This window comes from Nocardia glycosmidis (assembly GCF_052545115.1).
Genome location: NZ_JBQWRH010000004.1, coordinates 230,687 through 345,765 on the forward strand (window position 1 = coordinate 230,687; position 115,079 = coordinate 345,765).

Here is a 115,079-nt window from a genome sequence, read left to right on the forward strand (position 1 = left end):
CCACTGGGTGAACAATTGTGAGCCCTTGCCCTGGGTGATGACCAGGCTCTTGCGCAGCAAAGCGGTCAAGGCGACGGCCGCGGCGCCGGTTGCTTCGTCCTCGACGATCCCCAGGGTCGGCGCGAACATGCGTGCGCGTAGCGACCCGCGATGTTCGTCGGTCCAGCTCCACACGTAGTGCGGGCCGCCGGGAAACTCGTCCGCTCGGAGGGGGACGAGTTCGTCGGCATCGGCGAGCTGGTGGAAGGTGAAGTTCGGTGCCCATTCACCGCGTGCGGTGATCCAGGTCAGCCCATCGGTGAGTTCCACCGCCACGGGGCCCGCCGGGACGGCCAGCGTACGCACCGGGCTGCCCTGGGCAGCGAACCACCATGCGGTCCCCACCGACGGGTGCCCGGCGAACGGAAGCTCCACGGTGGGGGTGTAGATCCGGACGGTGACGATCTCGTCGATCGGTTCCTCGACCACGACGGTCTCGGCGTATCCGGCCCGGGCCGCCAGTGCCTGCCGCTCGGCCGCGGCCACGTCCGTGGCCCGCGCGATGCCCAGTTCGTTGCCGAATCGTCCTGCGGAGTCGGTGAACACTCGCACGACATCAACCTGTGTGCCCATGCTCGCCGAGCCTACTCGGGTGCCCCGACATCCCACTGCCGTCCGGAGCGGACCGAAAAACGCGGAGTGGCCCTGTTCGGGGCCTCTCCGCGGGATTTCAGAAGGGGTTTGCGGGGGGTTTCAGATCGTGGCCGCGGCGAGTGCCTCGGTCGACTGCACTGCTTGGCCGACACCGGCCACGATGGCCGCGGCGCGCAGCGATTCGAAGATCACCTCGCGGGACACGCCCGCTTCGCGGAGCGTGTGCTCATGTGCCTCCAGGCAGTGCGCGCAGCCGTTGATCGAGGAGACCGCGAATGACCAGAGCTCGAAATCGGCTTTGTCCACACCGGGTGTGCCGATGATCTGCATCCGCAGCCCGGCCCGCAGATCGTCGTAGCGCCCGCCGAGGAAGGCTTTGCCGCGATAGAACACGTTGTTCATGCCCATGATCGAGGCGGCGCCGAGTGCGGCGTTGTACGCCTGCGCCGTCAGCACGTCGGCGGCGTCCTCGGCGATCTCGCGCAGCGTGGTCGTCGAGCGGGTCGCGGCGGCCGACGCCAGCAGGGTGCCCCACAGTTGCTGCTCGTTCAGCACGGTGGTGCGTGCTATTGATGACAGATTGAGCTTGAGGTCCTTGGCGTACTCGGGAAGAGAGTTCTTCAGGTTCTCAATGCTCATGCGGCGATTCCTCTACTCGGGTCAGCCCCATCCGGGGACCGGTCGTGTCTCGATGATTGGTGGTAGCGCACCGGCGATCAGCCGGTGCGCGGGAGTTTCAGACGCTGGCTGCGAGGAGCTCACCGGCGTTGATGGTCGGGTCGCCCTTCTTCCAGTTGCAGGCGCACAGCTCGTCGGACTGCAGTGCGTCCAGCACCCGCAGCACCTCGTCGACGTTGCGGCCCACCGATCCGGCGGTGACCGACACGAACTGGATCTCGTTGTTCGGGTCGACGATGAAGGTGGCGCGGTCGGCGACGCCATCGGCGTTGAGCACGCCGGTGGCGGTGGCCAATTCACGCTTCAGGTCCGAGAGGATCGGGAACGGGAGGGTCTTGAGGTCCTCGTGCTGTGCGCGCCACTGGAAGTGCACGAACTCGTTGTCGACCGACGCGCCGAGCACCTGTGCGTCCCGGTCCTCGAACTCGTCGTTGAGCTTGCCGAACGCGGCGATCTCCGTCGGGCAGACGAAGGTGAAGTCCTTCGGCCAGAAGAAGACGATCCGCCACTTGCCCGCGTGGTCGTCACTGGTGATCCGGGTGAAGTAGTCGTCAGGCTGCTGAGCGTCGACCTTCGACAGGTCACCGCCGATGACCGCGGTGAGGTTGTATGCCGGGAATTGGTCGCCGATGGTCAGCAGGGCCATGCTCGTCTCCTCGTCGTTGTTGGGTTTGCTAGCGCGTGCGAAAGGCTCCCGCCGATCTTGCCGAAGGGCGGGTAAAAGTTAAAGGTGATCAGTCGCACTACATTGATAGGTGTGACCGATCAGAATTATCAGCCCACCCTGTCGCAGCTGCGTGCGTTTGTCGCGATCGCGGAATACCGCCATTTCGGCACCGCGGCTGCCCGCCTCGGTGTGAGTCAGCCCACGCTATCGCAGGCGCTCGCCGCCCTCGAACATGGGCTCGGGCTCCAGCTGATCGAACGCAGCACCCGGCGCGTGCTGGTGACCGCCGCGGGGATGCGGCTGCTGCCCAAGGCGATGGCGACGCTGGAGGCCGCGGACCGCTTCGTCGCGTCGGCGACCGGCGACGGGCTCGGCGGCACGCTGCGGATGGGCATCATCCCGACGGTCGCCCCCTACGTGCTACCCGGTTTGCTGCCGGAATTGCGCAAGCGGCTGCCCGACTTGCGCCCGCAGATCATCGAGGACCAGACCACTCGGCTGCTGGACGGGCTGCGCACCGGCGTGCTGGACATCGCGCTGCTCGCGGTGCCCACCGATATGCCGGGCCTGGTCGAGATCCCGCTGTACTCCGAGGAATTCGTGCTGATCACGCCGCGTGGCCACGAACTGGCCGGGCGCGGCGACCTCGTGGCATCGGTGCTGGACGCCCAGCCGCTGCTGCTGCTCGACGAGGGGCACTGTCTGCGCGATCAGACTTTGGCGGCGTGCCGCTCGGCCGATGTGCATCCGGCGGCTGTCGGCGACACCAGGGCGGCGTCGCTGTCCACCGTGGTTCAGTGCGTAGCGGGCGGGCTCGGTGTGACGCTGATTCCGCAGATGGCTGTCGCGACGGAGACCGCCCGGGCCACGCTGGACGTGGCGCACTTCTGCGCGCCCGCCCCCGGCCGCACCATCGGTCTGGTCTTCCGCACGTCCAGTGCCCGCGCCGACGACTATGAATATCTGGCCGCCATCGTCCGTGCGCAACGGCCGATGTAGCCGCGTCGAACGCGCGGAGCGGGCACAGTGGAGACCGGTGAGAGGAGATGTGAGTTGGCATCGGCGGCGCTGGGAGACGGGCGGCTCGGCCGCTTGTTCGGGTCGGACCATGCGCTGTTCGTCTACGGCACGCTGCAGTTTCCCGAGGTGCTGACGACACTGCTCGGTCGGGTGCCGTCGCGGCAACCGGCCGAACTGACCGGGTGGCGCGCCGCCGCGCTGCCGCGGCGGCTGTATCCGGGGCTGGTCGCCGCGGCCGATGGGCGCGCCCGCGGCGCTGTGCTGAGCGATCTCACCCCGACGGAGTGGACGATTCTCGACGCGTTCGAGGACGACGAGTACGACCTGCGCCAGGTGCTCGTCGACGGCCGGAATACTCCGGTGTGGACCTACGTCTGGACAGTGGCGGCGGATCCGACGGACTGGGCGCGGGACCGGTTCGCCGCCGAGCATCTCGGCCAGTTCGCCGCCCGGTCCGCACGGTGGCGGCAGGATCGCGCGAATTTCCCGGACGTGGCTGCACCCGGGTGGTCGGATCCCATGGCGTGAGGCTGTATCGGCGGCTGTTGCCACCACGGCCGCGGTGTTGTATCTCGCCGACGCGGCCTTCACCACCGGACACATCCTCCCCGTCGACGGCGGGTTCATCTCTGGAAGGACGGCCTGAAATGCCTTACGTGAATATCAAAGTCACCGACGACGGCGTGACCCCCGAGCAGAAGGCGCGGCTGATCAAGGGCGTCACCGATCTGCTGCACGACGTGCTCGGCAAATCGCCCGCGAGCACCTACGTCGTGATCGACGAAGTCCCGCTCTCGAACTGGGGTGTCGGCGGGGTCGACGTCGAGCGGTGGCGCGAGCAGCAGCGGCCCTGACCGCGAAATAGCGCGCCGGACAGGCGATTCGGGTGCCGGTCGCGCCGGTCACGGGCGACGCCACCCGAATTCGTCACGCGAAAGTCACGCGAAAGCCGTTACGTTTCCACGCCCAGCCGAGATCCTGATAGGACATGTCCAGCTCGACGGAGGGGAGCTGCGGTGCCGACGCTGCTCGAAATCTCTACCCACTTGTTCCTACAGATCGTGGTCATCCTCGTGACCTACCGTTTGCTCTGGCCGGTCTTCCGGCGCCTGGGGCAAGTGCAGGTGGTGGTCATCATGATCGCCGGCTTCCTGCTCGGGCCGTCGGTGCTCGGCTGGGCCTGGCCGCAGGCCCAGGAGTGGTTGTTCCCGACCACGCTCGCGGTGGGCGGCACGAGCATCGTGCATCCGAACCTCACCGCGATCTACGTGGTCGGTCAGCTCGGCCTGGTGCTGTACATGTTCCTGGTCGGCAGCTCGTTCCAGCGCGACATCTTCGGCAAGCATGTGCGCCAGGCCGGGGCCACGTCGCTGACCGGCGTCGCCGTGCCGATGGTGCTCGGCGGCGTGGTCGGCTGGTGGCTGGCCGATCAGGGCGGGTTCTTCACCGGTGGAGTGTCGAGCTGGCAGGGCGCGCTGTTCCTGGCCGCCGCCGTCGCCGTTACCGCGTTCCCCATCCTGGCGTGGATCGTCTACGACTCCGGGCTGATGAACACCCGTCTCGGCACGATGGCGATGGCCGTCGCCGCGGTGGACGACCTGTGTGCGTGGGTGCTGCTGGCGGTGGTCGTCGCTACCGCGAAGGACAGCCCGGGCGGCATCTACCTCGCGGTGGGCGGCGGTGCGGCGTACTTGCTGTTCATGTTCTTCGTCGCGCGCCGCTGGCTGGCCCGGCTGGAGACCTGGGCGCCGCGGCGGGGTGACGCGGAGACCGCGGGCGGGTTGCCGGTGGGTCCGCTCACCGTGGTCCTGCTGGTGGTGCTGCTGGCCGCCGCTTTCACCGACTTCGTCGGGATCCATTCCGTGCTGGGCGCGTTCGTCGCGGGCATCGTGATGCCGCGCGGTGAGTTCCTGGACCGGATTCGCTCTCGTTTCGAGCCACTGGTCGCCTATCTGTTGTTGCCGGTCTTCTTCATCTACACCGGTCTGAACACGAAACTGAGCCTGATCTTCGAACCGAAGGTGCTGCTGGTAACCGTGGTCGTACTGGTGGTGTCATTCGCGGGCAAATTCGGCGCCGTCGGGCTGGTCGCCCGTTCGCAGGGCATGGGCTGGCGCGAGGCGGGTGCGATGGGCGCGCTGGCCAACGCGCGCGGGCTGATGGAGTTGGTGCTGCTCAACGTCGGGCTCTCGGCCGGACTGATCACCCCGCAGTTGTACACGGTGCTGGCGATCATGACCACGGTCACCACGTGCGTCGCGACACCGCTGCAGCGGATGTTCGAGCGCAGCGCATGGAAGAACGGCATGGTGTTCGGGGCCAGTGGCGAGGAGCCGGCGCAGGCGGCCGCACCGGGACAGCCACCTGCGGACCCGGCGCGGCTCTGATCGGGTGACGAATGCCGGATGCGCCGGTCCCGGATTCGGAACCGGCGCATCCGGGTGCCGTCGCCTAGACCCGCAGGGCGTGTGGTTCGATCGCGCCGCGCACCAGTGCCCTCGCGTCGATGGTCTCGGGCTTGTAGGGCAGCAGCGCCAGGCGATCGGTCATCCCGCGGACCGGGTCGTCGATCGTGTCGACCAGGCCGAACAGGAACGACCATTCGTGCTCGTCGCTGCCGTAATGCACGACGGTGCCGAACTGGTCGTGGAACCGTTGCCAGGATCGTTGCAGGGTCTCGTTGCGCCACATGGTCGCGCATCCGGCCTGCGCGCTCAGGACGCCGCCGGGTGCGAGCAGGGCACGACATCGGGTGAGGAACTCCGCCTCGTAGAGCCGATTGTGCTGCGCGTCTTCGACGCGCTCGTCGGGCAGGTCGATCACGATGACGTCGTAGCGGGTCCCGGCCTGCGCTGCCGTGGCGAGGAAGTCCCAGCCGTCGGCGTAATGCACCGTGATCGGCCCCGTACCCTTGACCGCCGCGGTGAGGTCATCGGTGGTGTAGCCATAGGGCAGGTGTTGGGCGCAGAGTTCGACCTCGAGCTGGTCGATATCGACGTGATCGACGTGAGTGGCGCCGGCGGCGACCGACATCTGGCTGGCCACACCCTCGCCGGAACCGATGATGAGCACGTTGTCCAGCTTCTCGGCCAGCACGAAAGCGGGGACCATCATCGCCTCGTGGTAGGTCAGCTGGGAGAACTCGGTGGACTGGCGGTCGTCGTCGGAGAACAGGCTGATGCCCTGCTCGGTCCGCGCGATCACCATATGCTGGAACGGCGTGTGTGTGTCGACGATCACGTCGTGCAGGTCCCAGATGCGGGTCAGCCCCGGGCCGACCGGCTCCTCGATCCGCTGGCCGCCGTGTCCCCGGCGGATGACTTGCATGCGAACATCCTTGGGGGACAAGTAGTCCCGGAGCAATTCGACCGCCTTCGACGCCCCCGCGCCGATGCTGCCGCAGGTGAAGACGTCGACGAAGATGTCGCCGGACTCCGGATAGGTGTGAATCGAGGCGTGGGACTCCGACAACAGCGCGAGGACGGTCACCCCCTGCGGGTCGAACTTCTTGTGTACGACATCGCAGATGGTGACGCCCGCCGCGATCAAAGACGCACGCAACGCCGATTCGAGTCGTTCGAGATCGTCGCAGAGGTCTGCATCGACACCACCGAACTCGGCCAGCACATGCCAGCCGGTGAATTCCGCCGTCATGGGCAAACTCACTCTCGCTCAGCGCCCGAGACATGAACGGTCAAGGGCGGAAAACCATTGAAGGACACCGACGAATAGCTCGCGGTATAGGCGCCGGTATCGGGGATTCGAATGCGATCACCGGCTTGCAACGTGGTCGGTAGGAGGACTCGCGTGCGTTGATACAGTACATCGTCGCCGTCGCAGGTCGGACCGGCTACCACCGCCTCGTCGACGGGATCACCGTCCCGGTCGGTGACGAACCGGTAGGCGATGTACTCGTTCTCGGTCTCGGCCATCCCGTTGTAACGGCCGATGTCGAGATACACCCAGCGTCGTCCGTCCGGCGCGGTGCGGACGCCGACGACTTCGGCGTGCATGGTGCCCGCCGAACCGACCAGCGCCCGGCCCGGTTCGACGACCAATCCGGTACTCCCGGAAAGGAATTCGGCTGCGGCGTGCTGCACCACCGCCGCGATCTCACCCAGTGCGGGTGCGGAGTCGGCGTAGGAGATCGGCAGCCCGCCGCCGATGTTCACCCATCCGACCGGAATGTCCTTGTCCGCCAACGCTTCCACGATCCGGCCCGCCTGCTCGATGCCGATCCGCCACGCGGCGGGGTCCAGTTGCTGGGAGCCGACATGGAAGTACGGCCCGGCGACGACCAGCCCGAGATCTCTGGCCCGGACCAGCAGCCGCAACGCCTCGCCCGGAGTGCAGCCGAACTTGGTGCCGAATGGGGTTTGCGACGCCGGCGCGGAAGCCAGGAAGCGGCACTCCACCTCGGAGCCGGGCGCGTGCTCGGCGATGCGCAGCAGGTCGTCTTCGGTGTCGAAGGCGAAGCGGCGCACGCCCAGCGCGTAGGCCCGGGCGATGTGGGCGGCCTTCTTGATCGGGTTGCCGTAGCACAAGCGTTCCGGTGCCACGCCGAGCCCGAGGCACAGGTCGATCTCGCCGATGCTGGCGACGTCGAACTCGGCGCCCTCCTCGTCGAGCAGGCGCACGATCTGCGGCACCGGGCTCGCCTTGACGGCGAAGCGGATCCGCGTCGCGGTGCCGCGGTCCGCGGACAGGGCGGCATCGAGCGCGCGGTAATTCTCACGGACACGCTCGGTATGGATGACAAGATACGGCGATTCGGGCATAGTTGGTCTTTCGCTTGGGCAGCGGGGGAGAGAGTATCAGCGGCCGCTACCCAGAAACGAATCCAGCAAACCTTCATCGAACCTTGGATTCGCCGCAGGGTTGCCGAACCCTGTCCTGCTGGCCGGATGAAGGCGCTGACCTGTGTGGATGCGGACCGGTTCGCGGTGCGGGCTCAGCCGGCGGACACGGTGACGTCGTCGAAGACGACCTCGCCCGCGGCATCGGATTCGGCGAGATCGACCACCGCGTCGATCGACCAGCCGTGGTCGCCCGCCGGGTCGTCGAGCACTTGCCGCACCTGCCAGAACCCCGGTCTTCGTTCGATCTGGAACAGTTGCGGGCCTCTGGCGTCGGGGCCGGTGCCGATCCGCTCGTACTCCCCGAAATAGCCGGCGAGTTCCTCCGCCCAGTCCGGGCCGGGGCTCAACTCGGCCAGGTCGTCCCAACGCCGTAGCGCGGCCAGTTCGACGCGGCGGAACATCGCGTTGCGGACCATGACCCGGAAGGCGCGCTCGTTCGCGGAGATCGGGCGCACCGTCTCCGCACCGAAGGCGACCTGATCGGCGTCGGTCTCCGCGCCGGGGTTGGTCAGCTGCTCCCATTCGTCCAGCAGACTCGAATCCACTTGGCGGACCAGCTCACCGAGCCACTCGGTGACGTCGTCGAGTTCCTCGGTGCGCGCCGACTCGGGCACCGTGCGCCGCAGCGCGCGGTAGGCGTCGGCAAGGTAGCGCAGCACCACGCCCTCGGAGCGGGCCAGCTCGTAAAAGGAGATCAGCTCGGCGAAGGTCATCGCGCGCTCGATCATGTCGCGCACCACTGACTTCGGCGCGGGCGCGAACTCCGACACCCACGGATGCCCGCCCCGGTAGGTCTCGTAGGCCGGTTCGATCAGCTCGGCCAGAGGCTTGGGCCAGGTCACCTCTTCGAGCAGTTCCATCCGCTCGTCGTAGTCGATGCCATCGGCCTTCATCTCCGCGATAGCTTCTCCGCGCGCCTTGTGCTGCTGGGCCATCAGCAGCTGGCGGGGATCCTCCAATGTGGATTCGATCAGCGATACGACGTCGAGGGTATAGCTCGGCGCGTCCTTGTTCAGCAGATCCAGCGCGGCCAGCGCGAACGGTGACAGCGGCTGGTCGAGCGCGAAGTCACGTTGCAGGTCGACGGTCAAGCGCGCGCGTCGGCCCTGCGCGTCCGGTTCCGGCAGTTGCTGGACCACACCGGCGTCACGCAGGGCGCGATAGAGCCGGATAGCGCGCAGAATGTGCCTGCGCTGGGCGGGTCGTGGCTCGTGATTGTCTTCGAGCAGGTGACGCATGGCTTCGAAACAGTTGCCCGGTCGGGCGATCACGTTCAGCAACATGGCGTTGGTGACGGTGAACCGCGACACCATCGGCTCCGGCTGGGCGGCGACCAAGCGATCGAAAGTCTCTTCGCTCCAGGAGACGAAGCCCTCCGGCGGCTTGCGCCGCTGCACCTTGCGCTGTTTCTTGGGGTCGTCGCCCGCCTTGGCCAGCAACCGGGTGTTCTCCACCTCGTGTTCGGGGGCCTGAACGACGACGGTACCCATGGTGTCGTAGCCCGCCCGGCCCGCGCGACCGGCGATCTGATGGAACTCGCGGGCTTTCAACCGGCGGGTACGCACACCGTCGAACTTCGTCAGGCCGGTGAGCAGCACCGTGCGGATGGGCACGTTGATACCGACGCCGAGGGTGTCGGTGCCGCACACCACCTTCAGCAGACCGTCCTGAGCGAGCCGCTCGACCAAGCGGCGGTATTTCGGCAGCATGCCCGCGTGATGGACGCCGATGCCGTGCCGGATCAGCCGCGACAGGGTCTTGCCGAAGCCCGCCGCGAACCGGAACTCGCCGAGCGCTGCGGCGATCGCGTCCTTCTCCGCGCGGGTCGCGAAGTTCACACTGGTCAGGGCCTGCGCACGTTCCAGCGCGGCGGCCTGGGTGAAGTGCACCACGTAGACCGGGGCCTGATGGGTGGTGACCAGTTCTTCGAGGGTCTCGGTGATCGGGGTGCGGGCGTAGGAGAAGCTCAGCGGTACCGGGCGCTCGGTGCCCGCGACGACCGCGGTGGAACGGCCGGTCCGGCGCTTCAGGTCACGGGCGAAGAAATCGACGTCGCCGAGCGTCGCCGACATGAGCAGGAATTGGGCGCGGGGCAGTTCCAGCAGCGGGACCTGCCAGGCCCAGCCTCGGTCGGGATCAGCGTAGAAGTGGAATTCGTCCATCACGATCTGGCCGACGTCGGCGTCCGCGCCCGCACGCAGCGCCAGATTGGCCAGGATTTCCGCGGTGGCGCAGATGATCGGCGCGTCCGGGTTCACCGCGGCGTCGCCGGTGACCATGCCGACACGCTCGGCGCCGAACACGTCGCAGAGGGCGAAGAATTTCTCGCTCACCAGCGCCTTGATCGGCGCGGTGTAGTAGGTGCGCAGGCCCTGGGTGAGCGCGAACAGATGTGCGCCGACCGCGACCAGCGACTTTCCGGAGCCGGTCGGGGTGGCGAGGATGACGTTGGATCCAGAGGCCAGCTCGAGCAGTGCCTCGTCCTGCGCCGGATACAGCGCGGTGCCCTGCTCGGCGGCCCAGATCCCGAACGATTCGTAGAGCGCGTCGGTGTCGGTTCCCGGGATGTCGAGCAGTTCGGTCAGATCCACTCCGACCACCCTACGGCCTCGCTGTCGGCGACGCGTGCAGGGGCGATCGGCACCGGATCCGCCCGGAAGTCAGTCCCACTCGCGGTTGTCGTCGCCGTTGTAACCGCCCTGCTCGGCGAGGAATCGTTCGAACTCGGCGCCCAGTTCGTCGCCGCTGGGCAGCTCGCCGTCACCGACCAGCAGGCTCGACTGACGCTCCTGGGCGGTGACAAAGTTGTCGTACTGCCGCTCCAGTGCGTGCACCACGGTCTCCACTTCGGCGTTGCCCGCGATGTGCTCGTTGACCTGTTCACGCACCCGCGCGGCGGCCTCACCGAGCGCGGCCAGCGGAAATTCCAGGCCCGCGTTACCGGCGACGTTCTCCAGCAGGGTTTGCGCGGCCTCCGGGTAGGCGGTCTGCGCCAAGTAGTGCGGAACGTGTACCGAGAAACCGACCGACTCGTGACCGTGCTGGGCCATGCGGAACTCCAAAAGCGATGAGGCGCTGCCGGGCACCTGGAGTTCGCCCGGAAACCGCTGATGCTCGGAGATCAGATCGCGATCGGAGGAATGAGCGGTCACCCCGAGTGGCCGGGTGTGCGGAATGGCCATCGGAATCGCGCTGAGCCCGATGCTGCGGCGCACGCCGAGCTGTTCGGCGAGCAGGCGTACCGCAGTGGTGAACTTTTCCCAGCGTAGGTCCGGCTCCAAGCCCGCGAGCAGCAGGAACGGGGTGCCCGCGGTGTCGCGCAGCGCCCACAGGTTGAGCTCCGGCTCGGCGTACTCGGCGAAGTGATCGGTCTTGAACGTCATCAGCGGGCGCCGCGATCGGTAGTCCAGCAGCTCGTCCACGTCGAACGAGGCGACCAGTTCGCTTTCGAGGCTCTCGCGCAGGTGCGTGGTGGCCAGCCGCACCGCGTGCCCGGCGTCGGTGAATCCTTCCAGCCCGTGCACCAGAACCGGGCCCGAGCCGTCGGCCGACGACAGCTGCGGAGCGGGAAACTCCAGTTCGTACATTCGCGACTCGTAGTCCATCGCGTACTCCTTCCTGCGCGGTTCCTGCGGCCCGGACGCGTACCTCACGCGCGAGTGTGGTTGCCTGCCCGATCGTGACCACGGTTGGTGTTGTGGCGCGATCAGCAGTCGTCCGGGACGCCGACCACCGTCCATTGTCCCCCATGCCGATGACGGCCATCGCACTCGGCCGGGCATGGACCCATACCCCAACGCAACATCATCGGTGGCCCGTGCATTCCGGTCCGGCGGCGTGGCAGCTGCGGCGGCGGACCCGAAGTTGGCACAGTGAGGGTGTGACCGTGGTGGATTCGACGCGCAGCAGGCTCGGCTGGACGGTGCCGGTCGTCTGCGTCGCAGTGCTGGCCGGATGCGGTTCGACGGTGCCGGGACGCCCGGTTTCGTCGGCGCTCCCCACGGTGACCCGGCAGGTGAGTGCGGAACTGCCGACGCTGTTGCCGGATCCGGCGCAGTTTCCAGCGCGGTATCCGGCGGTGGTACTGCCGCAGCAGGCCGTAGCCCAGGCCGCGGGCGATCTGGACGGCATGGGACGTGGTGCCGCCGTGCAACCCAGCCGGTGTGTGCCACCCCGCCAGGACTTCGGCCCCGATCGGACGGCGATGGCGGTGGGCACGGACGACGCCACGCGCGCCAGTTTGACCGTCGAATTGGCGCGCACCGACGAGCCGTTGGCGTCGTTGCGGGCCAGGCTGGCGCAGTGCGGATCGGTGCGGGTGACCCGCGCGGGCGCCGCGACCACTGTGTGGACCGAGTTGGACGCGCCACCACCGGTCGATGCCGATGACGCTGTGGCGCTGCGCCGGACCGTGCGGCCGGAGGCGGGCGGTGCCGGGCTCATCCAGTCCATGCGGACACTCGTCGCTCAGCTCGACGATGTGCGAATCTCGGTGACCTACATGTCTTTCGATGACGGTGAACCGGATATGGCAGCCCTGGACACACTGTTCTCGACGGCCGTGCGAAAGGTGCGAGAGGGGTGATCGCAACTGGCCCTGGGCCGCGCCCGGCGGCACGATAGCACCTGCCACCGACAGTGATCGCGGTCGGCGCCGTCCGGTGGGCGGGATCATGCACAGCGCGAAGCGAATTCCCCAGCCCAGCTGAAAGGCCTGGTCGGCAGCCGATAATGAAGAGCGCGGACGGGAAGACTCGCCGCATGAGCACTTCCGCGACACCTTATCCCGCTCCTGAGCCGGTCGATGCCGAGTCCGCGTCCGCGTCCGCCGGCAAGGACCGTGCCACATGTTCGGGTCCGCGCAGCCGTAGTGCACCGAGCTGCCCTGCCTCCTTCGGCGCCGGAAGCGCCGATCACGTCGATATCGTTGCGCGGGTGGCATTTTCGGCACCCCGGGTGCAGACAGCCGGGAAAACCTCGCGGCGTATCGGCGTCGCTCGGGACCGAATGACCCATTGTTGCGACGAGCCTCCACCATTCGTTCGTGATGTTCCGGAACACGCTGTGCGCGTGGATGATCCGGGCGAACTAATTGCGGCCATTCCCGCGATGCTGGGCTTCACCCCGGAGCGGTCGGTGGTGGTGCTCGTCTTGCGGCACGGGGCCGTGGAAGCGGCAGTGGTCGACGCGGTGGTGCGTTTCGATCTGGACTCACCCGGTGGAGGGCGGGTGCTATCCGGGACGCTGGCCGCTGCCGTCACGCGGATCTGCGGCGATGAGGCAGCTTCGGTACTGGCGGTCCTCGTCGACGATCGCGCCGAAGAACCGCAAGTCCACGCGCAACGGCATCGCTGCGCCGCGGCGCGATTCGACGTACTGGTCGCAGCGCTGGGTAGGCGCTTGGCGTTCTCCGGTATCGCGCTCGGCGGGGTGTGGGCTGTACGCCGGATCGCCGCCGGGCAGCGCTGGTGGAACCTGGCAGGACCGGACCGGCGTGGAGTGCTGCGGGATCCGGCTGCCTCGATGGTTGCGCTGACCCATGTGCTGGATGGCAGGCAGATCCGCGGCTCCCGCTCCGAACTCACCGACCTGGTCGCGGTGGACGCGCCGACGGGTGCGGAAGTGGCGGCGCATTTGGAGAACGCGCTTGTCCTCGCGAGGGAGCGGTATGCGCGGGCTGCGCGTCGCGGTGATACGAGTGAATACAGCAGGCAGGCCCTCGACTACGTCCTGTGGCAGATCGCCAACATCTCGTCCGGCGCAGCGCTGACGGCGCCCGAACTCGCGAAACTCGCCGCCGCCCTGCGGGATCGAGCCGTCCGGGACACGATGTTCGCCCTTGCCGTCGGCGACCATGCCGCCGCCGCTGAAGCGCTGTGGGCAGCGCTGACCCGCGCACTGTCCGGTCCGGATCGCGCCGAGGCCGCAGCACTGCTCGGCTACAGCGCGTATGTTCGCGGTGACGGTCCACTCGCGGGGATCGCGCTGGAGGCCGCGCTGGAGGCGGATCCTGGTCATTCGATGGCAGTGCTACTCGACACCTCGCTGCGCCTGGGTATGCGTCCCGAGCAGTTGCGGCGGCTTGCCCGCAGTGGTTACCAGACCGCCGCCGGTCTGGGGGTCGATCTCGGCATGCAGGCACCGTGAGCAGGCGGTGTAGGTCGGATGTCCGAGTCGGTGGGGGTATTTTCGCCACCGGGCTTCGGGCTTGCCGTGCCGGGATTCGCGTCGTCGCGGAGTCGCTCGGTCGGGCTCGCGAGGGTGCGCGTGCCCGAGCCGGGGCATGGCCGACTCGGGCAGTGCGGAGCCGACTATCGAGCGCTGTGCGCTCGGGAACCGAGCGACTGGAGGAAGCTCCAGGCGTCCATGACGATCTCGTCGAGGTCGTTGTGTTCGGGCTGCCAGCCGAGTTCGGTGGTGGCGCGCTCACTGGAGGCGATCAGCGTCGCCGGGTCGCCGGCGCGGCGCGGCGCGTCCAGCGCGGCGATCGGCAGCCCGGTGACGCGCTCGCAGGCCGAGATCACTTCTCGCACGGAGAATCCGGTACCGCTGCCGAGGTTGTAGATCCGGTGGGTGCCCGCTTCCGCGGTCGCCAGGGCAAGCAGATGAGCTTGGGCGAGGTCGCGGATGTGGATGTAGTCGCGGACCGCCGTGCCGTCCGGGGTGGGCCAGTCGGTACCGAAGACCGAGATCGCCTTGCGGTGACCGGCCGCGACCTGCAACACCAGCGGGATCAGATGCGTTTCCACCACCCGGTTCTCGCCCAGACCACCGTAGGCGCCCGCGACGTTGAAATACCGGAGGCTGGTAGCCGCAAGCCCGTGCGCGATCGCATAGGAGGTGATGGCGTGGTCGATGGCCAGCTTCGACGCGCCGTACGGATTGGTCGGCCGGGTCGGGGCGGTCTCCGTGATCGGCATCTGCTCCGGATCCCCGTAGACGGCCGCGGTCGAGGAGAAGACCAGCCGCGAGGTGCCCGCGCGCCGCATCGCCTCCAGCAGTTCGAACGTCTTCACCACGTTGCCGTGCCAGTATTTCTCCGGCTGCTGCACCGATTCCCCGACCAGCGACTGCGCCGCGAAATGCAGGACGCCGTCGAAAGCTTCGGTCGCCAGCAGCGCAGGTGCCGCCACCGCCACATCGCCTTCGACGAACCGGGCGCCGGAGGGAACGCCGTCGGCGTTGCCCGTGGACAGGTCGTCGACCACGACCACCTCGTGTCCAGCTTCGAGCAGAACCTGGGCGCAGACGCCACCGACGTAGCCCGCGCCACCCGTGACCAGAAGTTTCACGCGTCAGACCAGCTTCACTTGGACGGCGTGCGCCATCTCGTCCGACAACTCGAAACCATGATGCCCGGACACGGTGATGACGACCGTGCCCGGCTTGTTCTCGACCGTGACGCGCGCGTCCGGCACGACGCCCGCTTCGCGCAGGCGGCCGATGACCTCCGGGTCGGTCTGGATGTGCTCCGCGAGCCTGCGCACGACCACCGCGTGCATTCGCCCGTACGGCAGATCCGACAGCCGCACCAGCCTCTCGTCGGCGGCCGTCGGCGGCATGACGCCCAGTTCGTCCAGACCCGGGATGGGGTTGCCATACGGGGAGGTGGTCGGGTGGTTGAGGACCTCGACCAAGCGTCGCTCGACGTCCTCGCTCATCACGTGCTCCCAGCGGCAGGCCTCCGCGTGCACGTTCTGCCAGTCGAGTCCGATGATGTCGACGAGCAGCCGTTCGGCCAGCCGGTGCTTGCGCATCACCGCCACAGCCATGCCGCGACCCTTCTCGGTCAGTTCCAGATGACGGTCTCCGGCAACCAGCAGCAAACCGTCCCGCTCCATCCGTGAAACGGTCTGGCTCACTGTCGGGCCACTCTGCTCGAGGCGCTCGGCGATCCGGGCGCGCAGGGGCACCACGCCCTCCTCCTCGAGGTCGTAGATGGTACGGAGATACATCTCCGTGGTGTCGACCAGATCCTTCACCTGTTACCCCTTCGTCGGCACGAATTCTACCCACGCACGCCGACACCGCCGTCTGCCGGATCGTGTCGCTTCGCGCTGCGTCCGACGTATCCGGCGGCGCCCCGGCAAACCGGTCGGCGCACGGCAGGCCGCCGTGACCGCATTTGCTCGTACTTGTACTGCATAGGAACGTTCCGCGAGGTCGCTTGCTTCCCGCTAGCGTTGCGAGTATGGCCACTGCACCGCATGGAGAACCGCCGGCGCCGGCGCCGCCCAGCACGACCCGGCCGGGAACCGTCGTCTGGACCGACCGGTTTCTGGATTACGCCTGGACCCCGGAGCATCCGATGAAACCGGCGCGCCTGAAGTTCACCATGGCACTGGCGGAAAGTCTCGGATTGCTCGAGGGTGTCGAACTGCTCGAACCCGCCGGCGCGCAACGCCCGGACCTGCTGCGCATTCACACGCCCGACTACCTCGACGCAGTCGAACACGCCGTGCCGCCGATCGGTTCGCCCGCCGCACCACCCTATGGCTTGGGGTCGCCGGACAATCCCGTGTTTCCGCGCATGCACCAGGCCGCGTCCACGATCGTCGGTGGCACCCTGACCGCGGCCCGTGAGATCGCGGAGGGACGCACCAAACGCGCGGTGAGCATCGGCGGTGGCATGCATCACGCGATGCCCGATTCGGCCGCCGGGTTCTGCGTCTACAACGATCCCGCGGTGGCCATATCCTGGCTTTTGGACCATGGATTCGACCGCATCGCCTACATAGACGTGGACGTACACCATGGTGACGGTGTGCAGCGGGCCTTCTACAGCGATCCTCGGGTGCTCACCATTTCGCTGCACCAGCACCCGGCAACCTTGTGGCCCAACACCGGTTGGCCGGGGGAGACCGGCGCGGGCGCGGCGGAGGGTACATCGATCAACTTGGCGCTGTTACCAGGCACGCGGGATGCACAGTGGCTGCGTGGTTTCCATGCGGTGGTCCCCGGCGCGGTGGCAGCGTTCCGTCCGCAGATCGTGGTCAGCCAGTGCGGGGTGGACACGCATCGGGAGGACCCGCTAGCCGACTTGGAACTGACCGTCGATGGTCAGCGGGCGGCCTTCCGAGCTATGCGCGACCTCGCCGACCGGTATGCCGACGGACGCTGGCTCGCCCTCGGCGGTGGCGGATATGGTCTGGTCCGGGTGGTGCCGCGAGCCTGGACGCATCTGCTGGCCACCGCGTTGGATCGAACCATCGACCCCGGGACGCCGATCCCGCAGAGCTGGATCGACGGAATCCGAGCCGTGGCGCCGCAGTCGGATCCGCCACGCACGATGGGCGACGGTGGTGACGGTGCCTACCGCCCGTGGGACGGTCCCGGTGGAACCGGGGAGACGGGGGACGTGCGGCTCGACCGCGCCCAACACGCCGTCGACATGGCCGTGCTGGCTACCCGCCGAGCGACTTTCGGGTTGCTGGGCCTCGATCCGGAGGACCCTCGTGACTGATTTCCCTGATACCGACGCACCTGTTACCGACGCTGCGGCTGCCGCAGCCCCCGCTGCCAACGCCCCGGTCACCTCGCCTCGGCCGCCGCAGCACTGGTTCGCCGACGTGCTGGCCTCCGATGGCGGCGTCGTGCGGCTTCGTCCGATCACGCCCGACGACGCTGATCGGTTGCAGGAGTTCCATCGCGCACTGTCCGAGCGCACCAGGTATCTACGGTATTTCGGTCCATATCCGCGGATCTCGCCCAATGACCTGCACCGGACCACGCATGTCGATTACCGCGACCGGGTCGGGTTGGTGCTGGAACTGGGCGAGGCGATCGTGGCGGTAGGACGCTACGAGCTGTTGGACCGGGTAGGCCCGCGGGCGGCCGAGGTCGCGTTCGTGGTGGCGGATGGGCATCAGGGGCGTGGGCTCGGATCGATTCTGCTGGAACACCTGGCCGGCGCCGCCGCCGAGAACAGGATCGACACCTTCGTCGCCGAGGTGCTGGCGGAGAACACCGTCATGGTGACGGTGTTCCGTGAGGCGGGCTATCACGTCGAGCGCAGCAGGGACGGCTCGGTGCTGCACCTGGAGTTCGCCATCGACCCCACCGAAGCGCTGCTGTCGGTCCGTGATTCGCGCGAACGCGCCTCGGAGGCGCGCAGCGTGGGCAATTTGCTCGCACCGCGATCGGTCGCGGTCATCGGCGCCACCCCGGCGGAGGGGCGGGTCGGTGGAGTGGTCCTGACGAACCTGCTGTCCGGTGTGTTTCAGGGACCGGTGTTCCCGGTCAATCCCCACCGCAACTCGGTGCGTGGGGTACGTGCGTACGCGACCGTGCGGGAGATCCCCGACGAAGTCGATCTCGCTGTGGTCGCGGTGCCGCCTACGGCGATCGGGTCGGTATTGGACGACTGCCTGGCCAAGGGCGTCAAGGGTCTCGTGGTGCTGACCGCCGGGTTCAGCGAAACCGGTCCGGACGGTGTGGCGGCCGAACGTGAGCTCGTCGCAGCGGCGCGCGGCCACGGGATGCGCGTGGTCGGACCGAGCGCGCTCGGTATCGCGAATACCGACCCGCGGGTGGCCATGAACGCGACACTGGCCACGGTACTGCCCGGCCGTGGACGCATCGGATTCTTCTGTCAATCCGGGCCATTGGGCGCGGCGATTCTCGGCGAGGCCGCCGCGCGCAATCTCGGCCTGTCGACGTTCGTATCGGCGGGTAACCGTGCCGACGTGTCCGGCAACGACCTGCTGCAATATTGGGACAGCGATCCGGACACCGACGTGGTGCTGCTCTACCTCGAGAGCTTCGGCAATCCGCGCAAGTTCTCCCGGATCGCGCGACGGGTGGCCAGGACCAAGCCGATCGTCGCGGTGAGCAGTGGCCGGTCCGTCGCCCAGCCGGACGGTGGTATGGACCGCTCGATCGTGCGGGATCTGTTCGCGCAGGCGGGCATCGTGCAGGTGGACTCGATTTCCGAGCTCTTCGACTGCGCTGCGCTGCTCGCCTATCAACCGCTGCCGCGCGGCCCGCGGACGGCGGTGGTCGGCAACAGCGCGGCCCTCAACTGGCTGGCCATCGATGCTGCCAGGGGCGAGGGGCTTCGGGTCGGCGACCCGGTGAATCTCGGCCCGGAGGCGTCACCGAGCGCGTATTCGGATGCCCTGGTCGCGGCCCTGAGCTCGGACGAGATCGACGCTGTGATCGTCCTTTTCGCGCCCCCCGTGCCACTGCCGACTGCCGGGTTCGCCGATGCGATCCGCGCGGCGGCGGCCGCCGTGCCCGATGCGGGGAAGCCGATAGTCACCACATTCTTCGCAGTGCAAGGGCTGCCGCACCTGCTCACGGTGCGCGGCGAGGACGACACCGCGGTGCGCGGATCGATTCCTTCGTATCCCGACCCGGAACGCGCCGCGCGGGCACTGGCCCGGGTCTGGCGTTATGCCGATTGGCGGACTCGGCCGGGGTCCGCGGTGGTACGGCCGCACGGCATCGACACCGACCGCGCCCGCCGGCTGGTGGCCGACTGGATGGCCGGATCGGGCGGTCGCCGGCTGACTGATCTGCAGACCGTGGAACTGCTTGCCTGTTACGGCATTTCGGTCGTGGAGTTTCGCGAGGTGCGCACCGCCGACGAGGCGGTCTCGGCCGCGGAGGAGCTCGGTTACCCGGTGGCGGCCAAGGCGACCGGCGAGTTGTGGCGGCGCAGGCCGGATCTCACTGGCGTCCGACTGGATCTGTGGCGGCCGACGGCGGTGCGGCAGGCGTACACCGATCTGGCCGAGCTGTGCGGCGATCCGGTGCTGCACATCCAGAAGATGGCCACCAAGGGTGTCGGCTGCATCCTGCGCGTGCAGGACGATCCGTCCTTCGGGTCGGTGATCGAGTTCGGACTATCCGGCATGATTATCGAACTCCTCGGTGACCGCGCCTACCGGGCACTGCCGTTGACCGCTGACGAAGCCACCGCTTTGATCGACGCGCCGCGCGCCGCCCCGCTGCTGTCGGGTACTGCCGTCAGTCCGCGCGTCGACAAAGCCGCCCTCGCCGAACTCGCCCAGCGCATTTCGGCTTTGTTCGACGACCTGCCGGAGATGCGAGAACTGTCCTTCGACCCGGTGCTGGCCTCGCGTAGCTCGGCCGAGATCCTGTACGCACGTGCCAGGATCGGCCCGGAACCGAGCCGCTTCGATACCGGTCCGCGCCGGCTGGGTTGAGGTCACTGCAGCCGGCGCGGCGAAGTAGGCACCCCGACGACAGGGTGGCGCGCCTGAGCCGTTGGCTCGCACAGGCCATGTCGCAGGTTGCTCGATAACGGACGATCGCTTTTGCCACGATCTGTGGAGGCCAGATTCGCCCGATAGAAAGGCCTGCCCGCCATGAAGATCCGAATCCCTGCTCTGTTGTCACTGTTCGCGGCGGCCCTCACCGCGTGCTCGGTCAGCATCGGCACGCCGAAGGTGGCAGAGGCAGACTTGGAGAAGTCGGTCCGAGACTCGCTCACGCAAAAAGTCGGGCAGGAACCCGACGCGGTCGATTGTCCGGGCGACCTAACCGGCAAGGAGGGAACGACGATGCGCTGCACGCTGACCGCGGGCGCCGACGTCCTGGGCGTGACCTTGACCGTGACCTCGGTCGAGGGCGACACGGTCAAATACGACATCGCCTTCGACCAGAGCTGAGCACGCCCGAGGGAGGGGAGGGGAGGGGAGGGGACACCGCCGACCGGTTACCCGCGACGCCCGGAGGGGGCGGGCGCGCGTGGTCACCGGTCGGCGTGGGAAGGTGACCCCTGGAGGGCCACCGAGTCGGGCACCGGAGCTACCTGCGAGCTACCGGTGCTGGGGATGATCAGCTGGCGTACGCGCGCAACCGGTCGGCCCGCTCGCCTTTGCGCAGCTTCGCCATGACTTCACGCTCGATCTGGCGCACCCGCTCGCGGGAGAGGCCGAAGAGCTTGCCGATCTGGTCCAGGGTGCGCGGCTGGCCGTCGTCCAGGCCGAAACGCAACCGGATGACCTGCTGTTCGCGCTCGTCCAGGGTGGCGAGGACGCTGCGAACATCGTGGTGCAGGAGACCGGCGATGACCGCGGACTCGGCGGAGGTGGCCTCGGAATCCTCGATGAAATCACCGAGCGGGGCCTCTTCGTCGTTGCCGACCGGCATGTCCAGGCTCACCGGATCACGGCTGTGGTCGAGCAGATCGGAGATCTTGTCGACCGGGATGCCCGACTCGTTGGCCAGTTCTTCGTCGGTAGCCTCCCGGCCGAGCTGCTGGTGCAGTTCGCGTTTGATCCTGGCCAGTTTGTTCACCTGCTCGACCAGATGGACGGGCAGCCGGATGGTGCGGCTCTGATCGGCCATGCCGCGGGTGATGGCCTGGCGGATCCACCAGGTGGCGTAGGTGGAGAACTTGAAGCCCTTGGCGTAGTCGAATTTCTCCATGGCCCGGATCAGCCCGAGGTTGCCCTCCTGGATGAGGTCGAGCAGCGGCATTCCGCGGCCGGTGTAGCGCTTGGCGAGCGAGACAACAAGGCGCAGGTTGGCTTCGAGCAGATGTGACCGGGCGGCCTGACCTTCGCGCACGATGAGGGCTAGATCCCGCTTCCGGCCGGCCGGCAGCCGCTTACCGGTTTCCAGCAGATGCTGCGCGTAGAGGCCCGCCTCGATGCGCTTGGCCAGCTCGACCTCGTCGGCAGCCGTGAGCAGCGCGGTGCGGCCGATCCCGTTCAGGTACACGCGTACCAGGTCGGCGGCAGGGCTCTGGGCGTCGAGGTCCGAATCGCTGGTGCGCACACGAGTGGTGGCGGGGCTTGTCATGACTTGCCTCCTGTCGGTGGTGTCTCACTCCGATCAACGGACCCGACAGGGAGAAAGTTCCCCGTTACGGCTGACGTAAACCGCTCTGAGCTGCGGTTTCCTTCTCTCTCTTCTGAGAAGTTCCTGAGAAGCAGCGCGTTGCGGGGCGATCGCCCGGCCGGGACCGGCGCCGGTTGCCGTACGGTTACACGGGCCGTACCAATCCGTGACGTACCAGCCCGGTTACCACGGACAACGCGTCGGCCGCGAACTCGGCGGTCACCTCCTCGCAGCCGTAGGCAAGCGCCAGTAGTTCGACCAGCTGGTACAACGGCAGGCCGTCGGCTCGCATTCCCGCCAGCAGCGCGATGGTGGTCTCGTCCACTTCGTGCTGCCAGCGCGGGCCGTCGCCCCGATGCAGCCGCGCCACCTCGGGTGCCCAGCCGTCGGCGCCGGACAGGTACACGCGCTCCAACGCGGTCGCGGGGTCTACCGCGAAACGGGTGGACCAGGCGAGATTCGTGTCGTCATGCACGGCGCGCAACCAGGCCGAACGCTCGAAATAGCGGGCGGCCTCCTCGCCGAGCGGGTCGTCGAAGCCGTGCACGAGGTCTTCGGCGAGCAGTTCGGTCGGACCGTCGATGGCACGCAGGTAGACGAAGCCGAAACCGATGCCATCCACCGCAGCCGAAGCGAAGGCGTCCAGCCAGCTCTCCGCACGGGCTTGCGTCGCGGGATCGCGCGGGTCCAGACCTGCATCGCGCAACCAGGTGCCGACGTAGAGGGCGGGATCGGCGACGTCGCGCTGCACCACCCAGGCGTCGACACCGTATGCGGGCAACCAGGACGAGACTCGCTCGCGCCAATCCTCTCCGTCCACATGGACCCACGCGGCCAGCATCGCGGCGGTGCCGCCCGGTGCGAGCAGGTCGGCCGCCTGGGAGCACACCAGTTCGCTTGCGCCGTCGAGCGCGAGGCCGGAGTCACGGTAGGTGTGCTCGACGCGGGCGGGACCCACGACGAACGGTGGATTGGCCACGATCTGGTCGAAGCGCCTACCCCGGACCGGGTCGAACCAGGCACCTTCGACCAATTCGATGTCGAGGTCGTTCAGCGCGGCGGTGGCTTCGGCCAGCCAGAGCGCGCGGGGGTTGACATCGGTGGCCGTGACTTGCCGGGCGTAGGCGGCGGCATGTATCGCCTGTACTCCGCACCCGGTGCCGAGGTCGAGCACCGTGCCGACCGGACGGGTCGGGGTCGCGCGCAACAGCGAGAGAGAGGCGTGGCCGACGCCGAGCACGTGGTCCTCGGTCAGGGTCCGCGGGCGCATCGAGTCGTCGAGGTCGGACAGAATCCATCGCGTGCCCGCCCCGGTGTCCAGTGGGCGCAGGTCCAGCGCCGCCCGTACGGCGTCGCCGTCACGGACGAGCAGTCCCGCGGCGACCGCGCGATCCAGGTCCACCGGCGCGAGCGCGGCGGCGACTTCCCGCTCGGGCAGCGCGTCGCCGAGCAGCAACAGCCGGATGAGCGTGCCCAGCTCGCCTGCTCCCTGCGCCGCCCTGCGCACCGGAACCGGCTCCGAGCGGCCCAGCGCGGCATGCGCATCGCCCAGCACCTCGAGCAAGGTGTCGGCGTCGTAGCCGACGCGGGTCAGGGCGGTCCGCAGGTCCGGGCACAGCGCGGTGAGCAGCGGTTCGGTGGTAGTCGCTCGGTTCGTAGGCACATCGGTACTCTGCCACCGCCACCACTCGGCATGGACGCGGTGTCCGTGTATCACAGCCCGGGCGCCTGAGGGTGTGTCGCGCCGAGCTGTTCGGCCGACAGCCCCGTAACGTTGGGCCGACCCGCGCCGCCACAAGGCTCGCGCGGCCCGGCGAATCCGCGGTCGCAGTATCCGCGTATTCGCGTATCACAGCCTTGGCGTCTGAGGGTGCGTCGCGCGGAGCCGTTCGGTCGACAGCCCCCCGCAACGTTGCGCCGATCCGTGCCGCCACAAGGCTCGAGATTGGCTGATCCGCGGTCCCTTGCGCTGTACATCCGAGCCCTCGAGCGATGACGTGGACGCTGGCGCACCGAAACCTACCATCAGCGCGACCCGGCCCAACAGTCCGAATATGGCTTGGGCCGCAAGGCAACTCATATGGCTGGCGATGTGTGCACGTCGTGCCTGGCGGCGGCGTAGAGAAGGCCGCTGTCGATGAGCGGCCGGGCGGCGTCAGACGCCGTTCGGGTCGCGCGCGGTGACACAGTAGTGCGCGTCACTGGGATCGCTCAGCACGATCCAGTGCTCATGGCGCCGCAGCACAGTCGCGCCGAGCGATTCGTGCCAGGCCGCGGTGGCTTCGATGTCCTGGGCGGCCAGGTCGACGTGCGCGCTGGTCGAACGGTTCTCGCCGAGGCGCTGCAACAGCAACTGTGCGGGCAGTGGTTGCGCTGGGCGCAGACGGGCGAATTCCGGTCGTCCGCCGGGCTGGGACGTCCAGCCGGTCAACAATGACCAGAAGCGGGTTTCGACCTCGTAATCAGCGGCGCCGATATCGAGGCACACCTGGTCCAGCCGCGACAGCGTGCCGTCTGGTGCGGGCACGGCCGGAGCGGGCGTGCTCATGGCGCGGCCGCTCGGGGTGAGGCAGAACGTTTGGCCGCTGGGGGAGCGCAACACGGCGTAATCGGGGTGATTGGCGACCAGTTCGGCGCCCAGGTCGAGCGCTGTACGGACGGCAGCCGGTATGTCGTCGACGTCGAAATCGAGATGGACGCCGCCGAGACCCGTCACCGCCTGCATTTTCACGCTCGCGGCGGCGAACAGCGCCGGGTCGGGCAGCAGGGTGAGGAACTCGTCGTCCGGACCGCGTCGCGGCGAGAGCTGGGTACCGGTGACCGTGGACCAGAACTTCGCACAGTCGTCGAAACGCTGTGCCGGGCGGTCCAGGAAAACCCAGATCCACCGAATCATGTTCACTCCTGTCCTAGTGCCCCGAGCCAGTTCCCCGAGCTGGTTCCCGAGAACTTACCGAAGTGGTGACCGTCGTGCGGACGGCTTCGCTGCGACATCAGGGGCGCCTACCCAGGTTGTCCGAACACACAGCGACCCGCAGAATGGCGCGAATTCGACGATATGTGGCGTTCCGGCCACTAGTTGCGGAAGCAACGATCCGGCAAGCTCGACGGGTGACCCAACTGCAGACGCCGACCACGCTTTCCGTCGACTCCGCCCCGCGCCACCGCCTGCATCCGGCCTGGTTGGTCGCGGGTGTCGGTTTCGTCGCGCTGCTGGGCGCCGCCGCGTTCCGGTCGGTGCCGGGCGTGCTGCTCGACCCGCTGCACGAGGAGTTCGGTTGGTCACACGGCACCATCGGCGCGGCCGTCTCGCTGAATCTCTTGCTGTACGGCCTGATCTCCCCTTTCGCCGCAGCGCTGATGGATCGCTTCGGCATCCGCAAAGTGGTGGCCTGCGCGCTGGCACTGGTCGCGGCGGGTAGCGGGCTGACGGTGTTCATGTCCCAGCCGTGGCATCTGATGCTGACCTGGGGTCTGCTGGTCGGCGTAGGGGTGGGCTCGATGTCGATGCCGTTCGTCGCGACCATCACCGGCCGCTGGTTCGTGCGCCAGCGCGGCCTGGTCACCGGCGTGCTCACCGCCGCCGGCGCGACCGGCCAGCTGATCTTCCTGCCATTGATATCGGCGCTCGCACACACGCACGGCTGGCGGCTGCCATCGCTGATCGTCGCCGGCACGGCGCTGGCGGTGACGCCACTGGTGGTGCTGTTCATCCGCGACTTTCCGAGCGACGTCGGAGCACGGGCGTACGGGGCCGCGCCGGACAGTCCCGTGGGGATGCGGGTGCCCGCGGCCGGTGGTGCCTCGCGTGCGCTGACCGTGCTCGCCACGATTGCGCGTAACCCCGGATTCTGGTTGCTGGCAGGCGGCTTCGCGGTCTGCGGGGCGTCGACCAACGGGCTGGTCGGCACCCATTTCGTCAGTGCGGCGCACGATCACGGCATGCCACCGACCACCGCGGCGAGCTTGCTGGCGGTCGTGGGCATTTTCGATGTGGCGGGCACCATCGCGTCGGGCTGGCTGACCGACCGGCTGGACCCGCGCTACCTGCTGATCGGTTACTACTCGCTGCGCGGCTTCTCGCTGTTGATCCTGCCCGCGCTGCTGGGGCCGCACACGCAGCCGAGTCTGTGGGTCTTCATCGTCTTCTACGGCTTGGACTGGGTCGCTACGGTACCGCCGACGGTCGCGCTGTGCCGCGAACTGTTCGGCGCGGACGGCCCAGTGGCGTTCGGATGGGTCTTCGCCGCGCACCAGATCGGTGCGGCGTTGGCGGCCAGCGGCGCGGGCGTCATCCGTGACCTCCAGGGCAGCTACGATCTGGCCTGGTATCTGGCAGGCACGCTGTGCGGCGCAGCCGCGGTGATGTCGGCGGTGCTGCGCCGCGCCCCGCAACCGTCTTGACGGTCTCCGTGCCTCGGTATCCACGGCTGACGTGCCGCGCCGGCGGTGGGTCCCGAGGTGAAGACTGCCGGTGACCAGCTCGCCGGACGCTGCGGATGCGGCCCGGGCTCAGCTGTCGATGGCGTTGTGCGGGCGCGACTCGATGGCGGTGCGCGGTCGGTCCCAGCGGCTGGGCTCGTCCTTGCGGCGCGGCGGGCGGTCGTTCGCGATCAATACCGCGATCCAGGGCAGGGGAATGGAGGCCACGATGATCAGGATGGACAGCAGCGGATTGCCGAAGGCGCTGTAGGCGATCGCCGCGAGGACCAGGCAGGGGATGCGGAACGCCATGATGATCGTGTACCGCCGCACGCGGGCGCGGTGCTGATCCTCCAGCGACGGCGCCGCCTCGGTGATCAGTGCCGGGTGCTTGTCGTCACTGCCTGGGAAAAAACCGGAGGAACGGCGTGGCTGCGTCGGCATCGTCACGTCGGGGTGCTCTTCGCGGTCGCGGCCGTCGGCGGAGGGGGATTCGCCGTTCTGCTGCATACCCCGAGTCTTCCACTTGCGCTCCGCCCGCGCACCGCCCGGGTTCCCGACGACCGCTCTCGGTCTCGGCGACGATGGCGCGCCACCGCTGTCGGCCGCAGATGTGGTGATGCGGCATCATGGAATGCGTGAGCACCGACACCATGGTTCGCCCTGATACAACGACCGATGAGACGACGGGCGACGACACCCCGAAGTTCTTTCACTACGTGAAGAAGGACAGGATCGCTGAGAGTGCTGTGCTGGGCACCCACGTGGTCGCGTTGTGCGGAGAGGTCTTCCCGGTGACCCGCTCGCCCAAGCCGGGCTCTCCGGTGTGCCCGGAGTGCAAGAAGGTCTTCGACGGCCTGCGCAAGGGCGACTGAGCGCGGTCCCTACTCCAGCGACGAGGCCGACGTCCGCCGAAGGTCGAGCACCGCCGGGGAGCGGCTGGGTCCGGCGTCGTCCGGGCCTGCCGCGTCGTCGTCCCCGGTCGCTCCCGGCGAACTCGCATCGCTGTCGCCGCGTACCTGGTTGGCGATCCACTCCTTGACTTGCTCCATGCGGGTCGCGCGGGCGGGCCAGAGCTCCTGCACCGCCGCGTTGAACTCCGCGCCGAGGATCACCGCGAAGCCGAGGAAGAACGTGAACAGCAGAAACGCGATCGGCGTCGCGAGCGCGCCGTAGGTGACACCGGTCCGGGTTACCCAGGACAAATAGCGGCGCAGCAGCTCACTCGCCGCCATGAAGAACACTCCGGCTACCAGCGCGCCACCGAAGAGACGGTGCCACGGCAGCGAGGTGTGCAGCGCCAGCTTGTACAAGGTGGTGAGCCCGATGATCAGCAGCAGTCCGACGCCCGGATAGTAGAAGAAATCCAGCAGCTGAAGTCCCGGAGCACGCCACGTTGCGGGCAGCGCCCGCCCGATCAGCGTCGGCCCCAGCGCCACGAGCGGCAGGATGAACACCGCCGCCACCAGGAACAGGACGTACAGCAGCAGCGCGAAGATGCGCTGCCACACCGGGTGCCGCGCGTCCTGCTGGTCATGGGCCTCGACGATCGCGTCGACGAAGGTGGCCATCGCCGAGGATCCGGCCCACAGCGATAGCACGAAACCCACCGAGACCACCGCACCGCGTCCCCGCCCGAGGACGTCTTGCACCGTCGGCTCGATGAGGTCGGACACCACGTTCGCGCTGAACAAGTCCCGGCTGAACGCGATGATCTTGGTTTCCACGATCGCCACCGTGTCCGGACCGAACCATCCGCCGACGTAACCGAGACTGCCGAGCAGCCCGAGCAGCAGCGGCGCCAGCGAGAGTGTCTGCCAGAACGCGGCCGCGGCCGACTTGGCGAAGATCGAGTCTCCCCAGGCCTTCTCCGCTACCCGGACAACCAGCGCGACCGTTTGCCTGCTCGCGTGTGCCGCCTTCGTTCCCGCCTGGCCCGCCCGGCTCCGGGCGCGCGCCGTCGCTGTGCGGGCCGAGGCGGCATCGGTCCGCGGCGGAGTGCCCGGGTGGGCGCGGTGGTCGGTCATCGTCCCTACAGCATCGCGCACTTCGTCGATCGGCATCGGAGTACGGCGCGACGTGTCGGTGCGCATCGGGTGAACGTCCAGCGTCTTGGCTGGTGGACCTGTGATGCCCGTCGCGGCGGTCGCGTCGGTTTGGCGACACGCCGTACCGGGCCGCTAGGGTCGTCTGCGTGACTGGGTCGGGTGGCACCGCTGTGGCGGGAGAAGCGGGAGCGCCGGGCGATCCGAAAGCAACGAGCACGAGCGTCGGTGGATCTCTGCGTGCCTGGCAGCGGCGTGCGTTGACGAAGTATCTGGCCACCAAACCCCGAGATTTTCTCGCGGTCGCTACCCCTGGGGCGGGAAAGACGACGTTCGCGCTGCGCGTCGCGGCGGAACTGCTGGCCGACCGCACAGTGGACCAGATCACCGTCGTCGCGCCGACCGAACACCTCAAACATCAGTGGGCGCAGTCCGCGGCTCGCACCGGGATCGCGCTGGACTCGCGGTTCTCCAACGCCGCCGGCGCCACCTCGGGGGACTACCACGGCGTTGTGGTCACCTACGCGCAGGTCGCCGCGCATCCATTCCGGCATCGGGTGCGCACCGAGAACCGCAGGACGCTCGTTGTTCTCGACGAGATCCACCACGCGGGTGACGCGAAGACCTGGGGTGACGCGACAGCCGAGGCGTTCGGCGACGCCACCCGCCGCCTCGCGCTGACCGGTACCCCGTTCCGCAGCGACGACAGCCCGATCCCTTTCGTCGTCTACGAACCCGACGAGTCCGGTTTCCCGAAGTCCCGCGCCGACCACACCTACGGTTATGCCGAGGCGCTCGCGGACGGCGTCGTGCGGCCGGTGGTCTTCCTGGCCTACTCCGGCGAGGCGCACTGGCGCGACAGCGCGGGCGAGGAGTACACCGCGCGCCTCGGCGAGCCGCTGAACGCCGAGCAGACCGCCCGGGCCTGGCGCACCGCGCTGGACCCGGCGGGTGACTGGATGTCGGCCGTGCTGCGGGCCGCCGACATCCGGCTGCGGCAGAAGCGCGCTTCCGGCATGCCCGACGCGGGCGGGCTGGTGATCGCCACCGACCAGGACCGCGCCCGCGACTACGCCGAACTGCTGGAACACATCTCGGGCGAAAAGCCGGTGCTGGTGCTCTCCGATGACCCGTCGTCCTCGAACCGGATCGCAGAGTTCAGCAACAGCACCCAACCGTGGATGGTCGCGGTGCGCATGGTGTCCGAGGGTGTCGACGTGCCGCGCCTGGCCGTTGGTGTGTACGCGACCAGCGCCGCCACCCCGCTGTACTTCGCCCAGGCGATCGGTCGGTTCGTGCGTGCCCGCAAGCCCGGCGAGACCGCGACCGTGTTCCTGCCGTCGGTGCCGGTACTGCTGGATCTGGCCGCGCAACTGGAATTGCAGCGCGACCATGTCATCGGCAAGCCGCACCGGGAGAAGGACGGACTCGACGACGAGTTGCTGCTCGAGGCGAGCAAGCAGAAGGACGAGCCCGGCGAGCAGGACAAATCGTTTGTCGCGCTGGCCGCCGACGCCGAACTCGACCAGGTGATCTACGACGGCTCCTCGTTCGGTACAGCTACGTTCGCCGGCAGTGACGAGGAGGCCGATTACCTGGGTATTCCGGGGTTGCTCGATGCCGAGCAGATGCGTGCGCTGCTGCGCGAGCGGCAGGCCAGGCAGGTTGCCGAGCGCGGGACGGCTGCGACCGCACCCGAGCCGGGCCCGCAGGTGGCCGGCGCCGCGGAACGTGTCGCCACGGCCGACCGGCTCGGCGAACTGCGCCGCGAGCTCAACAGCCTGGTAGCGATGCATCACCACCGCACCGGTAAACCACATGGCGTGATCCATGGCGAGTTGCGGCGCGAGTGCGGCGGACCGCCGACCGCGCTGGCCACCGCGGATCAGCTCGGTGAGCGCATCGCGGCGCTGCGCCGAAGGTAGCGTGCGCTGGTGAGATCGCTGATCCGGCGCATGGCCGCTGTTTCGATTGCCCGGCAGCACGCCGCGATGTGCGCGCTCCTGCGGCGAGCAGCGCCAGCGCGGCGCTCGGCAGCGGGCTCCGGTGGTCTGTGCGTGGGCAGTGCAGGTCGCCGGCGAGCTGCACCAGGCGCCCGCCGACTCGGCTGGCGCCTTCGATTATGGGCTGGTCGGACTGCTGGCGGACGGCATCCTCGGCACGGTGTCGGCGTCCTGACCCGTCCGCCGAAAACGCCGACAGCGGGCGACCTGTGGTCGCCCGCTGTCGGTGATGACGGTGTTCTGTTGTCCGATGCTGTTGTGTCAGGACGCGAGGAGCGAATCAGAGTTCGGGAGCGGACTCCGTGTCGATCACGGCGTCCAGCTCACGCAGCCGATCCATGTGTTCGTTCGCGTGGTGCTGGCAGAAGAGCAACTCTCCACCCGCGGGCAGTACGGCGCGCACTCGGGCCGCCGCCCCGCAGCGGTCGCAACGATCGACCGCGGTCAGTGGGGTGCTTGTCAGGGTTCCTGGCATGACTCCTCCGTCCTGGCTCCCGGTCCCGACGACCGTTCACCTGGTGTGGGGCCCGTGGTCACTCACCACGAGCTCGCTACCGCTACTTCCCAGCAGGGGTAGGACTACTCTGTCAGACGTTCGGGACGGGGGACTTTGTTCCCGCGAATGATTCAGTGTGTTTTCGCTAACACGACCTGGGATTTCGCTACGGGCGAACGCCCCAGGTCGGTTCTCGAAGTGCACTCGATCACATCCTCGATCGGCCGATTCAGTTGTCCACCGGGAGATTACCCGTGATCTACGACACTCACACGCTTGTTCATCTATGCACTGTGAGCGAGTGGCTTTCCGCCCGGCAAACGGGCGAGCATTGCCCGCCCTCGCTCGAGGAGGCGGGGTACATCCACCTCTCGGCTCCGCGGCAAGTGCACCTGCCCGCGAACCGGTTGTTCGCGGGACGGCGCGATCTGGTTTTGCTGCGCATCGACCCTGGGCGGTTGAACTCGCCGATCAAGTGGGAGCCGGGTGTGCCGACCGATCCGGAGTCGATGCTCTTCCCTCATCTGTACGGTCCATTGCCGGTGTCGGCGGTCACCGCGGTGCAGGAGTACCGGCCCGGCGTGGATGGGACATTCGCTCCGCTCGCCGGGTGAGCATCGGCCGCGGACCTCGCGGGCGACGATCGCGCGGGCTGAACCCGGGGCCGCGCACCGAGTTTCAGCAAGTACCCGCGAGACGTGCGTCGTGACGGCCGTCTCGCCGATGGACGGCTTGCCGGCGATCTGCGCGGTCGACAATCCGTTGGCGCGGCAGTCGAGCACTTCACATTCCGGTCGGTGAGCTCGTCCAGGCCGGACGGAACCGATTGCGCCGCAGTGGGATTTGGTCGTCGGCGATCACTACTCGAATCGTCGTGTCGCGCCTGGGGAGCGCAGTGGCGACCGGGCCGGCACTTCCCAGCAGCCGGAATCCGGTCCGGCGCTGAAGCTCCCGTCGACCGCGGCCGTACGCTCGCGCATCATGACCAAGCTGGAGGGACCGCGTGATTGCGGCATTCGCTGGGTCGGGTGCCACGCTCGGTCATCGTGGACAGGCCGGTGAGACATAGCGCCGAGCCACCGGCGAAGACGATCACAGTGCCCGGGCACGTCCCGCGTTCGCTCGGGCCCTTCCCGCCATCGCCGCGTGCCCCCAGCACAGCTCAGGGCGCAGACCACACGCCGACGGCCGAAGTGCTGACCGCACGGTTTATCGACCCGGACATCCGGCTAATCTGGAGGGCGTGAACGTCGACGTCACCGCACTACCCGGCATTGGTGTCCGCAAGGACTTCGAAGTGCGCTCCGGCCGCCGAATCGGCGTGGTCGCCCACCGTGACGGTGATATCGACCTGATCGTCTCCAAGCTCGATGATCCGGATGCCTGTGCCGCGCAGATCCCGCTGACCACGGACGAGGCGGCGGTGCTGGCCAATCTGCTGGGGGCGCCGCAGCTGGTCGCGCGACTCAACGACGATCACCGCGACCTGCCCGGGATCACCACCCGTCAGCTGCCGATCGGCGATGAGTCGCCCTACGACGGCCGCACCCTCGGCGAGACCCAGATGCGCACCCGGACGAAGGTCTCCATCGTCGCGGTCATGCGGGCGGGGCAGCTGCATCCCTCGCCCGGCCCTGATTTCACCTTCACCGCGGGCGACTTGCTCGTGGTCGTCGGCACCCCGGAGGGTCTCGATGCCGCCGCGAAGATCTTGACGCACGGCTGAGCACGTGACTGACACCGCGCTCGCACTGATCGAGCTCGGAGCGGTTCTGTTCGCCCTCGGCATGCTGGGGCGCGTCGCGGGCCGGGTCGGTATGTCACCGATCCCGCTGTATCTGATCGGCGGCGTGGCCTTCGGTCAGGGCGGATTCATCGAACTCCGGTCGGCCTACGAGTTCGGCCATATCGCCGGGGAGATCGGCGTAGTGCTGCTGCTGTTGCTGCTCGGCCTGGAGTACACGGCCGCGGAGCTGGTGACCGGGCTGCGGCGCTCATGGGACGCCGGAATCGTCGACATCGTGGTCAATGCGACGCCGGGCGTGGTGGTAGCTCTGCTGCTGGGCTGGGGCCTGCCCGGCGCGATCACGATGGGAGGCGTCACCTACATCTCGTCCTCGGGGATCGTGGCGAAGGTCCTCGACGATCTCGGTCGTCTCGGCAACCGCGAGACGCCGGTGATCCTGTCCATCCTGGTGTTCGAGGATCTGGCGATGGCGGTGTACCTGCCGATTCTCACCACGGTTCTGGCCGGACTGAGCTGGATCAGCGGGATGCGTGCGCTGGGCCTGGCGCTGATGACGATCACACTGGTGCTCATGGTGGCGCTGCGCTACGGCCGCCACGTCTCAGCGATCGTGGACAGCGCCGATCGGGAGGTTTTCCTGCTGACCCTGCTCGGCGGAGCGCTGCTGGTGGCGGGCATCGCCTCCGCCCTGAGCGTGTCGGCGGCGGTCGGGGCGTTTCTGCTCGGCATCGCGATCTCCGGTTCGACCGCCGCCGCAGCCGTGAAACTGCTCGAGCCGCTGCGCGACCTGTTCGCGGCGATCTTCTTCGTAGCCTTCGGACTCAACACCGACCTGCAGTCGATTCCGCCGGTGCTGGGCTGGGCGGTGGTGCTGGCGGTCGTCACGCTCGCGACAAAGGTCGCCACCGGATGGTGGGCCGCCGCCAGGCAGGGCATCCGGCGGATGGGCCGGGCTCGGGCGGGCGCCGCGCTCGTCGCGCGCGGCGAATTCTCGATAGTCATCGCGGGATTGGCGGTGAGCGCGGGCGCGATGGACGGCCGGCTCACCGCCCTCGCCTCGACCTACGTCCTGCTGATGGCGGTGCTGGGACCGGTCGCGGCGCGCGTGGTCGAGCCCATGATGGGGCTGCTGCAACGCCGTGTCCGTTCCGAGCCCGCGATCTCCTGATCAGCCTGCGTAGTGCGGCGGGCCGGTGCCATCCATGGAGCCGATCGCCATGGTGTGCGGACCCGCGAAGCCGGGCAGCAACGACATCGGGCCCGGTTGCCGAGCCGCAAAAATTGCTCTGACCAGCGTTGACGTCGGTGACGGGTCGCTCGTTGCGCACCGAGCCGGCGCCGCGTGGACAACGAGGATCGGCGGCGGTTCACCCGAGCCGCAAAACGCGACGCCCGCATTCGCGGCAGCGCTGGAATATCAAGCGGCACAACGAATGCGGGCGTCGAGACGAAGCGACCTAGTCCAGGTAGTCGCGCAGCACCTGCGAGCGGCTGGGGTGGCGCAGCTTGCTCATGGTCTTCGACTCGATCTGGCGGATGCGCTCGCGGGTGACCCCGTACACCTGCCCGATCTCGTCGAGGGTGCGCGGCTGGCCGTCGGTCAGACCGAAGCGCAGCCGGACAACGCCCGCCTCGCGTTCCGAGAGCGTCTCCAGCACGGACTGCAGCTGGTCCTGCAGCAGCGTGAAGCTGACCGCGTCCACCGCGACGACGGCTTCGGAGTCCTCGATGAAGTCGCCGAGCTGGCTGTCGCCTTCGTCGCCGATGGTCTGGTCCAGCGAGATGGGCTCACGCGCGTACTGCTGGATCTCCAGCACCTTCTCCGGCGTGATGTCCATTTCCTTGGCCAGCTCCTCCGGTGTCGGCTCGCGGCCGAGGTCCTGGAGCAACTCGCGCTGGATGCGGCCGAGCTTGTTGATGACCTCGACCATGTGCACCGGGATGCGAATGGTGCGGGCCTGGTCGGCCATGGCGCGGGTGATGGCCTGCCGGATCCACCAGGTGGCGTACGTGGAGAACTTGTAGCCCTTGGTGTAGTCGAACTTCTCCACCGCGCGGATCAGACCCAGGTTGCCCTCCTGGATCAGGTCCAGGAACGCCATACCGCGGCCGGTGTAGCGCTTGGCGAGCGACACGACCAAGCGCAGGTTGGCCTCGAGCAGATGGTTCTTGGCCCGGTTGCCGTCGCGGACGATCCAGTTGAAGTCGCGGCGCGTCGCGACCGGCGGCTTCTCGCCCTGCTCGGTGAACTCGCGCACCTTCTCCGCCGCGTAGAGTCCGGCCTCGATCCGTTTGGCGAGCTCGACCTCCTCCTCGGCGTTGAGCAGCGCGACCTTGCCGATCTGCTTGAGGTAGGCGCGCACCGAGTCGGCCGAGGCGGTGAGCTCCGCGTCCTTGCGAGCTTGCCGCAGCGCCTCGGATTCCTCCTCGTCCCACACGAAATCGCCGGAGGCTTTCTCCGCCGCGGTGGGCTCTTCGGCCTGCTCGGCTTCCTCGCTCTCGGCTTCCTCGGCGACGTCGACCAGATCCTCACCGTCGGCGAGGTCTTCTTCGGAGACCTCCAGGTCGCCGAGATCGTCGAGTTCCAGCGACTCGTCATCGAGGGCTTCCTCGGCGCCGGGCTCGCCATCGGGTCCGGCCTTCTTGGTAGTGGCCTTCTTCGCCGGAGCCTTGGTCGCCTTGGCGGCCTTCTTGGCAGGCGCCTTCTTGGCGGCGGCCTTCTTCGCCGGGGCCTTCTTCGCGGCAGCCTTACGGACCGGCCGTGCTGCGGTTCCATCTGCGGAGTCGGCATCGGCCGATTCGGCGGTCTGACGGGTATTCGTGGCTACCACGTACGCCCTTTCGTGACGGTCTCGTGCGGCGTCACGCCAGAGTAGTGTTCCGGCGGAGCGATCTGTCGGGTTTCACCGGCGGAGGGCCGGTCGGTGTTTCTCCGGCTCAGCCGGGCACGTTCCATTGTAACGATCTCACCAGGGTACCTACGGCACGATGCCGGTAACCGCATCCCCGTCGCGCCCGCGCGCCTCACGGAGTGATTCCCTCGTCGATCGCCATCGCCGCGCCGACGATGCCCGCGGTATTTCGCAGGTGGGCGGGGATGACCGGGGTTCGGTTGGTGAGCAACGGGATCCACCGGTCGGCATCCCGGCTGATGCCGCCGCCCGCCACGAATACGACCGGGAAGAAGAGGTTCTCCAGCGTGGTCAACACGATGCTGACTTCCGCGGCCCACTGCTCGTAGGTCAAGCCGTCGCGCTCCTTCACCGAGGCTGCCGCGCGGTGCTCGCTTTCGCTGCCACCGACTTCCAGGTGACCGAACTCGGTGTTGGGTACCAGCGTGCCGTTGTAGAGCAGCGCGGAACCGATGCCGGTGCCGAAGGTCAGCAGCAGGACCAGCCCGGCGAAATCCTTCGCCGCGCCGTAGCGGTCCTCGGCCATCCCCGCCGCGTCCGCGTCGTTGAGCACGGTGACCGGGCGGCCGCCGAGCGCGGTCGAGAACAGCGCCCGCGCGTCGGTCCCGATCCAGGACTTGTCGATGTTGGCCGCGGTGTGCGCCACACCGCCGATCACCACCGCGGGCAGGGTGACGCCGACCGGGCCATCCCACTCGGCCTTGGCGACCAGCTCCGCCACCGCCTCGGCCACCGCCTGCGGTGTCGCGGGGTACGGCGTCGCGATCTTGAGCCGCTCATGGACCAACCCGCCGGTGGTCAGATCCACCAGTGCGCCTTTGACGCCGCTACCGCCGATATCGATGCCGAACGCGTGCCCCCGAGCAGACATGACTGACCCTTCATTCCCTGTGCCGGCCGGTGTGGTGACAGCGTCGCCGCACCCGGACCCACGACGCCATGACAGGGCGATGCGATGGGATGCCCGACGACGACGCTGTGTCGTGCACGACAAGAATAATGCGGGACCGGGGCTGGGCGTTCGGCGAGGATCTGTGATGCGATGGAAGGCGTGCCGGAAACCTCATCGCCAGTGTCCGACTACACCCCCGACTCGTTCCTCTCGATCGTCGCGCGCGGCGATGAGGCCGATCTGCGTCGCGTCGCGGTCGATCTCGCGGAAACCGCCGCCGCCCATGTCCGCGCCCGTCGGCCCGAGGTGTTCGGGCCCGCGGGCGCGCACGCCGAAGGCGCCGTGCAGGCCAAGAGTCATGCCACCGACCCGGTGACCATCGTGGATACCGAGACTGAAGAGCTGATCCGAAGAATGCTCGCCGAACAGCGCCCCGGTGACCCGATCCTCGGCGAGGAGGGCGGCGGCAGTATCGACGACGGGAGTGCCGATGTCGTCCACTGGGTCGTGGATCCGATCGACGGTACGGTCAACTTCCTCTACGGCATCCCGGGATACGCCGTCTCGGTGGCTGCGCTGCGTGGTGGGCGACCGGTCGCGGGCGCCGTGGTCGATGTCGCGCGAGCGGCTACCTACAGCGCCGGGCTCGGGCTCGGCGCGCTGCGTGTCGGCGCCGACGGTGTGGTGGAGCATCTGCGTTGCACGTCCGTCGAGACGGTTTCGATGTCGTTGGTGGCCACCGGATTCGCCTATGGCCGTCAGCGCCGGACGCGCCAGGCCGAGCTGATCGCGCAGGTGCTGCCGCATGTGCGCGACATCCGCCGCTTCGGCGCGGCGGCGCTGGATCTGTGTCACGTCGCGGCGGGCCGCGTGGACGCCTATTTCGAGCACGGGCTCAATGCCTGGGACTGGGGTGCGGGCGCGCTGATCGCCGCTGAGGCGGGTGCGCGCCTGACCCTTCCGCCCGCGACGTCCCCGGGCACCGACGGCGACCTGGTCGTGGCCGCCGCGCCGGGCATCGCGGAAGAACTCGGGGTGCTGCTGAACCGGGTCGGCGCGACCGACCCGATTCCCGATCGCTGATCAGCAGCGGGCCTGCCGGGCGGCGCCGAGCAGGTCGACATCGATCGCCGTGGAGTTCCCTGGAGCGGGGTTCTTCAGCGAACGCAGCACCTCCTCTGCGTCATTGCTGGGCCGGATATCCCGGAACAGTGAACCGAGCACCAGATCGACGGTGTCGTCGCTGCGCTGATCCTCGATCAGTTCGGCGCACGGCGCGACCAACTGCACCGCCGCGGCGGCCGGACGCCCGCTCACACCGAAGCGGATCTGTCCCGTGCACTCCAGATCACCGTTGACGTAGACCGAATCGTTGCCGTATTGCGTCCCGGGCGCGCTCGCGAAGCCGAGGTCACCGAGCTGCGCGGCGACGTGGGCGGCTTGACCGCGCTGGTTGTTCGCGTTGAGTACCCGCACCTTGCTGGCCGCCAGTGCGGTCGGCTCCACGTCCTGCAGCCGCCCCGCGCCGACCCGTTGACCGAGCGCAGTGGGTTGCGGTGCACCGGGGTCGGTGGCGGGGCTGGGTGAGTTGCAGGCCATCGCGGTGTGATCGGTCTCGTGCGTCGTGAGTGCCTTGATCCAGACGATCCCGCAGATCAAAGCGAGAACGCCGAGCATGACGAGCCAGGGCTGGGGGCGGCGCCGAAGGAACGGCCGACCGTGCGAATCCGTCGCGGCGCCTTCGGTGATCAGTGAAACCACCAACACACTCTACGAAAATGTGTCCCGGACGCCGTGCAAGGTCTCGGTGCGTTCCGCCGATGGTATCGATTGGCCGTCAGTTTCGACTCTTCCGGGTTTTGATTGCGACTTTTGCTCCGAGGTCCGCTATTGTCTGGCGGCCCAGATCGATTCACCAACGTTGAAACCGGTGGTCGGTCGCGGGAACAAGAAGGGCATGTCCTGCGTTTACCCAGCGCTATCGAGAGTGGATCGGTGCGATCCACCCTGATAGGCGACCGGTGTACGTGTGATGTGCACCATTGGCGGGGCGGTATCGGTCGCACCGATTCCGGCAGGAATCAGGTGTGAACGAACCGGTCCGGGATATACGGAGTTAGGACGAGGGGAAGACGACATGGCAACCGACTATGACGCACCGAGGCGCACCGAATCCGACGATGTGTCGGAGGACTCGCTGGAGGAGCTGAAGGCTCGTCGTAACGAGGCGCAGTCCGCCGTCGTGGATATCGACGAATCCGATACCGCGGAGTCGTTCGAGCTTCCCGGCGCCGACCTGTCCGAGGAAGTGCTGACCGTTCGGGTGATCCCGAAGCAGGCCGACGAGTTCACCTGTTCCAGCTGTTTCCTGGTCCATCACCGGAGCAGGCTGGCCAGCGACAAGGGCGGCCAGATGATCTGCATGGATTGTGCAGCCTGATCGCGACGAGATCGAATATGTGTCAGTCCGCGCTCGGAATACCGAGCGCGGCGAGGACCCGTTCGGGCCGTCTCGTGCTCACCAGCCAATACGGCGTCGGATCGTCCGGGTCATCGAGCACGAGCAAGACCATCGGCCCGACCCACGGGCGATGCTGCACGTAGGCGGCGGGGTCGAGCTGGCGTCCCAGCGCCGCGCTTTTCGCGGTGGGGGCGACTGCGGCCGCGCGGGCGACGAAATTCACCGGTAGATGTGCGCGGTCGGCGCGCAGCTCCGGCGTGCCGGTCGCGTCGAGCGTCACCTCGACGCGATGGCGGCTCAGCCACAGCAGCACCCAGACCGGGACCGGGAACAGCAGGACGTAAGGCAGCCAGGCGCGTAGCCCTGGCGCACCCATATGGATCTCCGCGGCCAGCAATCCCGCGATGGCGAAGGCGACCGGCCACCACCACAGCGGCACCCACAGGCGCTCGCGGTAGCGGTTCGCGGGCTGCTTCTTCTCGTCCCTGATCACAGGATTGGGCTGGTCCGACACGAGTCAACACTAAGTCACGAGGGCAAACGGCTTACGCGTAGGCTCGTCCAACGTGAGCGCACTTTCACCGATACCCTTGCTGCGGCTCGACCCCGGCATTCCCGTGCCCACGCGTGCCCATGCGGGCGACGCGGGCGTGGATCTGTGCACCACACAGGACGTCATACTGGAGCCGGGGCAGCGGGTATTGGTCGGCACCGGCGTCGCCGTCGCGCTGCCGGTCGGCACGGTCGGCCTGATCCATCCGCGCTCGGGTCTGGCGGCGAAGTCCGGCCTGTCGGTGGTGAACACCCCCGGCACGGTCGACGCAGGGTATCGGGGCGAGATCAAGGTGTGCCTGATCAACCACGACCCGCGCACGCCGATCGAGTTGCGTCGCGGCGACCGGATCGCGCAATTGCTGGTGCAGCGAGTGGAGCTGGTGGATTTCGTGGAGGTGGGCTCGCTCGATGAGACGACCCGTGGGGCAGGTGGCTACGGCTCCAGCGGCGGTCACGCGAGTCTGACCGAGCGGACGAATGGGGCGGGCCGGGCGACCGGCAAGGAGGCATGACGGGAATGTTCGGAATGCGAAAGAAGTCGTCGGACCCCGACGATCGGTACGACGAGGCGGGCGACTACGCCGACGCCGACGACCAGCCGGACTACGACAACGAGTACTACGACGACACCCCGACCGACGAGCGCTCCTACGCGGGCGTGGAGTTCGGCGCCGACCCGCTGGGGGGCAGGCCCGGCCCCTACGACTACGACGAGGTCGCCGAACTGCTGGAGAATGTCGCCGAGCAGCGGCTCGATCTCGGGTCGGTGCTGCTGCCGGTCCCGCCCGGTGGCCAGTTGCAGGTCGAGATGACCCCGGAAGGCCGGCCGCAGGCGGTGCACCTGGCCACCGAGCACGGCCGGATCACCGTCGCGGCCTACGCCGCGCCCAAGACCTCGGGCCAGTGGCGTTTGGTCGCGGCGGATCTCGCCGACTCGCTGCGCAAGGACGGTGCCGAGGTCGCGGTGCAGAACGGGCCATGGGGTCGGGAGTTGCTGGCGCACACCGAGGGCGCCGACTTGCGATTTATCGGCGTCGACGGCTACCGCTGGATGGTGCGACTGGTCGCCGCGGGGCCCTCCGGCGCGGCGAACGATGCAAGCCCGCTGGTCAAGGCGGCGCGCGCCATCCTCGCCGAGACGGTGGTGCGGCGCGGCGAGGATCCGTTGCCGGTGCGTGAGCCGCTGCCGGTGGTGCTGCCGCAGCAACTGGCGGAGCAGCTGGCCGCGGCCCATCAGCAGCAAGTGGAAACCCAGCAGCAGGCGATGGCCGCACAAGCGGCGGCGACGCAGACCGGTGCGCAACCGGTGCTTCCCCCACGGATGCCGCAGGAGCCGCGCCGGGGCGCGGACGGCTCGGCGATGCAGCAGCTCGGCCGGAACTGAGCAGCCCGCGACCGGCTACGCACTCAGCCGAAGGCGCCGATTCCGGTATGCCCGAGGATCGCTGGGTCGGCGCCTAATTCGTCCAGGGTGATCCGGCACAGGTGCGATCGGGGGGCCAGCGCGGTCCAGTCCTCGGCTACCTCCGGCGGATGTACCGGATCATCGACCGCGGTGACCACGACGAGCGGCGGCGCCAAGGTGGCCAGCCGGTCGGCATCCGGCCATTTGTAGTCGGCAGCCTCGTCCAATGCCGCGGGCAAATGCGGCCATTGCGCGCGCCACGACTGGGTCAGCGCGTCCGCCAGCCACCGCGGGCTGCTCGCTCGCATACGGGCGAGCACCACCGCCAGACCGTCGGCGCGCAGCTGCGCGGCCGTCGCCGCGGCGCTGAGTGCGGCTGGACAGGCGGCGGTGTCGGGTCCGGTCCAGGCCGGCAGCGCCGCGACGATCCCGACCACGCGATCCGGGTGCTCGGCCGCCCACTCCAGCGCGATCGCCGCCCCGAGCGAGATCCCCGCAGCCAGGATCGGACCAGCGCCCGCCGCCTGCTCCAACCCGGCCCGGCAGCTCGCGACGACCCGGCGCGGGTCCGGTTCCACCGCGAGGAAGTCGAGACCGCGTGCCGTGCTGGCGGGCCCGAAGGCGCGCCGGGCGAAATCGGCGTCGGATCCGGTGCCGGGCAGCGCGACGACGCGAGCCGGACGTGGGAAGTCGAACATCGGTCCGAGCGTAGCGGGGGTGGCCCAGCCCATCTACAGTGGCGGTGTACGGCCGCAACAGGCCGTGCCACCGGAATCCCCCATGATGGTGTGCGACCCACGCCATCTGCGCTATGCAGGAGAGCGTGCACAATGTCATCCGCAGCCTCAGGTTATTTTCGACGTCTGGGCCGCAGACTGACCGGAGACCTCGATCAGCTGGATGCCGAAGAGCTGGCCGAGACTTCCGAGGCGTCGGGAGCGCACCGCGCGTCGGAGTGTCGGCGTGGTGACGAGGCCACGATGCTCGGTAGGCTTCGGAGTGTCGAAGCGTGTTCCAAGTCCGCTGGAGCCAGTGTGCAGGCGGAATTCTTCGACGGCACCGACTCCATCACGCTGGTCTGGATCGGGCGCAGGCGCATTCCCGGTATCGAGCCGGGGCGGCGCATCCTGGTCCGTGGTCGGGTGGGCGACCGCGACGGCCGCAAGGTGATCTTCAACCCCTACTACGAATTGCGTGGGAACAGCTGACGTATGCCATCGAGCGACGACAAAGCAGGCTCCGGCGACCGCATCGGACTCGACGTGCCCGACGGGCGTGAGGTACCCGACGGACGTGCCGAGGAACGTGCCGAGCAGACCCTCCTCGAACAATTGGGCGGCTTCAGCGGCCTGATCTACTCGACGCTGCCGGTTGTCGTGTTCGTCCCGGTGAACAGTCTCGCCGGACTGACCGCCGCGGTCTGGGCGGCGCTCGGCGTGGCCGCGGCCATCCTGGCCTGGCGCCTGGTGCGGCGCAATCCCGTCCAGCCCGCGATTTCCGGTTTCCTCGGTGTCGGCGTCTGTGCTTTCATCGCCTACCGGATGGGTGAGGCCAAGGGATTCTTCCTCTTCGGCATTTACACCAGCCTCGTGTACGCCGGGGTTTTCCTCGTCTCCATCCTGTTCCGTCGACCGCTGGTCGGCGTGATCTGGGGCGTACTGAACGGCCACGGCTCCGACTGGCGGTCCGATCCGCGGCTGGTGCGCCTGTACGACCTGGCTACCAGTGCGTGGGTCCTGGTGTTCGGCGCCCGCTACCTGGTGCAGTCGCAGCTCTACGACACCGACCGCACCGGCTGGCTCGCGTTCGCCCGCATCGCGATGGGCTGGCCATTGACCGCGGTGGCGTTGGGCGTCACCTTCTGGGCGGTGCGCCGTGCGGGGCATCTGCCCAGCAAGAAGGTCACGGCGACCGAGCCCGCCCACCGTTGACTTTCCGCCGCCGGCCGGCGAAAACCGCAGGGGTGGGGTAACGACTACCGCCGAGGTGGGCGGTTACCCACCCTGGGGTGCCTGGTTGCCGCCCCGAGTTCATCAGACGATCTATGCGTATCGAAAACACGTACTGGATCGGCAAGGAAGGACTCGGACGTGGCTACCGAGCACAACACCGCGGCGCTGCCCAAGAACCACAACCCTGCTCTCTCGGAGAGCCGCCGGGTATCGGCCGAGCTGGACGAGCTGATCGGTCCGGCGGCCGCGGGCGACCGCCGGGCGGTCGCCGAGATCATCCGGGTCGTGCATCCGCTGGTGCGGCGCTACTGCGGTGCGCGCCTGGGCAATACGGCCCATCTGCAGGTCACCGCAGACGACGTGGTGCAGGAGATCCTCCTGGCCACGGTCAACGCCATCCCGCGCTACCAGGACCAGGGCAAGTCCTTCCTGGCGTTCGTGTACGGCATCGCGGCCAACAAGGTCGCCGACGCGTTCCGCCGCTCGCAGCAGCACCCCGCCTACCCGGTGGCCGACGTCCCGGACTACGCGTCTTCCGCGGCCGGACCCGAGGAATGGGCGCTGGCATCGGAACGACGCGCCGCCACAAGGGAACTCATGAAGGTGCTGGCGCCGGCACACCGGGAGGTGCTGGTGATGCGCATCGTGCTCGGCTGGTCGGCGGCGCAGACCGCGGAGGCCATCGGTACCAGCCCGGGTGTGGTCCGGGTGATGCAGCACCGCGCGCTGAACAAGCTGCGCGCGGAGCTGAAGACCGCCGCGTAGTCCTCGGTGCCGGCGCGCCAAGGACACCTCGGCCGTATCGGAGGGTTATGGCCGGATGCCGTGGTTGGCGAGCTCGAGCCGGAGGTCATCCTCGGCTTCCACCGAGGTCACGAACAACAGTTCGTCGTCGCCCTCGAAGGGGTCATCCGGCTGCGGCACGATCACCCGTCCACCGCGCAGGATCGTCACGAGGGCGGCATCGCGCGGCAGGGTGAGCGTGCGCACCGGCTTGCCTGCCAGCGCGGTGTCCCCGGGCAGCGTTATCTCCACCAGGTTCGCTTGGCCCTGACGCAGCGTCATCAGGCGCACCAGGTCGCCGACGGACACCGCCTCCTCGACCAGCGAGGCCAGCAGCCGGGGTGTGGATACCGCGACGTCCACGCCCCACGAGGCGTCGAAGAGCCACTCGTTGCGCGGATCGTTCACCCGGGCCACCACCCGGCGTACCCCGAACTCGGTCTTGGCCAACAGGCTGTGCACCAGGTTCGTCTTGTCGTCCCCGGTGGCCGCGATCACAACTTCGTAGGTCTCCAGTCCGGCCTGCTCGAGCAACGCCAGCTCGCACGCGTCGGCGTGCACCCAGACCGCGTCCGGGATCGCCGCGGAATCGATGTGCTCGAGCTGACGCTCCAGCAGCATCACCTGGTGCCCGGCGCGCAGGAGTTCCCTGGCGATCGATCGGCCGACGGCGCCTGCTCCGGCGATGGCCACTTTCATTTTCAGTCCTCGCTCGCTGGGGGCTTCGCGGCCAGTGCGACGGCCTCGCCCACGGTGCCGGATGCCGCCGCTACGTAGACGATGTCGTCGGCCTGGACGATGGTCTTGCCGTCGGGCAGCAACGCCTGGCCGAAGCGGATGATGAACGCGACCCTGGTCGCGGTGGTCTGCTCCAAGTCGCGCACCGTGCGGCCGAACCACTCTTCGTGCAACGTCAGCTGTGTCACAGCAACCGTCCCGGTGGGGTCACGCCACGTGGTGGTGCTGGAGTCGCCGATGAGCGCCCGCAGGAAGCGGTCGGTCGTCCACGGCACGGTGGCGATGGTCGGGATGCCGAGGCGCTCGTAGACGGCCGCGCGTTTGGCGTCGTAGATTCGGGCGACGACGCGCTGCACGCCGAACATCTCTCGCGCGACCCGGGCGGAGATGATGTTGGAGTTATCGCCGGAGGACACGGCCGCGAACGCGTCCGCCCGCTCGATTCCGGCGCTCATCAGCACATCTCGATCGAATCCGACACCGGTCACCCGGTGGCCGGGGAAGTCGGAACCCAGGCGCAGAAACGCGCTGGAGTCCCGGTCGATCACGGTGACTTCGTGACCTATGCGGACCAGGGCATGAGCCAGCGACGAGCCGACGCGCCCGCACCCCATGATCACTACGTACACCGTGCAACCTCTTCCTGCAACCATGGTGTTCGGTCTGCTCTGCTGTCCGCTCGAACGGTACCCGTCGAATGATTCCACCGGCCACGTTCCCCCTGCGGCCGCCGAGCAAACCTATGAGCCACGCGCGCGAGCGACTGTCCGGGGGCCTATGCTCGCTCCAGTGTCCAAGTTGACGACAGCAGCGAAGCGGGTGCTGCTGGGCCGGCCTTTCCGCAGTGACTCGCTCGGTCACACCTTGCTGCCGAAGCGAATCGCGCTTCCGGTGTTCGCCTCCGATGCCATGTCGTCGGTCGCCTACGCCCCCGAAGAAATCTTCCTCGTCCTGTCGGCCGGCGGGGTTTCGGCTTACCTGTACGCGCCCTGGGTCGGGGTGGCCGTCGCGTTCGTGATGGCCGTGGTGGTGGCCAGCTATCGGCAGAACGTGCACGCCTACCCGTCCGGCGGCGGCGACTACGAGGTCGCCACGACCAACCTCGGGCCCAACGCCGGTCTGACCGTCGGCAGCGCGCTGCTGGTCGACTACGTGCTCACCGTCGCGGTATCGATCTCCTCGGCCGCGTCGAACATCGGCTCGGCCATCCCGTTCGTCGCCACCCACAAGGTGCTGTTCGCGGTCGTGGCGATCGCCGCGCTCACCGCGATGAACCTGCGCGGCGTGCGGGAATCGGGAACGATGTTCGCGATTCCGACCTACGCGTTCATCGTCGGCATGTTCATCATGCTCGGCTGGGGCATGTTCCGGATCGTGGTGCTCGGAGAGCAGTTGCGGGCGGAATCGGCCGGTTTCGGATTGGTCGAGCACGAGCAGCTCTACGGCCTGGCTTTCGCCTTCCTCATCGCGCGTTCGTTCTCCTCCGGCTGTGCCGCGCTCACCGGTGTGGAGGCGATCAGCAATGGCGTGCCCGCGTTCCGCAAACCCAAGTCGCGCAATGCCGCCACCACGCTGCTGATGCTGGGCGCGATCGCGATCGTGCTGCTGATCGGCATCATCGTGCTGGCCCAGAAAACCGGAATCGTCTACGCGCACAACGTCTCGGACCTGACCGGAGCGCCCGACGGCTATCAGCAGAAGACTCTCATCGCTCAGCTCGCCGAGACGGTGTTCCAAGGTTTCCCGGTCGGCTTCTTCTTCATCACGACAGTGACCGCGCTGATCCTCGTACTCGCCGCGAACACCGCGTTCAACGGTTTCCCAGTGCTCGGCTCGATCCTGGCGCAGGATCGCTACCTGCCGCGCCAGTTGCATACCAGAGGCGACCGGCTGGCGTTCAGCAATGGGATCCTGTTCCTCTCCGGCGCGGCCATCGCTTTCGTGGTGCTGTTCGGCGCGGAAGTGACCAAGCTGATCCAGCTGTACATCGTCGGCGTGTTCGTTTCGTTCGTGCTCAGCCAGACCGGCATGCTGCGGCACTGGACGCGCCTGCTGCGCATCGAAACCGATCCGGGACAGCGCGCGCGGATGAAGCGGTCAAGGGTGATCAACGCCGTCGGCCTCAGCGCGACCGGCGCGGTGCTGGTGATCGTGCTGATGACCAAGTTCTTCGCCGGCGCCTACATCGCCATCTGCACCATGGTCGCGATCTTCGTTGTGATGAAGATGATTCGCCGGCACTACGATTCGGTCGCGCGCGAGCTGGACGAGCACGAGTGGGATGGCGTACTGCCCAGCCGCTCGCACTCGATTGTGTTGGTCTCGCGCTTGCACCTGCCGACCCGCCGGGCACTGGCCTACGCCCGCGCCACCCGCCCCGACACGTTGGAGGCGGTGACGGTGAACGTGGACGAGGCCGACACCAGGGCACTGGTGCGAGAATGGGAGAACAGCGACATCACGGTGCCGCTGAAGGTGATCGAATCGCCGTACCGCGAGGTCACCAAGCCCATTCTCGACTATGTGAAGCGGGTACGCCGGGATGCCCCCCGAGACGTGGTGACGGTGTTCATCCCCGAGTACGTGGTCGGACACTGGTGGGAGCAGGTTCTGCACAACCAGAGCGCGCTGCGGCTGAAGGGCCGGCTGTTGTTCGAGCCGGGCGTGATGGTGACCAGCGTGCCGTGGCAGCTGAGCTCGTCCACGCGGGCGAAGGCGCCCGGCGTGGTGAACGCGCCCGGCGCGGTGCGGCGCGGATACGGAGACCGGACATGACGTCCACGGAGCATTCGGGATGAGCGATTGGCGAACAAGTACGTTCGACGTGCGGCTCGGGCCACCGGGCCATGGCGGCTTCTGTGTCGCGCGGCACGAGGGACGTGTGATGTTCGTCCGCCACGGGCTGCCCGGCGAGCTGGTACGGGCCCGGGTCACCGAGGACCGCGGCGGCTCGTACTGCCGTGCCGAAGCCATCGAGGTACTCGAGGCTGCACCGGACCGGGTGCCGCCTACCTGCCCGGTATCCGGTCCCGGCGGCGCCGGGTGCTGTGATTTCTCCTTTGCCACGCCGGCCGCGCAGCGCGCGCTGAAGGCCACGGTGGTCGCCGAACAACTGCGCCGCGTAGCCGGAATCGAGCGTGACGTGCTGGTGGAGCCGATCGAGTCCGGCGAAACGATCGGTGGGTGGCGCACCCGCGTCCGGCTCGCGGTAGATGACCGGGGACGTGCCGGCGTGCACCGGTATCGCAGCACCGATGTGATTGCCGATCTGCGGTGCCCGCAACCGGTCACGGGGGCGCTGGCCGGTATCGCGGATCGGCGCTGGACGCCGGGCGCCGACCTGGTGATCGCGGTGGACGGCGACGGCATGCGGCACATCGTCGAGTTGGCGCCGGCCGCGGAGCCGAGACTCGGCAGCCGCAGCGACCGGCGCGGGCCCGGTGGAAGCGACCGGCGGGATAGCTCGAGGCGCCATGACCGGCCACACGGCCGCGATCATCGTGGCGGACGGCGCGGGTCCGATCGGCGGGGGAGCGAGGTATCTGCCGGGGAGTCCGGCCGGCGCGACGAACGGCGCGACGCTTCCACGCGGCGAGCCGCCGCGCACGCGACCCGCGACGAATGGGTGTTCGCGGGTAGCGGCCGGGCGGTCGAGTACGTGGCGGGACGCCGGTGGGAGGTCGCGGCGACCGGGTTCTGGCAGGCGCATCGCGGTGCGGCGCAACGCTATTCGGATCTGGTTGCGCAGTGGTCGGGGCTCGGTGCCGGCGGACGGGCCTGGGATCTCTATAGCGGGTCGGGCGTGTTCGCCGCGCGGCTGGCCGAGCAGGTCGGCCGGACCGGGGCGGTGCTCGGGGTGGAATCCGCGCGGTCGGCCGTCGCGGATGGCGCGGCCGCGTTACGTGATCTGCCCTGGGTGGAGCTACGCACCCAGCGCGTGGAGCGCTGGGTGGCGGAGCATGTCGGTGCGGCGGCGCCGGACGTGGTGGTGCTCGATCCGCCCCGCGCGGGCGCAGGCAAGGAGGTGGTCGGCGCCGTCGCGGCAAGTGGGCCGACGCGGATCATCCATGTCGGATGCGACCCCGCGGCGTTCGCGCGTGATCTCGGGCTGTACCAGGCAGCGGGCTACCGGCTTGCCGAGCTGCGGGCATTCGACGCGTTCCCCGCGACACATCACGTCGAATGCCTTGCGTTGTTGGAGCGTTGACGTCGGTCCGCGAGACCACTCGCTCGGGCTGGGCCACCCTGACCTTCTAGGCTGGGTACGGTATGTCCGGGCGGTATGGCCGAGCTCACATTCCGAAGTGATGTCGGTCGGTGTGATCGTTCTCGTGCAGGCGAGCCATCCGCCGCTCCGTAGACTGATCGGATCAGATGCGCTATCCGGAGGGAGCTAGTTCAGGTGGGAGTGCTTTCCCGGGTCGACTCGCCCGAAGATCTGCGCCGGCTGACGGTGCCGCAGTTGCGCGAGCTGGCGGAGGAGATCCGCGAGTTCCTGGTGCGCAAGGTCGCCGCGACCGGCGGACACCTCGGGCCCAATCTCGGGGTGGTCGAGCTCACCATCGCGCTGCACCGGATCTTCGACTCGCCGGCCGACCCAGTGATCTTCGACACCGGACATCAGGCATACGTGCACAAGATTCTGACCGGTCGCAAGGACCAGTTCGATTCCCTGCGTAAGCGGGGCGGCCTGTCCGGCTACCCGAGCCGGGCCGAAAGCGCGCACGACTGGGTGGAGTCCTCGCACGCGTCGGCGGCGCTGTCCTACGCGGACGGCCTGGCGAAGGCATTCGCCCTCAGCGGGCAGGACCGGCACGTGGTCGCGGTGGTCGGTGACGGTGCGCTCACCGGTGGCATGTGCTGGGAGGCGCTGAACAATATCGCCGCTGCCGGGGATCGACCGGTGGTGGTCGTGGTCAACGACAACGGCCGCTCGTACGCACCCACCATCGGCGGCTTGGCCGACCGGCTGACCGCGCTGCGCACCCAGCCGGCTTACGAGCACGCGCTGGACGCGGGTAAACGCATTCTGAAGAGCATTCCCGGGGTGGGCGAATCGGCGTACTCGATGGTGCATGCGGTGAAGGCCGGGATCAAAGACGCGGTCAGTCCGCAGGAGCTGTTCAGCGACCTCGGCCTGAAGTACGTCGGGCCGGTGGACGGCCACGATCTCGTCGCCTTGGAGGCGGCGCTGCGCCGGGCCAAGGACTTCGGCGGGCCGGTCGTGGTGCACACCGTGACGCAGAAGGGGCGCGGCTACGCGCCCGCCGAGAATCATGTCGCCGACCAGATGCACGCCTGCGATCCGATCGACCCGCTGACCGGGGCTCCGGTAGGCGGCCCGAAGGCGCTGGGCTGGACGTCGGTGTTCTCCGCGGAACTGATCGAGCATGCCGAGCGGCGCGCCGACATCGTGGCCATCACCGCCGCGATGCCGGGGCCGACCGGGCTGGCGGCTTTCGGGGAGCGGTTCCCGGACCGGATGTTCGATGTCGGTATCGCCGAACAGCATGCCATGGCCTCGGCGGCGGGCCTGGCGCTCGGCGGCATGCATCCGGTGGTCGCGATCTATTCGACATTCCTCAACCGCGCCTTCGACCAGTTACTGATGGACGTCGCGCTGTTGAAGCAGCCGGTGACGGTGGTGCTGGACCGCGCGGGCATCACCGGCTCCGACGGCGCCAGTCACAACGGCATGTGGGATCTCTCGCTGCTCGGCATCATTCCCGGCATCCGGGTCGCCGCGCCGCGCGATGCCGCGACACTGCGCGAGGAGCTGGCCGAGGCACTGGCCTGCAACGATGGTCCGACCGTGCTGCGATTCCCGAAAGGCAGTGTCGCCGAAGACATCTCGGCGATAGAGCGGCTGGACGGCGTGGACGTGTTGCGGATGGCGCAACCGGAAGCCGGCTCGGTGCAGGCCGTACACGGCGACGTCCTGCTCATCGCCGTCGGCTCGTTCGCGGGGGTTGCCATCGAGGCGGCGAATCTGCTCGACACAGAAGGGGTTTCGGTCACCGTGCTCGACCCGCGCTGGGTGCTGCCGGTGTCCGACACGCTGCTGAAGCTTGCTGAGAACTACCGGCTCGTGGTGACGCTGGAGGACGGCGGGCTGCACGGCGGCATCGGCTCCACGGTGTCGGCGCGGCTGCGACAGTCCGGACTGGACATCCCGACCCGCGAACTCGGTGTGCCACAACAGTTCCTGGACCATGCTTCGCGCGGCGAGGTGCACGCGGACCTAGGGTTGACCGCCTCCGGCATCGCCCGCCGGGTCGGCGGGTGGCTGGCCGCTCGTTGACGTCGCGGCGCCGGGCGAATCCGCGGAGCACTCGACGCGGACCGAGGACGGCAGCGCGAGCGTCAGCCGCGGCACCGCCAGCTCCCGCTGCCAGGGCCGGGCGCCACCGGACTTGAGAAACCCGTCGATCCCGACCGAAAGCTCGGCCACGTCGTAGTCGGCCAGCCCGTCCCAGCACAGCCGGCGAACCAGATCCGGCGCGAGCAGATTCTCCACCGGAATCGCGTGCTCGGCCGACAGCTCGCCCATCGCGGCGCGCGCCCTGATCAGGCGCGCGGCCGCGGCCGGATCGCGCCGCTCCCAGCGGTTGACCGGCGGCGGACCGTCGAACGGCTGGGTCAACGGCGGCAGCTCGCTGTCGGCAAGAGCACGACCGCGCTCGATCGCGGTGAGCCATTCCCGGGAGTACCGGCGCTGCCTCGGCCCACCGAACACCGGCAGCGCGCGCAACTGTGCGATCGACTTGGGCTCCGCGGCGGCCGCGGCGATGATCGCGGCATCCGGGAGAATACGAGCCGGGGCCACGTCGCGGGCGCGGGCGAGCACGTCCCGGGCCGTCCACAGTTCGCGCACCACGGCCAGCTGCCTGGCCCGGCGCAGCGTATGGATGCCCGAGGTGCGCCGCCAGCGCTCAGCTTTCGGCGCGGGCGGATCCAGTGTGCGAATGTGCTCGAATTCCTGTGCCGCCCAATCTGTCTTGCCCTGTGCCTGGAGTGCGGCGGCCACCGCGTCGCGCAGCTCCAGCAGCAATTCCACGTCGAGCGCGGCGTAGTTCAACCAGTCCTCGGGCAATGGCCGGGTGGACCAGTCGGCGGCGCCGTGCCCCTTGCGCAGCGCGCGGCCGAGCAGACGCTCCACCATTGCGGCCAGGCCCACACGCTCGAAGCCGGCCAGTCGTCCCCCCAATTCGGTGTCGAACAGCCGGGCCGGGCGCAAGCCGACCTCGGCCAGACCGGGCAGATCTTGGTCCGCGGAATGCAGGACCCACTCGAGTTCGTTGATCGCCTCGGCCAGTGGCGCGAGGCCGTCGGCGAGCGGAATCGGATCGATGAGGAATGTGCCCGCGCCGGCGCGGCGCAATTGGATCAGATACGCGCGTGCCGAGTACCGGAAACCGGAGGCTCGTTCGGCGTCCACGGCGAGCGGTCCGGTGCCGGCGAGAAGCCGGGCGGCCGCGGCGCGGATCTCGGCGGCGGTGTCCAGTACCGGTGGCACACCCTCCGCAGGCGCGAGCAGAGGCGTCGCGGCCGAGGGTTCGGATTCTTCTGGTACGGACATGGTGTTGAACTTTACGTGCCGACTCGATGGCGCCGCCGTCCTATTGGCGCATCAATATGTCGATCGAGCGGCCGCGACGGACCCGGCTATCGTATTGCGCCGGGATCGGCACCGGCCACCTCCCCCCGGCGGGCCATGCTCACCCCTGGTCGCCGGACAAGCCCGTTCGCATTTGCAGTTGGGTCACCCCCGCGGGCGGCAGACCCGCCGCATAGGCCAGCACCTCACAGAATGCCTCCAGATGGGGCCGCATCTCGGAGGTGACCGGCGTCCAGGATGCGCGGATCTCCAGCTGGTGGCCGCGCGGCGGACCCGCGATATCGCCGTAGCGCACCGAGCTGGTCGAGGTCACCGTGCCACCGAGCGCGGTGAACGGTTCGGCTCGCGACTCGAGCGCGTCCACCAGCCAGCTCCATGCCACCTCGGGTAGCAAAGGATCGGTGGCCAGCGCGGCATCGATGTCGGCCTGGACATAGGCGACCAGACGTAGGGTGCCGTGCCAGGTGTCGTCGCCGTCCGGGTCGTGCAGCAAAATCAATCTGCCGAACGCGTCGCCCTCGGATTCGATCGGAACCACGGCGACCTCCGGGTGCTTGACCTCCGCACCGATCGCGTAGGAGTACGGCGCGAGTCGTTGCGGCGGCCGGATCGGCGCGAGCTCGATCCGAGGATGCACAGTAGCGGTGCCCATTGCCTCGACCGCGGCGCGGAATAGAGCTGGCTCGCCCTGTGGTCCCTCGGTCGGTGCGGCGCCGTCGCGGAAGTCGAGCGGTGTCACGAATGCTGACGGTAGACCCTGGGAACACGGCGCGGTCGGAGGCGCGCCGCACGCCGCCGCCTCCGGGTCCGTCGTTACGGCCCGGCCCGCTTACGATAGCCGTGATGAGCACTCATACTCGCCGCCGGTTGACCGATGCCCCGTTCCTGGCCGCCGCCACCGGCGCGACGCCCAGCAGGCGTCCGGTGTGGTTCATGCGACAGGCCGGACGCTCGCTGCCCGAATACCGCGACCTGCGGGCGGGCATCGGGATGCTCGAGTCATGCTTCGACCCGGAACTGGTCTGCGAGATCACCCTGCAGCCGATTCGCAGGCACAACGTCGACGCGGCGATCTTGTTCTCCGATATCGTCGTTCCGCTCAAAGCGGCGGGGATCGATCTGGACATCGTGCCCGGCGTGGGGCCGGTGGTTGCCGCACCGGTGCGGACGGTCGACGACGTGCGCGCGCTGCCGCGCCTGCGTCCGGAGGAAGTCGGCGCGGTCACCGACGGCGTGCGCCTGCTGCTCGACGCGCTGGGCGAGACGCCGCTGATCGGGTTCGCGGGCGCGCCGTTCACCCTTGCTTCCTATCTGGTCGAGGGTGGGCCGAGCAAGAACCACGAGCGGACCAAGGCGATGATGTACGCCGACCCGCAGACCTGGCACGCGCTGCTCGGTGTGCTCAGCGACATCACCATCGCGTTCCTGCAGGCTCAGCTTTCGGCGGGCGTCGACGCGGTGCAACTGTTCGATTCCTGGGCGGGTGCGCTGTCGCTGGCCGACTACCGCAGGTTCGTCCTGCCGCACTCGGAGCGGGTGTTCGCCGAGATCGCCGACGCGGGTGTACCGCGCATCCACTTCGGCGTCGGTACCGGTGAACTGCTGGGCGCCATGGGCGAGGCGGGCGCGGATGTCGTCGGCGTCGACTGGCGTGTTCCGCTGACCGATGCCGTCCGCCGCGTCGGCCCCGGAAAAGCGTTGCAGGGCAACCTTGATCCCGCCGTCCTGTTCGCCGGACCTGCGGCGATCCAGGCGCAGGCCCGCCGGATCGTGCGCGAAGCGGACGAGGCGATCACGATGGGCGCCTCCGGGCACATCTTCAATCTGGGCCACGGGGTGCTCCCGGACACCGACCCGGGCGTTCTGACCGCCTTGGTGGAATTCGTCCACGAGTTGTAGGGCGTAGGCAGCCGCCCTACCCTCCGTCGTGAGCACCTCGTCGGGCATCGATGTGCGGTGCTCGACGGTGTCGGTGGCGATGCGTGGGATGTCGACGGCAACATGACGCCGGGGCGCGTCGCCGGTGTGCGGCGCCGACTCTGCGGTGCCGCAGGGCACGGATCGTCGGTGTGGGACGGAACACAGCGCACCGGCCGTTCGACTGACACGCGAGCGGAGCACGATACGGTCGGGGTATGCGCATCGCGGTGGTCGGCGGAGGAATCAGCGGACTGGTGGCCGCGTATCGGCTGCGAACACTCCTCGGTCCGGACGCCGAGCTGCTCGTTCTCGATCGGGCCGACCGGCTCGGTGGGATCCTCTACACCGGCGAATTGGCCGGAGAGCCCTTGGATCTCGGAGCCGAAGCGTTCATCGGACGGCGGCCGGAAGTGCCTGCGCTGCTGCGTGAGCTCGGGCTCGAGTCACAGCTGGTGACTCCGGCCGGTCTGCGACCGCTACTGTGGTCGGCCGCAGCCGCGCATCCGATGCCGGAGAACACGCTGATGGGAATTCCGGCGAACGCCGACTCGATGCGCGGGCTGGTCGACACAGAGACACTGACGCGGATCGCCGCCGAACCCGACCGGCCGCTGACCTGGGTACCGGGCTCCGACACCGATGTCTACGGCCTGGTTGCCGACCGATTCGGCGCGCAGGTTGCCGAACGCAGCGTCGACCCGCTACTCGGTGGCGTCTACGCGGGCAGCTCGCGCTCCATCGGCGTTCGCGCCGCGTTGCCCACCCTCGCCGCGGCGCTGGACAAGGGCGCGGCCAGCCTTACCGCAGCTGTCCGGGCAGCGCTGCCACCGCCGTCGAACGCGCCGGTCTTCGGTGGAATCCGGGACGGCTACCGGGCGTTGCTCGATACTCTCGCCGCTCGGTCGGAGGCGAAGCTCGTCACCGCGACACCGGGGACCCGTCTGGCCAGGGGCCTGCGCGGTTGGGTGGTCGATCCGATCGGCGCGGTCGACGCCGTGGTGCTCGCCACCCCCGCGCCGGTGACCGCACGGTTGCTGGCCGGCGTCGCCCCGGCCGCATCGGCGGAGCTGGCCGGCATCGAGCTGTCCTCGTCGGTAGTCGTCGCGCTCGCGTTGCCGCGCGAGACCGCGCTGCCGCAGAACTCCGGCATCCTGGTGGCCACCGGGGAGTCGTTGCGCGCCAAGGCGTTCACCCTCTCCAGTCGCAAGTGGTCACACCTCGCACACCGCGAAACCGCCCTCGTTCGAGCCTCTTTCGGCAAGTTCGGGGACAACACCACACTGTCGTGGCCGGACGCCGAACTCGTCACCGCCGCGGCCGAAGATCTGGCTACCGTCACCGGTGTCCCGATCACACCGTCCGAGGCGGTGGTCCAGCGCTGGCCCGGTGGCCTCGCCCAGTACGCGCCCGGCCACCCCGACCGCATCGCGGTCGTCGAAGCCGAGGTGGCGACGCTCGACGGCCTAGCCGTGGCCGGTGCGTATCTGCACGGCGTCGGCGTGCCCGCGTGCGTCGCCTCGGGCACGGCTGCCGCACAGCGGATCGCCGCTCGCCGATAGTCCGGCCGGCTCCCGCCTCGCCGGCGCGGGACCATGGTGCAGCCATCGCGCCGACTGTCGCGCATTGTTCGCGGCCTGCGGTACGCAATCTGCCGGCGACTGAATTATGTGTACCGCAACAATAGTTGCCGCCGATGTACTGCTGCCGATTCGGCGACAATTCGAGGTGAACGGAAAATAAGCACAGATCGGCGTAATTAAGCACACGCGGTCCGAGCGGCGGAATCGAGGAAATGCACCGGTAGCGTGAGCGGCATGCAACTCTCGCCGTTCACCGATATCGGATTGCGCACCATCATGCGGCTCGCGGTGGACGACGGCGCGGACTCCCGGGTCACCACCAAGCTGATCGCGCGGCAGGTGGGCGCATCCGAGCGCCATGTCGCCAAGGCAGTATCGCAGCTGGTCGATCTGGGGTTGGTGCAGACGCACCGAGGACGGTCGGGCGGATTGGTCATCACCGCGGCCGGGCGGTCCGCGTCGATCGGCGAACTGATCCGGGAATTGGAAGGCGACCGCGAGGTCGTGGCGTGCGGACAACCGCATCCGTGTCCATTAATCGGCGCCTGCCGCCTGCGCCGAATTCTCGCCGACGCGAAGAAAGCGTTCTATACCGAGCTCGATCGTTATTCGGTAGAGGATTTGGTCACTTCACCGACTGCGGAGTTGCTGCACTTGCTCGCCCACTCTCCGGCGAGTGTTTCCACTGAGAGGGAGGAAGTTCTATGAACACCGACAGTGTCGTCCGTGGCGAACCGGAGCTCGAACCGCACCATGCCGAGGTCGTCCGCGCGACTCTGCCGCTGGTCGCCGCCAATATCGACCGCATCACGGCCGTGTTCTATCGGACCATGTTCGACGCGCATCCGCAGTTGCTCCGCGACACGTTCAACCGGGGCAATCAGGCGCAGGGCACCCAGCAGCGGGCACTCGCCGCGTCCATCGCCACGTTCGCCACCTACCTGGTCGACCCGGCACTGCCGCACCCGGCGACCATGCTGTCGCGAATCGCGCACAAGCACGCTTCGTTGGGGGTGACGCCCGACCAATATCAGATCGTGCACGACAATCTGTTCGCCGCGATCGTCGAGGTGCTGGGCGCCGACGTAGTCGACGCGCCGGTCGCCGCGGCCTGGGATCGGGTCTACTGGTTGATGGCGGACCTCCTCATGGATCAGGAGAAGGGGCTTTACACCGAGGCGGGCGTGGATTCCGGCGACGTCTACCGGGACGTGCGGGTTCTGACGCGTGCCGACGACCCGTCCGGTGTCGCGATCTTTACCGTCGAGTCCGTCGATCCCGCCGTCGCGTTACCGGGATTCGTTCCGGGCCAGTATATTTCGGTCGGTGTGCGGCTGCCCGACGGCGCGCGCCAGTTGCGCCAGTACAGCCTGGTCGGCCTGCCCGGTGACGGCACGCTGTCGTTCGCGGTCAAGCGCGTCGAGGCGGTCGACGGTTGTCCGGCGGGCGAGGTCTCCGCTTGGCTGCACGAGAATCTGGGCCCCGGTGACGCGCTGCAGGTCACCCTTCCGTTCGGGGACGTCGCCGTCGACACCACAGCGACGACACCGCTGGTGCTGATCTCCGGCGGTATCGGCGTGACCCCGACGATCGGCGCCCTCGAATACCTCGCCGCCCACGCCCCCGGGCGCCGCACCCTGGTCGTACACGCGGACCGTGGACCACAGACCCATCCACTGCGTGCCCGGCTGCACGACCTGGTGGCCCGGCTGGAGCAGGCCACCGTCGAAATCTGGTACGAACAACCGGTTCCGGGCGCCCGGCACGGCCGGGTGGATCTCTCGGCACTGGCCCTGCCCACCGACGCCGACGCCTACGTCTGCGGTCCGCCCGGATTCCTGCGCGATGTTCAGCGTCAACTCCGCGCCGCGGGCGTCCCGGATGACCGGGTCCACATCGAGCAGTTCACGCCCGCCGACACAGCCGCTCTCGGGTGAGTGGCACGATAGGGCTATGGCGCGACTCGACTATCAGGCTCTCAATTCCACCATCCGCTACCTGATGTTCTCGGTTTTCCAGGTGCAGCCCGGAGTGCTGGGCGAGGATCGGGACGCCGCGATCAAGGAAGCCAGAGCGTTCTTCGACGGTCTGGCGGAGCGAGACATCGTGGTGCGCGGGATCTACGACGTGGCGGGTATGCGCGCCGACGCCGACTTCATGATCTGGACGCACGCCGAACGCGTCGAGGACCTGCAAGCGGCATACGCGGACTTCCGGCGCACCACCGAGCTGGGCCGGGCCAGCGCGCCGGTCTGGAGTAATGCGGCGCTGCACCGGCCCGCCGAATTCAACAAGAGCCACGTCCCGGCCTTCCTCGCCGGGGAGGAGCCGGGCGCCTATATCTGCGTGTATCCGTTCGTCCGGTCCTACGAGTGGTATCTGCTCCCCGACGACGAGCGCCGCGGGATGCTGGCCGAACACGGGAAGGCCGCGCGTGGTTACCCCGACGTGCGGGCCAACACGGTCAGTTCGTTCGCGCTGGGCGATTACGAGTGGATTCTCGCTTTCGAGGCGCCGGAACTGCATCGCATCGTCGATTTGATGCGCGATCTGCGAGCAACCGATGCCAGGCGGCACGTGCGTGAGGAGATCCCATTCTTCACCGGACCCCGGGTGGAGATCGAGAAGCTGATCGCAGCCCTGCCCTGACTCCGGCGCCGGCTTGGCGCATGCCCCGCAATGTCGGGGCATGCGCGCAGGCGACGTCCACCCGCACTCTTCCCGGCAGCGTCGGGTGTTACTCCGCTGCGTCGTCCGCGGGGTGCAGTCGCAGGGCGATGGAATTGATGCAATAGCGCTTGTCGGTGGGCGTGTTGTATCCCTCGCCCTCGAACACGTGGCCGAGGTGGCTGTGGCAGCTCGCGCACAGCACCTCGACCCGGTGCATGCCGAGTGAGTCGTCCGGCCGCGCAATCACCGCGTCCGACGTGGCCGGATCGAAGAAGGACGGCCAGCCGCAGTGCGAGTCGAACTTCTCGGTGCTGCGGAACAGCTCCGCGCCACACGCCCGGCAGACGTAGACGCCGCCGGTCTTGGTGTCGGTGTACTCGCCGGTGAACGGACGTTCGGTGGCTGCCTCGCGCAGCACCGCGTACTCCTCGGGAAGCAGCTTCGACCGCCATTGCTGCGGCGAAAGCTGGATCCGCGGTGCGGGCAGGGACGTATCGGCTTCGGAACTCATGGCTCCACGCTAATACGATTCTGCTCCTTCGGCGCCGAACCGTTATGTGGCCTGGGGGTTTCCGTCGCGAATGCGGCGTCGGGCGCGGAACTGTCCTGCTGCTGTTCGTCCTGACGTGAATCGGGCGCGGACCGCATCCACGCGGGATCGATCGCGAACGGCAGCCGGCCTTCCCGCCGCGCCGCCAGGTAGCGGTCACCCAGCACACAGAACACGACGACCAGCAGCAGACCCCAGCCGAAGGTGATGCGCAGATACTCCAAGTTGCGCCCGATGTGCTGCCAGCGGTCCGACAGCCACTTGTCGTAGCTCATGAAGCCGAAGATCGCCAGCCAGGCCGGCCAGTTGCGCAGCACCGAATTGCGCAGCACCACGGTCATCAGGAAGGGGAACAGCATCATCGAGTAGTACATCTGCCCGAGCGAGCTGAGCAGGAACGATGCCGTCAACAGCACGCCGGAGGCGGTGCAGACGAAAAACAGCTCGTCGTCGCGGTAGTAGCGGTACAGCAGCCACAGCGACAGCAGCACCAGCACACCGAGCACCACGCGCATGCCCCAGGTCAGCCACGGCGGCAGGCCGTAGTATTCGCCGTTGCCGACGATCGCGCTGTTGAAATAGTCGCGGGATTCGAAGATGTAGGGGAAGGTGCGGGTGAAGAACTTCTCCGGGTCCTTCGACAGCGGCCAGGCTATCGCGGTCAGCGCCACCGGCACCCCCAGGGCCGTGATGAACACCTTCCACTGACCGCGCGCCAACGCGATCAACAGCAGCGGAGCCAGCGTCGGTTTCACCGCGATACTCAACCCGAGCGCGGCGCCCGCCCAGAGATCTCGCCGCTGCAGCAGCAGATGGATGAAGATCAGCTCGGCCAGCAGCACACAGCCGTTGACGTTGGTGAACACCAGTGTGTTGATCACGGTCTCGGACATGAACATCGCCAGCAGCAGCGCGGGCGCGGCAACCGAGCTCAGGGTGTACCGGAACAGTCGCAGCAGCAGATACCACGCGACGAGGATCGCGATCACGTTCAGCGCGATGAACAGCCAGCGCGACTTCTCGTAGTCGATGGCGGCGATCGGCGCGATGAGCAGGGTACCGCTCGGCGGATACAGGTAGTGCGGGTCGACCGAGTCGAAGTTCGCGGTGTAGACCGGCCGCCCGTTCAGGAAGTCGAGCGATGCCTGGTAAACCGGCTTGTAGTCATCGGTGATGAAGCCGTTGACAGCCTTGATGAAGACCCGGTTCAGCACGGTCATCACCGCCAGGGGCCACAGTGCGAACTTGATCACTTCGGCTGTGGTGCGAGCGGTCCGGGGCTCGAGCTGTCGAAACAACACTGGGGCACGGTACACCGGATGGGCCGGCCGTGGTTGTCCGGACCTGGCCGACGCGCTGCGCGCAGCGCCCCGGGGCCCGGTGTCAGGCCGGGCAGGCAGTGCCGTCGGCGGGAAGTTTGCCATCCTTCAGGTAGTCCAGCAGGGTTCGCTGCGCGCAGCTGGAGTGGGTCGACACCGGGTGACCGAAGCCTTGCCAGGCGAGTGCCGCGTACCGGGCACCCGCCGCCCCCACCGCGCCGGTCACCGAGGACTGACCGCCGTTGCCGACCACCGGATCCGCGACCCCACCGAGGACGAGCACCGGAATGCCCAGCTTTTCCGGCATCGGCGGTGCGGTCGACACCGGCCAGGCCGCACACTCCATCAGCGCGATGGCCGCCGCTTTGCCGAAGACCGGGTACTTGCCTCCCCAGGTTTCGGCGAGTTCGGCGGCTTTGCCCGGAGTCGGCGGTTGCTGGGTGTCGCTGCACCGGTTGACGAACTGTCCGTCGCCCTCGGTCGCGGCGGACTCGCGCGCGATCACGGCACTGAGCGGGCCCCGGTCGCCGCGTCCGGCCGCGGCGAGCGCGTCCGACAGCTCACCGATCCGGTTGGCCTGGTCGGCGCGCGGGCTGCCCAGGAAGCCCGACAGTGCGGTAAGCACGGCGTTCGCCGAGATGTCGCCGAGCCCGCCGGATCCGGCCCGGTTCACCAGATCGGTGATCGCCGCGCGCGGGTCGGCGCCCAGTGTGCATCCGATGCCGACGCAGCGCTGCGCGAAGGCGGTCAGCGCCGCCTCGGCGCCCTGGACGGCCTGCTCCGCGCGGGTGACGGCGTCCATGCCAACCGGCTCCGGCGAGTCGAGCACCAGGCGCGCGAGGTGCTCACCGTGCTTGCGGGCATAGCTGAGCGCGACCTTCGCACCGTTTCCGGTGCCGAGCAGCGCGATGTGGTCCACCTGCCACTGCCGGCGCAACTGCTCGATGTCGTCGGCGGCGTGCGGCGCGTCGAAGGTGCCTTCGTAGGGTTGCAGGAAGTCGCGGCAGGCGATGGTGCCGTCCTGGCTCAGCTTCGTCATCCGCGCCACCGCATCGCCCGGGCCGGGCCCGGACTGGGCATTGTCGGCCAGGCCGCGGCGGATCTCGGGCGGCAGGCAGTCGATCGGCTGCGAGCTGCCGATACCGCGCCGGTCCACCGCCACGATCGGGCGGGCGGCCAGCAACGCGGCGGCCGGGCCCACGGCGAGCCCGGCGAGCGTGGCGGTCGATGACCGGTCCGACCCGGAGGTGAGCACCAGCGGCGGCGCGTCGGCCGGAGTCTGCGCCGAACGAGCCCGCATCGCCCCGGCTCGGAAGTTGCCGAGGACCGCGCCCGACGCATCGATCGGGGTCGAGAACTCGGCACAGTCGAGCACCAGCCCGGCCGGCGCGGGGCCGAGCCCGAGCATGTCCAGGGTCGGCTGGGTGCACTCGCGCCAACTGAGGTCGGTCTTGGGCAGCTCGGCGTTCGGCGGTGCCGGCGCGGCGGCGGAGGTCGTGGCGTTGCCCGCGACGGGCGGGCGCTGTACTGCGACACCGGGACGATCCGACGGTCCCGCGCCGCAACCGGCGGCGGCGATCGAGAGGGTGACGGCAAGCACGGCGGCCCGAGTCCAGCGCATTGCTACAGCCTGCCAGGTTCGGGCGCCTGTTTCATCGACGGGTCCACCGGGTGAGAATCGTGCCGTCGTCGTCGAGCAGAACATGCGCGCGCGTCATCCGGATGCGGAACTCATGCGCGGACAGCGAGATTCGCCGCCCCGCACCGCCGGCCAGCAGCGGCGCGGTGGTGAGGCACAGTTCGTCGACCGCGTCGGCCGCGAGCAGTTCGCCGAACAATTGCGGGCCGCCCTCGGTCAGGACCCGCAGCAGCCCGCGCGCACCGAGCGCGCGCAGCAGGCCCTGCGGTGTCACCGCGATCTCGCCCGCCTCGATCACTTCGGCGCCGGCGTCGGCCAGTCGCTGTTTGCGGTCGGCTGGTGCGGCGGCCGTGGTGATGATCAGCGGCGGTACCTGGGTGTCGGTGAGCAGCCGCGCGTCCGGCTCGAGCACCGCGCTGGCGGTCACCATTGCGATCGGCGGCGGCACGCCGTCGGGATGTCCACCGATGCCGTGCTCATGGAAGACGCGGCGGCGTCGCGGATCGGTGCGCGCTCCACCGTAGTTCTCCGCGCGCACCGTGCCCGCGCCGACCACGATCACGTCGGCTAGCTCACGCAGCAGCATGAACACCGTCTTGTCGGCGGGCGTACCGAGCCCCTCGGACAGGTTCCCGCTGGTCGCGGCGCCGTCGATGCTGGAGACGAAATTGGCGCGGACCCACGGCGCGGCGAGCCCGGACGGAAAGGCGTACAACTGAGCGAGGTCTTCCGCGCTGAGTCCTGTGAGATGGATCGCATTGTGGCTACGCTGCATGAAGACAGATCACACCACGTCTCTAGGCTTCGTCCATGCAAGAACGCCTTGTCGATCGCCACCCGGAGGTCCCGGCTGATCAGCTCGTCGCTCAGATGGTGCCTCCGCCCATGTTCGACGAGGTGAGCTTCGCCTCCTACATTCCGGACCCGAACCAACCGAGCCAGGCGGCCGCGGTCCGCGGCGCCGAGGCGTTCGCCGGCCAGGTCGCCGAGATCGGCAAGGCCGCCCGGAAAAAGAGCCTCTTCGGTAAGCGGAAGCAAGTCAGTGGCGCCGGTCTGTATCTGGACGGCGGGTTCGGCGTGGGTAAGACCCATTTGCTGGCTTCGATCTTCCACAGCTCGCCCGCGCCGAAGTCCTTCGGCACCTTCGGCGAGCTGACCAACCTGGTGGGTGCGCTCGGCTTCGCCAACGCCCTGGAGCGACTCTCGGGCAACAGCGTGCTGTGCATCGACGAGTTCGAGCTCGACGATCCGGGCGACACCATGCTGGTCTCTCGTTTGCTGACCGAACTCTCCGCGGCCGGGGTCTCCATCGCCGCCACGTCCAACACCTTGCCGGGTCAGCTGGGTGAAGGACGTTTCGCCGCACAGGATTTTCTGCGCGAGATCAAGAAGCTCGGGTCGATCTTCGAGGCGGTGCGTGTCGACGGGCCGGATTACCGGCACCGCGATCTGCCGCCCGCACCGGAACCCACCTCGCCGGAGGTGCTGGCCGAACGTGCCGCGAGTACACCGGGTTCCACCCTCGACGAGTTCGACGCACTGTTGCAGCATTTGAGCACGCTGCACCCGTCCAAGTACGGGACGTTGATCTCCGGGACATCGTCGGTATTCATCTCGAACGTGCACCCGGTCGTCGATCAGGCCGTGGCCTTGCGCATCGTGGTGCTCGCCGACCGGCTCTACGACGCTAACGTCCCGGTCACGGTGTCGGGCGCGAAGCTCGACGAGATCTTCTCCGCGGAGATGCTCGAAGGCGGTTACCGCAAGAAGTACCTGCGCGCGATCTCCCGCCTGCTCGCGCTGTCGCGCTTCGAAGTCACGGTCTGAGGCGGCTGCCACGGCTTCCGCTCGGCTCGGCGGGGGCTGTGGATGGGCTTTGTCCGGCGGGGCTTTCCGCGGGCTCGGCTGGTCGGCAAGATCGCTCCGGGAGGATGCGCAGTCCGGATCTGATTGGAGCAGTCGTATGTCCCATCGTTTTCGTGCCCCGGTCGCCGTGGTGGCTTTTTTGGCGGTCGCATTCACGCCGGTGACCGGTGTCGCGCTTGCCGATCCACCAGCTGCTCCCGCAGTCTCGGTCGATCGCTCGCTGGCGTTGCAAGCGGTGCAGAATGCCCGGGATATCGGCGGCTATCGCACGACCGACGGCCGGACCGTACGCACCGGCCTGGTGTACCGGACCGGGCAGTTGAGCAACGCGACCGCGCCGGATCTGGCGCTGTTGACCGATCGCCGGGTGCGCTCGGTCTACGACTTGCGCACCGCCTATGAGCGCGCGCTCGGCCCGGACCGCGTCCCGGCGGGCGCCACGGCGACGTGGGTCGACGTGATCGGCCAAGCGCCGCCGGACGTCCTCGCCACTACGCTCACCGGCGGCCCCGGGCTCTACCGCGCATTCATCACCGCGCGGGGCGCGAACGAGGCGTTCGCCTCGGTGCTGCGGGCCGTCATCGAAACCGACGGGGCGGTGTTGTTCCACTGCACCGCGGGCAAAGATCGCACCGGTTGGGCAGCCGCCATCCTGCTCACCCTGCTCGGCGTCGACCGCGCCACGGTCACCGAGGACTACCTGCTGTCCAACCGGTACCGCAATGCCAGCGGCGACGATCCACTCAACGGAGTCCAGCAGTCCTGGCTCGACGCCGCCTTCGACCAGGTTGATCAGACCTACGGCAGTTTCGGTGGCTATGTCCAGGAGGGGCTGAAACTCACCGACGTCGAAATCGCCGCATTGCGAGCCGCACTGCTGGCCTGAGCAAGTCACCGTTTGCATCCCGGACGGGCGGGGTGCGCGCGGCCTACAAGACCAGACCCATCACGTGATCGTGGTGCACCTGGTTACCGACCGTGAACATCCTGGTGCCGACCACGGCGAAACCGTGTTTGGCGTAGAAGCGCTGCGCGCGGACGTTTTCCTGGTTGACGCCCAGCCACACCGCTGGATAACGTTCGGCGCGTGCCCACTCCAGCGCCGCCTGCATGAGCGCGGTGGACACCCCGGTGCCGTGATGGCCCGGCAGCACGTACATTTTGCTGATCTCGATCGCTGGATGCGGGCCGAGCGCCTCGGCGGCAGCTGGATCTGCGGGATCGCCCGCCACCAGCATCGCGTAGCCCACGATGTCGTCGCCCGCGATGGCCTTGAGCACGATCCGCGCTGGATCACTCAGGTATTCGCCGAATCGTTCGCCCGACAGCACGTCGGTGATGAAGATCTCGATGTCATCGGGCGTTACACCGGGGGGACACGCGAGGGGAAAGGTCGCGGCCGCAACGTCACTGAGGGCCTCCGCGTCCCACAGCCCGGCCCGATCGACGATGACTGGGAGATTGCACATTCCTCCATCAGAGCACAACGCCGCCGGCGAGCATACGAGACTGCCGACGAGATAGCCGCTGGGCAGTCCGGTGGCGATCGGCGACGGCGATCGAGCCACCCGCTACGCGCCGTGCAGGACGACCCGACCGGAATCCCGCCGCTGGTAGCGGCGACGCTCGGTACAACGGACCGGTGCTGTGGTGACGCTGCGCACACCACACCACACCACAGCACCGGTCCGGATGGGGGCAGTGTGATCCCAGAAGGGGCCTGGTGCTCGTCTCGGTCGCCGCGCCCAACCGCGACGAACGGTACTTCCTCACGCCCGCAACCTTCGATCCGGACCGCGCGGCAAACAGTCATCTCGCCTGCGGTCACGGCACGCACTACTACCTCGGCACGGGGCCAGCCAGGTTCGATCCCAGAATCGCGCTGACCGGACCGGTGCGCCGGTGCCCGCTATTGCGGCCGGCCGATGCGCGGACCTGCGGTGACGTGAGAGCATCCTGATCCGCGTACTGCTCGAGTTTCCGGTGATCCCGGCGAGTGCGTCGGCAATACACCGAACAGTGGCTTCGGTCGGCCGACTTTGCAGTGCGGCGCCGGCGACGTAGTCTCCTGCCATGACAAGCGGAAGCCGCATCGGGATCGTCGGTGCGGGTATCGCAGGTCTTGCCTGCGCGAAAGTGCTGAAACAGGAGGGTTTTCCGGTCGAGGTTTTCGACCGCTCGCCCGATGTCGGTGGCGTGTGGAGCGCGACCCGGCGGTACCCGGGGCTGCGTGCGCAGAACTCCAAGGAGATATATCACTTCTCCGACTTCCCGATGCCCGCGGACTATCCCCGCGTCCTCGAAGGTCAGCACATGCAGGCCTACCTGGCCGCCTATGCCGAGCACTTCGGGCTGACCGAGCACCTGCGTCTGCGGACCGAGGTCCTCGCCGCCGATCCGGTGGACAGCGGGTGGCTGCTGGAGATTCGTGACCAGGGTGGTGTGCGCCGCAGCTCGTGCGATCACCTGGTGATCGCGAACGGCGTGTTCAACGAACCCGCGATGCCGGATTACCGCGGTGCGGATGGGTTCCGCGCGGCGGGCGGCCGACTATGCCACTCCTCGGAGTTCCTGGATCTGGAATCGGTGCGCGGCAAGTCGGTCGTCGTCGTGGGTTACGGCAAGTCCGCCTGCGACATCGCCGCCGCCGTGAGCGACGTCGCGGCAGCCACCTCGGTGGTGGCTCGGCGACTGCTCTGGAAGATGCCCCGCAGGTTGGCTCGCGTCATCGACTACGAACGGCTGATGCTCACCCGATTCGGTGAGGCGCACTTCCACTATCTACGGCCGGGCTGGATGGACCGCTTCCTGGACGGCCCGGGGGAATCGGTGCGGATCAGCAACTTCGATTTGATCCAGGAACTGGCCACCAAGCGCCTGCGCCTACGCGAACTCGGCCTCGTGCCGAGCGGTCGATTCGAGCGGATCGCCGAGAGCACCATCAGCCTCGCAACCGAGGGATTCTACGAACAAGTCGCCAACGGACGCATCGTGGTGCACCGCGACACGACGATCACCGAGTTGGGTGGTGGTCCCAAGACCGCGCCGACGGTGCGGTTGTCCACGGGACAGCTGATCCAGGCCGATGTCGTGGTGTGCGCTACCGGCTTCCACCAGCGCGTCCCCTTCCTGACACCGTACGTTCAGCGTCGATTGACCGACGAGCACGGCAACTTCCGCATGCACCGGCAGATCCTGCCGCTGGAGGTGCCGAATCTCACCTTCGCCGGCTACAACTCATCAGTGATCAGCACCCTCGGCGCCGAAGTGGCGGCGCATTGGACCGCGGCGCTGCTCACCGGGAGATTGCACCTGCCACCCGTCGAGACGTTGAACGAGCAGATCGACGCCCGCCTGCGCTGGATGGAGGAACGCACGCACGGTCATCACGCGCACGGCACCGCGGTGATCCCGTTCTCCATCAAGAACATCGATGAGATGCTCGCCGACCTGAAGTTCCGTCTGCCCTTGCGCACTCGCGCGACCCAATGGTTCCGTCGGATCAAGCCGGAGTCCTACCGCGGACTGGGCGCGCGGCGCAAGCCCGACGCCGGGCCCGCTGTGCCCTCGACAGTTCCGATCGACATGGACCTGGTTCCGTACGACGGCAACAGCGGCCGGGTCAGCCACTAGATGTACTGACCTGAGGGTTACGAACACAGCGGGCTGTCGGTCCTCCTTCTGATGCCGCGCCGATGTTGTGGCTGTTCGTGCACACAGTGCAGCAACAGTATGGTGCTCGCGGGCCGGAAGTCACGTAGGGCGGCCGAGCAACCCTATGTCGAGGACGGGCATCGGTGCCGGCGGGTGGTGTTACTACGGCCGGACTCGCCACGGATTACCCCGCCACGCAATGCCGAGAATCAGCGGTTGCCTTGGTGATAATCCAGGAGTGGAAGCGCTGGACATGAACCTGCTCGTCGCGCTCGACGCGCTGCTGGACACCAACAGCGTCACTCTCGCTGCACAGCGCTTGAACACCTCGCCGCCCGCGATGAGCCGGACGTTGGCCCGGCTGCGTGTCGTGCTCGATGATCCGTTGCTTGTGCGGGCCGGCCGTGCACTGGTGCCGACCCCCCGCGCGCTCGAATTGCGCTACGAGGTCAGCACTCTGGTAGAGCAGGGACGCGCGTTGCTCACCAAGCGCAGCGACCTCGATCCGGCGGCGCTGCGCCGCACCTTCGCGATTCAGGTGGGTGACCTCGTGGTCACCGAACTCGCGGCGCCACTGCTGGCCGCGGCGCGAGCGCAGGCGTCCGGTGTGACGCTGCGTTTCGTGCCCGACGCCCCCGAGGGCGCGGCGGCGCTCCGTGACGGGCGCGTCGATCTCGAGGTGGGGGTGGTCGACCACAGCGACCCGGAGACCACTGTGCGCAGAGTGCTCGGCGACCGGGTGATCGGGGTGGCTGCCGCCGACCATCCTCTGGTCACCGACCGCGTCACCGTCGCCGCTTACGCCGCCGCGCGGCATCTGAGCATCTCGCGCGACGGACGGGTGCACGGCCCGATCGATGACCGGCTCGCTTTGCACGGCCGCACCCGGCGTGTGGTGGCTACCGTGCCGACGCTGACCAGTGCGCTGTTCGCGATGCGTGGCAGCGACCTGGTCTGCGCGGCACCGGCCATGCTGAGCGCCGCCACACTGCCGGCGATCGGGTTGAGCGCGTTCGAAATCCCGCTGCCGCTGCCGGAAATCGCGATCGGGCTCGCATGGCATCCGCGCAACACCGCCGACCGGGGCCATCGTTGGCTGCGCGATCTCGTCCAGGAGATCCTGCTGCGCTCAGCGGCGGCGGCGCGTCCACCGAAGCAGCGCAGCGCCAAGTCCGATCACGCCGGGGGCGGGCTGGACAGTCGGTAGTCGGTCGGGCTGCGTCGTGCGTCGGCGCGCTCGGACTGGTGGCCCTTGGGGGCTGCGTCGCCCGCGGGCGCAGCGAAGACATCGGAGCGGCCGAGGGAAGTCGCGGCGGTCCGCTTGAGCTCGTCGAGCATCGCTTGCAGCTTGTCGACGTGGGGGTTCTCGGCCGGTGTGCGGTCTTCCTCGGCGGCTCGGTGCGCGCCGGTGAGCCCGGTGCCGGGGGGTGTGGACCCGTTCTGATCGCGGGGGTGATTCGAGCCCGGTTCGACGGACGCGACGCTGTCGTAGGTTTCGTTGTCGTAGGTTTCGTTTTCGCGCGGCGAGAAGGAAGTCGACGACGCGGCAGGTTCGCTCGCCGCGGGAAGCGTTTCGCGCAATCCGAGGCCCTGCTCGCGCGGGGTCGGCGCCACGGTGAAGGACACGGCTGGCGCAGCGGGTGTTGTCGTGGTGAACGACGCCGGTTCGCGCGTGGCGGGAGCGGTGAAGTTCTGCTCGGAAGAGGTTTTCGGTTCCCTCCGGGGCATGGCGGGTGCGTGGGGTGGAGTGAAGCCCCGCTGCGCAGTGCTGTTCGGCTCGTGCGCCGCGTGCACCGGTTCGCGGTGCGAGTCCTGTGGTCGTGTGCCGTTGCGCGAACCGGTGGATTCTCGGGCGGCGCCGTTCTGCGAAGCATGCGCCGACTGCGTGGTGTCGCGTTCCGATCGGCGTGTGTGTGACCGACCGGCGGCTACCGGAGGTAGCGCAGCCGCCGAATGGTCAGTCGCGGCCTGCCGGTCATCCGACGACGGGGCTGCGCCGGTCTCCAGCTGTTCCACTCGTGCGTCGATGCCCGAAATATCCTGTGCCGCATGGAAAGCCCATGCCTCCAGCTTGGCCAATCGAGCCTCGATGGTGTGTTCGTCGGTCACGGCCGGCGTGCCGTCGATCCGGGCCGCTACCGTGTCCAGCTTCTCGCTGACCTCTCGGAGGGTCGACGCGATACTCGACAAAATCGCGCCGATCGACTCGGCGGTCTGCTGACCGTGCTCCATCCAGTATCCTCTTCCCCGTATCGGCCCAGCTCACACTCGGCCGGACGATTCTATCCGCCCAGTTGGACATCCGCGGCTCGCGAAGAATCTGTGCTACTCCGATCCGTTGACCTGATCGGATCAGCGTAGGCCCACGGGTTTACATCCACGCACGCGGACTGCTCGGCAATCCGGTTTGTCCGAAAGCATTCGCCTATCGCAATGCGGCTGCGTCGCGGAAGGTCGCAAGGGTGCTGCACGCATCGTCGCGCACATCATCGTGCCATCCGATGCGAAAGGGAAGGTGTCGCGGGATGGCGGCAACTATCAACCGCCGATTTCGCGTGGGCGCCTGAGTGCATGGCATGATGAAAGTCCTTGTGTTGCAGAGTAACAATGCCGATCCAGCGATCAGCCACGCTTGTGACCCGCCCGAGCGCGGGGTGTGCCGGACTGGCGAGGTAGACGAGTCTGACGCACTCTTGATCTATGGCGTGGGTCGCCTGGCCTGCGGAGTTTGTGCAGGGGAGTGGTCGCGTGAGAACGAAGCAGCGGGCGGAGATCGCCTGCGGGCGCCGAGCGCTTCTCGCCGAATTGGGTATCGGTGACGGTTCCGGCCGGGTGGACGGGTCGTCGAACGGCTACGCCTGCGAGTGCCCCGATTGTTCCGCCGCGCAATGGGATATGCAGCGGTTGAAGTACTGGCTGTGCGGCAGGCTGCTGGCCTACGGAGCCGACGAGGCCGAAGTTGATCGCCGCATCGGAACAGTGCCGGTGGACGTGTACTGGCGCAAGGGCGATCGTGTGTACGCGATCGAGGTCCGCAGTGGCCCGTTGGAGCGCGGACTAGCCCAGGAGCACACCGCACGCCTGCATGCCGCGGGCTGCGCGGATGTGCTCTGGCTGTGCCCGCCCGGTTACTGGGTGCCCTATCTGCACGCGTTGGGCATGGCGGACTTCGCACCCGCCGCCTGCGATTACCGTGCGGTGACCGGCGTGTTGGACACCGAGCACGCCATGGCGGCGCCACGGCGCGAGCCGGTCGAGTTGCGTGAGTTCATCGGGGGCTGGGTCCGCGGCGAGTTCGTCTGGGGTTATCGGGACGAAAGGACAGGAGGCTGGGCCACCGTGACCGACTGGGAACACCACACGAAGATGCAAGCAACTGTCATCGCCCGGCAGCGCCAAGAGCTGGTCAACCAACGAACGTCGCTCGCTGTGACCCGGAAGTCGTTGCGGGACAAACAGAAACACGTGGTGAAGCTCATTACGCGACTGGAACGCGCGGACGTGGCGGCGCAGGATCAGGCCGACGCCTTGGCCGCCGCCCACCGCACGATCGCCGACCACGACCGGCTGGACAACGTCCTGCGCAACACCATCGCGAACCTCGAGCGGACCATCGAACGCTGGCAGCTGATCACGGTCTGCGCCATGCTGCTGATCGTCACGTTCCTGGCGGCGGCGATGGTGGTGCGCTGAGCCGGAAGGGCGCTCGGTCCCACCGCCATTCATTGCGCAGCACCAGGGCGAGAAAGTCCAGCAGGTCCAGGCCGGTCTTCGTGCGCACCTCGCGTAGCGCGGCCCAGTGCACCGGGCCGCGTGCGACCAGGTCGCGCAGCATCTGTTCGCTCGCTGCCTCGACCGGGCGTGCACGCAGGTCCGGGACTCCGATCCGGCTGCCTGTCCACACCAGCCATCCCCAGCCGTTGGCGTGCGCGTACGCACGGCTCGCGGTTGCCTTGACCCGATTGACGTGGAACCCGACGTGGCCGAGCGGCTCGACGTCGATGAGAAGCACCCGCCGGTCGGCCAACCGCGCGACGAGGCTCGGAAAGTGTGATCGCTCGGTGCCATCGAGGTGGTAGGTGACCGCGCAGGGGTGTTCCTGGAACGTGTCGACCGAGTCACTCGCATTGAGCAGCCGGAGCAACCTGGCCTCCAGACCGGAGTCGAACCGCACGTCGCGGCCGACTTTGTCCAAATAGAAGCGCCCGCGGCCATCGTCGTCGCTGTCCACCGTGCGCGCGGAAGTGGTAGGGACCGCGGCCACGGAGCCGGATCCGGGCCAATCGACCTGATCCAACCAGGGATTCAGCTGACCGGTGGCCGGTGGTTGGAAAGCGTGCAGCTTGGCCAGCCGCCGGTTGGTCTTCTTCTGCCAGGCCGCGATGCGCTGGGTGACGAATCCGGCGATCCGCTTCGCGTCCTCCGCCGGGTGCCCGGCCACCCGAAGCTTCAGATACGACAGCTCGGTGGCGGCGATGTCGGTGTCCGTCGCGTATGTCTCCACCAGCAGCGCGCGTACCAGCTGCCGGTCGCGCGCGTCGAGCGGATAGCGCGTACCGAGCACTGCGGCAGCACGGTGCCCGGATTGCTGGGCCATCCGGATCAGCTGACCGACCGCCTTGGTGTGCAGTTGCCGCACGCGGTCGCGGGACAGGTCGTAGCGGGCGCCGAGGTGGGCCAGGGTTTCCGGCCGCTCGCCGGCTATCCCGAGCCGAGCCGTCAGCAGTTCGCCGTCCTTGGCCTTGCGATCGGCCCGCATCGCGATCAGCTCGGCGAGCATCTCGTTGACCTCTTCGAGTTCGAAGGAGATGTCGTCGCGCAGGTCGAGCACCTCGGGATCAGCGTCGTCGTCCGGCGTGACCTCCACGCTGATCGCCACGCGACAACCCCCTGACTCGACTCCGGCACTGTGTGCCACAGCGTATCGCCACCTACCGACAGGCGACCTCGACCGCTGCCGTTCCGATACGCACGACCAGGGTGTGGGAGACAACTGGTGGCGGCGTCTCGGGCGCACATGAACTTCCGTGAGGCCACGGACCGAGCTGCCCGGGCACTTCGGTCGCGGTCTGAATTGTCTGGTACGCCCGCCGTCTACCCTCGCCGAACTACGCCAGCGGATGCGCGGAAATTCTGGCCGCGGCCGGGAGAGTGTCAGGCGGTACGAAGTCCACAACTCAGGCGTCGCACTTCGCCGCTCGTTGTCCGTACTTGCGGTACAAGGAGGGTGCGCGCGTCGACCTAGACCAGGATGCAGGAACTCGCGCAGGCCATCACGGACTACAGCGCGCTGATCATGCAGCGTCTCAGCAAGAAGTTCGAGGAAGACGGCGCACGGCGTGTCGGCCGGTGAGCTTCCCGCGTCATCGGAGCCAAGCCATGGTGTGACTTCAGGCCAAGAGGCCGTATCACCGTAGCCTTGGGACATGGACCTTGGGGAACGGCTCCAATCCGTTCGGAAGCGTCGCGGGCTGACGCAGCGAGAGCTTGCGGAGTCCTCTGGGGTGTCCTTGTCGCTGATTCGCAAGATCGAACAGGGCGAACGCGACGACACCCGCATGGACACCCTGCGCCGGTTCGCTGTAGCGCTGGGTTGCCCGTTGACGGTCCTACTCGGCCCCGATCCCACACCGCCGCAAGGCAACGGTGGGGGTGAGCTGTGGACGCCGACACACGAAGCTCTGGCGTCGATGCGCGACGCGCCGACGGCGGCGGAACCGCTATCGGTGCGCAGCCTGGAAGCGGCCTTGTCGCACGCCACGCGGCTGTATCACGACAACGAATACGAACGTCTGGCCCGCGTCTTGCCGAGTCTGATAGACGACGCCAATTCGGCCCCAGCGCTGTTGCGGTCGCGCACGCTGCAACTGGCCGGCTCGGTGATGGTCCAGACCCGCCGGACCGATTCGGCGCGCATAGCGCTGAACCAGTCTCTGACCGACGCCGAATCGACGGGCAACGTCCTGGACGCGGCGTCGGCGGTGATCACCCTGTGCTGGCTGCTGATTGTCGAACGGCAATTCGATGCGGTGCGTCGTCTCGCTACCCGGTGGGCCGACCGGGTAGAACCCCGGCTGTCGGTCGCGACGACGCGCGAGATTTCGACCTGGGGATGGTTGTTACTCCGGGCCTCAGCGGCGGCGGTACGCGACAACCGACCCGATGAGGCCGACGAGATGATGCGACTTGCCGCCGCCGGTGCGGTCGCTGTACGGCCCGAACCTGGTCCCTATCACCAGTACTGGACGACGTTCGACCTGGCCACGGTGGCTATGAAGCGGGTAGAGAACGCCGTCGTCGACGATCGCCCGGACGTCGCGTTGCGCCTGGCCCGCGATATCCCGCCGGACCAGCGGCCGACGTCGGACAACCGGAACCGGCACCTGATCGACGTATCGGCGGCCCACGTGGAGTTGCGCCACTACGATGCCGCTTTCGACGTACTGGCGTCGCTATCGCGAGATGCGCGGCCGTGGCTGGTCGAACAGCGCTCGGCGCGTGATCTGCTGGGCCGCATCATCTCCAAGCGTCGCACGCTCACGCCGGAAATGCGCGACCTGGCCGACTTGGTCCAGCTCGAATACTAACGGCCGCAACCAATATCGGATGTGGTACTTCTCCGGCCGCGTCTAGAAAGTGCCATTGTCGGCGGCCCCCGTTCGCTGTGACGCTCGGTGCAGCCGCGCCGTCGGGTCGAACTCGATTCCCCGGCGGCGAGGCCTACCAACGGCACCAGGGGAAGGTGGGGAATGGACTACGCGCTCGGATGGATAGACCCGTGTTCACCGACACCGGAATGGGACACGGCGCAGGTGCGCCGGTTGGCGCGGCGGCTGGGATACCCGTTGCGGTTTGCCGATCCGACTTCCGTGCTCGGTCTGGTCGAATAAGTCGAGTCCTCGGGTGCCGAGGTGGTCTGCTGTCGTCTTCGGCGCACGTGGACGCGGTCACGCTGGACCGGTTGATGTCGGTTGTCGACGTCGAATGCGCCGCGCCGCGTGCGTCATTCGGCCGCTGGCCCGCACTCGGCGGGATACGTCGGTGAACGCGATGCAAGCCGCTCTTGTGTTCGTGATCGCACTACCGCTGGCCGTCACCGTCGCAATGATCTTCTGGCCGTCCGACTACGACGACTGAAGTGGCGACGGCGGCAAATGAACGGAATCGTTACGCGCTGGCGAGCTTCTGTTCGAGAATTCAGGCGTCGACGTCGTGTTCGTCGTAGAACCGGCGACGGCCGATCTTGAACGAGCGCGGGCTGCGCCCCTCTCCCGTTAATTGATCGGCGTTTGCGGGTTGACGCGCAGTCGGGTCGGGTGGCGGTCTTGGCGGGTCACTGCGTCTGTGTCAGGAGGCTGAACAGCAGGAAAGGCACCTCCCGAGTTTCTCGAAAAGTGCCTCTGACCTGGTACTACGGTGGTGCGCGATACTGGGATTGAACCAGTGACCTCTTCCGTGTCAGGGAAGCGCTCTCCCGCTGAGCTAATCGCGCGAGGTGGAGACGGGAATCGAACCCGTGTGCACGGCTTTGCAGGCCGTTGCCTCACCACTCGGCCACTCCACCGCGCAAAGGGGGGACGGCGTATCACTATTGCCTAGCCCTACCTCTCGAGCGGATGACGGGATTCGAACCCGCGACCCTCACCTTGGCAAGGTGATGCGCTACCAGCTGCGCTACATCCGCATTTCGCATTCCCGGGGGCCGTTTCCGGTCTCCGTGGTGCGAGACAGAACATTAGCCGACGCTGGGTGAAAGGTACAAATCTGCTGGTAGAACGGGGGAAATCCAAAAGGTTGCTCACTGTAACGGTGGTGGCCCCTGTGGTTGGTGGGGGAAATGGATACCTCTGTGGGGATACCTCGGGGTCAGGTCGTCGGTCCGGCCGCGCCCGGGTGTTGGTCGCGGCCGCGTCCTGGTGGTCGGCGGGCGGGTGGCGACCGACGCGCTCTCGAGCCCTCCGGAGCGTGGCGGCTCGATCGTGCAGGGCGGCGCAGGTACCGGTGCGCCCTCCGGGGAGAGTCTCCGTGCGAGCGGGCCGTCCCCGCGCTGTCCCGGTGGCGATTTGGTGAACTACCGGTGCCGCGTGCTAATGTTTCGTCTCGTCCGGCGAGCATCCCCGCGCCGCCGGCGCTAAGTCGGGTCTCATAGCTCAGCGGGAGAGCGTCCGCCTCACACGCGGAAGGTCGCTGGTTCGATCCCAGCTGGGACCACTCGAAAAAGATGCCCTGACCAGCGCAAACTGGTTAGGGCATTGTCGTCTTCTCTGAGCCCGCGCGAACGAGTGTGGCCGAACTCCGAACCGTCCAGGTTCTCTGCTGAACCCATCACCACTATCGCCTCGCCATGGCGAAGTCGAGCGGCTGCATCGACGTGACGCGAGAACGACGAGTAGGCAGATGAACTACCGACAGGGAGCGATTCTCGTGCGCGTGGACGCCGATCTCGGTGGCCGGCTGGAGCGCCTGACGTTCGCGCTGATCCCGTCTCGGATCCGCTCATGGTCAATCGCCTACCGGAGCCGGTGACGTAGACCACGGCGTGCCATGTGACTCCATTGACCGGCATGTTTGCGCGTACGCGGCGGGTAAGAGTTGGAAGCTGATCGATCGGGTGTTCCGCTACCGAAATCGCGGTCCGACGACCAAGGCCGCTGCCGGGAGGCCGTGGTCCCCGACGATGTCGCTTTCGCCACCTGGACGGCGCCGAGTAACTGCTCGCCATGGTCCTCGACGCGCAAGTGCCGGTCGTCAGAGTGATCACCGAGGCCGGGCATTGGGCAGTTCAGCCGCTCATGGAGCCTTGGTCTACTGTGTCCTGGATCACAAATAGGCGCCAGTTGGCGCCGTGGTGCCGGTTGATCTTTCCAAAAGTTTTGCGAAGTCTTTACTATGGTTCTGAGCTTCGCGCCATGGTCGCCTCCGAGTTGCGGAGGGGTCCGGTATTCGCTCGCCGCTCGATTTCGATGCCAAGAACATGTTTGACCGATGAACCGGGTCCCAGCCCGGCGAAGGAGAGAATATGTCCACCGACACCGACACCGACACCGACACCACGCCACGGACGTCGCTGCATGCCGGTGCAATCCATGGCCCGGCTGGAATCTGCCGTGCTGATTCGCCGCCCATGTCCATGGGCTGCCTTGTCGCCCTTTCTCTTTCATCAGGCGCCGCGGCGGCTTTCAGTGCCGAGCATCGCCGTCGCCGTTCGCGCGGTCGCTGGATGGAACGGAGGTTCGGTCCAGCGGGCCGGATCGGCCTTCGATCTCGCGACCGCACCCGTCGTCGGTGGCATCGCTCAGATCGCGGTGAATGCAGAACCGCTGAAGCCGGTAGGGATTGCTGTGCGGTAGATCACCGTCACTGCAGCGAGCGGGAAGTGGGCCGACGCAGGCCGCCCAAGGTTCTCAGCCTTTGCTAAGTCTTTACTAATACAATTGCTCCCGTTTACATCTCGACACAAAGCCGTGTCGGGACTGCTTCACCGCGAGACGCCGGTTCGCGGTCTTGTGCCCTGCTGGACATGTTGATCGTCAACCGACCTCGGCGAAGAGCCGAGTCGGCGAAGGAGAGTCATGGCTATCGATCACGATTTAGCTCCCCCACTGTCAACCCCCACAGCGACGCGCCGGGGACGCGGTTTCGGGCCTCTGTCCGGCCGTTTCTCCGGCATCCTCCGCCACGATCTGCCCGCCTCGATCGTGGTTTTTCTTGTCGCACTACCGCTTTCGCTAGGCATCGCCGTCGCCTCCGGAGCTCCGGTCGCCGCCGGGCTGATCGCCGCCGTGATCGGTGGCATTGTCGCCGGACTGCTCGGAGGTTCGGTCCTGCAGGTGAGCGGCCCTGCTGCCGGCCTCACCGTGGTGATGGCCGAAACGATCAACCAATTCGGCTGGCGAACAACGTGTTTCATCGTTTTTGCCGCTGGCGCGCTGCAGATCCTCTTCGGTCTCAGCCGGGTGGCCAGGGCGGCGTTGGCGGTGGCGCCGGTTGTGGTGCACGCGATGCTCGCCGGTATCGGCATCACCATCGCGCTGCAGCAGATCCATGTGCTGCTCGGTGGTTCCTCGCACAGTTCTGCCTGGCGAAACGTCCTCGAGCTGCCCGGGCAGCTGATGTCACTGCACGGCGGCGGTGCGTTCATCGGCGTGGTCGTGATCGCGATCCTGATCGGCTGGAAGTACCTGCCCGCCAAGGTCCGCGTGGTACCGGGCCCACTGGTGGCGGTCCTCGCGGGCACCGTGCTGTCCCTGGTGCTGCCGATCGACGCCGAACGCATCGTGCTGAACGGCTCGCTGTTCGACGCGATCGGCCTGCCCGCACTGCCCAGCGGAGACTGGTCGGCTCTGGCGCTGGCCATCGTCACCATCGCGCTGATCGCCAGCGTGGAGAGCCTGCTGTCCGCGGTAGCCGTCGACAAGATGCACTCCGGCAAGCGGACCGACTTCGACCGTGAGTTGATCGGACAGGGCTCGGCCAACATGCTCTCCGGCCTGCTCGGCGGTCTGCCGGTCACCGGGGTGATCGTGCGCAGTGCGACGAACGTGCAGGCGGGCGCGCGCAGCCGGGCCTCCGCGGTGCTGCACGGCATCTGGATTCTGGTGTTCTCGGTGGCGCTGGTCTCGGTGGTGCAGCAGATCCCGAAGGCCGCGCTGGCCGGGCTGCTCATCGTGATCGGCAGCCAGCTGGTCAAGCTCGCCCATATCAAACTGGCCCGGCGCACCGGAGATCTGCTCGTGTACGCCGTCACAGTGCTCGGCGTGGTGTTCTTGAACCTGCTCGAGGGTGTGCTGATCGGTTTGGGGCTGGCCTTCGGCCTGCTGCTGTGGCGGGTGGTCCGGGTGGTGATCAGCGCCGAGTCGGTCCCCGGCACGCGGCGCTGGCTGGTCACCATCGACGGCTCGGCCACTTTCCTCGCACTGCCGAAGCTCTCGGCGCAGTTCGCGAAGATCCCCGCGGGCGCCGACGTCACCGTGGAGATGACGGTCGACTACCTCGATCACGCCGCGTTCGAGGCTATCGAGGAGTTCGCGCGCCAGCAGCGCAGCCACGGCGGCAGCGTCGATTTCGTGGAGATCGGCGGTGCCAGGATGGCCCACGCCGCGGCGCGGCCACCCGCGCGCAGCTTCGCCCGATCGGTCTGGGATGACATTCTCGGCCCCTGGCGACGCGACGAGGGACACGAAAACCCGGTCGCGGCGGGCGTCGCGGCCTACCACCGCAGTCACGCGCACGTCGTCCGGCCGCATCTGGACGAGCTGCGCGACAAGCAGGACCCGGATTCGTTCTTCCTGACCTGCTCGGATTCGCGAATCGTGCCGAACATCATTACCAACAGTGGACCCGGCGACCTGTTCACCGTGCGCAACGTCGGTAATCTGGTGCCCGCCGCGGGGGACGCGTCGGTCGAGGCGGCATTGGTGTTCGCGTTGGAGGAGCTGAACGTCCGATCGGTCGTGGTGTGCGGGCACTCCTCTTGTGGAGCAATGGCGGCGCTGCACTCCGGGGCTGAGGTTCCCGGCGTGGACGCCTGGCTCACGCATGCCCAGCCCAGCTTGGAGCGGTTCCACGCCGGGCATCCCGTGGCGGTCGCGGCGCAGGAGGCTGGTTTCGGCGCGGTCGACCAGCTCGGCATGGTGAATGTCGCGGTGCAGTTGGAGATGCTGGAACGCCACCCCGCGGTGCGCAAGGCGGTCGCCGAGCGCGATGTCACGGTGTCGGGTCTGTTCTTCGACATCGCCAGTGCCCAGGTCATCGCGGTGACGGTGGACGGGATCGCGCATATCGACGACGCGGCACGCCGGCGGACCGCCGAACTCGTGTGATCGACGGACGGATGATCCCGCCCGGGCGTGCAGCCCGGGCGGGATCGTGGCAGGCGGTCGCGTGGGAGCGAAATCGGTGTGCCGGATCGCCCGTACCCTGAAGAGGTGACCGCGGATCTGGAATCGAGCTCGACCGATCGTCGCAGCGGTTGGCATGCCTTCCGGTCGGGGCTCGCTCGCCGACCTACGCTGTACCTCGCCTACCGGATCGGGGTCGCGGTGGTCGGTGTCGCCGTGCTCACGGTCGGCATTCTGGCTATCCCGTATCCCGGTCCCGGCTGGGCGATCGTTTTCGCCGGCCTCGGCATCCTCGCTACCGAATTCGCTTGGGCGCGTGGGGCACTGGGGTGGTTGCGGGACCGGTACCGGCAGGGTATGGACTGGTACCGCGCCCAGGGCCCGGTCACGCGGGTGTTCGCCGCGGTCGCCACCGCCGCATTGGTCGTCGCAACGCTCTGGGCATTGGGAACCTTCGGGATCGTGGGTAGTTGGATCGGAGTCGAATGGGAATGGCTGCGCGGCCCCCTGCAGCGGTGACCACTGTCCCGGGTCGGACACTGACCCGACCGGAGTGGCTGGCCGCGCGTATCGCGGAGATGGGTCACTCGTGGGGGACCACGTCGCCGCGCATCGCCGGCACGCTGTGGTGGTGCATGCTCGCCTCCGCGCTGGTGGAGCAGATCGCGCGGGCGTACGCGCACGACGAACAGGCCTCCGAAGCAGCACTCGACCAGCTTGATTGTGAAGTGCGCCCGGACGGGGGTATCGAGCGGGTACGCATCCGCGCGGGTAGCGGGCAGGTGGACCAGGTAGCCGCCGTGCGCGACACGCTCGCCGCCGTGATCGCGCCGCTCGCCGAGGTGTCAGGAGCGGGCGTCCCCGCACTGTGGGCGATAGTCGCCGACGCCATCGGCAATCGTGCTCTGGATGCCGGTTCAGCGGACGCCGGCGCCCGGCTGGCCGCCGAGATCGGCGGCAAACTTCCGGCACCGAGGTTCGTCCGGATCGGCAAACGCACCTTCGTCCGGCGCATCTCCTGCTGTCTGGTGTTCGAGGTCCCCGGCTGCGCGATGTGCACCAGCTGCCCGAAACGGCCGGGCGCCGAACGACACGCACTGCTCGCGGAACTCGCCGCGCAGAGCTGAGGGAATTCCGCCGACGTGGCAACTGATCTCGCGAGAACATGCGCAACTCGCCGGTCGGACTCGGCACCCCGATGGCCACCCGACCCGGGGCCTGTACGCAATTCCCGCGTACCTGGCTGGTTCGGCCCGAAGACCCGGGGCGACGGGGGAGCCTCGAGGTCCGCAGAGGCGGGGCCGCACAGTAGCATGGTCGCGCCGGAGCGAACACGCGATCGGCCACGATTTCGCGGGACCCCTCCCGCGCACGAGAACGCCAAGGAGAGCGCAGCCGTGACCACTTCAGCGCCCATCAGCCCAGTCGCCCTCGTCCGGGTGCCGGCCGGGACGACGGCGGGCGCCGCGGTGCGCGAGGCGGGATTGCCGACCAAGGGCCCGGACACGGTCGTCGTCGTCCGGGTGGGTGGCGAGCTGAAGGACCTGTCCTGGACCCCGGACGCCGATACCGAGGTGGAGCCGGTGGCCGCGAACAGCGACGACGGCCGCAACGTCATCCGGCACTCCACCGCGCACGTCCTGGCCCAAGCCGTGCAACAGGAGTTTCCGGAGGCGAAGCTGGGCATCGGGCCCTACATCACCGACGGCTTCTACTACGACTTCCGGGTCGACCGGCCGTTCACCCCGGAGGACCTCGCCAAACTCGAATCCCGGATGAAGAAGATCGTCAAAGGCGCGCAGCGGTTCTCCCGCCGGGTGGTCGAGGTGGAGGACGCCAGGGTCGAGCTGGCCAAGGAGCCGTTCAAGCTGGAGCTGATCAGCGACAAGTCCGGCATCGACGACCCGGAGGTGATGGAGGTCGGCGGCAACGAGCTGACGATCTACGACAACCTGGACCCACGCAGCGGGGAGAAGATCTGGGGCGATCTGTGCCGGGGCCCGCACATCCCGACCACCAAGTTCATTCCGGCGTTCAAGCTGACCCGCAGCTCCGCGGCCTACTGGCGCGGCGACCAGAACCGGGAGGATCTGCAGCGCATCTACGGCACCGCGTGGGAATCCCAGGAGGCGCTCGACGAGCACCTGCACCTGCTCGCCGAGGCCGAGCGCCGTGACCACCGCAAGCTCGGTTCGGAGCTGGACCTGTTCAGCTTCCCCGACGAGCTCGGTTCCGGCCTTCCGGTGTTCCACCCGAAGGGTGGCATCATCCGGAAGGAATTGGAGGATTACTCGCGGCGGCGGCACGTCGACGCGGGCTACGAGTTCGTCAATACCCCGCACATCACCAAGGGGCACCTGTTCGAGGTCTCCAAGCACCTGGACTGGTACGCCGACGGCATGTTCCCGCCCATGCACCTGGACGCGGAGCTCAACGAGGACGGCACCGTACGCAAGCCCGGCCAGGACTACTACGTCAAGCCGATGAACTGCCCGATGCACAACCTGATCTTCCGGTCCCGGGGCCGGTCGTACCGGGAACTGCCGCTGCGGCTGTTCGAATTCGGCTCCGTCTACCGCTACGAGAAGTCCGGCGTGGTGCACGGCCTCACCAGGGTGCGCGGCATGACCCAGGACGATTCGCACATCTACTGCACCCAGGAGCAGGTGACCGAGGAACTCACCAGCATCCTGCAGTTCGTGCTCGACCTGCTGAAGGACTACGGCCTGGACGACTTCTACCTGGAGCTGTCCACCAAGGACCCGAAGAAGTACGTCGGCTCGAACGAGGTCTGGGAAGAGGCCACCGCGACTCTCGCGCGGGTCGCCGAGGCATCCGGCTTGCAGCTGGTGCCCGATCCGGGTGGGGCCGCCTTCTACGGTCCGAAGATCTCGGTGCAGGCCAAGGACGCGCTGGGGCGCAACTGGCAGATGTCGACCATTCAGCTCGACTTCTTCGAGCCGGAACTGTTCGAGCTGGAGTACACCGCCTCCGACGGCACCAAGAAGCGGCCGGTGATGATCCACCGGGCCCTGTTCGGCTCGATCGAGCGCTTCTTCGGCGTGCTCACCGAGCACTACGCTGGTGCCTTCCCGGCGTGGCTGTCGCCGGTACAGGTCGTCGGCATCCCGGTGGCGGAAACCTTTGTCCCGCACCTGGATCGGGTGATCGAGCGATTGCGGGACGAGGGCGTGCGCGCTCAGGTGGACCGCAGCGACGACCGGATGCAGAAGAAGATCTTCAACAACGTCGCGCAAAAGGTTCCGTTCATGCTGCTCGCCGGTGAGCGTGACGTGAACGCGAACGCCGTGAGCTTCCGTTTCCGCGACGGCACCCAGGTCAACGGTGTGCCGGTGGACGATGCGGTGACTACCATCGTCGCGTGGATCGCCGACCGGCAGAACCCGTCGCCGACGGCCGAAGGTTTCGAGATTCGATCCGCGAACAAGGGCGGGGCATGAGCGGTCAGGCCGGGATACGGCAGCGGAGCGTGACCACGCAGGGCCTTGCCCGAAAGGACACTGCATGACCGAGCGTACGGTGCCGGATGGGCTGGCCGATCTGGACGGGACCGCCACATCGGCCGAACGGAGCGAAATCGTGGACACCGGCGCGGGGGATCCGGATCGTCTGCTGCGCTTGTGGACGCCCTACCGGATGTCCTACATCGCGGAGTCGGCCACCGGTCCCAAGGATTCGACGGGTCATCCGTTCACCGATATTCCCAAGATGTCCGACGAGGACGGATTGGTGATCGCCCGGGGCGAACTGGTGTACGCGGTGCTCAATCTGTACCCGTACAACCCCGGGCACATGATGGTGGTGCCCTACCGCAAGGTGGCCAACCTGGAGGACCTCACCGAGGCCGAGTGCGCCGAACTGATGGCCTTCACCCAGCAGGCGATCCGGGTGACGAAGAAGGTGTCCCGTCCGCACGGCTTCAACGTCGGGTTGAACCTCGGCGGGGTGGCCGGCGGTTCGCTGGCCGACCACCTGCACCAGCACATCGTTCCGCGCTGGGGCGGTGACGCGAACTTCATCACCGTCATCGGTGGGGCGAAGGTGATGCCGCAGTTGTTGCGGGAAACGAGGGCGATGCTCGCTGCGGCCTGGAAGGAGGCGTAGATGAGCGACCGGGCGGGTCGGCCGTGCTGAGTTTCCGCGGCCGCGAAGCGTTCGCGAAGGCGACGGCGCCGCTGGGCCGGGCGCTGGTCGGCACGGGACTTACTCCTGATGTCATGACGTTGATCGGTACGGCCGCCTCCATCGCCGCCGCGGTCACGCTGTTCCCGACCGGACATCTGTTCTGGGGAACCATGGTGATCTGGTTGTTCGTCATGTTCGACATGCTGGACGGCGCCATGGCCAGGGCGCGGGGCGGCGGCACGAAATTCGGCGCGGTCCTGGACGCCACCTGCGACCGTCTCGCCGACGGCGCCATCTTCGGGGGGCTTGCCTGGTGGGCGGTCTACCACGAGCAGCACAAACCGCTGTTCGTCGCGACGCTCGTCGTCCTGGTGACCTCGCAGGTGATCTCCTACGCGAAGGCGCGCGCGGAGGCCAGCGGGCTGTCCGCCGACGGCGGTCTCATCGAACGGCCGGACCGTCTGATCATTGTGCTGGTCGGCGCCGGTCTCACCGGTATCGGCGAGTACTGGGGCATCGAATGGCTCACCTACGCCGTCCACGTGGCCATGTGGGTTCTCGCGTTACTCAGCATCGTCACCGTCGTCCAGCGAGTGCTGGCGGTGCGCAATTCGCCAGGGGCACGAACTGTGCTGCCGGCCGGTCAGCCGCGAAATTCGAGCACGGGAACCGCCGGCGCCGCAGGGCTCCCGTCGTGACCGCACCCGGACGCTGTCGACGGTCGCGCCCGGACCGCCGTACCGCGGAGTTCGTGCGCGCAGCGGGAAATACGCATGAGTGAGCGCGGCGAGCGGACAATGGACACCGCCGAGTGCGGCGCGACCATGCGGAGCTCTGCTCATGCGCGAGAGGACACGGCATGAGCATCAGGGAGCGACTCGGTGCCGCCGGATACGCGGCGGGCTGGCGGCTGGTGCGCGCGTTGCCGGAGTCGGCGGCCCGGCGCCTGTTCGACTGGGGCGGCGATCGGCTCGCCGAGCGCGCGAACCGGGAATTTCACGCGGGCGGTGCGCCGAATCAGTTGCGGCGCAACCTGGCCCGGGTCCTGGGGGTGCTCCCCGCCGATGTGCCGGACGACCTGATGCGCGCAGGCATGCGATCGTACGCCCGCTATTGGCGCGAGGCGTTCCGGCTGCCGACGATGGACCATTCCGCGATCGACTACTTCGTCGACGGATTGCCGAATCTGGACGCCGCGCTGGCCGCGGGAAACGGTGTGATCTTGGTCCTGCCGCACTCGGGTAACTGGGATATGGCCGGCGTCTGGTTGGTGCACCACTACGGCAATCCGACCACCGTGGCCGAGCGACTGAAGCCGGAATCGCTGTTCGAGCGGTTCGTCGCCTACCGGGAGAGCCTCGGATTCGAAGTGTTCCCGCTGACCGGTGGTGAGCAGCCGCCGTTCGGGCAGCTGGCGGCGCGCCTACGACAGAACAAGATCGTCTGCCTGATGGGTGAACGTGACCTCACCGGTAAAGGCGTTCCCGTTCAGTTCTTCGGTGAGCGCACCTGGATGCCCGCCGGTGCGGCGAAGCTGGCCATCGAGACCGGCGCCGCGCTGATACCCGTGCACGCGTGGTTCGAGGTCGATGCCGACGGGCGCGAGAATTGGGGTCTCAAAACCGAAACAGCGCTGGATGTCTCCGGTGGCGTCGCGGCAGTCACCCAGCGCCTGGCGGACCGCTTCGCGGCGAATATCGCCGAGCATCCGGCGGATTGGCACATGCTGCAACCGCTGTGGGAAAGCGATCTGTCGCCGCGGCGGCGAGCCATGATCGCCGCCGCGCAGGCGAGCATCCGGGCCGAGCAGGGGGACGCCGAGCGGGGGGACATAGCCACATGAAGATCGGCATGGTCTGCCCGTATTCGTTCGACGTCCCCGGCGGAGTGCAGGCGCATGTGGTCGAGCTGGCTCGGGTGTTCATCGAACGTGGACACAAGGTGAGCGTGCTGGCACCCGCTGCAGACGGCACGCCGCTGCCGGAGTTCGTGGTGTCGGCGGGGCGCGCGGTCGCCATCCCGTACAACGGATCGGTGGCGCGGTTGTCGTTCGGGCCCATGGCCTACACCAGGATTCGCCGATGGATCGACGGCAACGATTTCGACGTGCTGCACATCCACGAGCCCAACGCGCCGAGTCTGTCCATGCTCGCACTGAAGATCGCCGAGGGACCGATCGTCGCGACCTTTCACACCTCGACAACGAAATCCCTGGTACTGAGCACTTTTCAAGGGGTGCTGCGGCCGTATCACGAGAAGATCGCCGGCCGAATCGCGGTATCCGAGCTGGCGCGGCGCTGGCAGGTGGAGGCGCTGGGCTCGGACGCGGTGGAGATCCCCAACGGTGTCGACGTCCCCACCTTCGCGAGGGCGCCGATGCTGCCCGGCTATCCCCGTGCGGGTGGGACGGTGCTGTTCCTGGGCCGCTACGACGAGCCGCGCAAGGGGATGGAGGTCTTGCTCGCCGCGCTTCCCGATCTGGTGCGCAGACACCCCGACGTCGAGATCCTCATCGTGGGCCGCGGAGACGAAGATCGGCTGCGCCGTGAGGCGGGCGGGCTGTCCGGGCATTTACGCTTCCTCGGCCAGGTGTCCGATGAGGAGAAGGCTACGGCGATGCGGAGCGCGGACGTCTATGTCGCACCGAACCTGGGTGGCGAGAGTTTCGGCATCATCCTGATCGAGGCGATGGCCGCGGGCACGCCTGTGGTGGCCAGTGAACTGGATGCGTTCCGCCGGGTCTTGCGTGACGGCACCGCCGGCCTGCTCGTTCCGGTGGGCGATGCCGCGGCACTGGCTGCCGCGCTGCACACCGTGCTCACCGACGACGTACGCAGGGAGGCGCTGGTGCACACCGCGACCCAGGTGGTGGGCGAGTACGACTGGCCCGTGGTGGCCGAGCAGATCCTGCGCGTGTACGAGACGGTGACGGTGGGCGACGCGAGGGTGCGGGCTGCCGGATGATCACGTTCTCCGCGACGGCCGTTCTCATCCTTGCGCTGGTCGCCGCCGTCGTCATCGCGATCGGCCTATGGGCGTACTCGACCGCCAACCGGCTCGACCGGCTGCATGTGCGCTCCGATCTGTCCTGGCAGGCACTCGACGCCGCCTTGGCGCGCCGGGCGGTGGTGGCCAGGGCGGTCGCCATGGCCATCGCGGGTCCGGTATCCGATCCGCGGTTGTCCGAGCAGGCCCGGCATCTGTCGGCGCTGGCGGACCGCGCCGAGCGGGCCGGCCGGGCCGACCGGGAGACGGTGGAGAACCGGCTGTCCGCCGTGCTGTCGGCAGTCGACATCGACATGCTGCGTCCACAACTGGTTGCCGAACTGGCGGACGCCGAGGCCAGGGTGCTCATCGCGCGCCGCTTCCACAACGACGCCGTGCGCGACACCCTCACACTGCGCACCCGCCGCCCCGTGCGCGTCCTGCACCTCGGCGGTACCGCCCCGCTACCGTCCTACTTCGAGATCACCGAACGAGCCACGCCCGCCGCGTCCACCGGCCTCGCCGTCGACACCATCCGCACCACCGCGCGCATCGTGCTGTTCGACGAGAACGGACGGACCCTGCTGATGCGCGGCAACGACCCCCAGACACCGGAGGCGTCGTTCTGGTTCACCGTCGGCGGCGGGGTGGAGCCGGGGGAGAGCCTGCGCGTCGCGGCGGTGCGGGAACTCTACGAGGAGACCGGACACCGCGTCGACCCGACCGCCTTGCGTGGCCCGATCTGGCGGCGAGTGGCGGTATTCCCCTTCAACGGTGAGCTGATCCGCTCCGAAGAGCTGTTCTTCGCGTTGCGCCTGCGCGGGTTCGAACCGCACGCCGCGAACCAGACCGCGATCGAACGCCGCTCCATCACCGGTCACAAATGGTGCACGGCCGCCGACATCGTCGCGCTGGACCGCAGTGGTGAAACGGTCTACCCATATCATCTCGACGAACTGCTTGCCGAAGCCGCCGAAGCCGCGGTGGGCAGCACCGACCCCGAAGTCCGCTCCATCCGCTGACCGGCCCCGCAACGCGTGTGTTGTGTTTCACGATCGTGATACCGTCGCGATGAATCTGGGCGCCGGAGGGTAGTGCTGTTTGCGGACGCGGATGAATTCGGCGCCGTGGTCCCCGGAAGGGTGGCCGCCTGCTCGGCTTGTGGAGGGAGTTGGTCCATGTCGTACCTGCTGTTCGATTTTCTGTCGCCGCTGCTCGGCCCGGTAGCCGCGCAGTACTGGGCGCAGTTGCTGGTGGTCGGCCCGCTGTGAGAAATGCCGCGCCGGGACGACGCGCCCGCCCGCTCCCGGCGTAGGCCGTCTGGCAAGGTCGGACCAGGCCAGTGCACTCCGACTGGCTATCAAGTGGCTTTTCGCGGCCGCCTAGAATCGTGGCGTTCGAATCCGATCACCCGATTGGCGCACATGACACAGGAGTTTGCCGTGACCACGCCCGAGACCACCCAGACCGTCGGTACCGCCCGCGTGAAGCGCGGCATGGCCGAGATGCTCAAGGGCGGGGTGATCATGGATGTCGTCACGCCGGAGCAGGCCAAGATCGCCGAGGACGCCGGCGCAGTCGCGGTCATGGCATTGGAGCGCGTCCCGGCCGACATCCGTGCGCAGGGCGGCGTTTCCCGGATGAGTGATCCGGACATGATCGAGGGCATCATCGCCGCGGTCTCCATTCCGGTCATGGCGAAGGTCCGCATCGGTCACTTCGTGGAGGCACAGATCCTGCAGAGTCTCGGCGTCGACTACATCGACGAGTCCGAGGTGCTCACCCCGGCCGACTACGCCAACCACATCGATAAGTGGAACTTCACCGTGCCGTTCGTCTGCGGCGCCACGAATCTGGGGGAGGCGCTGCGCCGTATCACCGAGGGCGCGGCAATGATTCGCTCGAAAGGTGAGGCGGGCACCGGTGACGTGTCCAACGCCACCACGCATATGCGCCAGATCCGCCAGGAGATCCGCAGGCTGTCGTCGCTGCCCGAAGACGAGCTGTTCGTCGCGGCGAAGGAGCTGCAGGCGCCGTACGAGCTGGTCCGTGAGATTGCCGAGACCGGCAAGCTGCCGGTCGTGTTGTTCACCGCGGGTGGTATCGCCACCCCCGCCGACGCCGCGATGATGATGCAGCTCGGCGCCGAGGGCGTGTTCGTGGGTTCGGGCATCTTCAAGTCCGGCAACCCGGCGCAGCGTGCGGCCGCGATCGTCAAGGCCACCACGTTCTACGACGACCCGGACGTGCTGGCGAAGGTGTCGCGCGGCTTGGGCGAGGCAATGGTCGGCATCAATGTCGAGGAGATCGCGCAGCCGCACCGGTTGGCCGAGCGCGGTTGGTGATCGCGGGCCGTTAGCGACGCCGCGCGGAACTGCGGCAGGTGCGACGCTTCGTGGTCCTGGCGGCGCGGTTGCCGCTGCGCCGGGCCGCGGAGCGATCGTCCGTTCCGACGGCCACCCGCAACCAGTCGATCACCTGCCGACGGCGTGAATCTGCGGCGAACCTGCGTGCTTCGCTGCTGCGGGCGCCGTCGGCCAGGGTGCTCGGGTACGGCTCGGCGACCCCGCAGGTGCTCGCGCTCTTGGCGTCCCGGCCCGATGTGATCCGGCTCGGTTCGGCGTGAGCGGCAGATCCGCAGATTGGTTGCGCGATTGTTGCATGGGCGCGCCGTCTCGCGGTCCTTGCCGCCGGTCGTCGTGCCGGCCGATGAACTGTCCCTGGCAGCCGACCCGCGTGTCGGCGTCGGCTGTCCAACTCTCACGGCGGCCAGAAAGTAGTCTCAGGGTCTCCACAATCACGCCCAGTAGCTTCGCCATTCGATGGCCCACGGCCGTCTCGTGCCCTCTCCTCGTCGGGGGATCCTCCGAGCGCAAAGGACGAACAGTTGAAGCTTCGTAAGACCGGACGCATCGCATTCGCGGGCTTGGCAGTGGCCGCCGCCCTCAGCCTGGCAGCCTGCGGCAGCGACGACACGAGCGGCTCGCGCACACCGACCCGTACCACCAGCGCCTCAGCGACCGCGCCTGCTCCGCCCACCGTCGATGAACTCAACGCTCTGCTGCAGCGCGCGCTCGATCCCGCCGTACCGAGCGATGAAAAGCTCGAGCTCGTGCAGGGCATCGAGGCCGATCCCAGCCTGCCGAACCGCTTGGCCGAGGCGTTCCGGCAGGCCAACGCCACGGTCGTGGTCACCGGAGTCACCGCCTTCGGCGACAGCGTCACCGCGCAGGCCGAGTTCACCGTCAACGGGCAGCAGAACCAGGTCGATGTGCCCTTCGTGCTGGACGCCGGCAAGTGGAAGGTCCAGAAGGCATGGGCCTGCCAGGCACTGGCCAACCTGAACCAGCAGTCCCCGGCCTGCGTGGCCTGAGCCGCCCTTGGAGCCTACCTCGCATCCTTTCCGTCGACTCGGAGCGCGGGGCGATCCGGATGATCCCACCGAACGAAGAACGTCGGTGTCTCGGGGTTCTCGGCATCGTGTCGCCGTAGTGCGGGAATGGTCCACTGCTCGTCGGCCGGGGTGGCGCGGCGCAGCGCGGCCTCGGAGAGGTCCAGGCGCACGGTCACGTCGGCGGCGAGGTGGCGACCGGAGAGCATCGGCCCCGCCACCACGATCGTGGTAGCGGGCGGTGCCGTGCGAATCGCCGCGCGTGCCGAGCGATCGGTGGCTTCATCCCACAGTGCGGGCAGCCACCGACCGTGCTCGCGGAGCGCCTCGACCACCTCGCGGCGCATCGCCGGATAGTCGAACCATGCTGTGCGATAAGACATCTCGTCGGTCCGGCCGAACTCCATCCGCAGCGACGCGGGGCGCACGTAGTCGTGCAGCGAGACGACGTCGGCGCAGCGGCCCGCGGCGCGCAGCGCGGTGGCGATCCGGTCGGCGAACGCGACGGGCTGTGCGGCGTCCGCGGCGTCGACCGCGAACACCAGGTGGGAACGTGTGGTCAGGGCCGGGCGGATCACCAACTCGATGAGGTTGTCGACGGTGATCGGCTGAAAATGGGGCACCGGTCCATCTCAGCAAACCACGCGGGCCGGGTGTGGAGAGCCGCGGCTGTTGCCGGGTGTGCCAGGTGGCCGCAGACCGCCAAGTATCCCCAGACCGCCAAGTATCCCCAGAACACAGCCATCAGCACCCGCGTTAGTCTCACCGGATGGCGACAATTGAAGAGGCGCTGGAGATAGAGCGGCTCGAGCGGGACATCTTCCGTGGCGCGTCCACTGACAGCCAGCTCCCACGCACGTTCGGTGGTCAGGTCGCCGGCCAGGCACTTGTCTCCGCGGTACGGACGGTGGAACCACGATTCCAGGTCCACTCACTGCACGGATATTTCCTGCGGCCGGGCAATCCGCAGGAACGCACGGTCTATCAGGTCGAGCGCATCCGGGACGGACGCTCTTTCTGCACCCGCCGGGTGACCGGCATCCAGGACGGCGCGGCCATCTTCACCATGTCGGCCTCGTTCCACGTCGGTGACCAGGGTCCCGAGCATCAGGACCGCATGCCCGAGGTGCCGGCGCCGGAGGATGTGCCCGACGCGAAAATCGCCATGAGCCCTGAGCGGCTGTGGGTGATGCGCGAGTGGGAGCACTGGGACATTCGAATGGTTCCGCAAGAGAGCGTGGTCCGCCGCGACGGTGTGGTGTCCCAGCAGCAGGTGTGGTTCCGCTACCGGCACCCGCTGCCCGACGACCGGCTGGTGCACGTGTGCACGCTCGCGTACATGAGCGATATGACGCTGCTCGGTTCGTCGAAGGTCATCCACCCCGACGAGGAGACGCAGAACGCTTCACTCGACCACGCGATGTGGTTTCTGCGCCCGTTCCGCGCCGATGAGTGGCTGCTCTACGACCAGGCTTCCCCGTCCGCCGGTTTCGGCCGGGCGCTGACCGGCGGCAAGATCTTCACCCGCGACGGCACCCTCGTCGCCGCCGTCGTCCAGGAAGGACTCATCCGTACTCTGCGTGAGAGCTGAGCGTCGCACGTCTCGTCGTATGCCGCGTATCCCTGACGCGCACGCGTCGCTGTCGCATTGACTCGCCGTCGCAGTGAACCGCCGTCGCCAATGAATCGCCGTGGACTCGGGTGGCGCGCCAACCGAGGGTCGCACTCCAGAGCTCGGGGCAGCACAGGTCGCTTTCGCGAGCTCGCTCGGCGCCCCGGAGCACGCATGGCAACCGTGCGCAGGCCCACATCGGTACGACTCGTAAGCTTTCCGGCGTGAACGCTACCTCGGTCGCCGCACCTACTGCCGACACCGGCTCGGCCCGGTCGGGTCCCACCATCGGCGTACTCGCGTTGCAGGGCGACGTCCGGGAACATGTCGCGGCGCTCGAGCGGTGCGGTGCGCGGCCCGTGCTGGTTCGGCGCGAGTCCGAGCTCGGCGCGGTGGACGCGCTGGTGCTGCCCGGCGGCGAGTCGACCGCGATCAGCAAGCTGCTGGAGGCCTTCGAACTGCTGGAGCCGCTGCGCGCGCGGCTGCGCGACGGGATGCCGGCCTTCGGCTCCTGTGCGGGGATGATCCTGCTCGCCTCGGAGGTGCTCGACACCCGTCCGGACGCCCAGCACCTGTCCGGGATCGATATGACGGTGCGTCGCAACGCCTTCGGCCGGCAAGTCGATTCGTTCGAGACCGACCTGCCCTTCGCCGGAGTGACCGATGGTCCGGTGCGGGCGGTGTTCATCCGCGCGCCGTGGGTCGAGCGGGTGGGCGAGGGTGTCGACGTGCTCGCCACCGTGCCGCACGGCCCGGCGGCGGGCCGGATCGTGGCGGTGCGGCAGGGCAAAGTCCTCGCGACGTCGTTCCATCCCGAGGTGACCGGCGATCTGCGGGTGCACCGAATGTTCGTCGACCTGGTCCGGGCCGCTTAGCGGAAGACGCTTTGCGCGGGCGGCGCGGGCGCCCGAGTAGGCTGGGGAAGTTGTCCGCCCGGCGGTGCCGGTACCGTACACACCACCAGATCTGCCATCGACCTGAAGGAAGTAGGGAATGAGCGGCCACTCCAAATGGGCCACCACCAAGCACAAGAAGGCTGCGATCGACGCGAAGCGCGGCAAGCTTTTCGCGAAGCTGATCAAGAACATCGAGGTGGCGGCCCGGACCGGTGGTGGTGACCCGGATGGCAACCCGACGCTGTACGACGCCATCCAGAAGGCGAAGAAGTCGTCGGTACCCAACGACAACATCGAGCGCGCCCGCAAGCGCGGAGGCGGCGAAGAAGCCGGCGGCGCCGACTGGCAGACGATCATGTACGAGGGTTACGGACCCAATGGCGTCGCCGTGCTGATCGAGTGCCTCACCGACAACCGCAACCGTGCCGCGGGCGAGGTCCGAGTCGCGATGACCCGCAACGGCGGCAACATGGCCGACCCGGGCTCGGTCGCCTATCTGTTCCACCGCAAGGGCGTCGTCACCTTGGAGAAGAACGGTCTGTCCGAGGACGACGTGCTGCTGGCGGTGCTGGATGCGGGCGCCGAGGAGGTCAACGATCTCGGCGAGTCGTTCGAGATCATCAGCGAGCCCAGCGATCTGATCGCCGTGCGCACCGCGTTGCAGGGTGCCGGGATCGACTATGACTCCGCCGAGTCCGGTTTCCAGCCCTCGGTGTCGGTCGCGGTCGACGCCGACGCCGCGCGCAAGGTGATCAAGCTGGTCGACGCCCTCGAAGACAGCGATGACGTGCAGAACGTCTACACCAACGTCGATATCTCGGACGAGGTGCTCGCTCTGCTCGACGACTAGTCGATCGGCGGCGTGTCGTACTTCCGCATCGCGTAAGTACGCGGCTGAATCGGGGCGGTCGGTGCGCGCGGGACGATCTGCGGGATACGGGCGCTCCAGGCATCGGTGAGCAGAGGGTGCGGTGAGCAGAGCCGGTGGTGAGCAGAGCCGGGTGGCACCGTCAACTCGCTCAGGACCGGATCGAGCCGCCAGGATCCGTGCTCGTCGATTGCCGAGACGCACCGGCCGACGCGGTGGTTGCGACGCGATTTCGCTCAGGCCTTCCCTGCCGGTCGGCGCGTCGCCACCGCCGGCGGGGAGGGCGTGGCCTACTCCGCGATCTTGGTGCGATCGCACCACTCATATACGCGCAGCCGTCCCTCAGGGGTGTCCTGCTCTCGTAGGGTGACCTTGAAATGCTCGTATCCGCCCCGGAACGGGACCTTCAGCTCGACCCCCGGCGGGGTGATCGGCACGATGCGTGTGGGCAAATCTTGCGGCCCACCCTCGAGGACAGCCTTGGCAACATTGCTCATTCTCGGATGGTAGAAGCGGGACGGCCCGGATCGTGGCAGATTCAGGGCGCGGTGCGTACCGATTTGCCCAGAGTGTGGCCGATATCGCCCAAAGCGTGTTCTTCGACGGCCGGCGCGCGGCTGTTGCGGCGATGGAGGAGATCTGAGCGCGTCATCCCGAATAGCTCGGGCTGCCAGGGACGATGCGCGATCGGCGGACAGCGGCGCGTGTCGACGGCCGCGAAAGAGCCGGCCTCCGCTAGACTCTCGAACAGTTGTTCGCGTCTGCGAGAGGGGTTGTCGTGCGGGTGATGGGCGTCGACCCCGGACTCACCCGCTGCGGCCTCAGCATCGTCGAAGGCGGGTCGGGGCGGCAGGTCACCGCCCTCGATGTCGGCGTGGTCCGCACTCCAGGCGATATGGAGCTGGCCGAGCGCCTGCTCGCGGTCGCCGATGCCGCCGAACGGTGGATGGACATCCACGCACCAGGGGCCGTGGCGATCGAACGTGTCTTCGCCCAGCGCAATGTCCGTACCGCCATGGGCACCGCGCAGGCGGGTGGAGTGATCGCGCTGGCCGCGGTGCGCCGCGGGATCCCGGTCGCGTTCCACACACCCAGCGAGGTGAAGGCCGCGGTCACCGGTAACGGCGCCGCCGACAAGAAGCAGGTCACCGCTATGGTCACCCGCATTCTCGGCTTGGCGGCCGCGCCCAAACCGGCGGACGCGGCGGATGCGCTCGCGCTGGCCATCTGCCATTGTTGGCGGGCGCCGCTGCTGGAGCGGATGGCGGCGGCCGAGGCCAAGGCGGCCGAGGCACAACGACGGTACCGGGAACGGCTGGCCGAACAACGGAAGGCGGTGCACAGGTGATCGCGTCGCTTCGCGGTGAGGTGCTGGAGATCGCCCTCGACCACGCGGTGATCGAGGCGGCCGGGGTCGGCTACCGGCTCATCGCCACGCCGTCCACGCTGGCCGGACTCACCCGCGGTGCGGAAACCAGGCTCTACACCGCGATGATCGTTCGCGAGGACTCGATGACGCTCTACGGTTTCGCCGACACCGAAGCCCGTGAGCTGTTCGGCCTGCTGCAAACCGTGTCCGGCGTCGGTCCTCGCCTCGCGATGGCGGTGCTGGCCGTGCTCGAACCCGAGGCGCTGCGCAAGGCGCTCGCCGAAAGCAACGTGGCAGCTCTGACCAGGGTGCCCGGCATCGGCAAACGCGGTGCCGAGCGCATGGTGGTGGAACTGCGCGACAAGGTGGATCTCGTCCCGGCGCCCGCCGGTCCACCCGGCTCGGCGCCCGCCGCGGTGCGCACACCGGTGCGCGATCAGGTCGCCGAGGCGCTCATCGGTCTCGGCTTCGCCGCCAAGCAGGCCGAGCAGGCGGTCGACGCGGTGCTGGCCGACCAACCCGCTGCCGATGCCGCCGATACCTCCGCCACCCTGCGGGCCGCGCTCGGCCTGCTCGGCAGGAACCGGTAGATCGTCATGGATCATCCCGAGCAACCCGCCGAATCCCCGCTCGACCCGGGCTATGTGAAGTCCGACGGCGAGATCGAAGCGAGCCTGCGCCCGAAGTCGCTGGACGACTTCATCGGCCAACTCCGGGTTCGCGAACAGCTCGCGCTGGTGTTGCGTGGTGCCAAACAGCGCGGCGGCACCCCGGATCACGTCCTGCTGTCCGGTCCGCCCGGGCTCGGCAAGACGAGTATGGCCATGATCATCGCCGCGGAACTCGGCACCGCTTTGCGGATCACCTCGGGACCGGCGCTGGAACGGGCCGGTGACCTCGCGGCCATGCTCAGCAACCTCGTCGAAGGCGACGTGCTGTTCATCGATGAGATCCACCGCATCGCCAGGCCCGCCGAAGAGATGCTGTACCTGGCGATGGAGGACTTCCGGGTCGACGTGGTCGTCGGTAAGGGGCCGGGCGCGACCTCGATTCCGCTGGACATCGCGCCGTTCACCTTGGTCGGTGCCACCACGAGGTCGGGTGCGCTGACCGGCCCGCTGCGCGACCGCTTCGGTTTCACCGGCCATATGGACTTCTACGAGCCCGGTGAACTGCTGCGCATCCTGCAGCGTTCGGCACACATCCTCGGCGTCGGTATCGAGGAGGCCGCGGCGGCGGAGATCGCGGGCCGCTCGCGGGGCACGCCCCGGATCGCCAACCGTCTGCTGCGCCGCGTGCGCGACTACGCGGAGGTCCGCGCCGACGGCCGGATCACCCGGCCTATCGCACAGGCCGCGCTCGAGGTCTACGACGTGGACGTGCTGGGTCTGGACCGCCTCGACCGCGCGGTACTCGGCGCGTTGGTCCGCGGTTTCGGCGGCGGCCCGGTCGGCGTATCCACCCTGGCCGTGGCGGTAGGCGAGGAGGCCGCCACGGTCGAGGAAGTGTGCGAACCCTTTCTGGTACGCGCGGGCATGATCGCGCGCACCCCGCGCGGCCGGGTCGCCACCGCGGCGGCCTGGGCGCATCTCGGTCTGGTTCCGCCCGCTGACCTGGTCTTCGGCTCGATCGAAGTGCGTGGCCGCGAGCCGCACCCGACCCTCGACCTTTTCGAATGATCCGGGGCCGGCTCACATCGGCGCCCGAGTGTGCGGGTGGTCGGTGGCGGTTGCGCAGCGCCGGTAAGCTTGCCTTGGACGATTACGTCTACGGCGACGATTACGTCTACGGCAAGGCCGACTGACGGCGGCGCCATGCCGGCCCAGCCAGACCCACGTCGTACCCATTTCGCACGTATTCGGGCGTCCGGGGCGGGTGCGTGATCAGCTGTTGTAGCTGGCCCAGCGGGTGTGCGGGTGTGGCACCCGCGCAGCGAACTGGCAGACTGTGTGGGTACCTGCCCATCCCACCCACAACACTAGGGACTGACTTCGACGATGGAACTGCTGTTTCCACTGCTGCTGGTAGCCCTGCTCGTACCGATGTTCCTCGGTGTCCGCCGTCAGAAGCGGGAGGCCGAGAAGGTCGCGGGCATGCAGGAAAACCTGAAGATCGGCGACCAGGTCATCACCACGTCAGGTCTGTACGGCACCGTGGTCGAACTCGACGACACCACAGTCGACCTCGAAATCGCCGAGGACGTCGTCACCACGTGGCTGCGCCAGGCGATCCGTGAGGTCCGCGTCGAAGACGCTGTGAGCACCGACGACGCTGTGAGCACCGACGACGCTGTGAGCACCGACGACGCTGTGCGCACCGAGGAGACCGCCGCCGGCGCCAACGGCTCCGACAGCTCGGCCGCGACCGGCACCATCGAGGAATCCGCCGCGCAGACCGAGACCCGGCTGACCAAGGACTGATTCTTCCGGTCGTGCCGCGCCCGCCGGATGTCGCCGCGGCTTGCCCGTTCCGCGCACCCGGCGTCGCTGGCCCGTGCCCGCATGTTCCATCCTCGACTTCCTGCCTAGGAGATGACGTACTGTGCCACCTTCCCAGGGATCGGTGCACCCGCTGCGGCTGCTCGGCGTCTACGCCGTGCTGCTGGCCGTGGTCTATGCGCTGGTGTTGTTCACCGGTGACAAGTCCCCGACGCCGAAGCTCGGCATCGACCTGCAGGGTGGCACCCGGGTCACGCTGTCCGCACGCACGCCGGATGGCAGCAGGCCGAACCAGGACAGCCTGAAGAAGGCGCAGGACATCATCGAGAACCGAGTCAACGGACTCGGTGTCGGTGGGTCCGAGGTCGTCATCGATGGCGACAATATCGTGATCACCGTGCCGGGTGACGACGGACAGCAGGCGCGCGCGCTGGCGACGACCGCCAAGCTCTACATCCGTCCGGTGCTGCAAGCCGTACCCGCCGCGGGACGCGGTGCGACGCCGCAGGCCACGCCGGGTACGCAACCCGCGCCCGCGGCCCAGCCGACCACGCCGCAGGCACCGGAGCCCACCCCCGCTCCGCAACAGCGCGTGTTCCCGGCGCAGGGGCCGACCCAGCCACCGGCCGATCCGAACCTGACGCCCACCGAAGCGGCCACCAAGGAAATTCAGGCGGCCAAAGCGCTGCGGCAGAGCAGCGATCCGACCGTGCAGCAGACCGCGTTGGCGATGCTGGATTGCGCGAAGGCCGATCCACTCGTCGGTAACGACGACCCGGCCCTTCCGCTGGTCACCTGCTCGACCGACGGCACCGAGGTGTTTCTCTTGGATCGCAGCCGGATCGACGGCCAAGAGATCAAGGATGCCACTTCGGGTCTGAACCAGCAGCAGGCCAGGCATGAGGTCTACCTGGACTTCAAGTCCGGCGGCAGCGACGCGTGGGCCGCGCTCACCGGCGAGTACGTCTACAAGCGGGTCGCTTTCGTGCTCGATTCCAAGGTGGTCAGCGCGCCCGTCGTGCAACAGGGACCGCAGCAGGGCGGTCGCACTCAGATCTCGGGCAACTTCACCGCGACGACGGCCAAGGAGTTGGCCAACACGCTGAAGTACGGCTCGTTGCCGCTGTCGTTCCAGACCTCCGAGGCCGAGACGGTGTCCGCGACACTGGGTTTGTCCTCGCTGAAGGCGGGCCTGCTCGCCGGTGCGATCGGCTTGGTGGTGGTGTTGCTCTACTGCCTGGCGTACTACCGCATGCTGGGTCTGGTCACCGGCTTGTCGCTGGTGGCCTCGGGCCTCGCCGTCTACGGCATCATGGTGCTGCTCGGCCGCTGGATCGGCTTCACCCTCGACCTCGCCGGCATCGCCGGCCTGATCATCGGCATCGGCATGACCGCCGACTCGTTCGTGGTGTTCTTCGAACGCATCAAGGACGAGATGCGCGAGGGCCGCAGCTTCCGTTCCGCTACGCCGCGCGGTTGGCAGCGTGCCCGCCGGACCATCCTGTCCGGTAACGCGGTCAGCTTCCTCGCCGCGGCCGTGCTCTACATCCTGGCCGTCGGACAGGTGAAGGGCTTCGCGTTCACCCTTGGCCTGACCACCATCCTCGACATCGTCGTGGTGTTCCTGGTGACCTCGCCGCTGGTGTTGCTCGCGTCGCGGACGGCGTTCTGGTCCAAACCGTCGGTGAACGGCCTCGGCGCGATTCAGCAGGTCGCCCGCGAGCGTAAGGCGGCCGAGGCCGCCCTCGGGAAAGCGTGAGGAAGCGATGACCAACAGTCACACCACTCGCTCGCTCGACAAGGCGAGCGCGGCCGAGATCACCGATATCTTCGCGGCGGTCACCGAGCCGCAGCCACCCCGGCACAGCTTCTTCAACCGCCTCTACACCGGCACCGGCGCCGTCGACGTCATCGGAAGGCGGCGGATGTGGTACTTCATCACCGCCGTCATCGTGCTGATCTCGTTGGGCAGCATGATCTTCCGGGGCTTCAACTTCGGCATCGACTTCCAAGGCGGTTCGCGCATCCAGTTCCCGGCCGGGGACGCGACCACGAGCCAGGTCGAGGACGTCTACCGCGGCGCGATCGGCACCGACCCGGTGTCGGTGCAGACCGTCGGCACCGGCGGCTCGGCCACCATGCTGATTCGTTCCGAGGCGCTGAACCAGCAGCAAGTAGAGGCGTTGAACAACGCGCTGTTCGGTAAATTCCAGCCGAAGGACTCCAGCGGAAAGCCGAACCTCGCCGCGATCAGCACCTCCGACGTCAGCGAGACCTGGGGCGGCCAGGTCACCCGCAAGGCGCTCATCGCGCTGGCGGTGTTCCTCGTGCTCGTCGCGGCCTACATCGCGATCCGCTTCGAGACGCACATGGCGCTCGCCGCGCTCGCCGCGCTGGCCTTCGACGTCACCGTCACGGCGGGCGTGTATTCGATCGTCGGATTAGAGGTCACGCCGGCGACGGTGATCGGCATCCTGACCATTCTCGGCTTCTCGCTCTACGACTCGGTCGTCGTGTTCGACAAGGTCGAGGAGAACACCCGCGGCATCCTGCACCTGACCAGGCGCACCTATGGCGAGCAGGCCAACCTGGCGGTGAACCAGACGCTGATGCGCTCGATCAACACCGCGCTGATCGGTATTCTGCCGATTGTCGGTTTGATGGTGATCGCGGTCTGGATGCTCGGTGTCGGTACCCTCAAGGACCTGGCGCTGGTGCAGTTGGTCGGCCTGCTGGTCGGCACGTACTCCTCGATCTTCTTCGCGACGCCGCTGCTGGTCTCGATCAAGGAGCGCTGGGGACCGGTTGCGGCGCACACGAAGAAGGTCTTGGCCAAGCGCGCCGGGGCGGCGGGCGCCCGCGCGGGTGCCGCGGCCGAGCGCAGGGCGAGCATGGCGGCGGGCCGGGATTTCGCCGAAACGCCGCGCCGACAGCGTCCGGCCGGGCAGGCGCCACGGCCGGGTGCGCGACCGAGCGGAAAGCGGCACAAGAGGCGGCACTGACCACCCACGAGACAGGGGTTTCATGCGACAGCCACGCACGGCGGTACGACTGATCGGGGCACTCGCCGCGGGCACGATGGCCGCCGCAGTGGTGGTGGGCTGCTCCAGCCCGAGCCAGGTTCCCTCGATCGGCTATGCGATCGACGCCACCATCGCCAGTTACAACGGCGGTAGCACGCTCGGGGCGAGTTCCGGCTCCGGCGCGGTGTTCTCCCGGGTGCTCACCGGGTTCTTCTACACCGGTCCGGACGGTCAGCAGGTCGCCGACACAGATTTCGGCACCGCCAAGGAAGTACCCGGCGAGTCGCAGACCATCCAGTATCGCCTCAACCCGGACGGCGTGTACTCCGACGGCGTCCCGACCTCGTGCGACGACTTGGTGCTGGCTTGGGCGGCTCGCAGCGGACGGTTCACCAAACCCGGTGACCGCGGCCCGGTTCCACTGTTCGATGCCGCGAGCACCGCCGGCTACGACGCCATCGAACGGGTCGAGTGCCAGCCCGGGTCGCGGGATGCCACGGTGGTCTTCCGGCCCGGCCGGCACTACCTGCCGTGGCGCACCCTGTTCACGGCGGGCGAGTTGTTGCCCGCGCACGTCGCGGCGCAGGTGGCGAACGTGCCGAACGTGGTGTCGGCGTTGCAGACCGGTGATCCGAACGCTGTCGGCAGGCTCGCGGAGTTCTGGAACACGGGCTGGACCATCCCGGCCGACGGCCGGCTGGATATGGTCCGGTTCCCGGCGTCGGGGCCCTACCGCATCGAATCCTTCAGCCGGGAGGATGGTTTGGTGCTGGTCGCCAACGAGCGCTGGTGGGGCAACAAGCCTGCGACGGGGCGTATCGTGGTGTGGCCCAAGACCTTCGACCTGAAGCAAAAGCTCGGCCAGAACGCCATCGGCGTGGTCGACATCGGCACCGGCTCGGTGAAAGACCTTGATCTGAAGGGCTTTTCGGTGCAAAACTTTCCGGGGCGGGGCGCTGAGCAGTTGACCCTGTCGACCGGCGGAGTGTTCGCCTCGGTTCAGGCACGCCGTGCGTTCGCGTTGTGCCTGCCGCGGCAGGCCCTGTTCGACAAACTCGGCAAGGTCGCGGACGCGCCGAAATCCGGGCTCGGCTCCGGCCCGCTGAACGCCCATATCGTCCAACAGGATTCGCTGCTCTATCCAGCGGTCATCGGTGCGGCCGACAAGTACTCCGGCGGTGATGTGGCGAACGCCACCAAGGCTGTCGCCGCATCCGGTGCGCCGAACCCGACCGTGCGGATCGGCTATCTGGCTCCGGATGACCGCCGCGCACAAACCGTCACCATGATCGCCGACGCCTGCAAGCCCGCGGGCATCACCGTGGTGGACGCCGGCGCGCCCGATTTAACGCCGTCGCGGCTCACCGAGGGCAAAGTCGACGCGATCCTCGGCAGCACCGCCGCGGTGCCCGGTCCGGCCGGCTCGCTCGACGGGGTGGCCGCGACCAGCGCGTTGCGCACCGGTAGCGGGCTCAATGTCGGGCGGTTCGGCAATGGCCGCTACGATGCGATCACCGAGCAGCTTGCGGCCGACGGAAACTCGGCCACACAGCTGAATCTGCTCACCGAGGCCGAAAGCCTGCTGTGGGCTGAGCTCCCGAGCATTCCGTTGTTCGCGACTCCGCGCACGATCGCCTTCGGCAAAGGGCTGCGCAACGGGATAGCCGCCCCTACCCAGGCCGGGGCGGGCTGGAACATGGACCGGTGGGTGTTCGAGCGGTGACAGACGGTGTGGTGATGTGAGTATGGAGAGGTGTCGATGAGCAAGCACGCGGCGATCGAATCGGAATACGTAGCCGCCGAACGGACCACCAAAGCCGCCGATGTGGTCGGTCGGTTGACCCGCTGGCACGACGATTTCCCTACGCCCGGTGTGCGTTTCGCGGATCTGACGCCGGTCTTCGCTGACGCCGAGGGCTTTCGCGCTGTGATCGACTGCCTGGCCGCGTGCGCTCCCGACGCCGATCTCGTAGCCGGCGTCGATGCCCGCGGTTTCCTGCTGGGAGCCGGTGTCGCGGCGACCCTCGGCACCGGTGTGCTCGCGGTCCGCAAAGCGGGCAAATTGCCGCCGCCGGTGATCAGCCGGGAATTCAGTCTCGAGTACGGCACCGCTGCGTTGGAGATCCCCGCGGACGGCATCGAGCTGAGCGGCCGCCGTATTCTGCTGCTCGACGACGTGCTCGCCACCGGCGGCACCCTCGCCGCCGCCGCCGCGTTGTTCGAACAGGCGGGGGCGCAGGTCGTTGCCGCGGCGGTGGTGCTGGAGCTCACCTTCCTCGGCGGCCGCGAACGGCAGGGTGCCTACTCGCTGAACTCGATCGTGCAGGTCTGACAGGCCCGCGACACGCCACACCCGCGGGGCGGCCGGGGTCGCTGCGCGGCAGCTGAGTCGGCTGTAGGCGTTCCCGACGAGGCTCCTTATCGGCCGGGACGCCGGTGGTCTCGTCGTCGAACGCTCCGCGGTCGGTCACGCGGCTATCCGGCGCTCTTCGGCTCGATTACATCGAGCCATGGTTCCCGGCCGACGTTCTACGGCTGGCGACCGTCGACCCACGCGGACAACCAGAACGTGGGATCGGAAAATCACTGGCACATTCCTGGGCGCTGTGTTTACGCTGGGCAAGTCTTATCCCCGTTGATCGGAGTCATGCCGTTGCTCATCTGAGGTAGCCATTCGGGCGGCCCGCGTTCGCGCGCCGCGTATCCGTCGCAACCTCTGGGAGTTGGCATGGCCGATCTGGCACTTTCCGATCTCACGTTCTCCTGGCCGGACGGTACCCCCGTCTTCGCCGGGCTCGATGCCGTCCTCGGCCCCGGCCACCTCGGGCTGGTCGGCGGAAATGGTGCGGGGAAGTCGACCCTGCTTCGGTTGATCGCCGGTCAACTGAAGCCCGCGCGCGGTTCCATCACCGTCCCCGGGCACCTCGGGTATCTGCGCCAGGACATCGGTCTCGCGCCCGGGCAGCGGGTGGATTCCGTGCTCGGCATCGCGGAGATCCGAAAAGCGCTGCACCGCATCGAGTCCGGCGTGGGCAGTGAAACCGACTTCGAGGTGGTCGGCAATCGCTGGGACGTGGAGGAACGGGCGCTGGCGCTGCTGGCCGGGCTCGGTCTGCACTATGTCGCGGACTCGGTGCAACAGCTCGATCGCACACTCGACAGCCTTTCCGGTGGCGAGACCGTCCTGCTCGGACTGGTCGTCGAGCTGCTCGCCGAACCGGATGTTCTGCTCCTGGACGAACCGACGAACAACCTGGACCAGGTGGCCCGCGCGCGGCTGTACGAGGTGGTCGGGCAGTTCTCCGGCACCGTGCTCACGGTCAGCCACGATCGTGAACTGCTGGAACGGATGTCGGCCATCGCGGAGCTGCGCAGCGGCGAATTGCGCTTGTTCGGCGGGAATTTCAGCGCGTACGAGCGCATCGTCGCCGTCGAGCAGCAAGCCGCCCGCGCGGCCGTCCGGGACGCCCGCGGCGACGTGCGCAAGCAGGCACGCGAGCTCGTCGAGGCACGCATCAAGCTGGACCGCCGGCAGCGCTACGGACAGAAGATGTGGGACCAGAAGCGGGAGCCGAAAATCGTGATGAACGAACGCAAACGACAGGCGCAGGTGTCGGCGGGCAAGCTACGCAACAATCACCTCGAGAAGCTCGACCACGCCAAGGAGCAGCTCGAGCAGGCGAAGGAATTGTTACGTGACGATCGGGAGATCCGGGTGGACCTGCCCGGCACGCGGCTGTATCCCGGCCAGGACGTGGTCGAGCTCGATGAGGTGCAGCTCGCTTGTGGTCAGACCGTGTCGTTGCGGGTGTCCGGTCCGGAGCGGGTCGCGCTGAGCGGCCGCAATGGGATCGGCAAAACGACGCTACTGCGGCGCATAGCGCAACAGGGCCCCACTGTGCCGTGGCGCATGCTGCCGCAGCGACTGGACGTGTTCGACGAGGGTCGGTCGGTGTTCGAGAACGTCGCCTCGACAGCGCCGCAGGCGTCCGCCGAGCGAATCCGGGCCCAGTTGGCCCGCTTCTTGTTTCGCGGCTCGGACGCAGACGTGGCGGCGGGGGTGCTGTCGGGCGGCGAACGGCTGCGCGCCGCGCTGGCCATGCTGCTGCTGGCCGACCCCGCGCCGAAGTTGCTCCTGCTGGACGAGCCGACCAACAACCTCGACCTGCCCAGTCTGGAGCACCTCACGCAGGCGCTGGCGGGCTTCGCGGGCGCGCTCATCGTGGTCAGTCACGATCCACGATTTCTCGACGACATCGGTGTGACCCGGCGACTGGAACTCACCGCCGACGGCTTGACCGAGGTGCTGGCGACCTAGCTGTCAGCGGGCCTTCTCGTCGCGGTCGGGGCCGTCGGCCAGGCTGTTCAGGGCCCGATTCCGGAGCCACAGCCGCGTGAACCGGCGGACAGGAACGCGGTGTGTGAGTCGGGAGACGGGTCCGTGCGGTGTGCACGAAGCTGGGCGTCCCGGAGTCCGCCATCGGGCGGTCGGGCAGTTGGCTACCTTCGACGAACCGAACCGTGACCTGCGGGGCCCACACTCTCGATCGAGCTGTGGGCGGGTCCGCACGAGGGGACCGGTGCGGTGAATCGGGTTCGACGAATGCTCGAACTGGTGTTCTACCGCAACCGCATTGTGGATGTGGCCCGCGGTCTGCTGACGTGAGCGGCTGGGCCGCCACCGCCTGCCCGTCGCGCGGAACAAGTCCTATTCGCACTGGTGGAGCGGCAGTTGACCAGGGGCTTTTCCGGCGTCCGCGCCGCGCGGGCGGACCGGGCGTGTCTGCTGGATGAGGCCGGCGAAAAGCGTCCGGACCTGCGCAGGAAGTAGGTTTGTCGGTGATGCGGAGACCGGCACGCGAATCCCTGCTCCGCTGAACGGGACTTGCGTGCTTCGGCCGGACTAAAGTGGTGGTCCGGGAGGTTGCACCGGTCGGATAGGGTGTTCCGATCGAGGCGCGGAGAGGTGGTGGCATGACTCAGCATCTGGGCGAAGCGAAGGTCGAGCAATCGACATCGGGCCCGCAGTCGAACGGTGCCGCGCCCGCCTCCGACGCCCCGCGGCCCGATCAGCAGCCGGCCGCGGCGACCGCGTCGCCCGTGCGGCAGCCCGGCACCTCCACCGCCGTTCCGACCTCGGCGTCGCGCCGGGTACGGGCGCGTCTGGCCCGCCGCATGACCGGTCAGCGCGGTATCGCGGCGGTCAAACCGGTGCTGGAACCGCTGGCCACCGTGCACCGCGAGCTCTACCCGAAGGCGAATCTCACGCTGTTACAGCGCGCGTTCGACGTGGCCGACGAGCGGCACAAGCATCAGTTCCGCAAGTCCGGCGACCCTTACATCACCCATCCGCTCGCCGTGGCCAACATCCTCGCCGAACTCGGGATGGACACCACGACGCTGGTGGCCGCGCTGCTGCACGATACCGTCGAGGACACCGGCTACAGCCTGGAGCAGCTCACCCAGGATTTCGGCCCGGAGGTCGCGCACCTGGTCGACGGTGTCACCAAACTGGACAAGGTCAACCTGGGAGCGGCCGCCGAGGCGGAGACCATCCGCAAGATGATCATCGCGATGGCGCGCGACCCGCGCGTGCTGGTGATCAAGGTGGCCGACCGGCTGCACAACATGCGCACCATGCGTTTCCTACCGCCGGAGAAGCAGGCCAAGAAGGCCAAGGAGACCTTGGAAGTCATTGCGCCGCTTGCTCATCGCCTCGGCATGGCGACGGTGAAATGGGAGCTGGAGGACCTCGCCTTCGCGATCCTGCATCCGAAGAAGTACGACGAGATCGTCCGTCTGGTCGCCGACCGCGCACCCTCGCGCGACACCTATCTGGCGAAGGTGCGGGCCGAGATCGTCAACACGCTGGCGGCATCCCGGATCAACGCGATCGTCGAGGGCCGTCCGAAGCACTACTGGTCGATTTATCAGAAGATGATCGTCAAGGGGAAGGACTTCGACGACATCCACGACCTGGTCGGCATCCGCATTCTCTGCGACGAGGTACGCGATTGCTACGCGGCCGTCGGCGTGGTGCATTCGCTGTGGCAGCCGATGGCGGGCCGGTTCAAGGACTACATCGCCCAGCCGCGCTACGGCGTCTACCAGTCGCTGCACACTACCGTGGTAGGGCCGGACGGCAAGCCGCTCGAGGTGCAGATTCGCACCCAGGACATGCACCGCACCGCCGAGTTCGGCATTGCCGCGCATTGGCGGTACAAGGAGACCCGCGGTAAGCACTCCAACGACACCGCCGAGGTCGACGACATGGCCTGGATGCGCCAGTTGCTGGACTGGCAACGTGAGGCCGCCGACCCGGCCGAGTTCCTGGAGTCGCTGCGCTTCGACCTGAAGTCGCCGGAGATCTTCGTCTTCACGCCGAAGGGCGACGTGATCACGCTGCCACAGAAGTCGACGCCGGTGGACTTCGCCTACGCCGTGCACACCGAGGTGGGGCACCGCTGCATCGGCGCCCGGGTGAACGGCCGCCTGGTCGCGCTGGAGCGCCAGTTGGAGAACGGCGAGGTAGTCGAGGTATTCACCTCCAAAGCGCAAAACGCGGGACCGAGTCGCGACTGGCAGAACTTCGTGGTGTCTCCGCGCGCCAAGGCGAAGATTCGCCAATGGTTTGCCAAAGAGCGGCGCGAGGAGGCTCTGGAAAGCGGCAAGGAGCAGATCTCCAAGGAGGTCCGCCGCGTCGGGCTGCCGCTGCAGCGGTTGATGAGCGTGGACGCGATGACCGCGGTCGCCCACGAACTGCACTACACCGACATCTCCACGCTCTACACCGCGGTCGGTGAGCATCAGGTCTCCGCGCACCACGTGGTACAGCGGCTGATGGCCCAGCTCGGCGGCATCGGCGACGTGGAGAACGAGCTGGCCGAGCGCTCCACGCCGTCGACGACACCGAGCAGGCAGCGGGTCACGGGCGACGCGGGCGTGCTGATCCCCGGTGCGCCCGGCACGGTCGCCAAGCTGGCGAAATGCTGCACCCCGGTACCCGGTGACGAGATCATGGGTTTCGTGACCCGCGGCGGCGCGGTGAGCGTGCACCGCACCGACTGCACCAACGCCGGTTCGCTGCGTGAGCAGGCCGAACGGATCATCGACGTGTCCTGGGCGCCGTCGCCGTCCTCGGTGTTCCTGGTCGCCATCCAGATCGAGGCGCTGGATCGCACCCGCTTGCTGTCCGACGTGACGAAGGTGCTGGCCGACGAGAAGGTGAACATCCTGTCCGCATCGGTGGCCACGCACGGCGATCGGGTGGCGATCAGCAAGTTCACCTTCGAGATGGGCGACCCGAAACACCTGGGGCACTTGCTGAATGTGGTGCGCAATGTCGAGGGCGTCTACGACGTCTACCGCGTCACGTCCGCGGCCTGATCGCCTGCGATAGTTGCTGTAAATTAGCTAATCCGCCAGGCGATTTCGGGCTGGACGCTTCGGGGTGGAATGCCTGTGTGGCGAGCCGCCGGAAACTTGCCGGGTTGCCGCCCGGAACGCGCCGTGGCGTGTCGCGTGCGCATCGGCGTTTCGCGAAAGACTTCCGTCGATTCGGCGGTAATAGCCGGAATCTGTTACGGTTTAAGACGTTTCATGGCGTAGAGGGTAGTTGCGGCAAACGACTTGATTGCGAATCGCTATGACTGGATACACGACACGACTCTCGGGAATGCTGGTCGCATTCACCGTGACTGTCGCGACCGCCGGAGTCGCCGCGGCACAGCCGTCGAGTCCCGTCGGACCCTCGATGAACCTCGCAATCGCGACCTGTCCTGCCTTGTACGCCTTGGGAATTCAGGGCACCGGTGAGTCCTCGCCGGACGCGGCGCCCACCACCGACACCGGTATGCTCTCAACGGTCTTCCGGCCGATGCTGGCCAAAGCTCCCGGCACCGGTCTGGTCGACCGTGCCTATGTGCCATACGAATCCGGCTTCGGCGGCGCGACCGCAGGCGGCGCGGTGCCTTACTCGGAGTCGGTGGCAGGCGGCCTCGCTCGTCTGCGCATCATGGCCGCAACTGTCGCCGACACCTGCCCGAACACGCGCTTCGCGGTGGTCGGCTACTCGCAGGGCGCGCACATCGCGTCGATGTTCGCCCAAGAGATCGGCCACGGCAGGGGCATTCTGCCGGCCGAGAAGGTAGCCGCGGTGGCGTTGTTCGGCGACCCGACTCGCAATCCGGGCGCCTCGCTGTTCCCCGGCGCACCCGGCAAGACGACGCCGGACGCCACCCCGGGCACCTCGGGCGGCCGGCTCGTGTCCCTGGCGGCGCTTGCGCAGGCGCCGGCCAGCGGCGGCGGCATCGGGCCGGAACGGGACAGAGCTGTCGACTTCGGTGCGCTGACCGGTCGCGTAGCGAGTTTCTGCACCGCGGGCGATCTCGCCTGCGACGCCCCGGACGGCGCCCCCATCCTGAAAGCGATCGCCAACCTGGTCGGCCAGTCCGAACTCAGCGGCGGCGACCCGATCGCTTCGCTGGCGTCGATCGCGCAGGCGTTGGCGTTCACCTCGATCAAGACCGTGACCACAGTGGCCGGGCAGGACGTGCAGGGCAATTCGCTGGCGACGCTATCGATCTCGCCGAAGCTGTCGATTTCCCAGCGCCTCGCCGAAGCCTCGGATCCCCGCACCTCGCTGGACCTGCCCGGCGCGGTCCAGGCCCTGGTGAAGATCGGCATGATCGGGTGGAACGCCGTGGTCACGGTGGTCAGGACGATCATCGATCCGGCAGCCATCGCCGAACTGGCCACCGCGGGCCTGTCCAACCCGCCTGCTGCCCTGCTGTCGTTCGGCACGAAACTGCTCGGCGCCATCCCGCAACTCGTTCCGCCGACGACCGGTCTCCGCTTGGTGACGCAGGCATTCGACGCGGTGGTGCAGAACATCACGGACAACAGCGCGTTGCTGAACACGGCCACGTGGGTGCGCTACTGGGACACCGTCCAGCGCCACACCGCCTACAACAGCGCGACCGTCTCGGCGGACGGTGCCCCCGCGACCCACTTCGTCGCCGAGTGGTTCGCGGCCGCCGCCCGCGACGCCGCCGACGCGTTCGGTGGCAATCCGACGCCGCGGGTGGCGCCGGAGCAGCAGCCGCCCGGATTCTTCGGCGACAGCTCCGGCGCGTCTCCCACGCCGAGTTCGTCCGGTACGGGACAATTTCCGTTCGGGGCCGGAGCCGATGGCGCCTCATCCGGCGGCGTGACATCGATTCCGCCCATCTACCGACCCGGCACACCCAACACCTACCCGTTCTCCACGAACTGATCGCCGAGAGGGTCCGACGATGCGATACTGCGTGCCCTGCTCTGCGGGAATGGGGGAATGTTGAAGTCGTACAAACAGCTGTCGCGCTGGTACGGCGCGTTGGAGCCGGAAACCGGTGCCGCGGAAGCGGAGGGCAGGCCTGAGGTCAGCACCATCGTCCCCGCAGAGGATGACCGGCCGGCGCCCTCCCGGCCCACGATCCGCGACGAGGACGAACCCCGGCCGGATGACCTACTAGCGGACCTGCCCGCGCAGCGCAGCGAATTCACCGGCGGCTGGTCGGATTGGGTGGTCAGCGGCCGGGCCCCGGGCCCCGATGACGACTACGCCGCGCCGCGGCAGGCCGATCCGGCTCGGTTGCCCTGGGCCGGCGATGAGGCCGAGTCCGTCGACCGACCGCGCCCCCTCGTCTCGCGGGCCCTGCGCCAGGCCGCCCGCGACCACCCCGCCGTACGCCGCGCCCGCACGCTGATCGTCGTGATCGCGGCGGTGTTGGTGCTGGCCGTGGTCGCCGTGTGCGTGCTGGTCATGCTGCGTACCGCAGCCGACCGTGCGGCCGCGGCACGCGATTCGCGAGGGTCCGCGTCGGTGCAACTCACCGGCGGCAGCGCGCAGGCGGCCGGCGATGGGCGCGGGATCGGCGCGGGTGCTTGCCCGACCGAGCGCAGCGACGCGATCGTGCGCAGCGCGGAAGCCGGCGGGACGACGTCGGGACCGGACGCGGTGTTGCAGTTCCAATACGCGTACTACGTCGAACGGTCCGGCGAGTACGCCAGGACGGCGGTCGCACCGGACGCCGCGGTCCAGCCGGCGTGGGTCATCCAACGGGGCATCGACACTGTCCCGACGGGCACCACGCATTGCGTGCGAATCGTGACCATGGGTGAGCACAGGTACTCGGTGGAGGTCACGGAATACCGGCCGGGTGGTGTGCCCGCCACGTACAACAGGCAGATGGTCACCACCGCGGTGATCGGCGGCCGCACCCTCATCACAGGTATCGCGGCCGGATAAAAGGAGAGCAGAGGCGATGGGAGAGGACTGGAGCCGTTGGCTCGACGAGACGCCCGGGCAGGGCGAGGCGTCGGGCCGGCCGGTGCGCTCCAAGGCTCCGGTGGTGCGGTTGCGGCGTCGCGACGATGACGGCTTCGGTGCGGATCGCCCGGCGCAGCGGCCGATTCTGGTGGTCGGCGGGTGCGGTGGCGCGGGTACCACCACGACGGCATTGGGTTTGGCGGGTGAGCTCGGCACGGGCGGGACGCCGACCGTCGCGGTGGACGCGACATCGGCGGGTAGCGATCTCGCGCTGCGCGGTGCGGATGAACATCTGCACCCGATCAGCTTGCAGTCCTGGTTGTACGGGCGCGGTGACGACGAGCCGGCGCCGTTGAAGGAATGCCTGTCGCGGGCGACGTCGGGCATCGGGCTGCTGTGGCGTGATGCCACGCCGCTGCGCAGGCGTGCGACGTATCTCACGGTCGCGCGCGCGGTACGCGACGCGGGATACACCGCCGTCTACGACGGAGGACACCCGATTGCCGCCAGGCAACTGCTTCCGTTGCTCGATGACGCGGACGTGGCTCTGGTACTCGCGATTCCAGCCCGCAACGACGCGGCCAACCGGTTGCGAGTCGCGCTGGAGTGGCTCGACGACCAGTTCGGCGATGCCGAGAAGCATGGCGGCGGCATCGTCGGCGACACGACCATCGTCGTTTCGCACCAATATCCGGACGGTGACTCTCGGGTAGCGGATCATTTGCGAGAGCACCTCTCCGGCTGGGTCCGCGATATCCGAGAGATTCCCTACGATCCGCACCTGGCCCGCGGTGAACTCGTGCGGCACGCCTCGCTGGCCGCCGAGACGCGCCGGGCGTATGGGCGCCTGCTCGCCGGAGTGGCATCATGACCGCCGCCATGATTTTTCCGCGTCAGCCCGATCCCGCTCCCGCCGGTGTGATCGCCCCACCGGAGGCTCGCCGTGCCGCCGTCTGGGACCGCCCGGTGCCCGGTGTCGGCCGCGCGCCCCTGGTCTGGCTGCTGGGTGTGCACGGCGGGGCGGGAGCCAGTACCCTCGCGCATGTGCTTGCGCCCGCGGCGGATTCGGGCCGCCGCTGGCCCGGCGTCTTCGACCGCGAAAGTCCGTTCGTCGTCCTCGTCGCCAGGGAGACCATCGCCGGTCTGTCGCGCGCGCACGACCTTCTGCGCCAACATCTTTCGGGCTTCGCCGGCCGTTGCGAGGTGCTCGGTCTGATCACCGTCGCCGCTCGCCCTGGCCGGATGGCTCCCGAGATCCGGCGCTACCGCGATGTGGTCGGCTCACTGGCCGGCCAGGTGTGGCAGGTGCCGTGGTACGAGGAGTGGACGCTGGTCGAACCGGAGCAGCTGCCGATGTGGTCGCCCGGCGATCCGCTGCCACCGAAGAAGCGCAAGCTCGATCTGCTGGAGGAAGTCCCGCTCGATGTCCGGGAGCTCGGCGCCGACATCGTCGCGGCCGCTCGGACCGCATTGGAGGAGGCCACCTTCGACCGCCAGGTTCCGGATCTCAGGAAGCCGTCCGATCAGTGAACGTCCGCATCGAATCGGCGACAACACACCACTATTCGAGAAAGGCGCCCGATGAGCACGATCCTCCTCGCCGTGCAGGACACGTACGGCACCGTACTGGCGCAAGTCGGTAACCCGACGCCCGAGGCGCCTCCTGGCTCGGAGAAGATCCTGCAGCTGGTGCGGTATCTCACCTGGTTCGTCCTGCTGTCCGGGATCTGCGGCATCACCTACGCGGGCGGCAGGTTCGCGTGGGAGAAGTGGACCGGCGGTGGTCTCGAATCGCCGAAGATGGTGGCCGGAGCGATGATCGGCGGCGTGGTCGCCACCAGCGCCGGCACTATCATGAACGCAGTGATCGGCACCTGAGGTCGGCGATGAGTACCGTGCGCATATCGGCCGCCGAGTTGCTGGCCTACAAACGGATGCCCGTCGAGGTCGTCGCACCGCTGATGCAGCTGCTGAACTGGCTGCTCTGGTTCGTGCTGCTGGTGTGCCTGGCCTGGATGATCGTGTCGGCGGGGAAGCTGTGGCTGACCTTCCGCAGCGACCTGGCCATGAACGACGCCTCGCACGGCGTGCTGATGAGCCTGCTGGGTGCTGTGGTGGCGAGCACGGCGTCAGGGATCGCCCTGGCGTTCCTGCCCGCGTGAGCCGCGGCGGGATGGGGACGACGCGGGAATGACTTCGACGGTAATGCGGTCGGCGGACTCAGCGGACTCAGCGGTGCGGCGGTGCGACATCCGGCTGCCCGCGGCTGGATTCGTCGGTGCCGCGCTGCTGGTGGCGGCGGTCGGCTGCGGCGGTGGCGACGACACGGCGGGACCGGACCTGGCCGCGTCGCCGACCAACGTACGCTGGCAGCCGTTCCAAGGTGTGCCGCTGCCGGTCACCGATCAGGGGCCGAAGTCGACGGCGGACGGCGCGGCAACCGGTTTCGAGCATTCGCCGCGCGGTGCGGGCGTCGCCGCGCTGACCCATTCGGTACGACTGGCGGTGGCCGCCGACACCCAGTGGGCGAAAGTGGCCGCGCGGGAACTGGTTCCGGGTCCGGCCAAGGATGAGTGGGCGATCAATCGGGTGCAGCTGTCGATCACCGGTCCGGCTAGCCCCGAGTTCGCGCCCCGGCTGCTCGGCTACAAGATCACCGGCTACACCGAGCAGAACTCCACCGTCGACGTGTACGCCAAGTATTCCGACCGGTCGAAAGCGGTGCACCACACCACCGTCGAGTGGTTCGGCGAGGACTGGCGATTACGACTGCCAGATCCCGGCTCGACCGCACGACCTATCGATTCGATCGACGCATTACCCACTGACATTGTGAAATTGGAGGCACCGACGTGAGCGACAAAGAGTCGTACGCGCGCGACCGTGTCTCCTTCGGTGTCGTCGCGTCCGCCGCCGTACTGGCACTCATCGTGATCGTCGGCATCTTCGTCTTCGTCGGACGCGACGACCAGGGGGTGGGCGGCAGCCCCGCGGCACCGGAAGGCTCCGGTGGAGTCGGTTTCGCGAGCCCGGAAGTGGACATTCTGGGCAGGCGCGTCGACATCCCGAACAATGCTGCGGGACAACCGCTTCCGCAGGATCCGTCGCGGCAGCGCCGACCGAGCGACTCGGACTGGCTGACCGCCGCGCCGCAGGGCACCGCCGAGCCGCACGGTTGGCAGCGGGTGTACGGCGCCTCGGTGCCGTTTTCCACCTCCGACGGTCCCACGCGTATCGAGGACGACTTGGCTGTCGGCTACTCGCACACGCCGCAGGGTGCGGTGCTGGCGGCGGCGCAGATCACCTACCGTCTCAACGCGCGCCCCGCCCACCGCGACCTGTATGTCCGGCAGGTCCGGGTCTCGGCTCAGCAGATCGCCGCCTACGACAAGTCGCTGGCCGCTGACCGGCTGCCCCAGCAGCAGCCGGAAAAGGTGACGCGCTACTTCGTCGCCGCCGACGCGTTCAAAGTCGACGACTACGCCGACGATCTCGCCATCGTGCGCCTGGCCACCAGGGGACCGGTGGTGGACGGCAAACAGCTGTGGGCGGCGACGCGCCTGGTCATGGTGTGGGATGCGGGTGACTGGCGGTTGAAGCCCTCGACGTCCAATAACGCGCAGACCGAGTACCTCGAGTCTCTAGCGGGGTGGACCAAGTGGTGAACCGCCTGTCGTCCGATTCGGATGCGTTCCGAATCCGAAGCTGTGCAGATGATTTCGCGAGAGTGCAGTGTGCGAGAAAGGCCCGAGGAACAGTTGATGGCCAACCAACATGGGTGGGCATGCGTCCGGCGGTCAGGTGGCGAGACGACGATCGGAAGCTCACCGCAGTGACAGGCGACGGGCAAGTGCAGATCGAGTCCCTGCGGAGCATCGAGGGGTGGACACAATGGTAAGGCGGATAGTCACGATCTTCGCGGTCATCTTCACGGTGATGATCGCGACGCCGACCGTGGCCTACGGACAAACCTACGGTTTCGACGAGACGTGCAACGAAATCCACGACACGCTAGACAATGTCGGACTGCCCGGCATCTCTCTCGGTGACGCCGCATCCGCCGCATGCAAGGCGGGCAATGCCGCCTCGCATCCCGGTCAGGCCGCGACGGCGATCAAGGACAAGGCCTGGGACTCGACCTTCGGCAAGGTGGTCGACTCGCTGATGAACGGTCTCGGCGAGGCCATCATCCTGGCGTTGACCTTCTGGATGAAGGTGCCCAACGAGGCGGTCAGCGATTCGGGCTCGCTGTTCACGAAGATCAACGACTACACCTATCAGGCGCAGATCTTGCTGTTGATCGCCTCGGTGATCATTTCCGGCGCGCGACTGGCCGCGGCGAGACGTGGCGCGGTGATGAACGAGGCTGCCGAGTCGTTCCGGATGTTCACCCGCGTGGTGTTCAGCTCCTGGATGCTGGGCGCGGTCATCGTTGCCGGCACGCAGGCCTCGGATCGTTTCGCCGAGTGGATCATCAACGACTCGACCAACGGCAACGCCAAGGACCTTGCCGAGCTGATGGTGAAAACCAGCAAGCTGCAAGCCTTTTCGCCCGGCCTGGTGCTGATCATCGCGATCGTCGGCCTGCTCGGCGCGCTCGCGCAGATCGCGCTCGCCATCGTCCGCCAAGGCCTGCTGGTGATCGCGGCCGGAGTGCTGCCGCTGGCGGCGGCGGCTTCCGGCATGGACATCGGCAAGCAGTCGTATCAGAAGCTGATCGGCTGGATCATCGCCTTCATGCTGTGGAAACCCGTGGCGGCGATCGTGTACATGATCGCCTTCACCACCGCGGGCCACGTCGACGCGCTCACCCCGACCGGTGGCCTGCCCGACGGTGAGCAGGCTCAGCGCATGCTGGTCGCGATCGTGCTGCTGTGCAGTGTGGCGTTCGTACTGCCCGCCCTCATGCGGTTGGTCACTCCGGCCGTGGCGATCGTCGGTAGCGGTGGTTCGGGTCTCACCGCGGCCGGCGGCACACTGCTCGCGGTGGCGGGCCTGGGAGCCATGGGTACCAAGGCCGTTGGCGTCAAGAGCTCCGCGGCACCGGGCAGGGCAGGTTACGTGAGTGGAAGTGGGAACGGTCCGCGGCCGGGTGGCGCGGGCGGGCCGCGCGGCGGCGGCGCACCCCGCCCGACCACGCCCCGGGGCGGTGGTGGCGGTCAGGGCGGCGCGGCCCCGCGCGCCTCCGGACCCGCGGGCGCGTCCGGGGTAGCGTCCGGATCGGCCAGGACGGCAGGCCGGATCGGCGCGGCGCGAGCCGCGAGCGGCGGTCTGACCCGGGCCGAGCAAGCCATGGGTGACGTCGC

109 protein-coding genes, 4 tRNA genes and 1 pseudogene (2 of these 114 running past the window's edge) are annotated in these 115,079 nt (G+C 68.0%); 77 read left to right on the forward strand and 37 right to left on the reverse strand.

From position 1 onward, the window contains the following. From ACT86A_RS07055 to ACT86A_RS07065, 3 genes are all read right to left on the reverse strand, one after another. Positions 1–612, reverse strand: partial view of a PhzF family phenazine biosynthesis protein gene (locus ACT86A_RS07055; RefSeq protein ID WP_445091168.1) — the 5' portion only. It extends 63 nt beyond the left edge of the window; only the first 612 of its 675 coding nucleotides appear in the window; its start codon is at positions 610–612; the stop codon falls past the left edge of the window. A 120-nt stretch (positions 613–732) separates the two neighbouring features. Further along, positions 733–1,272 carry an alkylhydroperoxidase, AhpD family gene (ahpD, locus tag ACT86A_RS07060; RefSeq protein WP_445091169.1) on the reverse strand — a complete coding sequence of 180 codons (540 nt, stop codon included), beginning with the start codon at positions 1,270–1,272 and terminating at the stop codon, positions 733–735. Between the two features lie 97 nt (positions 1,273–1,369). Further along, entirely contained in the window at positions 1,370–1,957 is a 588-nt protein-coding gene (locus ACT86A_RS07065; RefSeq protein ID WP_445091170.1) for a peroxiredoxin, read from the reverse strand. Positions 1,958–2,068: 111 nt separating this feature from the next. Here ACT86A_RS07065 and ACT86A_RS07070 point away from each other — a divergent pair, with 111 nt between their 5' ends. The 4 genes from ACT86A_RS07070 to ACT86A_RS07085 all read left to right on the forward strand — a co-directional run bounded on the left by ACT86A_RS07070 (position 2,069) and on the right by ACT86A_RS07085 (position 5,385). Then, on the forward strand, positions 2,069–2,977 hold the full coding sequence (locus ACT86A_RS07070; RefSeq protein ID WP_445091171.1) for a hydrogen peroxide-inducible genes activator: 909 nt from the start codon (positions 2,069–2,071) through the stop codon (positions 2,975–2,977). 54 nt (positions 2,978–3,031) lie between these two features. After that, a complete protein-coding gene (locus tag ACT86A_RS07075; RefSeq protein ID WP_445091172.1) occupies positions 3,032–3,526 on the forward strand; it encodes a gamma-glutamylcyclotransferase family protein in 495 nt (164 codons plus the stop codon). Positions 3,527–3,645: 119 nt separating this feature from the next. Beyond that, entirely contained in the window at positions 3,646–3,852 is a 207-nt protein-coding gene (locus tag ACT86A_RS07080) for a tautomerase family protein (protein WP_445091173.1), read from the forward strand. A 162-nt stretch (positions 3,853–4,014) separates the two neighbouring features. Beyond that, positions 4,015–5,385 (forward strand): cation:proton antiporter, encoded by a 1,371-nt coding sequence (locus ACT86A_RS07085; protein WP_445091174.1) that lies wholly within the window; start codon positions 4,015–4,017, stop codon positions 5,383–5,385. A 64-nt stretch (positions 5,386–5,449) separates the two neighbouring features. Here the strand turns inward: ACT86A_RS07085 and speD are convergent, their stop codons facing one another. From speD to ACT86A_RS07105, 4 genes are all read right to left on the reverse strand, one after another. Further along, positions 5,450–6,652, reverse strand: coding sequence for an adenosylmethionine decarboxylase (gene speD / locus ACT86A_RS07090; protein ID WP_445091175.1), 1,203 nt, complete (start codon positions 6,650–6,652; stop codon positions 5,450–5,452). Between the two features lie 8 nt (positions 6,653–6,660). Then, positions 6,661–7,776, reverse strand: coding sequence for a type III PLP-dependent enzyme (locus tag ACT86A_RS07095; RefSeq protein WP_445091176.1), 1,116 nt, complete (start codon positions 7,774–7,776; stop codon positions 6,661–6,663). 173 nt (positions 7,777–7,949) lie between these two features. Beyond that, positions 7,950–10,448: a DEAD/DEAH box helicase gene (locus tag ACT86A_RS07100; protein ID WP_445091177.1), complete on the reverse strand. Its 2,499-nt coding sequence runs from the start codon at positions 10,446–10,448 to the stop codon at positions 7,950–7,952. 69 nt (positions 10,449–10,517) lie between these two features. Beyond that, on the reverse strand, positions 10,518–11,462 hold the full coding sequence (locus tag ACT86A_RS07105) for a PAC2 family protein (RefSeq protein WP_445091178.1): 945 nt from the start codon (positions 11,460–11,462) through the stop codon (positions 10,518–10,520). A 281-nt stretch (positions 11,463–11,743) separates the two neighbouring features. On the opposite strand from ACT86A_RS07105, the gene ACT86A_RS07110 reads away from it, so the two are divergent. Beyond that, a complete protein-coding gene (locus tag ACT86A_RS07110; protein ID WP_445091179.1) occupies positions 11,744–12,442 on the forward strand; it encodes a sensor domain-containing protein in 699 nt (232 codons plus the stop codon). A 485-nt stretch (positions 12,443–12,927) separates the two neighbouring features. Next, positions 12,928–14,004, forward strand: coding sequence for a DUF4192 domain-containing protein (locus ACT86A_RS07115; RefSeq protein WP_445091180.1), 1,077 nt, complete (start codon positions 12,928–12,930; stop codon positions 14,002–14,004). A 164-nt stretch (positions 14,005–14,168) separates the two neighbouring features. Here ACT86A_RS07115 and galE read toward each other — a convergent pair whose 3' ends face one another. Both galE and ACT86A_RS07125 read right to left on the reverse strand, forming a co-directional pair. After that, the gene (galE, locus tag ACT86A_RS07120; protein ID WP_445091181.1) at positions 14,169–15,149 is read right to left on the reverse strand and encodes a UDP-glucose 4-epimerase GalE; all 981 of its coding nucleotides are present in this window, start codon (positions 15,147–15,149) and stop codon (positions 14,169–14,171) included. A 3-nt stretch (positions 15,150–15,152) separates the two neighbouring features. Beyond that, positions 15,153–15,839 carry an iron-dependent transcriptional repressor DtxR gene (locus ACT86A_RS07125; protein WP_445091182.1) on the reverse strand — a complete coding sequence of 229 codons (687 nt, stop codon included), beginning with the start codon at positions 15,837–15,839 and terminating at the stop codon, positions 15,153–15,155. A gap of 209 nt (positions 15,840–16,048) precedes the next feature. Between ACT86A_RS07125 and ACT86A_RS07130 the strand changes: the two genes are divergently transcribed. From ACT86A_RS07130 to ACT86A_RS07140, 3 genes are all read left to right on the forward strand, one after another. Then, positions 16,049–17,320: an acetoin utilization protein AcuC gene (locus ACT86A_RS07130; RefSeq protein ID WP_445091183.1), complete on the forward strand. Its 1,272-nt coding sequence runs from the start codon at positions 16,049–16,051 to the stop codon at positions 17,318–17,320. After that, complete coding sequence (locus ACT86A_RS07135) at positions 17,313–20,027, forward strand: bifunctional acetate--CoA ligase family protein/GNAT family N-acetyltransferase (protein WP_445091184.1); 2,715 nt, start codon at positions 17,313–17,315, stop codon at positions 20,025–20,027. The genes ACT86A_RS07130 and ACT86A_RS07135 overlap by 8 nt, the downstream gene beginning before the upstream one ends. Positions 20,028–20,189: 162 nt before the next feature. Beyond that, positions 20,190–20,492 (forward strand): DUF4333 domain-containing protein, encoded by a 303-nt coding sequence (locus ACT86A_RS07140; protein ID WP_445091185.1) that lies wholly within the window; start codon positions 20,190–20,192, stop codon positions 20,490–20,492. A 169-nt stretch (positions 20,493–20,661) separates the two neighbouring features. On the opposite strand, the gene ACT86A_RS07145 is transcribed toward ACT86A_RS07140, so the two are convergent. From ACT86A_RS07145 to ACT86A_RS07155, 3 genes are all read right to left on the reverse strand, one after another. Further along, a complete protein-coding gene (locus tag ACT86A_RS07145; protein WP_445091186.1) occupies positions 20,662–21,630 on the reverse strand; it encodes a sigma-70 family RNA polymerase sigma factor in 969 nt (322 codons plus the stop codon). Between the two features lie 184 nt (positions 21,631–21,814). Next, positions 21,815–23,332 (reverse strand): DUF7782 domain-containing protein, encoded by a 1,518-nt coding sequence (locus ACT86A_RS07150; protein ID WP_445091187.1) that lies wholly within the window; start codon positions 23,330–23,332, stop codon positions 21,815–21,817. 492 nt (positions 23,333–23,824) lie between these two features. Beyond that, complete coding sequence (locus ACT86A_RS07155; protein WP_445091188.1) at positions 23,825–24,565, reverse strand: VOC family protein; 741 nt, start codon at positions 24,563–24,565, stop codon at positions 23,825–23,827. Positions 24,566–24,780: 215 nt separating this feature from the next. On the opposite strand from ACT86A_RS07155, the gene ACT86A_RS07160 reads away from it, so the two are divergent. Continuing rightward, positions 24,781–26,073, forward strand: coding sequence for an MFS transporter (locus ACT86A_RS07160; RefSeq protein ID WP_445091189.1), 1,293 nt, complete (start codon positions 24,781–24,783; stop codon positions 26,071–26,073). Between the two features lie 108 nt (positions 26,074–26,181). On the opposite strand, the gene ACT86A_RS07165 is transcribed toward ACT86A_RS07160, so the two are convergent. Beyond that, positions 26,182–26,535, reverse strand: a complete 354-nt coding sequence (locus ACT86A_RS07165; RefSeq protein WP_445091339.1) for a DUF3099 domain-containing protein — start codon at positions 26,533–26,535, stop codon at positions 26,182–26,184. A 194-nt stretch (positions 26,536–26,729) separates the two neighbouring features. Here ACT86A_RS07165 and ACT86A_RS07170 point away from each other — a divergent pair, with 194 nt between their 5' ends. Then, positions 26,730–26,966 carry a DUF3039 domain-containing protein gene (locus ACT86A_RS07170; protein ID WP_445091190.1) on the forward strand — a complete coding sequence of 79 codons (237 nt, stop codon included), beginning with the start codon at positions 26,730–26,732 and terminating at the stop codon, positions 26,964–26,966. 9 nt (positions 26,967–26,975) lie between these two features. On the opposite strand, the gene ACT86A_RS07175 is transcribed toward ACT86A_RS07170, so the two are convergent. Further along, a complete protein-coding gene (locus ACT86A_RS07175; RefSeq protein ID WP_445091191.1) occupies positions 26,976–28,184 on the reverse strand; it encodes a YihY/virulence factor BrkB family protein in 1,209 nt (402 codons plus the stop codon). A gap of 125 nt (positions 28,185–28,309) precedes the next feature. On the opposite strand from ACT86A_RS07175, the gene ACT86A_RS07180 reads away from it, so the two are divergent. Next, positions 28,310–30,061, forward strand: a complete 1,752-nt coding sequence (locus ACT86A_RS07180; protein WP_445091340.1) for a DEAD/DEAH box helicase — start codon at positions 28,310–28,312, stop codon at positions 30,059–30,061. Between the two features lie 46 nt (positions 30,062–30,107). Then, a complete protein-coding gene (locus tag ACT86A_RS07185; protein WP_445091192.1) occupies positions 30,108–30,314 on the forward strand; it encodes a hypothetical protein in 207 nt (68 codons plus the stop codon). A gap of 105 nt (positions 30,315–30,419) precedes the next feature. Here ACT86A_RS07185 and ACT86A_RS07190 read toward each other — a convergent pair whose 3' ends face one another. Then, the gene (locus tag ACT86A_RS07190) at positions 30,420–30,614 is read right to left on the reverse strand and encodes a DUF7455 domain-containing protein (protein ID WP_412801006.1); all 195 of its coding nucleotides are present in this window, start codon (positions 30,612–30,614) and stop codon (positions 30,420–30,422) included. 278 nt (positions 30,615–30,892) lie between these two features. Here ACT86A_RS07190 and ACT86A_RS07195 point away from each other — a divergent pair, with 278 nt between their 5' ends. Continuing rightward, entirely contained in the window at positions 30,893–31,249 is a 357-nt protein-coding gene (locus ACT86A_RS07195) for a DUF952 domain-containing protein (RefSeq protein ID WP_445091341.1), read from the forward strand. Positions 31,250–31,369: 120 nt separating this feature from the next. On the opposite strand, the pseudogene ACT86A_RS07200 reads toward ACT86A_RS07195, so the two are convergent. Next, a pseudogene (locus ACT86A_RS07200) lies at positions 31,370–31,417 on the reverse strand (hypothetical protein); the annotation flags it as partial. 461 nt (positions 31,418–31,878) lie between these two features. Between ACT86A_RS07200 and ACT86A_RS07205 the strand changes: the two are divergent. Beyond that, a complete protein-coding gene (locus ACT86A_RS07205; RefSeq protein ID WP_445091193.1) occupies positions 31,879–32,361 on the forward strand; it encodes a cation:proton antiporter regulatory subunit in 483 nt (160 codons plus the stop codon). A 4-nt stretch (positions 32,362–32,365) separates the two neighbouring features. Then, positions 32,366–33,550, forward strand: a complete 1,185-nt coding sequence (locus ACT86A_RS07210) for a cation:proton antiporter (protein WP_445091194.1) — start codon at positions 32,366–32,368, stop codon at positions 33,548–33,550. 289 nt (positions 33,551–33,839) lie between these two features. Here ACT86A_RS07210 and ACT86A_RS07215 read toward each other — a convergent pair whose 3' ends face one another. Both ACT86A_RS07215 and ppgK read right to left on the reverse strand, forming a co-directional pair. Then, a complete protein-coding gene (locus ACT86A_RS07215; RefSeq protein WP_445091195.1) occupies positions 33,840–35,213 on the reverse strand; it encodes an RNA polymerase sigma factor in 1,374 nt (457 codons plus the stop codon). A gap of 193 nt (positions 35,214–35,406) precedes the next feature. Next, on the reverse strand, positions 35,407–36,165 hold the full coding sequence (gene ppgK, locus ACT86A_RS07220; protein WP_445091196.1) for a polyphosphate--glucose phosphotransferase: 759 nt from the start codon (positions 36,163–36,165) through the stop codon (positions 35,407–35,409). Positions 36,166–36,336: 171 nt separating this feature from the next. On the opposite strand from ppgK, the gene ACT86A_RS07225 reads away from it, so the two are divergent. Continuing rightward, on the forward strand, positions 36,337–37,269 hold the full coding sequence (locus ACT86A_RS07225; protein ID WP_445091197.1) for an inositol monophosphatase family protein: 933 nt from the start codon (positions 36,337–36,339) through the stop codon (positions 37,267–37,269). On the opposite strand, the gene cei is transcribed toward ACT86A_RS07225, so the two are convergent. Further along, a complete protein-coding gene (gene cei / locus ACT86A_RS07230) occupies positions 37,270–37,947 on the reverse strand; it encodes an envelope integrity protein Cei (RefSeq protein ID WP_445091198.1) in 678 nt (225 codons plus the stop codon). 376 nt (positions 37,948–38,323) lie between these two features. Between cei and ACT86A_RS07235 the strand changes: the two genes are divergently transcribed. Then, positions 38,324–38,626, forward strand: coding sequence for a DUF4193 domain-containing protein (locus ACT86A_RS07235; protein ID WP_014351871.1), 303 nt, complete (start codon positions 38,324–38,326; stop codon positions 38,624–38,626). A 22-nt stretch (positions 38,627–38,648) separates the two neighbouring features. Here ACT86A_RS07235 and ACT86A_RS07240 read toward each other — a convergent pair whose 3' ends face one another. After that, positions 38,649–39,161, reverse strand: a complete 513-nt coding sequence (locus tag ACT86A_RS07240) for a DUF3093 domain-containing protein (RefSeq protein WP_445091199.1) — start codon at positions 39,159–39,161, stop codon at positions 38,649–38,651. A gap of 52 nt (positions 39,162–39,213) precedes the next feature. Between ACT86A_RS07240 and dut the strand changes: the two genes are divergently transcribed. After that, positions 39,214–39,714, forward strand: a complete 501-nt coding sequence (gene dut / locus ACT86A_RS07245) for a dUTP diphosphatase (RefSeq protein ID WP_445091200.1) — start codon at positions 39,214–39,216, stop codon at positions 39,712–39,714. A gap of 5 nt (positions 39,715–39,719) precedes the next feature. Then, entirely contained in the window at positions 39,720–40,586 is an 867-nt protein-coding gene (locus ACT86A_RS07250) for a DUF3710 domain-containing protein (RefSeq protein ID WP_445091201.1), read from the forward strand. A 23-nt stretch (positions 40,587–40,609) separates the two neighbouring features. Here the strand turns inward: ACT86A_RS07250 and ACT86A_RS07255 are convergent, their stop codons facing one another. Continuing rightward, complete coding sequence (locus tag ACT86A_RS07255; RefSeq protein WP_445091202.1) at positions 40,610–41,305, reverse strand: alpha/beta hydrolase; 696 nt, start codon at positions 41,303–41,305, stop codon at positions 40,610–40,612. 132 nt (positions 41,306–41,437) lie between these two features. Between ACT86A_RS07255 and ACT86A_RS07260 the strand changes: the two genes are divergently transcribed. From ACT86A_RS07260 to ACT86A_RS07270, 3 genes are all read left to right on the forward strand, one after another. Continuing rightward, positions 41,438–41,815: an OB-fold nucleic acid binding domain-containing protein gene (locus ACT86A_RS07260; RefSeq protein ID WP_445091203.1), complete on the forward strand. Its 378-nt coding sequence runs from the start codon at positions 41,438–41,440 to the stop codon at positions 41,813–41,815. A 3-nt stretch (positions 41,816–41,818) separates the two neighbouring features. Next, positions 41,819–42,538: a DUF3159 domain-containing protein gene (locus ACT86A_RS07265; RefSeq protein ID WP_445091204.1), complete on the forward strand. Its 720-nt coding sequence runs from the start codon at positions 41,819–41,821 to the stop codon at positions 42,536–42,538. Positions 42,539–42,697: 159 nt separating this feature from the next. Further along, complete coding sequence (locus ACT86A_RS07270; protein ID WP_445091205.1) at positions 42,698–43,324, forward strand: sigma-70 family RNA polymerase sigma factor; 627 nt, start codon at positions 42,698–42,700, stop codon at positions 43,322–43,324. 45 nt (positions 43,325–43,369) lie between these two features. Here ACT86A_RS07270 and ACT86A_RS07275 read toward each other — a convergent pair whose 3' ends face one another. Further along, complete coding sequence (locus ACT86A_RS07275) at positions 43,370–44,041, reverse strand: potassium channel family protein (protein ID WP_445091206.1); 672 nt, start codon at positions 44,039–44,041, stop codon at positions 43,370–43,372. A 2-nt stretch (positions 44,042–44,043) separates the two neighbouring features. Further along, a complete protein-coding gene (locus ACT86A_RS07280) occupies positions 44,044–44,709 on the reverse strand; it encodes a potassium channel family protein (protein ID WP_445091207.1) in 666 nt (221 codons plus the stop codon). Between the two features lie 160 nt (positions 44,710–44,869). Between ACT86A_RS07280 and ACT86A_RS07285 the strand changes: the two genes are divergently transcribed. The 3 genes from ACT86A_RS07285 to dxs all read left to right on the forward strand — a co-directional run bounded on the left by ACT86A_RS07285 (position 44,870) and on the right by dxs (position 50,381). Continuing rightward, entirely contained in the window at positions 44,870–46,855 is a 1,986-nt protein-coding gene (locus ACT86A_RS07285; RefSeq protein ID WP_445091208.1) for an APC family permease, read from the forward strand. 19 nt (positions 46,856–46,874) lie between these two features. Beyond that, the gene (locus tag ACT86A_RS07290; RefSeq protein ID WP_445091209.1) at positions 46,875–48,287 is read left to right on the forward strand and encodes a class I SAM-dependent RNA methyltransferase; all 1,413 of its coding nucleotides are present in this window, start codon (positions 46,875–46,877) and stop codon (positions 48,285–48,287) included. A gap of 195 nt (positions 48,288–48,482) precedes the next feature. Continuing rightward, the gene (dxs, locus tag ACT86A_RS07295; RefSeq protein ID WP_445091210.1) at positions 48,483–50,381 is read left to right on the forward strand and encodes a 1-deoxy-D-xylulose-5-phosphate synthase; all 1,899 of its coding nucleotides are present in this window, start codon (positions 48,483–48,485) and stop codon (positions 50,379–50,381) included. On the opposite strand, the gene ACT86A_RS07300 is transcribed toward dxs, so the two are convergent. Both ACT86A_RS07300 and ACT86A_RS07305 read right to left on the reverse strand, forming a co-directional pair. After that, complete coding sequence (locus tag ACT86A_RS07300) at positions 50,322–51,659, reverse strand: HRDC domain-containing protein (protein ID WP_445091211.1); 1,338 nt, start codon at positions 51,657–51,659, stop codon at positions 50,322–50,324. The genes dxs and ACT86A_RS07300 overlap by 60 nt on opposite strands. 139 nt (positions 51,660–51,798) lie before the next feature. Then, positions 51,799–52,437, reverse strand: coding sequence for a DUF3000 domain-containing protein (locus ACT86A_RS07305; protein WP_445091212.1), 639 nt, complete (start codon positions 52,435–52,437; stop codon positions 51,799–51,801). Positions 52,438–52,541: 104 nt separating this feature from the next. Between ACT86A_RS07305 and hemE the strand changes: the two genes are divergently transcribed. From hemE to hemQ, 5 genes are all read left to right on the forward strand, one after another. Beyond that, positions 52,542–53,597, forward strand: a complete 1,056-nt coding sequence (hemE, locus tag ACT86A_RS07310; protein ID WP_445091213.1) for a uroporphyrinogen decarboxylase — start codon at positions 52,542–52,544, stop codon at positions 53,595–53,597. 236 nt (positions 53,598–53,833) lie between these two features. Further along, complete coding sequence (locus tag ACT86A_RS07315) at positions 53,834–55,177, forward strand: protoporphyrinogen oxidase (protein ID WP_445091214.1); 1,344 nt, start codon at positions 53,834–53,836, stop codon at positions 55,175–55,177. 255 nt (positions 55,178–55,432) lie between these two features. Continuing rightward, entirely contained in the window at positions 55,433–55,906 is a 474-nt protein-coding gene (locus tag ACT86A_RS07320; RefSeq protein WP_445091215.1) for an RrF2 family transcriptional regulator, read from the forward strand. Continuing rightward, a complete protein-coding gene (locus tag ACT86A_RS07325) occupies positions 55,903–57,135 on the forward strand; it encodes a globin domain-containing protein (RefSeq protein WP_445091216.1) in 1,233 nt (410 codons plus the stop codon). The genes ACT86A_RS07320 and ACT86A_RS07325 overlap by 4 nt, the downstream gene beginning before the upstream one ends. A 16-nt stretch (positions 57,136–57,151) precedes the next feature. Further along, entirely contained in the window at positions 57,152–57,847 is a 696-nt protein-coding gene (gene hemQ / locus ACT86A_RS07330; RefSeq protein ID WP_445091217.1) for a hydrogen peroxide-dependent heme synthase, read from the forward strand. Between the two features lie 88 nt (positions 57,848–57,935). Here hemQ and msrB read toward each other — a convergent pair whose 3' ends face one another. The 4 genes from msrB to ACT86A_RS07350 form a co-directional block, all read right to left on the reverse strand. Next, a complete protein-coding gene (gene msrB, locus ACT86A_RS07335; RefSeq protein ID WP_445091218.1) occupies positions 57,936–58,379 on the reverse strand; it encodes a peptide-methionine (R)-S-oxide reductase MsrB in 444 nt (147 codons plus the stop codon). Next, positions 58,376–59,719 carry a glycosyltransferase family 87 protein gene (locus ACT86A_RS07340; RefSeq protein WP_445091219.1) on the reverse strand — a complete coding sequence of 448 codons (1,344 nt, stop codon included), beginning with the start codon at positions 59,717–59,719 and terminating at the stop codon, positions 58,376–58,378. The genes msrB and ACT86A_RS07340 overlap by 4 nt, the downstream gene beginning before the upstream one ends. Positions 59,720–59,801: 82 nt before the next feature. Next, positions 59,802–61,358: an alpha/beta hydrolase gene (locus tag ACT86A_RS07345; protein ID WP_445091220.1), complete on the reverse strand. Its 1,557-nt coding sequence runs from the start codon at positions 61,356–61,358 to the stop codon at positions 59,802–59,804. A 31-nt stretch (positions 61,359–61,389) separates the two neighbouring features. After that, a complete protein-coding gene (locus ACT86A_RS07350) occupies positions 61,390–62,151 on the reverse strand; it encodes a pyrimidine reductase family protein (RefSeq protein WP_445091221.1) in 762 nt (253 codons plus the stop codon). A 35-nt stretch (positions 62,152–62,186) separates the two neighbouring features. Here ACT86A_RS07350 and zapE point away from each other — a divergent pair, with 35 nt between their 5' ends. Beyond that, a complete protein-coding gene (gene zapE / locus ACT86A_RS07355) occupies positions 62,187–63,203 on the forward strand; it encodes a cell division protein ZapE (protein WP_445091222.1) in 1,017 nt (338 codons plus the stop codon). A 136-nt stretch (positions 63,204–63,339) separates the two neighbouring features. Further along, positions 63,340–64,128, forward strand: a complete 789-nt coding sequence (locus tag ACT86A_RS07360) for a tyrosine-protein phosphatase (protein ID WP_445091223.1) — start codon at positions 63,340–63,342, stop codon at positions 64,126–64,128. A 43-nt stretch (positions 64,129–64,171) separates the two neighbouring features. On the opposite strand, the gene ACT86A_RS07365 is transcribed toward ACT86A_RS07360, so the two are convergent. Next, positions 64,172–64,711 carry a GNAT family N-acetyltransferase gene (locus ACT86A_RS07365; RefSeq protein WP_445091224.1) on the reverse strand — a complete coding sequence of 180 codons (540 nt, stop codon included), beginning with the start codon at positions 64,709–64,711 and terminating at the stop codon, positions 64,172–64,174. A gap of 254 nt (positions 64,712–64,965) precedes the next feature. Here ACT86A_RS07365 and ACT86A_RS07370 point away from each other — a divergent pair, with 254 nt between their 5' ends. The 3 genes from ACT86A_RS07370 (at position 64,966) to ACT86A_RS07380 (ending at position 68,103) form a co-directional block, all read left to right on the forward strand. Beyond that, a complete protein-coding gene (locus ACT86A_RS07370; protein WP_445091225.1) occupies positions 64,966–65,202 on the forward strand; it encodes a hypothetical protein in 237 nt (78 codons plus the stop codon). 113 nt (positions 65,203–65,315) lie between these two features. Beyond that, the gene (locus ACT86A_RS07375; protein ID WP_445091226.1) at positions 65,316–66,875 is read left to right on the forward strand and encodes a flavin-containing monooxygenase; all 1,560 of its coding nucleotides are present in this window, start codon (positions 65,316–65,318) and stop codon (positions 66,873–66,875) included. A gap of 259 nt (positions 66,876–67,134) precedes the next feature. Then, positions 67,135–68,103: a LysR family transcriptional regulator gene (locus ACT86A_RS07380; RefSeq protein WP_445091227.1), complete on the forward strand. Its 969-nt coding sequence runs from the start codon at positions 67,135–67,137 to the stop codon at positions 68,101–68,103. Here ACT86A_RS07380 and ACT86A_RS07385 read toward each other — a convergent pair. Next, positions 68,073–69,128: a hypothetical protein gene (locus ACT86A_RS07385; protein ID WP_445091228.1), complete on the reverse strand. Its 1,056-nt coding sequence runs from the start codon at positions 69,126–69,128 to the stop codon at positions 68,073–68,075. The genes ACT86A_RS07380 and ACT86A_RS07385 overlap by 31 nt on opposite strands. A gap of 516 nt (positions 69,129–69,644) precedes the next feature. On the opposite strand from ACT86A_RS07385, the gene ACT86A_RS07390 reads away from it, so the two are divergent. Next, complete coding sequence (locus ACT86A_RS07390) at positions 69,645–70,589, forward strand: hypothetical protein (protein ID WP_445091229.1); 945 nt, start codon at positions 69,645–69,647, stop codon at positions 70,587–70,589. Here ACT86A_RS07390 and ACT86A_RS07395 read toward each other — a convergent pair. Then, complete coding sequence (locus ACT86A_RS07395) at positions 70,555–71,775, reverse strand: sigma factor-like helix-turn-helix DNA-binding protein (RefSeq protein ID WP_445091230.1); 1,221 nt, start codon at positions 71,773–71,775, stop codon at positions 70,555–70,557. The genes ACT86A_RS07390 and ACT86A_RS07395 overlap by 35 nt on opposite strands. A 547-nt stretch (positions 71,776–72,322) precedes the next feature. Here ACT86A_RS07395 and ACT86A_RS07400 point away from each other — a divergent pair. Together ACT86A_RS07400 and ACT86A_RS07405 are read left to right on the forward strand one after the other, a co-directional pair. Then, positions 72,323–73,483, forward strand: coding sequence for a helix-turn-helix domain-containing protein (locus tag ACT86A_RS07400; RefSeq protein ID WP_445091231.1), 1,161 nt, complete (start codon positions 72,323–72,325; stop codon positions 73,481–73,483). Positions 73,484–73,645: 162 nt separating this feature from the next. Further along, positions 73,646–73,786 carry a hypothetical protein gene (locus ACT86A_RS07405; protein ID WP_445091232.1) on the forward strand — a complete coding sequence of 47 codons (141 nt, stop codon included), beginning with the start codon at positions 73,646–73,648 and terminating at the stop codon, positions 73,784–73,786. A gap of 527 nt (positions 73,787–74,313) precedes the next feature. On the opposite strand, the gene ACT86A_RS07410 is transcribed toward ACT86A_RS07405, so the two are convergent. The 3 genes from ACT86A_RS07410 to ACT86A_RS07420 form a co-directional block, all read right to left on the reverse strand. Beyond that, a tRNA-Val gene (locus ACT86A_RS07410) sits at positions 74,314–74,388 on the reverse strand. A gap of 1 nt (position 74,389) precedes the next feature. Then, positions 74,390–74,460 (reverse strand) — tRNA-Cys (locus tag ACT86A_RS07415). 47 nt (positions 74,461–74,507) lie between these two features. Beyond that, positions 74,508–74,580, reverse strand: a tRNA-Gly gene (locus ACT86A_RS07420). Between the two features lie 455 nt (positions 74,581–75,035). Between ACT86A_RS07420 and ACT86A_RS07425 the strand changes: the two genes are divergently transcribed. From ACT86A_RS07425 to ACT86A_RS07490, 14 genes are all read left to right on the forward strand, one after another. Further along, positions 75,036–75,107: transfer RNA gene (locus tag ACT86A_RS07425), tRNA-Val, on the forward strand. A 186-nt stretch (positions 75,108–75,293) separates the two neighbouring features. Then, positions 75,294–75,422, forward strand: coding sequence for a hypothetical protein (locus ACT86A_RS07430; RefSeq protein WP_445091233.1), 129 nt, complete (start codon positions 75,294–75,296; stop codon positions 75,420–75,422). Positions 75,423–76,468: 1,046 nt separating this feature from the next. After that, complete coding sequence (locus ACT86A_RS07435) at positions 76,469–78,718, forward strand: SulP family inorganic anion transporter (RefSeq protein ID WP_445091234.1); 2,250 nt, start codon at positions 76,469–76,471, stop codon at positions 78,716–78,718. 105 nt (positions 78,719–78,823) lie between these two features. Continuing rightward, complete coding sequence (locus ACT86A_RS07440) at positions 78,824–79,255, forward strand: TIGR02611 family protein (protein WP_445091235.1); 432 nt, start codon at positions 78,824–78,826, stop codon at positions 79,253–79,255. Further along, positions 79,228–79,863, forward strand: coding sequence for a (2Fe-2S)-binding protein (locus tag ACT86A_RS07445; protein ID WP_445091236.1), 636 nt, complete (start codon positions 79,228–79,230; stop codon positions 79,861–79,863). The genes ACT86A_RS07440 and ACT86A_RS07445 overlap by 28 nt, the downstream gene beginning before the upstream one ends. A 270-nt stretch (positions 79,864–80,133) precedes the next feature. Next, complete coding sequence (gene thrS, locus ACT86A_RS07450; protein WP_445091237.1) at positions 80,134–82,197, forward strand: threonine--tRNA ligase; 2,064 nt, start codon at positions 80,134–80,136, stop codon at positions 82,195–82,197. A 64-nt stretch (positions 82,198–82,261) separates the two neighbouring features. After that, positions 82,262–82,861: an ATP adenylyltransferase gene (locus tag ACT86A_RS07455; RefSeq protein ID WP_445091238.1), complete on the forward strand. Its 600-nt coding sequence runs from the start codon at positions 82,262–82,264 to the stop codon at positions 82,859–82,861. A 23-nt stretch (positions 82,862–82,884) separates the two neighbouring features. Beyond that, positions 82,885–83,580 carry a phosphatidylinositol phosphate synthase gene (gene pgsA, locus ACT86A_RS07460; RefSeq protein ID WP_445091239.1) on the forward strand — a complete coding sequence of 232 codons (696 nt, stop codon included), beginning with the start codon at positions 82,885–82,887 and terminating at the stop codon, positions 83,578–83,580. Positions 83,581–83,741: 161 nt separating this feature from the next. After that, positions 83,742–84,725, forward strand: coding sequence for a phosphatidylinositol mannoside acyltransferase (locus ACT86A_RS07465; RefSeq protein ID WP_445091240.1), 984 nt, complete (start codon positions 83,742–83,744; stop codon positions 84,723–84,725). After that, the gene (locus ACT86A_RS07470; RefSeq protein WP_445091241.1) at positions 84,722–85,846 is read left to right on the forward strand and encodes a glycosyltransferase family 4 protein; all 1,125 of its coding nucleotides are present in this window, start codon (positions 84,722–84,724) and stop codon (positions 85,844–85,846) included. The genes ACT86A_RS07465 and ACT86A_RS07470 overlap by 4 nt, the downstream gene beginning before the upstream one ends. Next, positions 85,846–86,889, forward strand: coding sequence for an NUDIX hydrolase (locus ACT86A_RS07475; RefSeq protein WP_445091342.1), 1,044 nt, complete (start codon positions 85,846–85,848; stop codon positions 86,887–86,889). The genes ACT86A_RS07470 and ACT86A_RS07475 overlap by 1 nt, the downstream gene beginning before the upstream one ends. A 402-nt stretch (positions 86,890–87,291) precedes the next feature. Beyond that, positions 87,292–88,212 carry a pyridoxal 5'-phosphate synthase lyase subunit PdxS gene (gene pdxS / locus ACT86A_RS07480; protein ID WP_445091242.1) on the forward strand — a complete coding sequence of 307 codons (921 nt, stop codon included), beginning with the start codon at positions 87,292–87,294 and terminating at the stop codon, positions 88,210–88,212. A gap of 38 nt (positions 88,213–88,250) precedes the next feature. Beyond that, positions 88,251–88,493, forward strand: coding sequence for a hypothetical protein (locus ACT86A_RS07485; RefSeq protein ID WP_445091243.1), 243 nt, complete (start codon positions 88,251–88,253; stop codon positions 88,491–88,493). A gap of 261 nt (positions 88,494–88,754) precedes the next feature. Next, the gene (locus tag ACT86A_RS07490; RefSeq protein WP_445091244.1) at positions 88,755–89,240 is read left to right on the forward strand and encodes a WKL family lipoprotein; all 486 of its coding nucleotides are present in this window, start codon (positions 88,755–88,757) and stop codon (positions 89,238–89,240) included. A 14-nt stretch (positions 89,241–89,254) separates the two neighbouring features. Here the strand turns inward: ACT86A_RS07490 and ACT86A_RS07495 are convergent, their stop codons facing one another. Then, complete coding sequence (locus ACT86A_RS07495; RefSeq protein ID WP_445091245.1) at positions 89,255–89,881, reverse strand: nucleoside/nucleotide kinase family protein; 627 nt, start codon at positions 89,879–89,881, stop codon at positions 89,255–89,257. Between the two features lie 146 nt (positions 89,882–90,027). Here ACT86A_RS07495 and ACT86A_RS07500 point away from each other — a divergent pair, with 146 nt between their 5' ends. The 3 genes from ACT86A_RS07500 to ACT86A_RS07510 all read left to right on the forward strand — a co-directional run bounded on the left by ACT86A_RS07500 (position 90,028) and on the right by ACT86A_RS07510 (position 92,616). Beyond that, the gene (locus ACT86A_RS07500; protein ID WP_445091246.1) at positions 90,028–90,849 is read left to right on the forward strand and encodes an acyl-CoA thioesterase; all 822 of its coding nucleotides are present in this window, start codon (positions 90,028–90,030) and stop codon (positions 90,847–90,849) included. A gap of 245 nt (positions 90,850–91,094) precedes the next feature. Beyond that, positions 91,095–91,745, forward strand: a complete 651-nt coding sequence (gene pdxT / locus ACT86A_RS07505) for a pyridoxal 5'-phosphate synthase glutaminase subunit PdxT (RefSeq protein ID WP_445091247.1) — start codon at positions 91,095–91,097, stop codon at positions 91,743–91,745. 118 nt (positions 91,746–91,863) lie between these two features. After that, positions 91,864–92,616: a YebC/PmpR family DNA-binding transcriptional regulator gene (locus ACT86A_RS07510; protein WP_445091248.1), complete on the forward strand. Its 753-nt coding sequence runs from the start codon at positions 91,864–91,866 to the stop codon at positions 92,614–92,616. Between the two features lie 308 nt (positions 92,617–92,924). On the opposite strand, the gene ACT86A_RS07515 is transcribed toward ACT86A_RS07510, so the two are convergent. Continuing rightward, positions 92,925–93,131, reverse strand: coding sequence for a DUF5988 family protein (locus ACT86A_RS07515; RefSeq protein WP_445091249.1), 207 nt, complete (start codon positions 93,129–93,131; stop codon positions 92,925–92,927). A gap of 281 nt (positions 93,132–93,412) precedes the next feature. On the opposite strand from ACT86A_RS07515, the gene ruvC reads away from it, so the two are divergent. The 21 genes from ruvC to ACT86A_RS07615 all read left to right on the forward strand — a co-directional run. Further along, positions 93,413–93,982, forward strand: coding sequence for a crossover junction endodeoxyribonuclease RuvC (gene ruvC / locus ACT86A_RS07520; protein ID WP_445091250.1), 570 nt, complete (start codon positions 93,413–93,415; stop codon positions 93,980–93,982). Next, positions 93,979–94,593, forward strand: a complete 615-nt coding sequence (ruvA, locus tag ACT86A_RS07525; RefSeq protein ID WP_445091251.1) for a Holliday junction branch migration protein RuvA — start codon at positions 93,979–93,981, stop codon at positions 94,591–94,593. Before ruvC ends, ruvA begins: the two co-directional genes overlap by 4 nt. Before the next feature lie 6 nt (positions 94,594–94,599). After that, complete coding sequence (ruvB, locus tag ACT86A_RS07530) at positions 94,600–95,682, forward strand: Holliday junction branch migration DNA helicase RuvB (RefSeq protein ID WP_445091252.1); 1,083 nt, start codon at positions 94,600–94,602, stop codon at positions 95,680–95,682. Beyond that, a complete protein-coding gene (locus tag ACT86A_RS07535; protein ID WP_445091253.1) occupies positions 95,679–95,807 on the forward strand; it encodes a hypothetical protein in 129 nt (42 codons plus the stop codon). The genes ruvB and ACT86A_RS07535 overlap by 4 nt, the downstream gene beginning before the upstream one ends. A gap of 193 nt (positions 95,808–96,000) precedes the next feature. After that, positions 96,001–96,423, forward strand: coding sequence for a preprotein translocase subunit YajC (gene yajC / locus ACT86A_RS07540; protein ID WP_445091254.1), 423 nt, complete (start codon positions 96,001–96,003; stop codon positions 96,421–96,423). A gap of 121 nt (positions 96,424–96,544) precedes the next feature. Further along, positions 96,545–98,200, forward strand: coding sequence for a protein translocase subunit SecD (gene secD / locus ACT86A_RS07545; protein ID WP_445091255.1), 1,656 nt, complete (start codon positions 96,545–96,547; stop codon positions 98,198–98,200). 7 nt (positions 98,201–98,207) lie between these two features. Continuing rightward, positions 98,208–99,443 carry a protein translocase subunit SecF gene (secF, locus tag ACT86A_RS07550; RefSeq protein ID WP_445091256.1) on the forward strand — a complete coding sequence of 412 codons (1,236 nt, stop codon included), beginning with the start codon at positions 98,208–98,210 and terminating at the stop codon, positions 99,441–99,443. Positions 99,444–99,465: 22 nt separating this feature from the next. Beyond that, a complete protein-coding gene (locus tag ACT86A_RS07555; RefSeq protein ID WP_445091257.1) occupies positions 99,466–101,187 on the forward strand; it encodes an ABC transporter substrate-binding protein in 1,722 nt (573 codons plus the stop codon). Positions 101,188–101,223: 36 nt separating this feature from the next. Then, the gene (locus ACT86A_RS07560) at positions 101,224–101,796 is read left to right on the forward strand and encodes an adenine phosphoribosyltransferase (protein ID WP_445091258.1); all 573 of its coding nucleotides are present in this window, start codon (positions 101,224–101,226) and stop codon (positions 101,794–101,796) included. Positions 101,797–102,192: 396 nt separating this feature from the next. After that, a complete protein-coding gene (locus tag ACT86A_RS07565) occupies positions 102,193–103,782 on the forward strand; it encodes an ATP-binding cassette domain-containing protein (protein ID WP_445091259.1) in 1,590 nt (529 codons plus the stop codon). 656 nt (positions 103,783–104,438) lie between these two features. Beyond that, positions 104,439–106,850 (forward strand): RelA/SpoT family protein, encoded by a 2,412-nt coding sequence (locus ACT86A_RS07570; protein WP_445091260.1) that lies wholly within the window; start codon positions 104,439–104,441, stop codon positions 106,848–106,850. A 259-nt stretch (positions 106,851–107,109) separates the two neighbouring features. Further along, entirely contained in the window at positions 107,110–108,738 is a 1,629-nt protein-coding gene (locus ACT86A_RS07575) for a cutinase family protein (protein WP_445091261.1), read from the forward strand. Between the two features lie 57 nt (positions 108,739–108,795). Then, on the forward strand, positions 108,796–109,752 hold the full coding sequence (locus tag ACT86A_RS07580) for a DUF8176 domain-containing protein (protein ID WP_445091262.1): 957 nt from the start codon (positions 108,796–108,798) through the stop codon (positions 109,750–109,752). 16 nt (positions 109,753–109,768) lie between these two features. Then, on the forward strand, positions 109,769–110,644 hold the full coding sequence (locus ACT86A_RS07585) for a MinD/ParA family ATP-binding protein (RefSeq protein WP_445091263.1): 876 nt from the start codon (positions 109,769–109,771) through the stop codon (positions 110,642–110,644). After that, complete coding sequence (locus tag ACT86A_RS07590) at positions 110,641–111,303, forward strand: DUF6668 family protein (RefSeq protein ID WP_445091264.1); 663 nt, start codon at positions 110,641–110,643, stop codon at positions 111,301–111,303. The genes ACT86A_RS07585 and ACT86A_RS07590 overlap by 4 nt, the downstream gene beginning before the upstream one ends. Positions 111,304–111,354: 51 nt before the next feature. Further along, positions 111,355–111,651, forward strand: coding sequence for a hypothetical protein (locus ACT86A_RS07595; protein WP_445091265.1), 297 nt, complete (start codon positions 111,355–111,357; stop codon positions 111,649–111,651). A gap of 8 nt (positions 111,652–111,659) precedes the next feature. Next, complete coding sequence (locus tag ACT86A_RS07600; RefSeq protein WP_445091266.1) at positions 111,660–111,935, forward strand: hypothetical protein; 276 nt, start codon at positions 111,660–111,662, stop codon at positions 111,933–111,935. A gap of 28 nt (positions 111,936–111,963) precedes the next feature. After that, positions 111,964–112,629, forward strand: a complete 666-nt coding sequence (locus tag ACT86A_RS07605; protein WP_445091267.1) for a DUF8175 domain-containg protein — start codon at positions 111,964–111,966, stop codon at positions 112,627–112,629. Then, positions 112,626–113,438: a DUF8175 domain-containg protein gene (locus ACT86A_RS07610; RefSeq protein WP_445091268.1), complete on the forward strand. Its 813-nt coding sequence runs from the start codon at positions 112,626–112,628 to the stop codon at positions 113,436–113,438. Before ACT86A_RS07605 ends, ACT86A_RS07610 begins: the two co-directional genes overlap by 4 nt. Further along, the gene (locus ACT86A_RS27535) at positions 113,435–113,671 is read left to right on the forward strand and encodes a DUF8175 domain-containg protein (protein ID WP_508104359.1); all 237 of its coding nucleotides are present in this window, start codon (positions 113,435–113,437) and stop codon (positions 113,669–113,671) included. Before ACT86A_RS07610 ends, ACT86A_RS27535 begins: the two co-directional genes overlap by 4 nt. Then, positions 113,665–115,079, forward strand: partial view of a hypothetical protein gene (locus ACT86A_RS07615; protein ID WP_445091269.1) — the 5' portion only. It continues 58 nt past the right edge of the window; only the first 1,415 of its 1,473 coding nucleotides appear in the window; the start codon lies at positions 113,665–113,667; the stop codon falls past the right edge of the window. Before ACT86A_RS27535 ends, ACT86A_RS07615 begins: the two co-directional genes overlap by 7 nt.

Coding starts and splice junctions, on each gene's coding strand:
- ACT86A_RS07345 (WP_445091220.1), bottom strand. CDS start 61,358: ATGCGCTGGACTCGGGCCGCCGTGCTTGCCGTCACCCTCTCGATCGCC.
- ACT86A_RS07140 (WP_445091185.1), top strand. CDS start 20,190: ATGAAGATCCGAATCCCTGCTCTGTTGTCACTGTTCGCGGCGGCCCTC.
- ACT86A_RS07155 (WP_445091188.1), bottom strand. CDS start 24,565: ATGATTCGGTGGATCTGGGTTTTCCTGGACCGCCCGGCACAGCGTTTC.
- ACT86A_RS07500 (WP_445091246.1), top strand. CDS start 90,028: ATGGCGACAATTGAAGAGGCGCTGGAGATAGAGCGGCTCGAGCGGGAC.
- ACT86A_RS07360 (WP_445091223.1), top strand. CDS start 63,340: ATGTCCCATCGTTTTCGTGCCCCGGTCGCCGTGGTGGCTTTTTTGGCG.
- ACT86A_RS07260 (WP_445091203.1), top strand. CDS start 41,438: ATGTCATCCGCAGCCTCAGGTTATTTTCGACGTCTGGGCCGCAGACTG.
- ACT86A_RS07130 (WP_445091183.1), top strand. CDS start 16,049: ATGGCCACTGCACCGCATGGAGAACCGCCGGCGCCGGCGCCGCCCAGC.
- ahpD (WP_445091169.1), bottom strand. CDS start 1,272: ATGAGCATTGAGAACCTGAAGAACTCTCTTCCCGAGTACGCCAAGGAC.
- ACT86A_RS07470 (WP_445091241.1), top strand. CDS start 84,722: ATGAAGATCGGCATGGTCTGCCCGTATTCGTTCGACGTCCCCGGCGGA.
- zapE (WP_445091222.1), top strand. CDS start 62,187: ATGCAAGAACGCCTTGTCGATCGCCACCCGGAGGTCCCGGCTGATCAG.
- secF (WP_445091256.1), top strand. CDS start 98,208: ATGACCAACAGTCACACCACTCGCTCGCTCGACAAGGCGAGCGCGGCC.
- ACT86A_RS07445 (WP_445091236.1), top strand. CDS start 79,228: ATGGCTGCGCGGCCCCCTGCAGCGGTGACCACTGTCCCGGGTCGGACA.
- pdxS (WP_445091242.1), top strand. CDS start 87,292: ATGACACAGGAGTTTGCCGTGACCACGCCCGAGACCACCCAGACCGTC.
- ACT86A_RS07580 (WP_445091262.1), top strand. CDS start 108,796: ATGTTGAAGTCGTACAAACAGCTGTCGCGCTGGTACGGCGCGTTGGAG.
- ACT86A_RS07560 (WP_445091258.1), top strand. CDS start 101,224: ATGAGCAAGCACGCGGCGATCGAATCGGAATACGTAGCCGCCGAACGG.
- yajC (WP_445091254.1), top strand. CDS start 96,001: ATGGAACTGCTGTTTCCACTGCTGCTGGTAGCCCTGCTCGTACCGATG.
- ACT86A_RS07095 (WP_445091176.1), bottom strand. CDS start 7,776: ATGCCCGAATCGCCGTATCTTGTCATCCATACCGAGCGTGTCCGTGAG.
- ACT86A_RS07350 (WP_445091221.1), bottom strand. CDS start 62,151: ATGCAGCGTAGCCACAATGCGATCCATCTCACAGGACTCAGCGCGGAA.
- ACT86A_RS07275 (WP_445091206.1), bottom strand. CDS start 44,041: ATGAAAGTGGCCATCGCCGGAGCAGGCGCCGTCGGCCGATCGATCGCC.
- ACT86A_RS07190 (WP_412801006.1), bottom strand. CDS start 30,614: ATGCCAGGAACCCTGACAAGCACCCCACTGACCGCGGTCGATCGTTGC.
- ACT86A_RS07145 (WP_445091186.1), bottom strand. CDS start 21,630: ATGACAAGCCCCGCCACCACTCGTGTGCGCACCAGCGATTCGGACCTC.
- ACT86A_RS07535 (WP_445091253.1), top strand. CDS start 95,679: ATGATCCGGGGCCGGCTCACATCGGCGCCCGAGTGTGCGGGTGGTCGG.
- ACT86A_RS07315 (WP_445091214.1), top strand. CDS start 53,834: ATGCGCATCGCGGTGGTCGGCGGAGGAATCAGCGGACTGGTGGCCGCG.
- ACT86A_RS07565 (WP_445091259.1), top strand. CDS start 102,193: ATGGCCGATCTGGCACTTTCCGATCTCACGTTCTCCTGGCCGGACGGT.
- ACT86A_RS07515 (WP_445091249.1), bottom strand. CDS start 93,131: ATGAGCAATGTTGCCAAGGCTGTCCTCGAGGGTGGGCCGCAAGATTTG.
- ppgK (WP_445091196.1), bottom strand. CDS start 36,165: ATGTCTGCTCGGGGGCACGCGTTCGGCATCGATATCGGCGGTAGCGGC.
- ACT86A_RS07235 (WP_014351871.1), top strand. CDS start 38,324: ATGGCAACCGACTATGACGCACCGAGGCGCACCGAATCCGACGATGTG.
- ACT86A_RS07375 (WP_445091226.1), top strand. CDS start 65,316: ATGACAAGCGGAAGCCGCATCGGGATCGTCGGTGCGGGTATCGCAGGT.
- ruvB (WP_445091252.1), top strand. CDS start 94,600: ATGGATCATCCCGAGCAACCCGCCGAATCCCCGCTCGACCCGGGCTAT.
- ACT86A_RS07325 (WP_445091216.1), top strand. CDS start 55,903: ATGAACACCGACAGTGTCGTCCGTGGCGAACCGGAGCTCGAACCGCAC.
- ACT86A_RS07510 (WP_445091248.1), top strand. CDS start 91,864: ATGAGCGGCCACTCCAAATGGGCCACCACCAAGCACAAGAAGGCTGCG.
- ACT86A_RS07250 (WP_445091201.1), top strand. CDS start 39,720: ATGTTCGGAATGCGAAAGAAGTCGTCGGACCCCGACGATCGGTACGAC.
- ACT86A_RS07590 (WP_445091264.1), top strand. CDS start 110,641: ATGACCGCCGCCATGATTTTTCCGCGTCAGCCCGATCCCGCTCCCGCC.
- ACT86A_RS07455 (WP_445091238.1), top strand. CDS start 82,262: ATGACCGAGCGTACGGTGCCGGATGGGCTGGCCGATCTGGACGGGACC.
- ACT86A_RS07430 (WP_445091233.1), top strand. CDS start 75,294: ATGAACTACCGACAGGGAGCGATTCTCGTGCGCGTGGACGCCGATCTC.
- ACT86A_RS07300 (WP_445091211.1), bottom strand. CDS start 51,659: ATGTCCGTACCAGAAGAATCCGAACCCTCGGCCGCGACGCCTCTGCTC.
- ACT86A_RS07175 (WP_445091191.1), bottom strand. CDS start 28,184: ATGCGCACCGACACGTCGCGCCGTACTCCGATGCCGATCGACGAAGTG.
- ACT86A_RS07290 (WP_445091209.1), top strand. CDS start 46,875: ATGAGCGATTGGCGAACAAGTACGTTCGACGTGCGGCTCGGGCCACCG.
- ACT86A_RS07600 (WP_445091266.1), top strand. CDS start 111,660: ATGAGTACCGTGCGCATATCGGCCGCCGAGTTGCTGGCCTACAAACGG.
- ACT86A_RS07570 (WP_445091260.1), top strand. CDS start 104,439: ATGACTCAGCATCTGGGCGAAGCGAAGGTCGAGCAATCGACATCGGGC.
- ACT86A_RS07575 (WP_445091261.1), top strand. CDS start 107,110: ATGACTGGATACACGACACGACTCTCGGGAATGCTGGTCGCATTCACC.
- hemE (WP_445091213.1), top strand. CDS start 52,542: ATGAGCACTCATACTCGCCGCCGGTTGACCGATGCCCCGTTCCTGGCC.
- ACT86A_RS07265 (WP_445091204.1), top strand. CDS start 41,819: ATGCCATCGAGCGACGACAAAGCAGGCTCCGGCGACCGCATCGGACTC.
- ACT86A_RS07165 (WP_445091339.1), bottom strand. CDS start 26,535: ATGCCGACGCAGCCACGCCGTTCCTCCGGTTTTTTCCCAGGCAGTGAC.
- ACT86A_RS07385 (WP_445091228.1), bottom strand. CDS start 69,128: ATGGAGCACGGTCAGCAGACCGCCGAGTCGATCGGCGCGATTTTGTCG.
- hemQ (WP_445091217.1), top strand. CDS start 57,152: ATGGCGCGACTCGACTATCAGGCTCTCAATTCCACCATCCGCTACCTG.
- speD (WP_445091175.1), bottom strand. CDS start 6,652: ATGACGGCGGAATTCACCGGCTGGCATGTGCTGGCCGAGTTCGGTGGT.
- ACT86A_RS07365 (WP_445091224.1), bottom strand. CDS start 64,711: ATGTGCAATCTCCCAGTCATCGTCGATCGGGCCGGGCTGTGGGACGCG.
- ACT86A_RS07225 (WP_445091197.1), top strand. CDS start 36,337: ATGGAAGGCGTGCCGGAAACCTCATCGCCAGTGTCCGACTACACCCCC.
- ACT86A_RS07555 (WP_445091257.1), top strand. CDS start 99,466: ATGCGACAGCCACGCACGGCGGTACGACTGATCGGGGCACTCGCCGCG.
- ACT86A_RS07605 (WP_445091267.1), top strand. CDS start 111,964: ATGACTTCGACGGTAATGCGGTCGGCGGACTCAGCGGACTCAGCGGTG.
- ACT86A_RS07585 (WP_445091263.1), top strand. CDS start 109,769: ATGGGAGAGGACTGGAGCCGTTGGCTCGACGAGACGCCCGGGCAGGGC.
- ACT86A_RS07595 (WP_445091265.1), top strand. CDS start 111,355: ATGAGCACGATCCTCCTCGCCGTGCAGGACACGTACGGCACCGTACTG.
- ACT86A_RS07465 (WP_445091240.1), top strand. CDS start 83,742: ATGAGCATCAGGGAGCGACTCGGTGCCGCCGGATACGCGGCGGGCTGG.
- ACT86A_RS07255 (WP_445091202.1), bottom strand. CDS start 41,305: ATGTTCGACTTCCCACGTCCGGCTCGCGTCGTCGCGCTGCCCGGCACC.
- ACT86A_RS07105 (WP_445091178.1), bottom strand. CDS start 11,462: ATGGACTACGAGTCGCGAATGTACGAACTGGAGTTTCCCGCTCCGCAG.
- ACT86A_RS07400 (WP_445091231.1), top strand. CDS start 72,323: ATGGACCTTGGGGAACGGCTCCAATCCGTTCGGAAGCGTCGCGGGCTG.
- ACT86A_RS07405 (WP_445091232.1), top strand. CDS start 73,646: ATGGACTACGCGCTCGGATGGATAGACCCGTGTTCACCGACACCGGAA.
- msrB (WP_445091218.1), bottom strand. CDS start 58,379: ATGAGTTCCGAAGCCGATACGTCCCTGCCCGCACCGCGGATCCAGCTT.
- ACT86A_RS07320 (WP_445091215.1), top strand. CDS start 55,433: ATGCAACTCTCGCCGTTCACCGATATCGGATTGCGCACCATCATGCGG.
- ACT86A_RS07080 (WP_445091173.1), top strand. CDS start 3,646: ATGCCTTACGTGAATATCAAAGTCACCGACGACGGCGTGACCCCCGAG.
- ACT86A_RS07435 (WP_445091234.1), top strand. CDS start 76,469: ATGGCTATCGATCACGATTTAGCTCCCCCACTGTCAACCCCCACAGCG.
- ACT86A_RS07065 (WP_445091170.1), bottom strand. CDS start 1,957: ATGGCCCTGCTGACCATCGGCGACCAATTCCCGGCATACAACCTCACC.